Below are 106,250 nucleotides of genomic sequence, written 5' to 3'. Positions count from 1 at the left end.
TCGAACTCCTCGCCGCATGTACACGTGTGATACGTGGTCGTGGGTTGCTGGCGTGTTGCCATAGCAGATACACCTTGTCCGTCAATCATAATAATTGTTTATGTAGTAGTGTTACCAGCCCTCACTAGTGGTGGTATCACGTGTCAGGGTTCCGAACCAGTCGTCCCCACCGGGCTGCGGTCGTCGCTCTGTCCGTCACTCGCGGATCGGAACCGGAGCATGGAAACACCGCTGTCCCCTACCCTCACCCAGATGGAGGTGACCTTCCTCGGCGGGGCCGACGAGATCGGACGCAGCGCCGTCCTCGTAGACGACTCGCTGTTGCTCGACTACGGGATGGCCAGCGAGTCCCCGCCCCAGTACCCTGTCGGCGACGTCAACCCCGACGCGGTGGTCGTGAGCCACGGCCATCTGGACCACGCCGGCGCGGTGCCGGCACTGATGGGCAGTGGCGACCTGCCGCCGGTCCACTGGACGCCCCCCACCAGGGAGCTGGCGACGACGCTGGCCGAGGACACGCTGAAACTCCACGGCTCGACGCCGCGCTGTCCGTTCACCGACACTGACGTGCGCCGGCTCACGCAGGCCTCGGTGACCCACGGCTACGGCGAGCCCTTCGAGGCCGCGGGCTACGAGGTGACGTTTTTCAACGCCGGCCACATCCCCGGGAGCGCCCACGTGCTGGTCGACGACAGCGAGGTGCGACGCACCTCGGGCAATCGGACGCAGTCCGATGATGGCGACACCAGACTCCTCTACACCGGTGACTTCCACACCGGCGACCAGCGCCTCGTCGCCCCCTCGACCGCCCGGCCCGACGCCGACGCGGTCATCTGTGAGTCCACCTATTCGGACGTGACCCACGAGGCCCGCGACACGGTCGAGCAGCGCTTCGCCGAGAGCGTCAAACAGACCGTCTGGGAGGGCGGTACCGTCGTCGTCCCCGCCTTCGCCATCGGTCGCACCCAGGAGGCGATGCTGGTCTGTGCGGCCAACGACATCGACTGCTACGTCGACGGGATGGGCCAGCGCGTGACGAAACAGCTCAAGCGCCACCCCGAGTTTCTGCGGGACGCCGACGCCCTTCGCGGGGCCACGTCGAGTGCCCGGTTCGTAACAGGAGGTGACGGCCAGCGCGAGCGCATCGCCCAGCAAAACACCGTCATCATCACCACCTCGGGGATGCTCAACGGTGGGCCGGCGATGACCTACGTCCCCGCAGTCCGCCACCATCCCACGAACAAGGTCGCGCTGACGGGCTATCAGGTCGAGGGAACGCCCGGTCGACAGCTGCTCGACACCGGGAGCGCCGAGCTCGACGGCCGCGTGATGCCGGTCAGCGCCCAGGTCGAGCTCCACGAGTTCTCGGCCCACGCCGACCGTGACGGCCTGCTTGGCTTTCTGGAGTCCTACCGGGACACCCCCGTTCTCGCGGTCCACGGCGACCGGACCGCCGCCTTCGCCGAGGAGCTACGTGGCGAGGGGTTCGAGGCCTCGGCGCCGACGCTGGGCGAGACGGTGACAGTGTAGCGACTCAGTCCTCGTCTCGCTGCTTCAACCACTCGTCCAGCAGGTCCCGAACCGCCGCGTCGCGGTTGTCGCGGTGGTCCGCGAAGGCCTTCTCGTCGACCGCCTCCAGCAACGCCTCGTCCATCTCGATGTCGACTTCTTCGAGGTCGAGGAACGCTTCGTCCATGGGTTTCGGACCGTGCCCGACGGTTAAATACCCTCGTCAGACGGTCGTCCCCCGTGCGTGTGACGCGACCGTCTGCCGTGGTTCGTTCGCCTCAGTCGGCGGTTTCGGACGCGGTGACGTTCCCGCGGAGGTCCGCCTCGATGGCTTCGAGCGAGCGCCCCTTCGTCTCGGGCACGAGCCAGTAGGTAAACAGCAGTGCGGCCAGGCTACAGGCGCCAAACAGCCAGAACGTCGTGGCCTCGCCGGCGTTCGCGGTCAACACCGGGAACAGGAGCGAGACGACGAGGTTCGCGCCCCAGTTGGCGACGGTCACGGCCCCCATCGCGCTCCCGCGGACCGCGAGTGGGTATATCTCGGAGATGAGCAGCCAGAACACCGGTCCGAGGCCGATGGCGAAGAACGCGACGAACAGCATCAGGCTCGCCGTGGCTATCCAGCCTATGGCGCCGTCGAACCCGGGGAGGTAAAACACCGTCCCGAGAACGGCCACCGTGATGGTCATCCCGCCGATGCCGACCTGCAACAGCCGGCGGCGACCGACGCGGTCGATGAGCGCGATGGCGACGACGGTCATGACGACGTTGATGACACCGATACCCACCGTCGCGAGGATGGAAGTGGTGCTCCCGAACCCGGTCGATTCGAGGATGGTCGGCGCGTAGTAGATGACGGCGTTGATGCCGGTGATTTGCTGGAAGATGGCCAGCCCGAGACCGACGATGAGTGCCGGGCGGAGCCACGGTTCGAGCAGTTCGCGAACGCCCGTGTCGGACTGTTTCTCGACGGTCTCGGCTATCTCGTCGAGTTCGTCCTCGATGTCGCCCTGTCGGGTCCGCCTTAGAACGGCCTCGGCCTCCTCTTTGCGGCCTCGCTCGAACAGCCAGCGGGGGCTCTCGGGCATCTTGAGCATCCCGATGGCGAGGACGACGGCCGGTATCATCCCGGTGCCGAGCATCCAGCGCCACGCGCCGGCGTCCGCGAAGGCGTAGTTGACGAAGTACGACACCAGAATCCCGACCGTGACCATCAGCTGGTTCAGGGAGGTGAGCGCCCCGCGGATACGCGGCGGGGCGATCTCGGAGATGTACAGCGGGCCGACGATAGACGCGAACCCGATTGCCACGCCGTCTATGAGCCGTCCCGCGACCAGCACCGGGACGGAGGGGGCGACGGCCATCGTAAACGAACCGAGGAAGAACACGCCGGCCCCGAGGAGTATGAGCCTGCGCCGTCCCAGCCTGTCGGCCAGTTGTCCACCGACGGCCGCGCCCAGTGCTGCGCCGGCCATCGCGCCGCTGACGACGATACCTTCCACCAGCGGCGACATGGCGAACGTGTCGTTGATGTAGAGGAACGCCCCGGAGATGATTCCCGTGTCGAACCCAAACAGGAGGCCGTTCAGTGCGGCCAGCGCGGACGCGAGGTATATGAACCGCCCTCCGTCACCGCGCAGGACACTCCGAATATCTGCCGTTGACATAGTGACTATATCCGGCGTAGCTGGAGAATTATTATTAATAGTTCTGTTCTATCACGAATATCTACTAGCTCATATCGGCTTGTGTATTGCGTTTATCTAGTTATTATATATGTATTTTTACAGTATTCCGAACGGCCATATTCCATCGACCAACGACTCGTCTCGCTCGGCGGGACCGTCGTCGACCGCTGTGCCGGCGGCGAGCGGCGCCGCGTGCCGGCCCGTCCCGGCCGAAAGCGGTGTCACTCGTCGAAACCCACTCCTCGCTCGCGGTCCACCCCCCGACATGGAGCGGACCCACCTCGATTTCGACCGCTACTTCGAGGTCGTCATGGCGACCGACGAGGCACAGGCCGCGGAGATGACGGTCGAGCCCGGCCACAGTGTCGGCGGGCCGGAGAACTACCACCCCGACAGCGACCAGTGGCTGTTCGTCGTCGGCGGAACCGGCCTCGCCACGGTCGACGGCGAGGACGAGCGCATCGAAGCGGGGGACCTGCTCCGCATCGAGGCCGGCGAGCGCCACGGTATCGAGAACGACGGCGACAAGCCCCTGGAGACGGTGAACTTCTACACGCCGCCGCGCTGATACCGGGCTGTGGCGTCTCCGGGACCCTATGCCACACCCGCCTGTTCGTCCATCGGGTCGCGGATGTCGCCGACGACGGCCTCCAAGGCGTCGGTGACAGTGAGCAGGCCTACCACCTTGCCGTCGTCCAGCACGACTGCGAGCTCCTGGCTCTCGGCCTGGAAGCGGTCGATGGCGTCGCTGACGCTCGTGTCGGCCGGTATCGTCATCGGCGGCGCGGCGACGGTCTCGAGGTCGACGCCGGAAAGCAAATCGCCTTCGCCTGCCGTCTCGCTCGCCGCCCGCACCAGCTCCGGGACGTAGACGGTCCCGAGCAGGTCGTCGCTGTCGGCGGCGGGGATGGCGTCTCCTGTCCGTGACATCTCCGATGTCACGCTCCCTATCAGCGGGTAGCGGGTGTGGGGGGTCTCGGCGACCTTCCGGGCGTTCTCGGCGTCGCCGTCGGCCGGCGAGAGCGCGACGATGTCCTCGGCGTGGACCATCACGTCACGGACCTGCTGGTCGCCGGCATGGAGCGCTGCCAGCACCTCCTCGCGGCGCTCCTCGGTGAGGTCCCCCTCTCTGAGCACCGAGCCGAGCTTGTTCCGGAGGTCCGCGCGGCTCTCGATGACCTCTTCCTCGGTCTCCAGCCACGCGCCGGACATCTCGACGCCGAACAGCCCCAGCGTCCACTTCGCGACGCTGTCGCCGACAGCGATGAGCGGTGAGATAACCTTTGCGAAGTAGTACAGCGGCGTCGCGCCGTACCGACAGACGAACCGGGAGCGCTCGACGCCCAGATACGTCGGCGTCTGCTCGCCGTGGGTGAGGTGGACGAGGTTGATGATGGCGAAGGCGATGGTGGCCCCCAGCCCGATGCCGGCCAGTCGCGACCCCGCGAAGGTCGGCTCGAACAGCGCCGCAAGCGCCGGCTCGGCGACGATACCGACGGCGATGGAGGAGGCGGTGATGCCGACCTGACAGCTCGTCAGATATATCTCCAGGTCGTCCGTCATCGACCAGGCCCGCTCTAAGGCCGGGTGGCCGTCGCCGACAAACTCCGACTCGGTGAACTGCCGTGCCCGGGTCATCGCGAACTCGATGGCGACGAAAAAGCCGTTGGCGAGGATGAGCGCGACCCCGGCCAGCAGCCGCAGCGCTATCTCGACCGGTTGCATAAGCTGGCAGGGAGTTCCGTGTCGTCGCGTGAAAACCTGATGCTTCGGTTACCCGAACTCGTACTCGACCCCGGTCAGCTCCTCGGAGACGGTCCAGAGCCGCTCGGCATCGGCCTCGTCCCGCGAGGCGTCGTTAGACTGCTGGAACTCCGGTGCCCCCCGCATCCGCATGAACCCGCCGGGACCGACGTACTCGCCGCCAACCACCTCGTCGCTGGCGGCGGCGTACAGCATCGGCAGGGCCCCGCGCTCGGCCGACTGCCCGAACAGACCGTTCGCGACCTTCATCAGTCCCATCCGAACGCTAGAGCCCATCTCCCTGGGGCCACGGAACTGCAGTTCCGTGTCGGCGTAGCCGGGGTGACAGGCCACGCTGACGACGCTTGCGCCGTGGTCGTCGAGGCGGCGCTGGAGCTCGTAGGCAAAGAGGAGGTTCGCAAGCTTCGACCGGCCGTAGGCCGACCACTTGCCGTACTCCCGCTCGGACTGCAGGTCCGAGAAGTCCATCTCGCCCGACGTGTGAGCCTGCGAGGACTGCGTGACGACGCGGCTCTCGCCCTCGCTCGCGCGGAGTTCGGGCAGCAGGTGGCCGGTCAGCGCGAAGTGGCCCAGATGGTTCACGCCGAGTTGCATCTCGAAGCCGTCGGCCGTCTCCTGTCGCGGGATGGCCATCACGCCGGCGTTGTTACAGAGCACGTCGATGCCCGCTGTCTCCGCCCGGAGCCCCTCGGCGAACGCTTCGACGCTGTCGAGGTCCGCGAGGTCACAGACCCGCACCTCCAGGTGGCCGTCTCTGACACTCCGGCGGATGTCCGTGGCGGCCGCCTCGCCCCGCTCCTCGCTCCGGCAGGCCATCACCACCGTCGCGCCAGCGTCGGCGAAGGCCTTGGTTCCCTCGTAGCCCAGCCCGCTGTTGGCACCGGTAACGACAACCGTTTTCCCCTCCATCGGCGGCATCTTGTCGGTCGTCCAGCCTGACATACCCGGATTTTGGACCCCACGTACAGAAACCCTCGTAATCACTGTCCCTTTGTCGCCTCGGCGCCTATCGCCGGCCGATGAGCGACGTCTCGGTCACCGTGTACACCCGCGAGAACTGCCACCTCTGTGCGGAGGCTGTCGACACCATCGAACGGGTCGCCGACGAGGAGGGCGTCGCGGTCGAACTGGACCTGGTCGACGTAGACTCCGACGCGGAACTCCGAGAGGAGTACGGCGAGCGGGTCCCCTACGTCCTGCTGGATGGCTCGCCGGCGTTCAAGTACCGGGTCGACGAGGCGCGGCTACGGCGGAAGCTGACGGGGTGAGAGCCGACTACGACCGCTCGCGCTTCCCTCGCTCGACGGCCTCGTAAAGCGCCGCCGCCGCGGCCTCGGGGTCGTCGGCCCGCGTAATCGCCGTAATCACGGCTACCCCGTCGGCGCCCGCTCGGGCCACCTCGCCCGCGTTCTCGGCCGTGATGCCGCCGATGCCCACGAGGGGGATGTCGACCGCCTCGGCTATCGCCGCCACGCGCTCGGGGCCGACGCCGTGGTCGTCCTCGGGGATGTCGGCTTTCGACTGGGTGCGGTAGACGGTGCCAACGCCGAGATAGTCCGCGCCGGCGCCTTCGGCCGCCTCGGCGGCCGCGACCGTCGACACCGAGCGGCCGATAATCGCGTCTTCGCCCAGCAGGTCACGGGCGGCCGGGACCGCCAGGTCGTCCTCGCCCAGGTGGACGCCGTCGGCATCTAACGCCTGTGCCAGGTCGACGCGGTCGTTGACGACGAAGGCGACGCCGCGCTCCCGGCACAGCGACCGTATCTCCCCGCCCATCTCGTAGCGCTCGCGGACGGTCCGGTCTTTCTCGCGCAACTGCACGACGCCGCATCCCCCCTCGACGGCCCCCTCGACGACCTCGCGGGTGGTCCGCCCTGCCGACAGCGATTCGCCGGTCACCAGATAGACGCTCCAGTCGGGCATAGTCGCCCCTGGGACCGCTGCGGCCCTGATTCTTGCGTTCCGGCGCTCCGATGTAACCGGGGTTGTGTTCTTCGCCGTCGGCGTCCCGGTGTCTGAGCCGAAGACATTACCGGACTCCGGCCGCTCTCACTCACTGTGCGAAACTTCCACATCACGACGGTCTGGGGGATTCCGATACGGGTCAACGTCTCGTTGCTGGTCTTTCTGCCGGTGCTGGCGTGGCTCATCGGCAGCGGGACCCAGATAGAGCTCTACGCCGGCATCGTCGGCGCGCTCGCCGGCACCGAACTGGACACGGCGGTGCTGACGGCCGGCTCGACGCCGTGGCTCGTCGGCACGCTCGCCGCCGTCGGCCTGTTCGTCAGCGTCACGCTGCACGAGCTGGGCCACGCCTGGGCGGGGATGCGCTACGACCTCGAAGTCGAGTCCATCACGCTGTGGATCCTGGGCGGGCTAGCGAGTTTCAAGACGTTTCCCCGGGAGTGGCACAAGGAGTTCTGGATCGCCGTCGCGGGACCGATAACGAGTGTGCTCACCGGCGTTGCCTGTTACGCCGCCTTGCTGGCCCTGCCGGCGGGCGCGACGGTCCCGCTTTTCGTCGTCGGCTGGCTCGCCGTGACGAACCTCCTCCTCGCGGGGTTCAACATGCTGCCGGCGTTTCCGATGGACGGCGGGCGCGTGCTGCGGTCGCTGCTGGCCCGGAAGCGGTCCTACGCCTCCGCGACCCGAACCGCCGCCCGCATCGGGACCACCTTCGCCATCCTCTTTGCCGTCTTCGGCGTGCTCAACTTCGCGCCCATGCTGTTGCTGCTTGCGCTGTTCATCTATGCGGCCGCAAGCGGCGAGTCCCGGACCGTCGCGCTGGCGGACCTGCTGGAGGGGCTCACCGCCGGTGACATCGCCCGGTCGACGCGGCTCTCTATCGACGCCGACGCGACCGTCGAGGACCTGGTCGACCGGATGTTCGCCGAGCGGGCGACGGAGTTCACCGTCACGCAGGATGGCGACGTGGTCGGCGTCGTCACCGTCGCGGACTTCCGGGAGCTCTCGAAGGCCCAGCGCGAGGCCGACACCGTCGCCGACCTGATGGTGACGGACCTCCCCCGGCTGGACGCGGCGATGTCGGCTTTCGACGCCCTGGTCGCGCTCGACACCGGCAAGGCGACTGCCGCCCTCGTCGAGAGCCCCGAGGGGACTCACGTCGTCTCCCGGGAGGACTTCTCCTCGGCGATGGAGATGCGCCGGCTGGCGCGGGTCGACGGCCCGTTCTGAGCGGGGCGCCGACACGCCGATAGCTACAAACCCCCGCGTCACGCACGACGGGACAATGCAGTCGGGGCTCGTTGAGGCGATATCGTCGGTCGGTGGGTCGGACCCGCTGGTGCTTGGCTTGCTCGGCGGGGTAGTCATCGCCGCGATGAACCTCTTTGGCGCGTCGCTGGTACTCGTCTGGCGCGACCCCTCGGAGCGCGCGCTCAACGGGGCGCTTGGCTTTGCCGCCGGCGTGATGCTCGCGGCTGCCTTTACGAGCCTCATCATCCCCGGTATCGAGGTGTACTCCGACGGGAACCCCCTTCCGACGCTCGTCGGCGTCGCCCTCGGTGCCCTGTTTCTCGACCAGGCCGACCGCTTTCTCCCCCACGCCCACTACCTGCTGACCGGCGGCAAGCGCGACGACGCGGCCCGCCCCAGCGAGTCGCTGCCGGTCGACGAGGAGCGACTCACCGGGGTCGTCCTCTTCATCCTCGCCATCACGCTGCACAATATGCCCGAGGGACTGGCCGTCGGCGTCGGCTTCGGCGCGGCCGCGAGCGACCCCACGCAACTCGGCGCGGCCGTCTCCCTGATGCTTGCCATCGGCATCCAGAACATACCGGAGGGGCTCGCGGTGTCGGTCGCTGCCATCAACGCGGGGCTTGACCGCCGGCTCTATGCCGTCGTGGCCGGGCTCCGCTCTGGGATCGTCGAGATTCCGCTTGCTATCCTCGGCGCGGTCGCTGTCGCCACCGTCGGGCCCCTGCTCCCCTACGCGATGGGTTTTGCCGCCGGCGCGATGCTCTTTGTCATCTCCGACGAGATAATCCCCGAAACTCACCGCAGCGGCCACGAACGGGTCGCGACGCTTGGGCTGATGGCCGGGACTATCGTCATGCTGTATCTCGATATCGCGCTTGCGGCCTAGCGGTCGTAGGGCCAGTTGGGGTCCCGGTCGAACTCCGCGGCGTCGAGGCAGGTGTCGGCCTCGTCGGGTGTGCAGGCGCCGTACTCGCGGAAGTTCTCCCGCGCCGTCGACAGCGAGACGTGGTTGCTGTCGCCGACGTGGTCGCTGTCGCCGAACTGTGCCGGGTCATCGAGCCAGTAACAGACGGGACAGACCTCGTAGGAGCCGGGCTGTCCCTCCGGCAGCGTCCGATACCCACAACACGGGCAATACCCCAGCTCCCGCGCCGCGGGGTTGCCGGGCGTGTCGGTCGACATGTACCGTGGTAAGGTACGACACATCAAAGAACTATCGGGCGGCCGACGCGACCGGACCGATTACTCGGACTGGGCGGCCTCGACCTTGTCGGCGTGTTTCTCCAGTTCGGCGGCCATCTCGCGGGCCTGCTCGGCCGACAGGGTCACCTTGTCGGCGTGGGGCTCGACGTTGTCGACCTGGGTGTTGTCCATCTCAAGCTGGACCGAGACGTGGTCGGGGTCTTTCTTCGGCGAGGTGACGTTCAGCACCGCCATCGCTTCCTCCTCGAAACCGTGGCCCTCGACTTCCCCGTCGAGCAGGTCGAACGTGGTGTACGCCGTGACCATCATGATCCGGTCTACCATACCCTCGCTTGCGGGTGTATCGACTTAACGGCTGTCCGTCGGACTGACCCCGGCCAGCGCGTCGCCTCAGGCTGTCGGCAACAGGTTGTCGAGGATCTGGACGCCGGCGCGTTCGAACATGTCCCGCATCTCGTCGCTCAGGGCGGTCTCCGTGACCAGGATGTCGATGTCCTCGACGTTTGCAAACTCCCTGAAACTCTGGCGCCCGAGCTTGCTCCCGTCCGCGACGAGGATGACGAGCCGGCCGCCGTCACACAGCAGTGACTTGATGCGGGCCTCGTCCTCGTTCGAGACCGACAGCCCGCCGTCGGACTGGACGGCGTCGGTTTCGAGGAACACCACGTCGAAGTTCGTCTTCCGGAGATACGACTCGGCGCTGGGTCCGACGAGCGCGTCCGAGGTGGGGCGAAGCGAGTCGCCGACAACCTTCACCTCCCCGCAGGTCTCGCGCAGCTCGAAGGCCGTCTCAGGGGAGTTCGTCGCGGCGAGCAGGGAGTGTGCGTCCGGGAGCACCTTCGCGATCTCCTTTGCCGTCGGCCCGGTGTCGAAAAACACCGCGTCACCGTCGCTCAGTTCGTCGACGGCGCGTTCGGCGATCGCTCGCTTCCCGCTGGAGGCCGTGGCCGTCTCCCCGCTCTCTGAACTGTCGCTGTCCTCGCTCGACGCGGGGAGGGCACCGCCGTGGAACCGCTCTATCCGTCCGTCCTCCGCGAGCGACGCCAGGTCGCGACGAATCGTCGCTCCCGAGACGCCGAACGCCTCGGTGAGCTCCTCGACGGTGACTCTGTCACTGTCGTTTACCATCCGGACGATCCGCTCACGTCGCTTATCAGGTAACATATCTACCACGGGCTTCGCTCCCGACGTGCCGACTCCGTCCCGTGTCGAACGGACTCGTCCATGCAGTTGTCTCCATTGTGCCTCCCCTGCCCCCGAAGAATCGCTCCCTCGGTCTGTGCCCGTCCGCTTCGCTCGTCACAGTTCATCGAGGGTGGAGTGTTCGGCGTGGCTCTAGGTGGGAGGTAAAACGACAGTACCAATGATAAAAACTGCGTCTCATTGCTGTGGAACTGTCCAGAACGGCGTCGCTGTGACCGCGTCGATACCGCCCGATAGCGCGCCGCCGGGGACGCCAGCCACGCCGTTGTGGGCGGGAGCCACCGCAGGTGCAGGGGCAAACGGGGCGCGTGTGGCGGCCACGGCGCTGTGGGTCCTGTCGCTCGACATTGTCAGGCTGTGACTTGCTGTTCGGATTTCGCGTCGAAGCTCAGTGACTCACCCGTCTTCGGGTCGAAGTACTGCAACGAGTCCCGGTCAAAGCGGAGGTTCACCTCGTCGCCCCGTTCGACCGTCGTGTCCGGGTCCACGGCCGCCTTGATGTTCTGGCCGGTGTCGAGAGTGAGTTCGAGCACCGTCTTCTCGCCCTGTGGCTCGACGACGTTGACTGTCGCCGGGTGGACGTTCGCCGGGACCCCGTCCTTGTTCAGCGCGATGTTCTCCGGCCGGATGCCGAGGACGACGCGTTCGCCGAGATGGCCGCCGAGATGCTCGATGAACTCGTCGGGAACGTCGTGGGTCTCGCCGCCGATATCCAGCTCGAACTTCCCGGTCGAGGACTCCTCGAGTGTCCCCTCCAGGAAGTTCATGCTGGGCGAGCCGAGGAACCCGGCGACGAACATGTTCCGCGGGTTCATGTACACTTCCGTCGGTGCGCCGACCTGCTGTATCTCCCCGTCGTCCATGACGGCGATCTGGTCGGCCAGCGTCATCGCCTCGACCTGGTCGTGGGTGACATACACCGTCGTCGTCGACAGCTCGTCGTGGAGCTTGTTCAGCTCGGCCCGCATCTTGACGCGGAGCTTCGCGTCGAGGTTGCTGAGCGGCTCGTCCATCAGGAACACCGCCGGGTCGCGGACGATCGCCCGACCCAGCGCGACCCGCTGCTGTTGGCCGCCGGACAGCTCCGACGGTCGTCGGTCGAGCAGTTCCTCTATCTGTAGCAGCTCCGCGGCCTCTTTGACCCGCTCTTCGATGATCTCCTCTTCCATGTTGTGCTGTTCGAGGCCAAAGCGCATGTTCCCGCGGACGGTCTTGTGCGGGTACAGCGCGTAGTTCTGGAACACCATCGCGATGTCCCGCTCGTAGGCGCGTTTGTCGTTGACGACCTCGTCGCCGATCTCGATGTCGCCCGAGGTCGCCTTCTCCAGCCCCGCGATGAGGCGGAGCGTCGTGGTCTTCCCACAGCCCGACGGGCCGACGAGCACGGTGAAGCTCTCGTCGGGGATATCCAGCGAGACGCCGTCGACAGCGGTGACGTCTTCGAATTGCTTTACGAGTTCGGTGAGTTTGACATGTGACATAGTTATTACTCCTTGACAGCTCCTTGGGTCAGTCCGCTCACGATGTACTGCTGGAAGAACAGTCCAAACAGGATGCCGGGCACCGCGGCGATCATCCCGCCGGCGGCCAGGTGCGCCCAGTCAACGAAGTCGTCTGCGACGAACAGCGACACCGCGATGGGAAGCGTCTGGGCCGTTTCGGAGGACGTGAGGACCAGTGCGAAGACGAACTCGTTCCACGAGAAGATAAAGGCGAGGATGGCCGTCGCCGCGATACCCGGCTTTGCCATCGGGAGGATTATCTTGACGAAGGCCTCCCAGCGCGAGCAGCCGTCAATGCGTGCCTGCTCGTCTAAGGACTCGGGAACGCCGTCGAAGTAGTTCTTCATTATCCAGACCGCGAAGGGGAGGTTGAAGAACGTGTACGTGAGTATCAGCGCCAGGCGCGTGTCGTACAGGCTCCCCGTGAGGCCGCCGATGAGCGGCGGGTTCGACATGATCTGGAAGAACGGGACGATGAGGGCGATAGGCGGAATCATCCGCGCCCCGACGATAGACAGCAGGAGCGTCTTGTTGCCCATGAAGTCGTATCGGGAAAAGGAGTAGCCCGTAAGCGTCCCCAGCGTCACGCAGATGACCGTGGTGGTCGTCGCGATGATGACGCTGTTTATCGTGTAGCTGTCGAACGGCCGATTCGTGAAGATATCCACGTAGTTCCCGATTGTCGGGTCCCGCGGGAAGAACGTAATCGGCAGCGACAACACTTCAGCCGAGGGTTTGAGGCTCGTGATGAAGATGTAGTATATCGGGAACCAGATGACGACGAGATACACCGAGAGCAATACGTACGCTCCCAGCCGTTCACGCACGACGGACGGCCACTCGTTGTCTGTCTCCAGTCCCAGCGACTGGCGAAGGCGGTCGAGTCTCGATTTCTTGGTGCTCATGCTTCGTAGGGTGATTCGCCGAATATCTTGTACAGCGTGGCCACGATGGCGAACGTCACGACCAGTAGGACGACGCCCAGCGCCGCGCCCGGCCCGGGCGAGTTAAAGACCTGTGCGGTGCGGTACAGCCAGGAGGCCCACACCTCGGTGGCCTTCCCGGGCCCGCCGCCGGTCATCACCCAGACGAGGTCGAGCGCTCGGATGTCGAAGATGATGCGGATAGTCAGCGCGACCATGATCGACGGTTTCAGGAACGGGTACGTGACGTTCCAGAACCGCGACCAGCGGCTGGCCCCGTCGACCTCGGCGGCGTCGTACAGCTGTTCCGGGACGTTCTGGAGCCCCGCGAGCAGGATGATGACGATGAAGGGTGTAAACACCCAGACGTCGGCGACGATGAGTGCCATCATCGCCAGCGCCCCGTTCGAGAGGAACGGGATGTTCCCGGAGATGACGCCCAACTGCTGTAAGGCGCCGTTTATCGCTCCGAAGTCGGCCTGGAACATCCAGCGCCACATCAGCCCGCTCATCACGTAGGGGAGAATCCACGGGACAATAACCGCCGTCCGAAACCAGCCCCGGCCTTTGAGGTCCTTGTGTAGCAGGAGCGCGATTCCCAGCCCCAGCAGGAAAGAGATAGTGACGCTGAAACCGACGTACACTACCGTGTTCCTCGTAATCGAGATAAACTCCGGACTGAAGACGCCGAACGCGGCGTCGGCCCCCTCGCGTGCGAACAGCAGCCGCTCGAAGTTCCGGAGACCGACGAACTCCATCTCGTTTGTCACCGGATTCCGGAACTGGAAGCTGTTGATGATCAGCTTGACCGTCGGATAGACGATTATCGCCGCAATCCACAGCAGCGTCGGCCCGACGGTCAGCGGGACGAACAGCTTGTCGAGCTTGCGACGAAGAGGTTGTTTTTCTGTTGACATTATGTGGAAAATCTCCGTCCGTCCGGCTCAGATGAGGCCGATGTCCTGGTAGAGCCGCTCGATGTTGCTGAAGGCGTCGTCGAGCGCGGCCTCGGGGTCCTTGTTGCCCAGCAGCGCCGGCGTGATCTGCTCGTTGAGGTAGTCGTCGACCTGTGGCTGGGCCATGTAGGTCTCGCTCTTTGCGTTTTCGAGGTTGAACCGCATGTCTTCGAGCAGCCAGGACGGGTACTCGTTTTGTATCTCGTCGTCCTCGTAGACGTCGGGGACGACACAGGGGTTGCCCTCGACGAGCATGTTGTTCTTGCAGGACTGGCGGGTCGTCATGAACTCGGCGAACTGCTTTGCGGCGTCTTTGCGCTCCGAGTACGCCGAGACGCTGATACCGTTCGTGTCCTGGAAGGTCGCGCGACTCTCGGGGCCCTCCGGCGGTCGGGCACTCCCGAGGCGTCCCTCTTCCCACTCGTCTAGCGCTCGCGAACCGAGCGGCGTCCACGACTCAACGGTGGCGTACTGGCCGGCGACGAAGTTGTCGCCGATGCCGCCCTCGCCGAGGCTGGATATCCCGTCCGGGCTGATACCGCGCTCGCGGAGCTTACTGAAGAACTCCAGTGCCTCGACGCCGCCGTCGCGGAACACCGGCTCGTTGCTGTCGTTGAACAGTCGGCCGCCGGCCTGGTAGAGGAACTGTTTGAAGGTGAACACGGACTTGCCCGACCAGGTGAACGCGAAGCCGGACTTATCGCCCTGTGAGAGCTGTTCGCCCTGATTGAGCACCTCGTCCCACGTGCCCGGCGGGGAGTCAAAGCCCTGGTCGCTCAGGTACTGCTGGTCGTAGAGGTAGGTCCCCCACTTCCCGAACTCGGGGGCCATGTAGGTGCTGCCGTCGAACGTGACCAGCTCGGACAGCGAGTCGGGGAACTTCCCCATGTGCTCGTCGCCCAGTTCGAGCGGTTCGAGCCACTCCGAGCTGACGAAGTCCGCGAGCCACCAGGTCGGGCCGTTGAACGCGTCGACCTGGGAGTCCTGATTGCGCCAGATCGTCGTGAGGCTGGTTTTCAGGTTGTTCCACGGGACTTCGTTGACTTCGACGCTGATACCGGTCTCCTCCTCGAACCGGTTGATGTTGTCCTCCGTACCGGGGTCGAACTCCAGGGACCCGGCGTTGTAGAACACGATCTCGTCGGCCGTGGTCTCCGAACCGTTGCCCATGAGACTGCCACAGCCGGCGAGCCCGACTGTGCTCGCGACACCCGCACCTTTGAGGAACCGTCGTCGACTTCGGCTACGCTTCTTTTGCATACAAACGCTCACAAAAAGCTCACGTATTATAAATCATGGGGTTAGTTGTTCACTGTCGCTCACCCCACTGTTGTTCCACGGCGTTCGAGAATTAGTGGTTATAGGCCGCCTAAAACCTCCTCATTAGCGGGAGCGTGAATATCTGGACTAATTCTTTACTGATGGCCGGTGGCCGTGAGTGAACAATACTGTTCATTTCGTGCATATTCTGCCCTTGGTCTGCACGGGAGTTGTCGAAAATACGCAGCCGTCGTCGGCCCGGCGTCGCCACTGTCGGGCGTGACGGGTGACACAACGAGCCCCGCTGTCGGCCGCGTTACTGGCCGGTTTCAAAGCCCACGCGGTCGGCGTCCGCGGCGGCCCGCTCGATGGCCCCGTCGAGGTCGATCTCGCGGACGACCTCGCCGTCCCGGACCAGCGGTTCCATGAGCGACTCGGCGCCGTCGGGGCCCTCGTGACCGGCCAGCCCGATGTGGTGGCCGCCGTCTTCGGTCCGGTACACCGACTTCGCCCCGGTCAGCTTCCCGCGCTTGGCCGCGGGCTCGCCGTCGACTTCCACGATGTCGAGCGCGAAGTCCAGCGGGTCGGCGTTCGAGACGTAGCTCCCGACGCCGAAGCCGTCGGCCACGTCCCGCAGCTCGCGCAGGTCCGTGGGGCCGAGCCCGCCCGAACAGAAGATGTCGACGTCGCTGTGGCCGTAGGCGTCGAGCGTCCAGCGGACCTCGCGGACGATGTGGCGGAAATCGCCCCGACGCGACCCCGTCGTATCGAGGCGGACGCCGTCGAGGTCGTCGACGGCCTCGGCCGCCCGCAGCGCCTCGTCGACCTCGTCGGAGTAGGTGTCGACCAGCGCGACCCGTGGGGTCGACTCGGGCACCGCCTCGTCGAAGGCTTGCCACGCCCGTTCCTGCTCGCCGCGACCGAAACAGATCATGAGCGCGTGGGGCATCGTCCCGCCGGCCTCCCGGCCGATTACGTCGCCCGCGGCGACGTTCGAGAAGCCGTCCAGCCCGCCCAGCAGGGCCGACCGCTCGACCAGCGCGCCCAGCGACGGGTGGACGTGTCGCGAGCCAAAGGACAGCACCGTCGAGTCGGGGGCCGCCCGGCGGGCTTCGAGGGCGCGCGTCGCCACGCCCGTGGGGTGTGAGAGGAAGCCAAGAAGGGCGGTCTCGAGCCGACAGAACTCCCGGTAGCTTCCCTCGATTCGCATCACCGGGCCGCCGTCGAACAGGGTCCCCTCGGGCAGGGCGTCGGCGTCGAGGGCCCGCCCCTCCAGAAGCGCCGCGGCGTCTCTCAGCCCCGCAAGCAGGTGCCACGTGCCGGTCGGGAACTGGTCGGCGGTCACCTCGGCGACGACATCGGGGTTTCGGCCCGCGTGGTCGAGCGCCTCTGTCGTCCGCTCGAAGTACGCGTCGGTCGCGCGCCCCGACTTGATCGCTTCCGGTGAGATGATGTCGAACGTCTCGGTCATTACGGCGGTGTTAGCGCCGTGGTGAAAAAAACGGGCGGGTAGTGAATCGCCGGCGTCGGCCGTGCGAGCGACACGCACTGTCGGAAAATTTTCCACGATACGGACCTAGATTGACATATGTTGAGTCCGCCCCGCGCGCTCGGACTCATCCTCGGTCTGGCGCTGCTGGTCTCCGGGGGCGCACTGGCCGCGAGCCAGTACCACCGCATCAGCGGCTACGAGTCGACGACCGGCACGGTGGAGCACGCCGAAATCGAGACGATAGCCGTCGACGCGGCGTACGCCCCGAACGTCACGTACACCTACACGGTCGATGGCGAGCGCTATAGCGGCGACAACGTCGCCGCCGGAACGGGCATCGCCACGGGCAATCGCGAGCGACTCGACTCGGTACTGCCACCGACGGCCGGGACGACGACGGTCTACTACGACCCCGAGAACCCCACCGACGCCCACCTGCTCCCGCGCTACAACTTCTTCCCGGGCGGGGTCTTGCTGGTCTGTGGCCTGTTCGTCCTGACGGACACGCTCACGCCGAAGCTGCGGGTCGTCAGCTCGCTTACGTCCCTGTTCCCCATCGACCTGCTCGAACGGGTACCCGGCGTCGAGCCCCGGACCGTCGCGTACGCCCCCGACGACCCGACCGCGATACTGGAGACCCAGCGGACCTGGACCGGCGGGGCACAGGCCCCAGTCCGGGGCGGGGCCGTCCCAGCCGTCTGGTTTCTCTGCTATCTCTGTACCGCCGACGTCACCATCGTCTACTTCCTGTCTTCGGGGTGGCCCTACGACCTCTGGGGGGTCCTGACGCCCATGTTCGTCGTCGCCGGCGTCATGCGGCTGGGCTTTGCGCGCCTGCTGGACGCGTAGCTGTCTCGGTGGCCGCCTCGCTCACCAGGACGACGACTCACCCGCCCGAACGGTGAATCCCGTCCAGGTCGGCAACCGTCGGCCCGTTGACGATTCGGACCGTCCGGCCCTCGCGGACGACGCGGAAGGCATCCGCAAAGGGGCCCTCGGAGACCACGTAGACGTCCCCCCGCGGGTTGCTGGCGCCGTGTTCCTCGGTCAGCGCGCCCCGATAGGCGTCCGCGAACTGCCGGGCGTCGCGCTCGGTGTCCCACCGGCTCTCCCAGACGTAGCCGCCGCCACCCGAGCCGTCGCGATAGGGGACGACCGTGTCCCCAGCCCACCCCTCCGAGGGCCGGCTCACGTAGCTGTAGCGGTCGGCGCTCGTCCGGTCGTTGTGGTACATCGTCGCGAAGATGGAGGCCTCCCCGACCGTGTCGCCGACGGGGTCGCGGTCGAAACGGTCCCACTCGGCGTTCGACCGGTCGGGGACTGTCACCGAGACGGGCGCCTCGTCGGGGTAGCGCTCGGGGTGGATGACTTGCTCGGAGCTGTCGGGGTAGTCGCCGTGGAGCGCGTCGACGGCGTCCCAGCCCCCGCCCTCGTAGACGCTATCGACGAACCTCGGCCCGCTGATGTAGGGGTGGATGATGACGGTGAAGACGCCGGGGTTGTCACGGGCGCCTCCCCCGCCCCCGCCGCTACTGCCGTCGTCAGGCCGCTCGATGCAGCGCCAGCGGTCCCCACAGCGTTGCTCGTAGGTGTTCTGGATGTAGTTGGCCTCGCCCTCGACAACGCCGTTTCGGGACAGCTGCGTGTCCTGGGTCGCGGGCGACCCGCCGAGGCCGAACTGCTGGTCCTGGAGCGCGTGGACGAGTTCGTGTGAGAGTGTCCGCCGGTCGACGACCGGCGTCTCGCTCTCGCTGACGATGACGATGCGGTCCTGTCCCGGGGAGTAGTACCCCAGCACCGACTCGCTCTGTGTGTCGCTGATTGCCTCGTCGCTTCCCTCGCTCTCGCCGACGAGCAACAGCGACTCCCACACCTGGTCGTTCCAGGGGTCCCCGCCGGGTCCGGCGCTCCCGCCCGCCCCCGAGCGGTTGCGGTACTCCGCCCGCGAGATGACCTCCACGGGGACCGTCGACTCGAACTCCCGGTCGCGGATGCGCTCGACGCGGGCCATCGCCCGGGCGGTGACGGCCTCCAGCTCGCTCTCGTTGAGCCCGTCGCTCGTCGTCACGTCGACCGGGTCGTCGTACCAGTAGCCGTTCTCCCAGCCGATCGTGTCCCCGCCGGGGGGTTCCTCGGGGTGGCCGACGAAGGGTACCGAACAGCCCGCGAGCGCGAGGACCACGACGAGACACAGCGCGAGTGCCCTACGCATCGTGCAGTTCGGACAGCTCCGCCTCCGTCGGAGCGTTCACCACGGTGACGGTGTCGCCGTCGACGCGGACGGCGACGGCGTCGGCGAACGGACTCCCCTCGCCGATGAGCCAGTTCCGCTCGGCGGTGCGTTCGCCGCCCCAGTGCTGGATGACTCGCTCCCACGCGGCCGCGAACCGCTCGGCCGACGCGTTGTCGCTCCAGGTTGTCCGCCAGATATAGCCCGTCTCGCCGTCGTTCGTATACACCTGCATCCGGCCGCCGTCCCAGCCGCTCGTTCCCGGCAGGTCGTAGTTGTACGGGTCGGTGTCGACGGTCCGGTAGTCGGCCAGCTGTGACCGGCTGACGACCGAGGAGTCGTTGTAGCCGTCGTCCGTCGTGTAGGCCAGCGACGCGGCGATGGCCGACGGGCCGACGGTGGCGTAGTCGGGCCGGTCGCGGTCGGTCGAGGGACGCACCCGCTCCCAGTCGCCGCTCGGTGGCGCCGGGATGGTCACGTTGCGGGGTTCCCACCCGGGGTAGTCGGCCGGGGTGATGACCTCGCGCGCGCCGTCGGGCACGTCGTCGTAGGCGGCGTCGACAGCCTCCCAGCCGCCCCGTTCTCGCAGGTCGGCGACGAACGATGTCCCGTCGCTGTAGGGGAAATAGAGCATATAGAAGACACCGAGATGCGCGAGGCCGCTCCCGCCGCCCGACTGGTCGACCGTGACACACGACCAGTTCGACCCACAGCGGTCCATGTAGGCGGTCTCGGTCGTGCGGGCGTCGCCCTCGATGAGTGCGTTGCGCCCCTGCAGGGCGTCCCGCGTGCTGGCGTTGCTCGACAGGTTGAACTGCTGGTCCTGGAGCGCGTGGACGAGCTCGTGTGAGAGGGTCTTCTCGCCGATCCGGGGCGCCTCCGAATCGGTGACGATGACGATCTCGTCATGCGTCGGGCTGTAGTACCCCTGGACGCTGTCGCCGAGCGTGCGTTCCTGGCTCTCGATGGAGTCGGTGTCCTCGCCGACGAGGAACAGCGCCTCGAACTTCGCGTTGTCGAAGGTCCGGAGCGCGTCGCCGTGGCTCGCATTGGCGCTCCGGTTCCGGTAGGCCGCCCGCGAGACGGTCCTGACGGGAACGTCCCCCTCGAACTCCAGCCCGCGGACGTACTCGACGCGGGCCATCGATCGGTTGACGACGGCCGATAGCTCGCTCTCGTTGAGCCCGTCGGTGTTGTTCACGTCGAGCGAGTCGTTGTGCCAGTAGCCGTTCTCCCAGCCCAGACGGTCGCGTTCGGGGTCCGGACGGGTGGTTTCGGTCAGGTTCTCGCCGTCGAGCACCACTGTAGTGGTGTTGGTGTACTCGGTTCCGGTCGGCGTCTCGCCGCCAGTCCCCGCGCCAAGCCCCTGACAGCCAGCGAGGAGGAGCACCACCGCACAGCAGACGGCCGCAAGCTCACGTCGCATTGAGAAACCCTGGGGTGGCACGGTCAAAAGTCACACGCCCGAAGGTTCGTAGGGGTCGCGCCCGAACGCACCCGTATGCAACTGGACCCGCGACAGACGGCCCTCGTGGTCGTCGACATGCAGAACGGCTTCTGTCACCCCGACGGGAGCCTCTACGCACCGGACAGCGAGGGCGCCATCGAGCCCGTCGCCGGGCTGGTCGAACGGACCCGCGACGCCGGCGCCAGCGTCGTCTTCACCCGCGACGTCCACCCGCCCGAGCAGTTCGAGGACGCCCACTACTACGACGAGTTCGACCGCTGGGGCGAACACGTCCTCGAAGGTTCGTGGGAGGCCGAACTGGTCGAGGAACTCGCCCCCCGGGAGGATGACCTCGTGGTGGAGAAACACACCTACGACGCCTTCCACGAGACCCAGCTGGCGGGGTGGCTCGACGCCCACGGCATCAAGGACCTCGTCGTCTGTGGTACGCTCGCGAACGTCTGTGTGTTGCATACGGCCTCCAGCGCCGGTCTGCGGGACTACCGTCCTATCCTCGTCGAGGACGCCATCGGATTCATCGAGGACGACCACCGCGAGTACGCCGTAGAGCACGCCGACTGGCTGTTCGGCGAGGTGACCGACCGCCGCGCGGTCGACTTCGAGTGAGGGCTGCTCACGCCCCGCCGCGACTGACGGTCACCTCGACCCGCTCGCCGACCGCGAGGGCCACGTTCTCGCCGATCAGCTTCACGCCGGCGTCGTCGCGCGAACAGTACAGCGCCACGCCGGTGACGGGCTCACCGTTTGCCAGCACCGCGATGTCGTCCCAGACGACGGTGCGCCCCTCGGCCACGCCGACTCGCTGGCCCGCCAGGCGGGCCGTCCCGTTGCCCTCCCCGCCAAGCACGCCGCCGCGCTCGTAGTGGGGCAACCCGCCGTCGAGGACGCCGCCCCCACCCGCTGACAGCCCGACGAACCGCTCGCCCGGCTGGGGATGGGTGGGCGAGTCCAGTCGCGCCCACGTCTCGCCTGCCTCGACGACGGTCCCAGTCCCGTCCCACGCCAGCCCATCGATGTCGACGCCCGCCTCGACAGGGAGCGAGCCGGCCGCTCGGTAGGGGTTCGCGTCGGGCCCGCGGAATCCGAGGTGGATGTGGTTGGGTACCCATGGCGCGAAAAAGCCCGCCCGGACGAGCTCGCCGAGGTCGTCGCCCACGGCGACGCTGTCCCCGGGCTCGACCCCCGGTTTCACGTGGAGCAGGCGCGCGACGAAGTCGCCGGTGTCGACCAGAATCAGGTGGTCCTCCTCGGCGGCGTAGGGCCGTGGCGGTGCCTGCACCGTCTTCGTCTCCAGTATCTCGCCGCCGACCGGCGACGGCGCTCGCTCCCCCTCGGGGTAGAGGTCGATGGCACAGCCCTCGTCGTGGGCGGCGAACGGGGAGTTGTACAGCGAGAACCGGTAGTACTGCCGGAGCACCCCTTCGGGGACGGTGATGGCCATTGCCCCCGGTTGGGAACGGGCCAGTATGTGCCTGTCGTCAGAGGGTTCATAAGCGATAGTGGGACCATGGCGGCGTATGCACTGAGACACTGTCGCGGCGGGTCCCGCGGGAGTGCGACACAGCCCGCCGCGAGACGCCGTGTCGCCTGTTCGCTACCGGCGGGAGTTTAGTTCATCCGCCGGCTACCGACACTATGCGACTGCTCCGGGGGCGGGCCAGCGACCCCGAACGCGACTACCAGCGGACCCGTCGGATGGTTGCCCGGGCCGCCGACGACGCCGAGCCCGCCCTGCGAGTGTGGTGCCCGCACCGCCAGGTCGCCTTCGGTCGACGGGACCGACGAGCCGAGGGCTACGACAGGGCCCGTGGGGCGGCCCGCGACCGGGGCTATGCCGTCCTCGAACGGGAGGTCGGCGGCCGCGCGGTCGCGTACACCGGCTCCACGGTGGCGTTTGCCCTCGCCGAGCCGACGGGCGAGAGCCGCGAGCGCCCCGCCGGCCGCGGGGGCATCGGTCACCGGTACGACCGCGTGAGCGGGGCCGTCCAGCGCGCCCTCGCGACCGTCGGCGTCGAGGCCAGCGCGGGCGAACCGACCGACTCGTTCTGTCCCGGCGCCCACTCCCTGCAGGCCGACGGCAAGCTCGTCGGCATCGCCCAGCGCGTCCGGCAGGCCGTGGCGCTGATCGCCGGTATCGTCGTGGTCCGCGACCACGCCGCTATCGCCGATGTGCTTGCCCCCGTCTACGACGCGCTTGACGTTCCGTTCGACCCGGACACCGTCGGGAGCGTCGCCCGCGCCGGCGGCGATACCGCGGGGGTAATCGACGCCCTCACGACGGCACTCGTCGGCGCCCGAACGGTCACCGCCTGCGACCGTATCCGGGACACTTAGGGGTTCGCCCGGCCCAGGGTGGGTATGCTCATCCGCAACGCCACACTCGCGGACGGCCGACAGCGGGACGTCCGGGTGCGCGGCGAGACCATCGCCGAGGTGGGACGGAGTCTCTCGGTCGATGACGAGCGCACCGTCGACGTCTCGGGCAAGCGGCTGTTCCCGGGGATGATAGACGCACACGTCCACTTCCGACAGCCGGGGTATCCCCACAAGGAGACGTGGGCGAGTGGCTCCCGCGCCGCGGCCGCCGGCGGCGTGACCTGCGTGGTCGACCAGCCAAACACCGACCCGCCGACCGTCGACGGCGCGGCCTTCGACGAGAAGACCGAGTTCGCCGCAGACTCGCTCGTCGACTGGGGTATCAACGGCGGCGTCACGGCCGACTGGGCCCCCGAGAGCCTGTTCGAGCGCCGGCTGTTCGCGCTCGGCGAGGTGTTCCTGGCCGACTCGACGGGGGATATGGGCATCGAGCGCGGGCTGTTCGAAGCGGCCCTGGCGGCGGCCACCGACGCTGGCGTGACGGTGACGGTCCACGCCGAGGACGCCGACTACTTCAACGACGACGCGACGGTCCGGGACGACGCCGACGCCTGGAGCGCCTACCGAACCGCAGAGGCCGAGGAGCGCGCGGTCCGGCGTGCCTGCGAGGCCGCCCAACAGGTCGGCGCCCGCATCCACATCGCCCACACCTCGACGCCGGAGGGCATCGACATCGCCGCGGACGCGGGGATGACGACGGAGGTGACGCCCCACCACCTCCTGCTCTCGCGGCGCGACCTGCAGGAACTGGACACTTACGGGCGGATGAACCCGCCCCTGCGCCGCGAGAAGCGCCGTCGCGGGGTGTACGAACGGGTTGTCGACGGCACCGTCGACATGATTGCGACGGACCACGCACCCCACACCAAGGCGGAGAAGGACGCGAGCATCTGGGACGCCCCCTCCGGTGTGCCGGGCGTCGAGACGGCGCTGCCGCTCCTGCTCGCAGAGGCCGCCGACCCCGACACTGCTCTGGGGTACGAGCGGGTACGCGACCTCACTGCCGCGAACCCGGCGGCCGTCTTCGATATCCCCCAGAAGGGCGCCATCGAGCCCGGCAAGGACGCCGACCTCGTGCTGGTCGACACCACCGAGACGACCGAAATCAGGGCCGAGGAGCGCCACACCGACTGCGGCTGGACGCCCTTCGAGGGGTTCGACGCCGTCTTCCCGGAGTGGACGATGGTCCGGGGGACGACGGTGTTCGAGCGCAGCGGGGCCGGAAGTGCCCCGGAAGCGTCGAGCGAGCGGAGCCCGCGAGACGACCCCGACGGGGACGTGTTCTACGACCACGCGGGCGAGAACGCCCGTGACGCCGACGGCGAGCTTATCCGGTAGGCGCTCAGACGGGCCGACGCGGCCTCCCGGCCGTGCTGGGCACGTATTGGCTAGTGGTCCCGTTCGGTCTCTACCGTCGCTTCGGGTTCTTCGTCTTTCCGTAGCCGATACGCCGGCACTGGCAGGAAGACGCCGAAGAGGAGCCGATAGACGACGACTCCGGCGCCGCCGCCGCTCAGCGCCGCGGCGCCGACGACCGCGGCCGAGGCCGACCGCGTGAGGACGAACCCGACGCCGACGGCGACAGTGACGAGGAAGGCCGCGACCGTGGCGACTTCGGGGTAGACTCCCGGCACGACATCGTGCTCCGCGAGATACACTGAGACGGCGATGAGCGCGCCGATGGTCACACCGACCACGGGGGCCGCCCGGACGGCCTCGCTTCCCCCGGCGAACAGCCCGGTCCCGAGCATGAGGGCCGCCAGGAACAGGTCCGACTGCAGGACCGACAGCTCCTCACTTCTCATCGACACCGAACTCGTGGCCACACTCGGGGCAACACACCTCGTCGTGGCGCAGCGCCGCCGAGTGTTCCCGCACTTCCCGCATCACCGTCGAGATGCGGTCTTCGGCCTCCATCTCGTCCTCGACGGCGAGGTCGACGCCCTCGACCTCCAGCAGGAACTTCGCGACCTCCGTCGACTCGTACATCACGTCGTCCAGTTCCTCGGCGGTGAAGAAATCCGACATCGCGCCATAGAGGAAGGTCGCGCCGGCTTTGCGGACCTTCTCCTCGAAGGACGCACGGGCCTGGTTGACCGCCTGGGGCGTGTACGTGTCGGTCATAAAGGGGACGAGCTCGGGGAGGTTCTCGCCGATTTTGGTCATCTCGACGCCCGTCTCGGTCCGGAAGTCGGCACAGAGGCGGGCGATGGCCCACTCCCGGGCGGTGATGTAGGTCCGCTCGCGCAGGAACTCGTTGGCGCGGTCGTAGGTCCCGCTCTCTATCTTCGTAAAGCGCTCGTACTTCCGCACGTCCTCGGGGACGGCGCTCGACTCCGTCGGCTGGGGGTCCGGGGACTCGCTTTCATCCCCTTCGTCCGGCTCGTGGGACGAGACGACCCGTGTCGGCTCCTCGTCTTCGGGCGGCGGTGTCATGGCCGACTCTGTGTCCCCGCGGCGAAAAAGCGTATCGCCCGCCACCCAGCTATCGTCCCGGTCGCAACGATGTCGACGCTGGTGCTGTGGCGGATTCGGCCCTGCATTGCTTTTCAACGGCGACTGTACGTCCCGAACGGGCTTCAGGACGTGCCACCGGGATTTTTGACAGATGACGGGAATGCCCCTACATGGACATTCTACTCGGTGTTGGGGGGAGTGAGCTGTCGTATCAGGCCTTGGAGGAGACGATAGAGCGCGCACGGACGGCCGGCGACGAGCTGACCGTCGCGATCTTCGACAGCGAGGAGGTGAGCGCCGACATCGCGGAGATACAGCGGCGGGTCGAGGAGATACTCGCCGAGACGGACTTCGCGGTGGATACACGCCGCCTCGAAGGCGAGACACCGGGAAGCGAGCTCGTCTCGCTGGCCGAGACCGAAGGGTTTGACCGCATCGTCCTGGGTGGCGGCGAGCGCTCGACGCTGGGCAAGATACAGCTCGGCGCTATCGTCGAGTTCGTCCTGCTGAACTCCCAGATGCCGGTGACCCTCATCCGATGACCCGAGAGTATCCGGACGAACCGGCCGACGAGTTCCCGCGACCGCCCCGCACCGTCACCGACCGCGAGGGACGTGACGTGGAGATCGTCGCGGCCGACGCGGCCGACCGTGAGAGCATCCTCGAGATGTACGTCGCCTTCGACCCGGCCGACCGGGCACAGGGCATCCCGCCGTCCCGGGAGGAGGCTATCGAGGACTGGCTCGACACCATCCTCAGCGAGGACACGCTGAACGTCGCCGCGGTCCACGAGGACAGCGTCGCGGGCCACGCCACGCTGGTGCCCGACAGCCACGGCGAGTACGAGCTCGCCATATTCGTCCTGCAGTCGTTCCAGGGGGCCGGTATCGGCACCGAGCTCGTCGAGACGCTGCTTGGGCTGGCCCAGTCCGAGGGGTTAGAGAACGTGTGGCTGACCGTCGAGCGGTGGAACGACCCCGCCGTCGCGCTGTACCGGAAGGTCGGTTTCGAGACGACGGAGGCCGAGAGCTTCGAGATAGAGATGAGTATCCGGCTCTAGACCGACAGCACCGGCTGGCTGGCGTATTCGAGCACGTACGTCGCCGCCCGGCCGACGGCGTCGTCGCTGCTTGCGGCCCGCGGGATGACCAGAAAGTCCGCTTCGACGTCTTCCGCCACGTCGAGGACGACGCTGCCGGGGTTTTGCATCAGCCGCTTCTGTGAAAAGGCCGTCGCCGTCGAGGTGTCGAGGGTGACGTCGTGGCCCAGTTCGTGCGAGCGGTCCCGTACCCGCTGTGTGAACTCCCGGTGGTCCTGTGCGACCGATTCGGGGTCGACGGTCCCCTTGTCGATGTCCCGCCGGAGCCGTTCGTCCAGCACGAACAGGAGGTGGAGGTCGGCGTCGTACCGCTCTGCGATGGCGGTCGCGTACTCCGCGGCTTGCTTGGACCGATCGCTCCCGTCGACCGGGACAAGCACGAGGTCGATGTCCATCATCACTGTCTGTGAACGGCCCGGGGAAAAAGCCATCCCATCGCTCGCAGGTGTCACTGTGTCCAATGGACGGGCTTTTTCACCGTCGGCCGACCAACGGTAGGTATGTTCGATACGGTGGTCATCGCGACGGATGGCTCCGGCAGCGCCCAGCGGGCCGTCGAAGCCGCGCTCGACCTCGCCGGGAAGTTCGACGCGACCGTCCACGCGCTGTATGTCGTCGACGAGGGTGAGGTCGAGTCCACCCCCGACGACGTTCAGGACGTACTGGAACGAGCCCTGGCGACGACCGGCGGCCGCGCGCTCTCCTTTGTCCGGGAGGCGGCCACGAACGACGGCGAGACCGACGCCGATGTCGTCACCGCGGTCCGTGATGGCGACCCGGCCGCCGAGATTCAGGCCTACGCGGACGAGGTTGCGGCCGACCTCATCACGACCGGGACCCGCGGTCGCCACGGCGACCACGCCTTCCTGCTTGGCAGCGTCGCCGAGGAGATCGTCCGTAACGCTCCCATGCCCGTGCTTTCGGTCCGCCAGCTGGAGGGTGAGGCCAACCCCGAGCGAGAGGCGGTCTGAGGCCGAGCCACCGGCTCGTCTCTCGCTTCGAGGTCGGGACCGCCGACGGCTCGCTGCGTGCCAGTGCGTCCCCGACCGCTGGACCGCTGAAGACTCACCAGTTCGTCTTCATGCTCCGGATTTCGCCGCGCGAAATCCGGACCGCCGGCTTCATTGCCGCTGACTGGCAGGTGTGGACATGGACGACTGGCTCATCGACGACGACCGCCTCTCTATCGGCCGCAAATCAGTTCTGCCCGGTGAGGGGTTTTTCTATCCGGATTCCTTCGAAGAGGAGAAACGGGAGGCCGAAGCCGCGGAGACGCTCGACGGCGCCGACGTCGTGGTCATCGCCGACCCCGACGCCGACGGGCTGGCATGCACTGCCCTGGTTCGGCAAGCCCGTGGCGAGGGCGCCTTGCTTCCGGCCGGCCCGCACAACCTCCAGGAAGCGCTGGCGTGGGCCGCCGAGTACGCCGAGCCCGCGGCGACCGTCTACGTCTGTGACCTCTGTCCCGACAGCGAGTCCGACCTGGGCGCACTCGACGACCTCACGGAACGGGTAGAGCGCGTCGCGTGGTTCGACCACCACCAGTGGGACGACGACCTCGGCGCAGTCGTCGACCGGCTGGGCGTCGAGCGCACGGTCGGCGACAGCGAGGAGGTCTGTACCGCCGACGTGGCCCTCGAACAGCTCGACTACGACTTCGGCCAGCAGTGGGCCGAACTCGCCGCGGTGACGCGGGACCACGACCTCTGGATTCGCGACGACGAGCGCAGCGACGACCTCGCCGACTTCTCCTACTGGGCCGAGCCCGAGGAGTACATCGAGGCCGTCGCCGAGCACGGCCCCGGCCTCTCGCCCGAAGTTCATGACTTCCTCGCGGAGAAGCGCGTCGAGAAGGAGGCCCTCATCGAGAAGGCCGTCGAACGAGCCGAGTTGCGGGAGGTCGGGGAGTGGACCGTCGGCGTCACCTACGGCCGCTGCTCGCAGAACGAGGTCGCCGAGGCGCTGCGCGAGCGGGGGGCCGACGCCGCCGTCATCGTCAAACCCGCCGGGTCGGCCTCGATCCGGGGCACCGAGAACTTCGAGCGCGCCCACGAGGTCGCGGCTCAGGTCAACGGCGGCGGCCATCCCAAAGCCGCGGGCTGTAAACCCGACATCTACGACGACATGATGGACTACGCCCACCACTGGACGACCAACGGGGCGGTGGCGAAACAGGCCATCGTCGACGCGTTCAGGCGGCTGCCCGACGAGCCGGCTGAATAGAGTTCCCACGCGACGTGTGACCACTCCCGGCCGGGGCGTGGTCCGTGCGGGTTCGGAAGGCCGGACAGCGAGAACGGGACGGCAGTAGCCGTACCGGAACGAATAAACCTCAACTCGGAGACAGATGTGTCCGTGAGCGCGGCTGTCCCCCTGCTGTTGTTCGGACTCGTCTTGCTGGCAATCGGCGCGGTCATCCTCACGTACCCGGGCGCCATGCCGGACTCGGTGGCGGTCTCACCGAACGCTATCAACTCGGACCCGGCGGCAGCGGCGGCAAAGGCCCGGCGGTGGAACCGGATCCGCGGCTTCGTAACCGCCGCTGTGGGTCTGGGGTTTCTGGTCGCCGGACTCGCCTCTCTCACCTGAGCGGTCGGGTACCGCCCCGGCCGACGGCGATGACCTCCTTGGACACACGCTCGACATTGTTGGCGTCTGGCTCGTCGCTGATTTCGTTCGACAGTTCTCCTGCACAACGCTGATAGGCTCGCCGTCCGAGCACCGAACCGATGTCGACGCCCCTCCAGCGGTTCGTTCCCGGCGAGTTGGGCCTCTTCGGCGCGGTCACAAACGCCATCGCCGTGGCCGCGACCATCTACGTGCTCGATGGCTCGCTCAGTTACGCCGTCGCGGCGGCCGCCGGGTTTCTCGTGTTGCACCTCGCGACGGACCTCGCCGACGCCGCCGTGGGGGATTACGCCGGCAACGCGCTCTTTGGCCTCCTGATTCTGGCTGCGACCGGCTACGCGGTGACGTTGACGACACCGCTGTGGATTCCCGCCCTCGGCGCGGCTCTCGGTGGCTGGTTCCTCCTCGACGGCGTTCAGCACCTCCGCCACGGTGTCACCCGCGACGAGGTCGGCGTGCCGTACCGCCACGAGGGGGGCGTCCTCACCGCGCTCCCGAAGGCGCTGCTCGTCCGACTGGCCGAACCGATCCTGTTGTCCCGCCGCTCGCCGTAGCTATCCCTCGGCGACCCACTTATCGGAGTAGCGCTCCCCACACGCACAGACCGCGTAGGCGTGGATGACGTCGCCCTCGGCGTAGAGCCCGCCCACCTCTTCGTTCTGTGCCTCGGCGAAGGCGAAGACGAACTTCGTGGTGTGGTTCTCCTCGGGTTCCTCCTCGGCGACGGGGCAGTTCGCGTCGGTGCAGTCGTCGTGTATCTCACCGTCGGTCTGCATGGCTTCCTGGGCCAGTCCCATCGGGTCGATACCGGTGGCGGACTGGAAGGCGTCCCGGCCGTTGTCGCCCGGCAGTACCAGCACCAACCCGTCATCGACACTGTCGGCGTAGTCGGAAAGCGCGCCGGGGTTCGAGACGGCGTCCTCGTGGAGGAAAAAGAGCACGTCGTCGGGTCGCTCGCCCGCAAGGAACTCGGCGTGGTTGCTCATGCCGGTGAGAGTCGTCCAGCGCCCAAAAGCCCCCCGCTCTGTTGCTCGCGGGTCACTACACCACGGGTCACTCCGTTCCCCGTTCCGTTACGAGGACCCTCCCGTCGTCGGGCGGCCGTGCCGCCCGACTGCCTGCGGGACCTTCGGTCCCACTCCGCTCGCCTCGAGGGTTCTCCCTTCTGTCGAACCCTCGCTAGTGCCCCCACAGTTTTGGGGCGAGCGCCGGAACCCGGCCGTATGCCCGAACTCAGCGACTACGTCACGGATGTCGTCCACGAACCGACCCAGACAGAGGGAGACGGGTTCGACCTCACCGTCGCCGAGGTGTTCGAGGTCGTCGGGCCCGGGCGTATCGACTTCGGCGGCGGCGAACTCGAACCGGCCACCACGGTGGCCCACGACGCCGAGAAGCGCGACCCCGACGACGACTACGAGTGGTGGGAACTCGGGGCGGGGCAGTATCTCCTCGCATTCAACGAGTCCCTGACCGGCGAGGCGACGGTGACCGTTCAGCCCCGGACCGAACTGCTCGAACGCGGGGCGACCCACCCCACGCTGTGCGTGGCGGAACTGCCGCGAGTCCCGCTGTCGGTCGGGGGTGCGGGACTGAAACTCAAAGAGAACGCGCGCGTGAGCACCATCGTCGCCGCCGATAGCTAAAGCGGCGCGGCCGGAATCAGGAGGACAACCGGCAGTACCCATCCGCTAGCGCCGCGGAGAGCGGCGGCGGGAAGGGACTGGGGAGTCCCGCGGACGGTTCGATGCGTTTTTGGCGCGTGATGGACTGAACTGACGTATGGCTGAATTCACGGTCGCCGTCTCCGATCCGGAGAGCGGCCACACGTATCAGATCGAGGTCGACGGACAGGACGCCAACCGCTTTATCGGTCTCGAACTCGGCGACGAGGTCGACGGCGGCGCCGTCGGGCTCGACGGCTACACGCTCGAACTGACCGGCGGCTCGGACACGGCCGGCCGACCGATGCGACCCGACGTGCGCGGCGTCGCGACGAAGTCGATCATGTCCGACGGCGGCATCGGCTTCGAGCCGACCACCGACGGCGAGCGCAAGCGCATCACCATCCGCGGCCGAGAAGTCAGCGACGAGACCCGACAGATCAACGCCAAGATCGTCGGACGCGGCAGCGACGACGTCGACGAGCTGCTCGGCGACGAGGATTGACCCCCGTCCGAACCCGTCTCAGTACCGCACGGAACGCCCATGAGTGAGCGCGTCCCCAGCGACCACGACGCGGTCGACACTCACCGCGTCCCAATCGAGGCCGTCGGTCGCACCGGCCGCCCCCGTGTCGTCCTCCCCGACGACCTCGGGCTGGGCGACGGCGACGTGGTCTCTCTCGTGCTCGATGGCGACAGCCACGAGGCCCGCGTCGAGACCAGTCTCGACGGCGACCCCACAATCACCCACGCCGCCGACAACCGCCGGCTGGCCCGCGAACGCGACGGCGAGAACCGCCTCGCCGAGTGGGTCGCCGACGCGGACGTCTCCGTCGGCGGGTCGGCCCACCTGGACGTCGTCACCGAGGCCCACCAGTACGGCCTGCGAACGCCCGGCCGGCGCGTCGTCTACACGGCGACGGCGGCTCCCGACTCGTCGCTGTCGGACATCGCGAGCGACCTGGACGGCTGACAGCGATGCCCGGGGCACCGGACTGTCCCGTTTTTCGAGATGATACTCGCGCGAAACGCTCAATATCCGGGCCGCTGTAGTGTCGGTACCGAGTGAATGTCGGAATCCGTCATCGCGGACTTCGTCGGCCAGTTCAACTCCGAGGTGGCCAGCCGTAGCGACCCCATCAAGGGGCGGGTGGTCCTCTCCCAGAAGCGGCTGGTACTGGCCGCGAGCGAGGACGACAAGCTGACGATTCCGCTCGACTCGATTTTCGATATCGCCATCGGCCAGGTGCCGCCGGACCTGGGTGATTTCTTCCGGTCGACGGTGACCGTCGCCTTCGAGAAGAACGGCAAGCGCCTCGTCGCCGCCATCGAGGCCGACGACGAGAAGATAGAGAAGTTCGGGACCGTCCTGTTCAAGGCCATCATCAACGGGACCGGGACCACGGTCAGAGAGCGGGCCCGCGTCGGCGGGCGCGTCACCGACGAGGGGTTCAAGCGGGCGAACCTCTTTCTCAAGCCCGGCTCCGTCGAGTTCCGCCGCAACGACGGGAGCTTCGTCGTCGACCTCAAGACGGTCTCGGACTTCGAACGCACCTCACGGGAGATACGCGGCGCCGACCGGCCGGTGCTCGTCGTCCGGCACATGATGGACGGCACCGCCGTCACCACCGAGGCCGCGCTGGCCTCCAGTCGGAAGATGTCCATCCTCGGGCGCTACCTCCGCCGGGAGTACTCCGAGCTCATGGAACAGCTCAAAAACGTCGACCTCACCAAAGGGAAAAAGGAGGTGCTCGTGGCCATCTACTCCACCGGCGACATGGACGGGATGCCACTGGCCTCCATCCTCGGCAAGGACTCCTCGGAGGTGTCAATGCTGTTGCAGGACCTCGAAGAGGACGGCCTCATTCAGGACGGCGCCGACGGCCCGACGCTGACCCCGACCGGCCAGGTCGTCGCGAGCCGGCACCTGGAGGACGTTAATGCCTAACCACTTTTTGCACCGTCACGAGCGCGGCGTTGCCGCGCTCGTTCGGGCAAAAACTTGGGGAAAAATCGCGGCGTGCTCCTTTTGCGCCTTCGGCGCGCCAGTCCGCGCGCCGCGGTAGAACCGGCTCGCTTTGCTCGCCGGATGCTCCCCTCGCTGAGCCTGCCCTTCCCCGTCGGCGCTCGGGTGCGACAGCCGTCGCACCACTCCCGCCCGGCCCACCGCACCGCTACCCCTCCGCCGCGTCCGCGACCAGTTCGGCCGCCAGCCGTGCGGCGTCGGCGCCCGTCTCACCCAGGACGTACGTGATGGGTTCGATGCCGAAGGCGCCGCGGTGATACAGCACGTCGGGAACTGCCGCTCGGGCCTCGAACTGCTCGGTGAGCCGCTGCCCGCGGTTCTCGTAGCCCGCCTCGAACTCCAGGCGGTCGAGACCGCGTGACTCGGCCGCCCCGAGCAGCGCGTCGTCGGTGGCGAGGTTGACGGCGCCGCGGCGCTCGCCGTCGACGGCCATGGCGGAAAGAATCGTCGTCGCGACGTGTTCGGAGGCCCCGAACTCGGGGTTGGCGGGGACCTCGACCCTGCCCCCCATCTCGTAGATGCGGCCCGGGACCGCGGCCACGTCGGCGACGCCCGTCGCGTCGGGGAGCGCGGTGCCGACGTTCGTCCCGACGTTGGGGATGGCCGCGGCGACGCCGTGGCTGGTCGCCAGTATCCGGGCGGCCTCGCGCACGTCGTCTAGCACGGCGCGTTCGGTCCGAAGCTCCGGGTTGGTACCACGGACACAGAGGTCACAGCCCAGCCCCTCTAGACCGGGCATGGCCTCTTCGTGGAGCTCGCAGATGGGGCCGCGGTCCTCGAAGGCCCGGACGAGTTCCAGTATCTCGGCCAGCGCGTCGTAGCCGTCCATCTCCCCGCCGGCCAGCCCCGTCGCGACCGACTCGACGGTCGCCGCGGTCCGTGGGTGGTCCACAATCCGCGGTTCCAGCTCCGGCTCGCCGCTGACGTACGTCGAGACGGCCGCCTGTGTCACGCCGAGGTGGCCGGCCACTTCCTCCTGGGTCAGTCCGCGGTCGGCGAGTTCGCGGGCCAACAGCGCACGCAGCGTCGGCACCACGTCCTCGACGACGATCTCGCTTGGTAGCCGGAGCGACATACCCGGGCCTTTGGGAAGCGCCGGCTTATAATGTCGGCCCGCCGCCGACGCTGTATAAGCGGATTATACCACTAGCTTATATCACGCCGGACCACCCACAGTCGCCCATGAGCTTCACCGACGAACTGGCCGAGGTGGGCGACCCCGTCTGGGACGCGATCGTCGCCCATCCGATGGTCGAGCAGCTCGGCGAGGGGACCCTAGACGAGGCGCCCTTCCGCTACTGGGTCCGCCAGGACTACCTCTATCTGGTCGAGTACGCCCGCGTGTTCGCGCTCGGCGCGGCCAACGCCCCCGACCTCGAACGGATGGGAACCTTCGCCGAACTGCTGGACAGCACTCTCAACACGGAGATGGACCTCCACCGCGCGTACGCCGCCGAATTCGGTATCAGCGGGGCCGACCTCGAAGCCACCGAGCCGTCCCCGACCACGCGGGCGTACACGGATTTCCTGGTCCGGACCGCTGCCACCGGCACGTTCGGCGACCTGGTCGCCGTCCTGCTGCCCTGTATGTGGGGCTTTAACGAGACGGCCCGGCGACTTGATGCCACCGGGCGCCCCGACCACGACGGCTACAGCGAGTGGATAGCGATGTACGCCGGCGAGGACTTCACCGAGCTCACCGAGTGGTGCAAAGGGCTGATGGACGACGTGGCCGCCGACGCCACCGTGGCCGAGCGCGAGCGCTATCGGGATATCTTCCGGATGTCGGCCCGCTACGAGTACCGCTTCTGGGACGCCGCCTGGCGCGAGGAGGGGTGGGGGATATGAGCGGCGACGACCCGGCGACGGCACCGGCCACCTACGCCGACTGGGCGGCCGACCGAACCGACCCCCGCTTTACCGACTGGCTCCGCGCTCGGTCGGGCGGCGACTGGGACGCGGCCACTCGCCACCGGTTCGCCCGCGAACTCCACGCCGACACCCTCGACGACGCCGTTTTCCGCCGCTATCTCCTACAGGACTACGCCTTCGTCGAGACCCTCGTCGGGACCTTCGGCCACGCCGTCGGCGACGCGCCGACGATGGACGCAAAGTCCCGGCTGGTCGACTTCTTGGGGACGGTCACCGACGACGAGGACGACTACTTCCAGCGCTCGTTCGCGACGCTGGATGTCCCTGCACCCGACTACGTCGACCCCGAGGTGACCGAGACGACCGCCGCGTTCCGTGACCTCCTCCTGCGGGCGGCCCGCGAGGGCGGCTACGCCGAGACGCTCGCCGTGCTGGTGCCCGCCGAGTGGGTGTATCTCTCGTGGGCGACCGACGACGACCTCGCCGCCGGGAGCGGCCCCGACCGCTTCTACTTACAGGAGTGGATAGACCTGCACGCAGTCTCCGAGTTCGAGACCTTCGTCGGCTGGCTCCGTACGGAACTTGACCGCGAGGGCGCCGCCGCGAGCGAGCGCCGCCAGGCCCGTCTCGCGGAGCTGTTTGCCCGAACCGTGGCCCTCGAAGCCGCCTTTTTCGACGCGGCGTACGAGTCGGGCGACGGGCGGACCGGCGCCGGGAGCGGGGGTGAGGACTGATGGTCGGGAGCACGCTCGCGCTCGGGCTGACCGTCGTGACCCTCGGGGCCTTCGCCGGTATCGGCATGTGGTACACCCGGGGACAGGACGGTTCGACTGACGACTTCCTCACGGCGAGAAACTCCGTCGGCGACCGCCGGTTGACGGCGACGCTGGTCGCCTCGGTGATGGGCGTCTGGATACTGTTTTCGGCCCCCGAGGCCGGCGCCGGCTTCGGTATCGCCGCCGTCGTCGGCTACGGCATCGGCGAGGCCGTCCCGATGCTGGTCTACTCGAAGGTCGGCCCGCGAGTCCGGGAACTCCTGCCCGCGGGCCACTCGCTGACCGAGTACGCCCACGCCCGCTACGGGCCGGCGATGTACGGCTTCGTCGTCCTCGTGAGCGCCCTCTATATGTTCGTCTTCGTCGCCGCTGAACTCACGGGCATCGCCAACGCGCTCTCGCTCGTGGCGGGAGTCCCGCAGTACCAGACCGCCCTGCTGGTCGGCGGGTTCGTCCTCCTCTATACGGGCTATGGCGGGCTCCGGGCGACCATCGTCACCGACACCGTCCAGGCCGTACTGGTCGTGCCGCTGCTTGCCGTCGTCGTCGGCGGCATCGTCGTCGTGTTGGGTGGGCCGACCGCGGTGTACGACGGCGTCGCCGCGGCGAACCCCGCGCTGTTGGACCCGACGAACGCCGCCGGCTTGCAGTTCGGCCTCGCGCTGTCTTTCGCCATCTTCGGGGCCGAGATGTTGAACCAGACGTGGTGGCAGCGAATCTACGCCGGCAGCGACGGGGAAACGGTCGAACGGGGGTTCCAAAGCGCAACCGTCCTGAACGGGACCGTCGTGATGGTCGCCGCCGCGCTCGGCATCGTCGCCGTCGGTCACGCTCCGGGGGCCGCCGCCGACCCCGGCGTGGCCTTCTTCCTGCTCGTCGAGAGCGCCTTCGGGGAGGGCGTCCTGCTCGCCGTCGTCCTGCTCGCGCTCTTGCTGGTCGTCAGCTCCGTCGACTCGCTGTTCTCGGCGCTCGCGAGTCTCGTCACCGCCGACCTCCCGCGGCTGCTCGCGGACCCCGACGACCGCACGCTGCGGCTGGGCGCGCGCCTCCTTACCCTCGTGGTCGGCGTCGCCGCCATCTACGTCAGTCTCCGTGCGCGCAGCGTGCTCCGGCTGTTCTTCTTTGCGGACCTGCTCGGAGCCGCCGTCGCCGTGCCGCTCGTCGCCGGCCTCTACTCCCGGCGGCTCACCGGTCGGGGCGCCCTCGCAAGCAGCCTCGCCGGGCTCGCGGTCGGGGTAGCGTACTTCCCCGATTTCCGCGGCGTCTGGACCGCGATACCGCTCGTCGGCGAGCTGCTGCCCGCCGCGGACCCGCTGTACCTGTCCGCCTTCGGCGGGGCCGCGGTCGCCTCGACGGTCGGCACGCTCGTCGCTGTGCGGGTCTCCTCGTCGACGTTCGACCTTGAGCGTCTCTCAGAGACGGGACCGACGGCGATGGCCGACGGCGGCGAGGAAGCGAGCGAGTGAGGCGATAGAGCGCCGAGACGACGGCCCTGTCACTGGATGTCCGCCCGGGCGAACCGGAGATACCCGAGCGTCAGCGGTACCACGGCCCAGACGACGAGGACGACAAAGCCGACCCAGTCCTGGAGGTAGAACGCGCTGGACTCCGGATAGAACGTTATTTGTGCGTACTCCGGGATGACCGCGCGGGCGGCGTGCATGAACGCTGTCGACGGGTTGAGCAGCCCGATGAAGTTGAACCAGTCCGGCAGCCCGCCCTCCGGAATGTCCTGCCCGTAGACGAGCAACTGCAAGACCAGCAACAGCACGTCCCAGCCGAGGAGAAAGAGCGAATAGAGCGCGCTCGCACCCGCGAGCGCTTTGAACCGCGAGTCCATGCCGGCGGAAAACCCGGTCGCGAGAGCGGTGTACACCGCGCCGTAAAACAGCGTCAGTGCCGTATAGAGGCCGAATACGGCGATGTCGAACGACTCGTACGTGAGGAGTGCAACGAGCCCCGCCACGGCGTAGCCGACCAGTAGCCCGACGACGAGGACACTGGTCCGTCCGAGGTATTTCCCGAAGACGACGTCCCGTCTCGAGTTCGGAAGCGCAAGCAGGAGGCGCATACTGCCACTCTCGCGCTCGCCGGCGATGGTGTTGTACGTGACTGCGAGGCTGATAAGCGGGACGAAAAACACCGTCGGCTGCCGCATGCTGTTTAACAACGCCAGCGTACTCGTCTCGACGGTGCTGTCCCGGTACAGCGGCGGGACCCACTGAATCACGGCCAGGCCCGCTGCGAAGGCAGTGAACGAGAGAACGAGGCCAAGCAGTGTGTACGACCGAATCGAGTCGCGAAAGTCCTTCTTCGCGACCGCCGTGACGCCCATGTCAGAACGTTGACCAGCGCCGCGGCAAATGTTCTTCGGTTGACTGTATCAGCCCCTTTGCCGGGACAGTGGCGACGGCACAGGTGGCTCCGTTCCGGCACGTCGCGGCTGACACCGGTGGCGCTCGCCCGAGCGCCCGCTCACTGGTCCGCGATAGCGTCGCCGGCGATCGCGCGCCCGCGGGCCTCCAGTTGCACCTCGCGGCGGGTCCGGACGGGCTCTAGGATATCGGCCTCCATCAGCCGGTCGTACACCGCTTCGACCTCCTCTATCTCCATGTCGACGAACTCCGGAATCTTGAACGGCGAGATGCCCGAGTACAGCGCCATCAGCACCTGGGTCTCCTCGTCCGAGAGGTCGACGTCGTCGGCGGCGTTGCGCTGTTCGCCCTGTCGGACGAGGCCGCCGATGAGCGAGATGTGGCGGGGCGACCCGGAGATGTGGGTCTCGACCGAGGTGCCGTCGATGGTGTGTTCGACCTCCAGCAGCGGCCGCTCCTTCCCGCGTATCTCCTTTTCTTTCTGCTCGACGGTGCCCACATCGTCGATGTCGAGTTCGACGAACGTCCCGCTGGAGATGGCGATGTTGACCGTGTCCTCCTGCTCGTCGTCGATCTTGAACCGGGCTTTCTCCCAGGTGGCTTCGGTGACGACGCCGCCTTTGACCGCGGGGTGTTTCACGAGGACGACGATGTGGTCCAGCAGCGTCTTGTACAGCTCCTCCTCGAACTCCTCGCTGGCTTTCGGGGAGACGAGCCACGCGTCCCGGCCGGCCTGGAGCTTGACGTACCCCTCGACCTGCGCCAGGGGCTGGTTCATCTGGCTGGCGGTGACGCTGGTGAGTTTCGACAGCGGGATGGTGCGTTTCCCGTCGTTGGTCGCCAACACGAGGCGCTTGTTCGACAGCAGGATGCGGCCGGGTAGCCACTCGATGTCGTTGCGTTTGCGCCCGTCCATGACCACCTGGACGAACTTCCCCTTGGTGTCGACCAGTGCGTGTTCCCCGCTCATCTACCCGAACAGAGTGTACGTCCCGCCGGGTCTTAATCGCCCCGCCCCGTCGTTCCTTGGCCGCTCCGGCCACACGCGTCTCATATCCGCCCCCCGAGCTTCGAGATGGCCGAGAACGCCTTCTTCCGGACGATGTCGTGTTCGGTGTCGTCGATGAGCCTGTCCAGCGTCTTCCGGGAGCGCTCGCCGCCGACCTTCCCGAGCGTGAAGATGGCCTGGCCTTTTACCTCCGGGTCCACGTCGTCGTCCTCGACGAGTTTCAGCAGCCGGCGCTCGACCATGTTGTCCTCGCCGCCCAGTTCGGCGAGGCTAGTGGCGGCGAACTGCCGGAGCATCTGGTCGTCGTCCTCCAGGGCCTCGACGAGCGTGTCAAGGACACGGCCTCGCCCGTCCTCGCCGGCGACCCGGCCGAGCAACCAGGCGGTGTTGCGCCGCTGGGCGGTCTGGGTGCTCTCGTCTAGGATCTCCACCAGCGGGACGACGATGCTCTGGTCGTCCTCGCTCGATAGCTTCTCGACGACGGTCTCCCGGATGTCGTGGCTCCGGTCGGTCGGGACGTTCGAGAGCAACTCGATGAGCGAGTAGACGGCGGTCCGCCTGACGGCGGGCGACTCATCGGAGAGGGCCTCGACGAGATAGTCGACCGGCTTGTCGTTCTCGAAGTTGCCGAAGGCGCCGACGGCGATGCGTCGGACCCGCTCGTTGTCGTCCTCGTACATCGGTAGCAGGGTCTGCAGGGCCTGTCGGTTCCCGATGTTGCCAAGCGCCTCGGCGGCCTCCCGGCGCACCGCCGCTTTCGGGTCCGAAAGCAGCGACTCCAGTGCCCCGGTCGCCCGCGAGTCCCCGATTTTCCCGGTCGAGCGGGCCGCGCGGGCCCGGACGCGGGGGTCCGAGTCCTCGAATCGCTCGGTGAGTTTCGGGACGCTGTCGGCCTGCTCTAGCCGTCCCAGCCCGTTCGCCGCGGCCATCCGTAACTCCGGGATATCCGCATCCAGTGCCTGCATGAACGCCTTGGCTTTGACCCAGTCGGCGGCGTCCGCGTCGAGGTCGACGCCGGCCATACTCCCGATGAGCTGCTCGATGGCGTTGCCCCCGAGTTCGTCCAGCGAGTCGATGGCTGCGGCGGTCACCGCGTCGCTGTCGCTCTCGGCCGCGCCGACGAGGGCGTTGACAACGTCCTTGCGGTCGTCGTGGTCCGGGAAGTTGCCGAGCAGCTCGGCCGCGCGCAGCTGCACCCGCTCCTTGTCGCTTTCGCGCAACACGCGGATGAGCTCCTGGACGTCGCCGTCGCGTTCGAGTTGGTAGAGGCTCATCGTGGCTCTTGCAACGACTTGCCGAAACACCCCGACCCCGGGGTCGGGGCTATCCGGAACTGGCCTGGGATACTTTCTGTCATACCCGGCGGTAGATGCGGTGTTGCTTGTCGACCGGTTCGAAGTCGTCGCGACACTCCGCGGGCAGCGTCTCGGTCATCCCTATCATGAGATAGCCGCCCTCGCGCAGCGAGCCCCGGATCGTCTCGAAGATCGGGACCTTGAACTCCGCGTCGATGTAGATGAGCAGGTTCCGACAGAAGACCAGATCGAAGTCCCGCTTGGCCCGGCCCCGAATGAGGTCGTGTTGCTCGAAGGAGACCATGTCCTTGACCGCGTCCTTGACGGTGAACGTGTTGTCAGTCTCCTCGACGTACTCCGCGTAGTCGGAAAGCGGCGCGAGCTCTTCGGCGATGTCGGTCGTGTGGGAGGTCTCGTAGGTTCCTTCGCGGGCCACCTCCAGGATGTCGGCGTTGATATCGGTCCCGAGGATGTCGACCCGCCGGGCCTCGATGTCAGGGTCGTCCAGCGCGAGCATCGCCGCCGAGTACGGCTCGCGACCGTCCGCGCTGGGAGCGGACCAGAGCCGAACCCGGCGGTTGTCCGCGGTCAGCTCCTGTAACACCGGCCGCAGCGCCTCCCAGGCCTCGGGGTTCCGGAAGAAGCCGGTGACGTTGATAGACAGGGAGTCAAGCAGGGCCTCCCGCTCCTCGTCTTCCCGCTGGAGCAACTGCTTGTACGCCCGGTAGTTGTCGGTGTCGGTCCGGCGCATCCGCGCCGTAATTCGCCGGTCGAGGTAGGCGTCGTTGTAGAACCCCGACTCGAAGTCCATCTCCGACTCGATGAACCCAAGCAGCTGCTGGAACTGTCTGTTCTCGGTGCTCATAGCGTCACCACGTCGAGGATGTGGACGATGTTGCCGTCGCCCAGCACCGCGGTCCCGGAGAGGCCGGGCGTCCCCGAGAGGATGCCCTCCAGGGGTTTGACCACGACCTCCTCCTGGCTGTTGACCGAGTCACAGTGCAGGGCGACCTGGCGTTCGGACTCCCGGATGCGGACGAGCATCCCGTCGCCGTTGGTCGTCTCGCCGGGCACGTCGAAGGTGTCGTCGAGGTGGATGACCGGGTAGATGTCGTCGTTGTGTTTGATGACCTCGGTGCCGTTTACCTGTTTGACCGACGACGTGGCCGTTATCTCGTCGACGTTCTTGATGGGGACGCCGTACTCCTCGTCGCCCACCTCGACGAACAGCACCTTCACGATAGCCATCGTCACCGGCAGCCGCAGGGCGACGGTCGTCCCCTCGCCGGGCGTGGAGTCGACGTTAACCGACCCGTCCAGTTGCGTGACGGTGTCGTGGACGACGTCCATCCCGACGCCCCGGCCCGAGGTGTCTGTCACCTCGTCGGCCGTCGAGAAGCCCGGATGGAAGATGAGGTCGTAGATGGCCGAGTCGTCCATCGCGTCCAGCTCCTCCGGCGACCGGACCCCCTTCTCGATGGCGTTGTTCTTGATGCCCTCGACGTCTAAGCCCGCGCCGTCGTCTTCGACCTCGATGATGACGTGGTCCCGTTCCCGGGAGGCGCGCAGGGTGATGTGGCCAGTCGGCTCCTTGCCCGCGGCCTCCCGCTCGGCCGGCGACTCGATGCCGTGGTCGACCGAGTTCCGCAGGATGTGCATCAGCGGGTCCGATATCTCCGTCAGTATCGTGCGGTCAAGCTCGATGTCCTCGCCCTCGATTTCGAAGTCGATGTCCTTGTCGAGTTCGCGGGCCAGGTCACGGACCAGCCGCGGGAACTTCCCGACGACCTTCTTCAGCGGGATGAGACGCATGTCCATCACCGTGTTCTGGAGATTCGCCGTTATCTTGTCCAGCTCGTTCAACGTCTCGCCAGCCGAGTCGAGGTCCTCGGTCTCGACGGCGCGGCGCAGCTTGATGCGACTGGTCACGAGCTGTTCGACCAGCCCGTGCAGGTCATCGAGCTGGTCGACGTCGACCCGGACCGACTTGATCTCGTCGACGCTGTGTTCCTCCTCGCCGCCGCTGTCCCCACTGCCCGACCCAGCCGACGTGTCCGCTCCGCTCGACCCAGCCGACGTGTCCGCCTCGTCCGACTCGGCCGACGTGTCTGCCCCGTCCGAAGCCGTGTCGGTGTCGGGCGCTGCCGCGGTCAGACTGTCCGTGACGTCGGTCGCAGTGAACGAGTCGACCTTGCCGATAGCGCCCAGCTCGGCGTCGACGGTCGCGGCGTCGCCCGCGTCGAGATAGAGCTCGAACGTGTCCTCGAACTCGCCGTCCTCGATGTCGGCCCGGCTGGGCTCGAAGACGAGGATGTCGAAGACGTCTTCGACCGCCTCCAGCGCCAGCATCGAGTCCACGCCGAGCATGTCGGAGTCGCCGACGTCGACGGTCACGCGGACGACGCGTCCGTCGGCGTCGCTCGCGTCGATGTCGACGTCGACGTCGCCGACAGCGCTCCCGTCGTTGCCCGCCGGTTCGGCGGCCGCTGCCGACCCGCCTTCGCCGGCCGCGTCGGCGCCCTCCTCCAGGACGGTCCGGAGCTGGGCGACCAGCTCGTCGGAGTCGGTGGTCGACTCGCCCTTGTCCTCGATCTCGTTGACGATGACCTCTATCCGGTCGACGCCCGCGAAGATGAGGTCCATCACGTCCGGCGTCACCTCCATCTCGCCCTGTCGCATGGCGTCTAGCAGGTCCTCCATCGCGTGTGCGAGATTCGCCGCGTCGTCAAAGCCCATCGCGCCGAAGTTCCCCTTCAGCGTGTGCGCGGTGCGGAAGATGGAATCCATCGCCTCCTCGTCGGAGGGGTCCGATTCTAAGTCCAGCAAGGAGTTGTTCAGCTCGGTTATCGCCTCCTCGCTCTCGCGGATGAATGCGTCTAGGTACTGGTCGTCCATTATGAGGTCACCTCAGTCGTTATCGTGTCGAGAATCCCGCTCGCTATCTCGTCGATGGGCAACACGCTGTCCACACAGCCGGTCTCGACCGCTCGCTTTGGCATCCCGTACACCGCGGAGGTAGCTTCGTCCTGCGCGATAGTGCGTGCGCCCGCGTCTTTCATTCGTGCGATACCGTCCGCGCCGTCCCCGCCCATCCCGGTGAGGATGACGCCGACCAGCGGGTCGTCGATGACGTCGGCGGCCGTCCGCATCGTCACGTCGACGGCCGGCCGAACGCTGTTCTCGGGCCGGTCCTTGGTTAGTTTCACCCGGAGACGGCCGTTTCGGTAATTCTTCACCGCCATGTGGCGGTCGCCGGCGGCGACGAGCGCCTCGCCGCCCCCGAGACGGGCGCCGTCGGTCGCCTCCTGTACGTCGTAGTCGCTCCGGTCGTCGATGCGCTCCGAGAAACGACCGGTAAACCCTTCGGGCATGTGCTGGACGATGAGGACTCGGAAGTCCGCCTCTCTGGGGAGTTCCGCCATCACCTGCTCGACCATCTTTGGCCCCCCGGTCGAGGAGCCGATGACGAGCGTCGGGTCCCCGACGTACGACCTACTTTCGCTTCCCGACCCGCTTGGCTGCCCGCCCGCGCGGAGCGGTGACGAGCTTGCGCCCCGGCTACCGATATCGACCTGTGCGACCGAGGTGACGATGTCGACGAGCTGGTCTTTGAGCCGCGACATCTCCATGGACACCTCCCCGCCCGGTTTCGTGAAGAAGTCGACCGCACCCTTATCCAGCGCCTCGAAGGTCACGTCGGCGTTCTCGTCGGTGTGGGCTGACAGCATGAGCACGGGCGTCGGGTGTTCGGCCATTATCCGTTCGGTGGCCTCGATACCGTTCATCTCCGGCATCTCGACGTCCATCGTCACGACGTCGGGCTCGTGCGTACGGACGGCCTCGACGGCCTCCTGGCCGTTTTTCGCCTCCGCGACGACCTCGATACCCCCCTCTTCGAGGATGTCCGAGATGACACTCCGCATGAAGTGAGAGTCGTCGGCCACCACTGCACGCGTCCCACCGGGCATCGTCAGCTCGGTCCCTGTGGGGTGGTTCTAGTGTGTGGGCGGAACATCTGCATAGCTACGCCGAACTCCCCACTGGCCCAAAATAAAGACTCCGCCCACGTAATCAAAGTTGATAGTCCAGTACACAGCCTTTTATACACCTACCCACCACGTTCAGGTATCCGGCAGCCATGTCAGCCCAGTCAACCACAACCGGTCAGGTGCTCGAATTCGAGCTCGGCGAGGAGACGTACTGTGTCAGTATCGGCTACGTGACCGAAATCGTCGACGTCGGGGAGCTGACCCAGGTCCCCAACGCCCCGGCCCACGTCGAAGGCGTGATGGACCTCCGTGGTCGGACGACATCAATCGTGGACCCGAAGACCGTCTTCGGCATCCGCGACGACACCGACGGCCAGCGGATAATCGTCTTCGACCCGGACATCGTCCAGGACCAAGGCGCGGCTGGCTGGCTCGTCGACGAGGTGTACCAGGTCGTCCAAGTGACCCCCGACCAGATAGACCAGTCCCCGGCCAACGACTCGGGCTCGATTCGCGGCGTCGTCAAGCGCGACGACGAGTTCGTCATCTGGGTCGACCCGGCTGTCGTACACAGCTCACCGTAGTGCGCCCGGGCGTGTCGGGCAAGAAGAGTTTTTACCATCAGAGCACGACCAACAGACACTACCACAAATAGAATGATTCAGCTCACCAAAACCGGTATCGACGGTCTCGACGACATCCTCAACGGCGGCATCGTGAAAAATTCCACGACACTGATAAGTGGCAACCCCGGTGCCGGGAAGTCGATCCTCTGTCTCCAGTACATCTACAACGGCGTCGATATGTTCGACGAGAAGGGCATCTACCTCTCCTTCGAGGAAGACGAGGAAGACATCCGGGAGGCCGCCGAGTCGATCGGCTTCGACAAGTGGCCCGAGTACGTCGACAACGGCGATATCAAGGTGTACGACAAACAGGTTCTCCTGCGCGAGAACGACTTCTCCTCCTCGCTTGAGATCCTGCTGGAGGATCTCGAAGACGACGACTACGACCGGCTCGTACTCGACTCGCTTGCGATGTTCCAGCTCTTCTTCGAAAACGAGAAAGAGAAACGCACCTACCTCCTGAAACTCACCGACATCCTCAAGGCGAACGGACTGACGACCCTGATGACAAACGAACAGGGCGCCGTCTTCCCCGACACCGAGATCGGCCTGGAGAACTACCTCACCGACGGGAACATCTATCTCATCCAGACGCCGACTGACTCCGGCGTCAGCCGGTACGTCTGGGTGGCCAAGATGCGCAAGCAAAACATCGAGACCGACATCTACCCGATGGAGATCGACTGGGGCGGCATCAAGGTCCACCAGAACGCCAGCGCGTTCTCGATGATGAGCGAAGAGGAGTCGCCTCTCTAACACCTGGGTCGTTATTACGACGTGAAATACCGGTGAGAGGCGCTCTCGGCCGCGTAATATCTGCCTGTGGGGAAACCGTTTTCTCGCCCGGATCGGGCAGTATCATCGTCGATAGCTTTATTAAAGTCTGAATTTATGTTTTGATAACGATGGCATCAGCGGAGCTTCTTCAGACCTTAGGAAACAAATACAGCGCCGAGATACTTGATGCGACCGACGAGCCGATCTCGGCACAGGACCTGAGCGACGAGCTCGAAATTCCGATTGCGACGTGCTATCGACGGATCGACGAACTCACCGAACACGACCTGCTAGAACTCCACGACAACATCCTCTCGGACGACCGACGACGCATCAAGGTCTACCGGCGCAACGTCGACGAGGTCCGGGTCGATTTCGACGAAGGGCTGTCTGTCCACGTCGAGGAACGCTCCGAAGTCACGAACAAGCTCGACGAGGCCTGGCGAACGCTCTCGGACAGATAGCGCCGCTCACGTCCGAATACCGACCGATTATCAGCAGAGATATTCGCGAGCGTGGATTTAATACGGGGTTTCGCATAGCATTTTCCAGTGCCGATGATAGAACTCCTTTATGCCGTCTCGACGCTCGTGTTCGTCGTCGCCGGGCTAACCATGGTCGGGATGGCAGTGCGGGCGTACGTCCAGACGTCCCGACAGGCGATGCTTTACCTGTCGCTTGGTTTCTCGCTTGCCGTCGCGGGCGCCGCTGCGACGATGATTAGTGCGTTCATCAACGACTTCGAAGGGGTCCGGTCGCTCCTGCTGGTCAACAGCGGCCTGACGACGTTTGGGTTCCTGTTCGTGATGTACAGCCTCGTGACCTACGAGTGAGTGTCAAGGTGTGTACGACCCGGCAGTTGACCGACGCCTTCCTCTGAGGACGTTGCCGCGTGACCGCTATGTTCGCCATCGAAAGTCCAGACGCACCCGTCCGTACAACCGTCGTTCAGTCGGTGTAAAATTCCTCTCAACTGTACTATCGCCGCTTGGCCCGCACCGCTGGTCCGACCCGATACGGGTCAATCGGCCCCTTTGACGGTTCTACCCTCTCCCGACGCTCTCCGAGGAGGATTGGGAACTGATTTTCCCCTCTCTCGGTCGAATATACGTTATAGAGGATCTCAAGTATTCGTTATCAGGATAGATATTCTGGGGAGAGGTATTATTACTGGTGAAATGCAGATTTTGAATAGGGTCAGACAGACCTGAACTATCCATGTTCGACAAATTACGAAACGACGACGACCGCGGGCAGGTCGGTATCGGCACGCTCATCGTGTTCATCGCGATGGTGCTGGTGGCGGCTATCGCGGCGGGCGTCCTGATCAACACGGCCGGGTTCCTGCAGAGCGGTGCCGAGGAAACCGGACAGCAGAGTAGTGACCAAGTTACCAACCGGCTACAGGTCGTGAGTGCGGTCGGTCAGGATATCAACGGTGACACCGTCGACACCGTTCGCATCACGGTGAAACAGGCACCGGGTGCGAACAACATCGACCTGAGCACGACGACGCTCCAGTTTGTCCACTCCAGCGGATCGACCGACCTGACGTTCGGGAGTTACGACGCTAGTGATAGCCCGTCTCCCGGCAACGACGCGGACTTCAACGTAGTTGATGTTCAGGACGAAGACGGTTCGATCGACGCCGATGGCGTCGTTCTCAACGACCCGGCTGACCGCGCACAGATAATCCTCGATGCGAGCAGTATCACTTCCAGCGGCTTCACCGAAGGTGACACGGCGACGATCCAGATCAACACCCAGTCCGGCGGCAACACCGAACTCCGACTCGTGGTCCCGGAGACGCTGTCTGGTGCCTCTGCGGTCAATCTCTAAATCTGCGCGTTTTCTCCGTTTTCCACTCTGCTAGCGACTGCTCCTCACCGGTGTCGACACTGTCGGTTCAACCGTGATCTCATCCGGTCTCAGCGAGCGCGATGCGCCCAGGAAAATAAAAACGGGCTATAGAGAGCCTTTGAAGACCGATATCAGTCGTGATATTTTAGGGAGAGGTATTATTACTGGTGAAATGCAGATTTTGAATAGGGTCAGACAGACCTGAACTATCCATGTTCAAAGAATTCAACAACGACGACGACCGCGGGCAGGTCGGTATCGGCACGCTCATCGTGTTCATCGCGATGGTGCTGGTGGCGGCCATCGCGGCGGGCGTCCTGATCAACACGGCCGGATTCCTGCAGAGCGGTGCCGAGGAAACCGGACAGCAGAGTAGTGACCAAGTTACCAACCGGCTCCAAGTGGTGAGCTCCGTCGGTGAGGACATCAACGGCGATACCGTCGACACCGTTCGCATCACGGTGAAACAGGCACCGGGTGCGAACAACATCGACCTGAGCACGACGACGCTCCAGTTCGTGCACAGTAGCGGCTCATCGGACCTTACCTTCGGTGACTACGCTACCGATTCCAGCTCGCTCGATTACACTACGAACGGCGGCACCGCATCTGACTCCTTCGGTGTTGTTGACGTCCAGGACGAGGACGACTCCATCGACGCCGATGACAACGTCGTGTTGAACGATCCCGCTGACCGCGCTCAGATCCTTCTCGACACCAGCAGTATCGTCAGTTCGAGCGGCGGCTTGGAAGAGGGTGACACGGCGACGATCCAGATCAACACCCAGTCCGGCGGCAACACCGAACTACGCCTCGTGGTCCCGGAGACGCTGTCCGGTTCCTCTGCGGTCAATCTCTAAACCTGCGCGCTGTTTTTCCGTTTTCCACCCCCGACCAGCGACGGTATTATATCGCTGCCTCACACAGTGTAGGGTATGGACGGGGGCCCCGACGACCCGAATCCCGAGGACGGCAAGATACTCTCCCCCGAAGAGCTCGAGCTGGAGGACGACGACCACGTCACCCAGATAGACGAGGGCCGCTACGTCGTCTCGCCGGAGGTGCGCGACGATGGCGGTGACTACGGCGGCAAGCCGTCCATGCCGGAGCCGGAGTCCGAGCCGGAGCAAGCGCCTGATACCCCCGAGTTTTCCGACGCCAACGTCCACGAGTGGCTCGCCGAGCAGATGGCCGACTCGAACGCCCGCTATGGTTTCGACGTGACCGCGAAGTTCGACGGCGAGGTCGACCAACAGCGGCTGACCTCCAACGACATCGTCACTGTCTTCGAGACGCTCATGCTGTGGTACGGCCGCCAGATGGACGGGTCGACCGACGTTCAGGACGTGCTCGGTATCCTGCTCTCGGAATCGAACGTCCCGGTGAAGTACCCGCCCGGCAGCATCAAGACGCTGGCTCGCTCGGCCGGTCTCAGCCCAGACGACTCCATCGCGGACCTCATCGACGCTGTCGAGGACCGCGACGGCGCGAAACTGTAACGGCGGGGGGTTTAAGCCACGGGGCGGTCGTTGGTAACCCGATGGACCGCTGGGTGGCCGCTGTCGGTCTCTTCGTCGTCTTCGTCCTCGTGGGCACCGGCCCGCTGACCGGCGCCGACGTGACCAGCGCCTCGCCGTCGACGTTCGGCGACGGGAACGCGACAGTCACCGAGGTCGGCGTCGACCGCTCCGGGCTCTCGCTGACGCCCGGTCGGTTCGGGACCAACGTCACGTATCTCCGGGTGCCGCCGGCCGCGGCCGCCGTCGACGGCGTTACCGGCCGGCCGCAACTGCTCTATACCGTCTCGGTACCGGGACTTGACATCCGGCTCGTCGAGCGCCGGCTCGTGACCGGCTCGGGTACGTACCGTCTCGCGCCCGGGGACCGGGCGATACCACCGGGGCGGGTCGACGGGACCTACGACGCCGTTCTGTCGGTCCGAATCCAGAGTTTCACGACCGACCGGACAGTCGCTCGAACGACCGTCACCGTGGGAGGGAGACAGTGAGCGACGGCCCCCGTGACCGGCTGGTCGCCGTCGGCCGCTGGTGCTTTGGCGACCGGCGTGGACTGGTGCTGTGGCTCGGGCTCGTCTGCTGGTTCGGGCTGACCTGGCGGGTCGGCTTCTTCATCCAGGACACCTACGCGATGGCCAACACGCTCGTCGCGCTGGCCGAGGGACAGCTCCACGTGACCGAGCTGCGTTACTCGCTGACGTTTGGCTCCCAGCCGGGGCTGTACGAGTACCAGGGGCGGGCCTACGGCCGCAACTACGGGATGCTCGCGCTGGCGGTGCCGCTGGTATGGGCGCTGGAGGCCGGGGCGACGGTCGTGGCGCCGCGGCTGTTGCTCGTCGGCCTCTGGGCCGGCCTCGGCCTGGTTCTCGTGACACAGGTCGCCGAGTTCGACCGACTTGACCGGGACCGGACCCGCGCCGTGGGCTCGGTTCTCGTTGTGGCGCTGTTCGTCGCGGGCGTGCTGACGGCGACCGACCTCCCGACCGACCGGCTCGCCCTCGTGGCGCTCCAGCTCTCGACGATACTGGCGGCGGCGACGGCCGGGCTGGTGCTGTACCGCCTCGTCGCCCGTTTCCACGGCCGCCGGGCGGGACTGGCGGCCGGGGTCGCGCTGGGCGTCGCGACACCGGTCGGCTTCTGGGCCACGCTGCCAAAGCGCCACACGATAGTCGCCACACTGGTGCTGGGGGTCGTCTACGCCTTCGCGGTGAGTCGGAGCCGCGAGGGTGAGGCTGCCTTGCGGGCCCGGACCAGTGCGTACGCCCTGGCGGGGTACATCTCCTGGATACACGCCTTCGAGGCGCTGTTCGTGGTCGCCGCCCTCGCCGCCGTCGACCTGCTGACGGCGCGGGACCGGAGCGTCCGGGCGCTGGCCGTCGTGGGGCTCGTGCTCTTGATCGCGTCGACGCCGATGCTGGCGACGAACTACGCTATCTCCGGGAACCCGGCCCAGCCGCCGCGACTGCTTCCGAGCGTCGGACCCGACGCCGAGTTCGCGCCGGCGGAGGCGGGTGGTGGGCCAGCAGACGGCGGTGAGATGCCGTCCGGAACCCCGACGCCCGACAGCGGTGAGACGCCGGCCGGGACCGCGACGACGCCGGGGGCAAACACCACCGCGGCCGACGGCGGGGGCGGCGCCACCCCCGGGGGAACCCCGGCGACCACGACCGGCGGTGATAGGCCTCCGCCGTCGCTGCTCGACACCCTCCGCGACGGCGCCGACACCGTCCTGTCGTTTGCCGGTGGGTCCGTCGTCGGCGGTCTCGCAGTGCTGACCCAGCCCGCGCGGCTCTGGCATATCTTCGTCCGGAGCGGTACGATTCCGAGTGTCGGCTACGCTCTCAACGACGCCGAGGCCATCGACCTCGCAGTGCTCGAAGCGATGCCCCTGCTGGGTGCGCTGGCGGCGCTCCCGGTGTTAGCTGGGCGCCGACTCCGGGCCATGGCCGACCGGACTCTACTGCCCCTCGACCCGCGTGACTGGCGGCCCGCTCGCCAGACCGACCTGCTCGTGGCCACACTCGCCGCCGTCCTGACGCTCGTCTACCTCCCCCGACTCCCGCTGTTCAGTACGCTGACGGTCCGGTATCTCCACCCAGTCATCGCGCTCGGGGCGTACGGCGTCTGGCGTGTTCCGGCCGTCCGTGCCGGGCTGTCGGACATGCGGTGGGCCGTCGGGTCGTATCTCGCCAGCTTCGCGCTCGCGCTGGTCGCCCTGCTTGGCGGTGTCGGCGGGCTGGGGCTGGCGGTCGGCGAAGCGGTCCAGTACAACGCCCTCTGGAATCTGGCGGCCGCGACGGTGTGTGCAGTCGCCGTCGTCGGCTGGACGCTCTCGGACCGGTTCTCGGACCGAACTGTCGCGGTCGCCGTCGCGCTGCCGGCCGGCTTTGCCAGTGGCTACCTCCTGCTGTCGGGGCTGGTCTATTTCCGGTATGGCCGCTACGCGTTCGACGTGGTCCGCGTGCTGGCTGACCTGTTTCCGGCACTGTGACCCGCGCCAACCGCTCGTAGTCGGTGGTATCACACGCGATAATTTACGGGTCACATTTATCCCAGTCTTGACGGTAGTAGCGGGCATGCCAGACGTACTGATTGCCGACGACTCGGAGTTCATGCGGAACCTCCTGCGGGAGATACTCGAGGAGGACCACACCATTGTCGGTGAGGTCGAGAACGGTGTCGAGGCGGTGGAAGTGTACAAAGAGGAGACCCCGGACCTGGTTATGATGGACATCGTGATGCCCATCCGGGACGGTATCGAGGCGACCAGCGAGATCAAGTCCTCGAACCCGAACGCCAACGTCATCATGTGTACCAGCGTGGGCCAGGAGGAAAAGATGAAAGAGGCCGTCAAGGCCGGCGCCGACGGCTACATCACCAAACCCTTCCAGAAACCCAGCGTGATGGAGGCAATCGAGGACGTCGTCCCCTCATAGATGAACGTCGATATCCAGTCGCTGGGTACGTTCAACCAGCTCGCCCACGAGGGTGCGAAACAGGCGACCCAGTCGCTGGCGCAGATGACTGGCATCGACGCCGCTGTCGACGTGACCAAGATCACGCTACTGGACCGCGAGGACATCGGCGAGGACCTCGCCGGCCGCGACTTCGTCGGGGTGCAGTTCAATTACGAGGGCGTCCTGGAGGGCGATACGGTGCTCGTGTTCGACAGCGAGTCGGCCGACACTATCGCGGATTCGATGATGCCCGGCGCCAGCGACGATCCCGGAATGGCCCAGAGCGCCGTCAAGGAGATCGGCAACATCATGATGAGCGGCTTCATCGACGGCTGGGCCGACTACCTAGACTCGACTATCGACCACTCGCCGCCCGAGTACATCGAGAAGTCGGGTGCGAACGTGTTGCCGGAGGCGCCCGAGGCCGAGGGCCACCGACAGGTATTCGTCTTCAAATCGGAGATCGAGTGGGTCGGGGAGTCGGTGAACTTCTACATCTACATGCTCCCCGAGTACGAACCGCTCGCCGAGGCGATGATGGAGCACGCCGACACCGAGGGCGACGCCATCCCCATCGACAAGCTCCAGACGTTCAACGAGATGACGACGAAGGGGACCCAGCAGGCCGCCGACAACGTCGAGATGATGACGGGGATACCGACCGACGCCGAGGTGACACAGATAAGCTTCGCACCCATCGAAGACGTCCCGAAACAGATCGGGACTGACACCTACGTCGGGACAGTCGTGGAGTTTACCGGCGTCCCCAGTGGCTACCTCATGGTGCTGTTCGACGAAGTCTCGGCGGTCAACGTCGCCGAGGCGATGATGCCCGTCGAGATGGAGGGCGACGAGCTGACCGCCCAACACGAGGCGGCCATCGAGGAGCTCGGAAACATCATGACCAGCGGCTTTGTCGACGGCTGGGCGAACGTGCTACAGACGTCGGTCGACCATACGCCCCCGAAGCTCGTCCACGATATGGGCCGCTCTATCGTGGACCCGCTTGCGGCACAGGTCGGCCAGCACCAGGAACACGCCTTCATCATCGACTCGACGATGCAGACCGACGACATCGAGTTCAGCGCCGAGATCCACGCGCTGCCCAACGAACAGGAACTGCGGGCGGCGCTCGATGATCTGGATGTCGAGCGGGCCGACGAGACCGAGGCCGACATCGAACAGATATTCGAATAATGAAAGTCTATGACGGCAGCCAGACGGAGGCGGGCAAGGACAGCGAGCCCGAGCGGCTGAAAGTCGGCATCGCGGAGTACGAGGTGACGACCGACACCGCGGTGCTGACGACCAGCGGGCTGGGCTCCTGTATCGGCATCGCGCTGTATGACGAACCGACAGGCGCTGCTGGGCTGGTCCACATCATGCTCCCGACTGCTAAGGACGTCGAAGGGGGCAATCGGGCGAAGTTCGCCGACACCGGCGTCACCGAACTGGTCGAGGCGCTGGAAGACGTCGGGGCCTCGACAGAGACTATGCGGGCCAAGATAGCCGGCGGGAGCGACATGCTCGACTTCTCGGAGAACGGCTCCTCGATCGGCTCGCGCAACCTCAAACAGGTCCGGGAGACGCTTGCGGAGTACGACATCCCCATCACGGGCGAGGACGTCGGCGGCGACCACGGCCGGTCGCTCCGGCTGGAGGCCGACTCCGGCGACCTCGTCGTCAAGAGCGCGAACACGGACTCGGTCACGCTCTGATTTCCGCTGTTGAAACTGGTCGCGTGCTGTCACGCGCCGTGTCGCGTCAGACAGACGGCAGTCACGTGTCTGCCGCGAGCGCAACTCTCAACCGCTCTACCGTGATATCTCCAGATGAAACGCCGGTCGATGTCGACTGCCTGACCCAAAACACCTTTATTCGGAACTATCCACCGTTCAAATAACCGTTTTGTTATCAACTATGATAAGCTAGACGGAATATTCAAGGGTATCTGCGGGAATTATTCTAAACGATGAGTAGTCTCGCTCTCGTGCCGACGTTACAGGCACTCGCTCCGGACGTGGCCGCGCTGGTTCCAGCGCTCGTCGTGTTGCTGTCCGGGGGCCTGGTCGGGATGAGCATCAAGAACATGTTCGACTCGATCATGTCGGACGACGAGAGCGACGAGGACAACAGTGGCGGTGACGACATGGGCGGTGGCGGGCTGATGGGCGACGACGGCGGTGGCGACGGTGGCGACGACCTCGGCGGGCTGGGCGGCTTAGACGACGACGGCGACGACATGGGCGGTTTCGGCGACGACGAGTTCGGGGACATGGAGGACGCCACCGGCCCCGACACCGACGAGCTGGAACACCGAATCGACGAGCTCGAAAACGAGGTCGGGAGCCTCTCCTCGACGGTCAACACCGTCCGAACGGAGAACGAGTCCATCTCAGAGTCCGTCGACGAGGTACAGGAAAACGTCCGGAAGCTGCTCGACATCTACGAGATGGTCACCCGAGGCGTGAACCCCTTTGCCGACGATGTCGACGCCGGCATGGGCGGTGGCGGCATGGGCGATGGCTCCTTTGGCCTCTTCGACGACGACGGCGGCGACGACGAGGGCGAGGACATCGACGACGACGTCGCAAGCGCCGATGCCGAGGGGTTCTTCGACGAGGACCTGGTCGAGGACGACGGGATGTCGATGGACGACGAGATGTCCATGGACGAGGGCGACGACATGTTCGATGACGGCTTCGACGACGACCTCGACGACGGCTTCGAGGACGACGGCGGCGAGTTCGACGAGGAGTTCGAGGAGGACGACATGAGTATGGACGACGGGCTCGATACGGACGACGAGAACAGCGACGACGACGGGGAGGGCGGCAAGTCCTTCGCCGAGCTGAAAGACGAGTACGAGTCGGGCGACGCCGAGTGGGCCGACGGCGAGGAGGGCGAGGAGATGCTCGACGACGGCGAGGGAATGCTCGATGACAGCGACGAGATGCTCGACGGCGACGGGTTCGACGAGGACGAGAGCGGTCTCGAAGACGACGACCTCTTCGACGAGGTCATCGAGGACGAAGGCGACGGTATGGACGCCGTCGAATCGGAACCCGAACCCGACCCGGCAGTCGAGCCGGAACCCGAACCCGAGCCGGAACCCGAACCCGAGCCCGAACCGACTGCCGAGCCAGCACCGGACCCGGACCCCGAGCCGGCGACCGACGCCACGGAGGACGCCGCTGCCGACGACGACGGCAAGCCCTACCTGGCGACGATGCCGGAGGGGTTTGCGGCGGACCTGATAATCATCGAGTGGCTGGAGTTCCTGGTGAGCCAGGCCGGCTACCGCGAGGCGTCCCGTGCAATCGACTACTACGAGACCATCGGCTGGATAGACGAAGACGTCGCCGACGACCTCGCGGACTACCTGCGGGGCTTCGACGACGTCGCGGATTCGGGCGACGGCCTCACTATCGACCACCACACCGAGAGCCTGCGTTACATCTCGCAGCTCGACGAGGACAGCGGCGCCGAAGCCGTCGCTCTCTCGAAGCTCGTGGGAGGTGGCTCGGATGGGATTCAGCGTTAGCGGCTCGGCCGCCCTCATCTTCGTCGCCGCCTTCATCGGCTTCGGGATGTTCTACTCCGCGGCGGCAAACAGCACCGAACTGGTCAACGACGCCCGCGAGGACCGCTCCGACCGGCAGCTCGAACGGACCAACACCGACATAGAGATTACCACTGTGAACTACAACGACGTGTCCAACTACCTCAACATAACCGTCGAGAACACCGGCGCCACTGAGCTGTCGGTCAGCGACGTCGACGTCCTCGCCGACAACAGCTACCAGACGGGGTACCGCACGGCCGTCGAGGGAAACGAGGAGACGGACCTCTGGCTCCCACGGGAGACGCTGGCTATCAACACCACGACGGCGCCCCAGCCCAGCCAGGTGAAAATCGTCACCGGGCCGGGCGTCGCCGCGACGGCGGAGGTGGTCTGACGTGGCGAGTGTCTCCGTCTCCCATCTCATCCTCTTTATCGCCTCGATGATGATAGCCGCAAGCGTCGCCGGTGTGTTCACCAGCAGCATCGGGCAGCTGAGCGGCGCCATCTCCGAGCAGGGGTTCGACGTCAGCAGTGACGTCCGGACCGACATCGAGGTGATATCCGACAGCGGGAGCGACGCCATTTACGACAGCGGAACCATCACGCTGTACGTCAAAAACACCGGCACGGAACGGCTGGCCGCCGACCCGGGCGTGCTGGATATCCTCGTCAACGGCCAGTTCGTCACCGACTACTCGGTGACACGGGCCGACGGTGACGGCGCCTGGCAGCCCGGCACCGTCGTCCGGCTGGAGATCCAGCAGTCGCTGGACGCCGGCGACCACCGCGTCCAGATAACTGTCAACGGTGACGAGGAGGTGTTTGAGTTCCGACTATGAGCATCGCAAGTACTGACCTGTTCTCGCTTGGACTGGACGACCACGACCGACTGAACAAGGAACTCGGCGGAGGTATCCCGCCGGGCAGTATCATCCTCGTCGAGGGTGACTACGGGGCCGGCAAGTCGGCCATGAGCCAGCGTTTCACCTATGGGCTCTGTGAGGAGGGCCACGACGTGACCTACCTCTCGACGGAGCTGACGGTCGGGAGCTTCCTCGACCAGATGCACTCGCTGTCCTATGACATGGTCGATCACATCTTAGACGAGAACGTCCTCTTCCTGCATGCCGACATCGGGGACTCGAACACGTTCTCGGGCAACGACGAGGAGCAGGACCGCAAGGAGCTGCTCCGTCGGCTGATGGAGGCCGACGTGATGTGGGACGCCGACGTCGTCGTCATCGACACGTTCGACGCCATCCTCCGCAACGACCCCAAGTTCGAGGCCCTGGTCCGCCAGAACGACGAGCGCCAGGCCGCTCTGGAGATAATATCCTACTTCCGGGACATCATCTCGGAGGGCAAATGCATCATGATAACCGTCGACCCGTCGACGCTGGACGAGGAGGCCATCGGCCCCTTCCGCGCCATCGCCGACGTGTTCATCGAACTGGAGATGATCGAGGTCGGCAACGACACCCGCCGCCAGATAAACGTCCTCCGCTTTGCCGGGATGGGCGAACAGGTCGGTGACACTATCGGGTTCTCGGTTCGGTCGGGGACCGGGATCGTCATCGAATCGCGGAGCGTCGCCTAGGGGGTATCCACGCTATGACAGACCACGGACGCGCGAAACCATCAGACGAACTGCGACAGATAGCGGCCCGTCGGCCCCACCTGCGGGACCATCTGAAGAAGTTCAAACAGATCACCGGGGAGTTCCCGATGCTTATCGACGAGGCCGACAGCGACTACGAGTCCGACCGGCCCAACGTCCTCTACCCGGTCGGGGGCCCCATCTTCTGTCACGTCTACGGCGACATCGGCCAGGACACGAAGTACTACGCCATCGAGCCCGAACTCGACGAGGACGAGAGCGTCGTCTTCGATAAGGTCCGGAACCGACTCCTCCAGAAGAGCGTCAACAAGCCAGCCCCCGAGAGCGAATCGGAGTACGACGACCGCATCGAGGAACTCCTCCAGGAGACCACCCGAATCCGCAACGAGGACAGCGACAGCGGCGTCCTCACCCGACTGCAGAACATCACCGACGTCGGCAGCGTCGAAGTCACCGAGTCCACCTACGAGAACATCCTCTATCGGCTCAACCGCGACATCGTCGGGCTCGGCCCCCTGGAGCCGGTGATGCGCGACCCGGCCAACGAGGACATCCACGTCATCGGCCGGGACGAGTGCCACGTCGACCACGGGGTCTACGGGATGCTCCAGACCACTGTCGAGTGGGAGAGCGAGGAGTCTTTCGACCAGTGGCTGCGCAACATGGGCGAGCGGATGGGCGACCCCGTCTCGGACTCGGACCCCATCGTCGACTCCACGCTGCCCGATGGCTCGCGTCTGAACCTCATCTACTCCGACGACGTGAGCCTCAAGGGCCCCTCCCTCACTATCCGTCAGGGCGACGAGATACCCCTCTCTATCTTCCAGATTACGAAGTGGGCGACCCTCTCGCCCGAGCTGGCGGCGTACCTCTGGCTCTGTCTGGAAAACGAGCAGACGGTGTTCGTCGTCGGGGAGACCGCCTCGGGCAAGACGACGACGCTGAACGCCATCACCTCGTTCATCCCCGACGACGCGAAGATATACACCGCGGAGGACACCGCCGAGGTGCTCCCACCCCACAACACGTGGCAACAGCTCCTGACCCGTGAGGGCGAGGACGAGGGGACGAGTATCGACATGTTCGACCTCGTCGCCGCCGCGCTGCGTTCGCGTCCCGACTACATCATCGTGGGCGAGGTCCGTGGGGAGGAGGGTCGGATGGCCTTCCAGGCGGCCCAGACCGGCCACCCCGTCATGCTTACCTTCCACGCCAGCGACATCGTCTCGATGATCCAGCGGTTCACCGGCGAACCCATCAACGTCCCCGAGACGTTCATGGACGTCGCCGACGTGGCGCTGTTCCAGAACCGCGTCAAACAGGGCGACGACGTGCTTCGCCGGGTCACGAGCGTCCAGGAGATAGAGGGGTACTCCAAGGAGATGGACGGCGTCGTCACCCGGCAGGTGTTCAACTGGGACCCCGTCGAGGACGAGATCGTCTTCCAGGGGATGAACAACTCCTTCGTCCTCGAAGAGCAGATCGCCACGCTGCTTGGGTACGAGGACACCCGCGACATCTACGACGACCTCCGGTTCCGCGCCGACCTGATAGAACGCGCCATCCAGGAGGGTATCACCGGCTACCACGAGGTCAACGACTTCATCTCGGACTTCCAGCGCGACGGCGTCGAAGGGATTCCGTTCAACATCTCCCGGCCCAACTGACCATGGCCCAAAGCGAAGCCGAGAGCGGCATCGAACTGACCATCACCGAGACCGTCCAGGGCCTGGTGGAGTCGTACCGCCAGATGACGATTCCCCTGGAGCGGTACCTCTTTTTCATCCTGATTCCCTCTATCGTCTTTTTCATCCTCTCGGTCGTGGCGGCCGTGCTGCTTGACCTGTCGATGATGATTCGGGCACCCATCCCGCTGCTTGGCTTCCTGGCGATGGCCTCGGCCCTCTTCTATCCCAAGATTTTGCTCTCCCAGCGCAAGCGCGAGCTCAACAACCGCTTTCACCTCATGATCACCCACATGACGGTGCTGGCGACCACGAAAATCGACCGGATGGAGGTGTTCCGCACGCTCGCCCAGGAGGACGAGTACGGCGAACTCGCCATGGAGATGCACCGCATCGTCCAGCTCGTCGACACGTGGAACCAGAGCCTCGACGACGCCTGTCGCCGCCGCGCAAAGCAGGTACCAAGCGAGGCCTTCGCCGACTTCCTCGACCGGCTGGCCTACACGCTCGGGGCCGGCCAGTCCTTAGAGGACTACTTGCTGTCCGAACAGGAGCAGATCATCCAGCACTACACCACGGTCTATCGCTCCTCGCTCGACAGCCTGGAGGTCATGAAAGACCTCTACCTGTCGATGATCCTCTCGATGACGTTCGCCCTGGTGTTTGCCGTCGTCCTGCCGGTGCTTACCGGGACGAACCCGACGATGACCGTAAGCGCCGTCATCGTGATGTACATCTTCGTCCAGTCGGGCTTCTATCTCGCCATCCGGTCGATGGCACCCTACGACCCGGTGTGGTTCCACCCCGAGGAGTATCCCTCGCCCATCGAGGAGCGCCTCGACAAGTCGATGTACGCCGGCGTCGGGCTCTCGGCCGTCCTCCTTTTTGTCACGCTCGGGGGGATGTTCGGCGTCTCGCCGATCGGACTCGAAGAGCTCTTTTTCTTCCTCGACTCGGTCCCGCTGCCGTTCTACGCCGTCGTCCCCATCACCCCGATGCTCATCCCCGGCATCGTCTTCCGTCAGGAAGAACAGCGGGTCAAGAGCCGCGACGAGGCGTTCCCCAGCTTCATCCGCGCGCTGGGTGCGACCGAGGGGGCCAAACAGTCCACGACCGGTCAGGTGCTTCGCACCCTCCGAAAGAAGGACTTCGGCGCCTTGACCCCCAACGTCGATGATCTCTACAAGCGGCTCAACATGCGCATCGAACCCACCGCCGCGTGGCGCTTCTTTACGGCTGACTGTCGCTCCTACCTCATTCAGACGTTCTCCGAGATGTACCTCATCGGCCGCGAGATGGGTGGCTCGCCCAAACAACTGGGCGAGCTCATCGCCGCCAACATGAACCAGGTGTTGCAACTGCGCCAGAAGCGCAAACAGGCGACCACGACGATGGTCGGCCTGCTGTACGGGATTACCGCCGCCTCGACGTTCGCTTTCTTCATCGGCCTGCAGGTCGTCAACATCCTCGCGGAAATGTCTCTGGACCTCAACGCCGGCAGCCGGCTCGACGTCAACTCCCTCATCAACACCAGCGTCTACAACATCCCCCTCATCGAGTTTCTCCTGGTCGTCATCATCATGTTCTCGGCCATGCTGTCGGCGCTGATGATACGGACCATCGACGGCGGCCACAAGGGCAACACCTACCTGCATTTCGTCTTGCTGGCCTGGATCGGCGGGGTCACGGGGACCTTCACGAAGTGGCTGGTGACGCAGTTTCTGCAAATCTAAATTTTTACTTCGGGGGGTGTCCTCGCGCCGAAGGCGCTGCGGGCACCCCCCTCGCAAAAATTTAGTACAAAAAGGCCGGAAGCGCGCCATCTGGCGCGCTTCCGGTGAACCGGCGGCAAAGCCGCCGGATGCTCTGGTCAGCCTGCCCTTCCCCGCCTTCGCTCGGGCGTGGCAGTGCCACGCCACTCGCGCACGGCCGGTCGAAGGACCGGTCACGAGAGAAGCCATCAGACAGCCACAATCACAAGCACAAACGCCAGAATCGGGAGCAATAACTCCCGGAAAAGCCCCATCGGCGCACGCAGCGTCGCTCCAAACTTTTGTCGTCCCCATTGGAGCCAGTTCCTGAACCGAGATTCCTGTTGGGTCAGGGTATTCTTTCGGGGTTGTTCTGGGACATCGACAGAGCCGTCGACCGCAACGTCGGGGCTGGAATCGTATTCGGGCTCAGGAGTCGTTCCGTAGGTCTGTGTTTGCTCCATTTCAACCGCTTCTGGACCCTGGCTGCCCGTATTCGGCAAATCCGTATCACGGACTGGTCTGAACGCTGTCCCCCCGCAGTTTCGACATGCGCTCGGGTTCTGCGTGTGTACCGTCCCACAACGCCCACAGGCCCAGTTCATTCGTCCTCTATTTGCTAAGGCGCTGTAACATAGCTACTGTCTATCGACAGCGCCGACGCTCACGGACTGTGCAAAAGAAAAGCGCGGTGAGACGGCCTACTTAGTCGTCGGCGGGCGCGGCGCCGCCCTCGTCCTCGTGCTGGGCCTTCGTGTGGGAGAGCTTCCCACCGGCGGCCAGAATCTCGCGTTCTCGCTCGGAGGCGTCGAGGTAGCCCGACGCTTCCCAGTCGTCGTTGACGCGGATGGTGAACTCCTCCTGCCCGGAGCGCACCGCGTCGGCGGCGTCGTCGACGATCTCGATGTCGTCGCCCTGCTCGATTTTCTCGTAGGTGTCCTCGTCGATGGTGAGCGGGACGATACCGAAGTTGAAGAGGTTCGCCTTGTGGATGCGGGCGAAGCTCTGTGCGAGGACGGTCTCGATACCGAGATACATCGGACACAGCGCCGCGTGCTCGCGCGAGGAGCCCTGCCCGTAGTTCTCGCCCGCCACGAGGACGCCGCCGTCGGCGTCCAGCGCGCGCTGGGCGAACGTGTCGTCGACTCGCGAGAGCGTGAACTCCGAGAGCTTCGGGACGTTCGACCGGTACATCAGGATGTCCTGCGTGGCCGGGATGATGTGGTCCGTGGTGATGTTGTCCTCCATCTTCAGGAGGGCCTCACCGCCGACCTCGGTCTCGAGGGGGTCTTTCAGTGGCACGTCGCCGATGTTCGGGCCCTTGATGAGCTCGTCGTCGACGGCCTCGTCGGGCGCGATGAGGTCCGATTCGGAGCTGCCGATGTACTGGTCGGGCATCTCCAGGCCGGGGGCCTCGAGGTCGCCCAGTTCCTCGGCGAGGTCGCGCGGGTCGACGATTTCGCCCTTGATGGCCGCCGCGGTGGCGACCTCCGGCGAACAGAGGTAGACGTTGTCGTCCTCGATACCGGAGCGGCCCTCGAAGTTGCGGTTGAAGGTCCGCAGCGACACCGAGTCGGAGGCGGGGACGTGGCCGATGCCGATACAGGCACCACACGTCGCTTCCGAGAAGTTGACGCCGGCGGCCATCATCTCCGCGGTCCAGCCCTCGCGGGCCAGCATCTCGGAGGCCTGCTTGGAGCCGGGGGCGACGATCATCTCGGTCTTCTTGTCGATGTTGCGCCCTTCGAGCATCTTCGCGCCGGGGAGGATGTCCTCGTAGGCGCCGTTGGTACAGGAGCCGATCATCACCTGGTCGACGTCCGTGCCGGCGACCTCGCTGACCGGGACGACGTTGTCCGGCATGGAGGGTTTGGCGATGAGGGGTTCGAGCTCCGAGAGATCGACGACGATCTCGTCGGCGTACTCGGCGTCCTCGTCGGGACCGATGTCGACGTGGACGTCCTCGCGGCCGAGCCGTTCGAGGTAGTCTTTCGTGTTCTCGTCGGTCGGGAAGATTGAGGAGGTCGCGCCGAGCTCGGTCCCCATGTTGGTGATGGTGGTCCGCTCGGGCACCGAGAGGGTCTCGACGCCGGGGCCGGTGTATTCGAGCACCTTGCCGACGCCGCCCTTGACCGAGAGGCGACGGAGCAACTCGAGGATGACGTCCTTGGCGGTGGCCCACTCGGGCAGCTCGCCTTCGAGTCGGACGTTGACGACCTCGGGCATCTCGATGTAGTAGGCGCCGCCACCCATGGCGACGGCCACGTCGAGGCCACCGGAGCCGATGGCGAGTTCGCCCAGGCCACCGGGCGTCGGCGTGTGGGAGTCCGAGCCAAGCATCGTCTTGCCGGGCGCGGCGAAGTTCTCCTTGTGGACGTTGTGACAGATGCCGTTGCCGGGCCGCGAGAAGTGCGCACCGAAGGTACCGGCGGCCGAGCGCAGGAAGCGGTGGTCGTCCGTGTTCTTGAAGTCGAACTGGTAGGTCTGGTGGTCACAGTACTGGGCGGCCAGCTCGGTCTGGACCTCTTCGAGGCCGAGGGCCTCGAACTGCAGCCAGACGAGCGTCCCCGTCGTGTCCTGTGTCAGCACCTGGTCGATTTCGATACCGATCTCCTCTCCGGGGGTCAGTTCCCCTTCGACGAGATGGTCGTCGAGAATCTTTTCCGTGAGCGTCTGTCCCATAACGTCCGTCAATCGACGGCGCGCCGGTATAAATCCCGCGTATCCCTCCCTATTTTTCATCATCCGACAACCCCCGGCGGTGTCGAACGGTAGCGTTTTCGCCGTTGCGGTGCCAGCGACGGTATGTTCGAGAGCGGACGGTTCGTGGCCGACAGGCTCGACGACCTCACTGCGGCACAGATACAGCCAAACGGCGTCGACCTGACGCTTGGCGCGGTGTACGAGCAGGTCGAACCCGGCCGCGTCGGCCGGGACGGCAAGACGGTCGGTGACCGGCGGGAGGTCGAGCCGGAGGACGGCGTCTATACCCTCGATACGGGCGGTTACATCGTCGAGTACGGCGACCGCGTGGTCATCCCCGACGGCCACGTGGGCTTTCTGTACCCCCGGTCGTCCCTGCTGCGCAACTCCTGTATGCTGAACACCGCCGTCTGGGACGCGGGCTACGAGGGCCGCGGCGAGGGGTTGCTTCAGGTCCACCACCCCATCGAACTCGAAGCCGGCGCGCGCATCGCCCAGCTAGTCCTCGCCGAGGCGGCCCACGAAGGCACGTACGAGGGGAGCTATCAGGGCGAAAACCTCCCGTAGGGCCCGCTGCCGTGTCGACACCTCTCACACCATGCTGCGCATTTAAGTGGTATCGGCAAGTAATATAGCTTGGTGGTGGCGACGTCGGGCGACTCGTGCCTCTGACAGCCCCTCTCGGCTCGCCCCACACAGCTGCCGGCTGTACCGAACCGGCGGAATCCGCCGCTCGGCGTTGAACAGACAGCCGCCGGTGTGGCCTGTCTGACCGTCGCTGTTTGCCAGAGTTTTATGTAAGTTGCAGCCGGAATCTGTTACGTGATAGTCACATTTCACATAGAGACAGGGTTCCTTCGAGCGGCCGCGGGTCGGCTACCCGACGGCGCCGTCTCGATACAGCGCCTCCACCGCGTCGACGGTGGCTGTCGGGCATCCGTCTGGGTCGACGTGTCCGACCGCGACACCGTGGACTCGGCGCTGGCCGGCGACGACACCGCCGGTCCGACGTCGCATCTGGGGCCAGAAGCAGAGGGTCACTGGTACGCCATCACGACGGTCGACGAACCGCTGGACGCGATGAGTCGCGGGCTCCTCACAGCCGACGGGATGCTTGTCCGGGCAGACCTGATCGACGACGAGTGGGTCGTCCAGGCCCGGTTCCCCGACCGGAGTTCACTGCTCACGTTCCGGGAAGACCTCGTCGCCGATGGGTTCGACGTGGAAGTCAAACGGATGCGCGAGGACGAGGACGAGGCGTCGACGCAGTTCGGCGTGACTGACCCACAGCGGGAGGTCCTGTTGCTCGCGCTGGAGCGGGGCTACTACACCGTCCCGCGCAACGCCTCGCTGTCGGACCTCGCTGCCCAGCTGGACATCTCCAGCCAGGCCGCCTCCGAGCGGCTCCGGCGGGGCACACAGACACTCGTCGCGAACACGCTCGCCGCGCCCGCGCGCCCGTCCATCGGGTCACGCCAGCACTGACACGTGGGTCGTCGCTGTCGGGAGCGACCCCGGACATCACCAGCCCCTGGCCCGTCTCGCGGGCTGTTTCACGCTCTGAAACAGCTCGTAGCCCGTTATACGGGTACGGTGTGTATATCCGTCTATGCAATCGGACAACGGGACCGTGTACATGATACGGGGTCGCGACGACGAGTGGGTCAGCCCCGAGCCCGCCGAGGCGGTCATCACCGAGGCGCTGTTCGACGCCACCGACCTCACCGACGAGGACATCGACTACATCGGGTCCTACGTCGACGCGGCGAAGCTGCGCGCGGTCGTCGGCGACGGTGACGACGACACCGTCACTTTCGACGTCGAGGGCAACGAGGTCACGGTGACGGCGGGTGGCGACGTGACGGTGGCCTAACCCCTATCCAGCATCCATATATCGCCACACCGTGAGATGGCAGGTATGACACGAGTCGCACTCATCGCTCACGACGACGAGAAGCCGACGATGATAGACCTCGTCGAGGAGTACGAGGACGTACTCGCGACGTTTGATCTGGTCGCGACGGGTACGACCGGACAGCGCATCACGACCGAGACGGGTCTGGAGGTCGAACGCAAGGAGAGCGGCCCCGTCGGCGGGGACACGCAGATCGGCGCGGAGGTCGTCGAGGGCGAGGTCGACGGCGTCGTCTTCCTGCAGGACCCGATGACGGCCCAGCCACACGAGCCCGATATCGGCGCCCTGGTGCGCATCTGTGACGTCCACAACGTGCCCCTGGCGACGTGCCGGCCGGCCGGCGAGTACATCATCGAGGGGCTCGCCCGCGACGCCGAAGCGACCGATCAGTCGGCGTAGTCGGGCCGTTGCTCGTAGTCGATTGGGTCTCTCTCCCCCAGCGCCTGGAAGGATTCGAGCCGGAACGCGCAGGCGTCACAGGTCCCACACGCGGGCTCGTCGCTGCGGTAACAGCTCCACGTGTCCGCGTAGGGGACCCCCAGTTCGAGGCCGCGCTCGGCGATGTCGGTCTTGGACCACTCGACGAACGGCGCCAGCAGTTCGATCTCCGTCTCCGGTTTCGTCCCCACGTCGACCACGGTCTGGAAGGCCTCGAAGAAGGCGGGCCGGCAGTCGGGATACCCCGAGAAGTCCTCGCTGTGGGCGCCGATGAAGACGGCGCCACAGTCGTTGGCCTCGGCGTAGGACACCGCCATCGACAGCAGATTGGCGTTGCGGAAGGGGACGTAGGAACTGGGAATCTCGTCGCTGTCGGTGTCGGCCTCCGCGACGTCCATCCCGTCGTCGGTGAGCGACGACCCCCCTATCTGCTGGAGGTGGCTCGTCTCGACGTGACAGAAGTCGGCCGCGTCGACGTGGTCCGCAAGCGCCGTCGCACACTCGAACTCCCGTTGTTCGGTGTTCTGTCCGTAGCTCGTATGCAGGAGATACAGCTCCTCGTAGCCGCGTGCCTGTGCCTCGTAGGCCGCCGTGGCGCTGTCCATGCCGCCCGAGGCGAGCACGACAGCGCGGGTGTCGGTGGTCATCGTGGTAGCGGTAGCAAAGTTTAGTCAGGTGCCCGGCGCGTCGTTCCAGAGGTCCACGTGCAGCCGCGGGGTGTACCGGTAGCCATACTCCAGGGCCAGGTCCGCGACGACGCGGCGGGTCTCGTCCAGCTGTTCGCGGGTCCGTCCTTCCGGCATCAACAGCACGTCGTCGTCGGGGACGGGTGCGTCGGCGGCATCGCGCACGTCGCCGACCAGCGCCTCGATTTCGGCCATATCCGCCGGCCCGGTGACGACGAACTTGAGTTGCGTCTCGTAGTTCTCGACGAGCGCGGCCAGGGTGTCCACGTCGAGGCGCCGGTCCTCGTGGCGGTCGGCCCACTCGCCGTCGCCCTTCGGGTCCCGCTCGGGCGTCGGCGTACTCGATTCGAGCTTTGGGCTCACGCTCGCCAGGTCGATGGGCGCGTCGACGGGGATGGTGCCGTTGGTCTCGACGGTGGTGTGATAGCCCCGGTCGGCGAGTGCCGAAAGCAGGTCCACGCTCGCGTCGTGGACCAGCGGCTCGCCGCCGGTCAGGACGACGTGGTCGGCGTCGTAGTCGTCCACCGCGGCGACGATGTCGTCGACGCTGTACCAGTCGCCCGTCGGCTCCCAGGAGGTGTGATAGGAGTCACAGAACCAACAGCGCAAGTTGCAGCCACTGGTGCGGACGAAGACGCTCGGCACGCCCGCCAGGCGCCCCTCGCCCTGCAGCGAGCAGAACAGCTCATTGATTGGGAGGTCGCCGTCGGCCGCGTCCGCGCTTCGCTCGACGGCCTCGTCCAGCCCATCGGTGTCGCTGGCGACCGGCATCAGCGGGTGCAGAGCTCGCTCGTCTCCCGCACCGCCACGCGCACCTCGGAGACGGTCTCGGGAAGTCGGTCTGTCAGCCTGTCCTCTAAGATGGCGGCCATCACCTCCGCCGTCGGCGGATGCTCCAGCACGACCAGGGCGTCCCCGTCGCCGCTTTCCTCGAAGGCCTCGACCAGCGGGTCGCCCTGTTCGACCAGGAAGCGGTGGTCCCACTCGTCGATGACGCTCGTCACCTCGCCCTTGTCGACGACCCAGCCCTCGTCCGTGAGCTCGCCCGTCACGCGGACGGTGACCTCGTAGTTGTGGCCGTGCGGGCGCGAGCACTTCCCGTCGTGGTGCATGAGCCGGTGGCCCGCCGAGATGCGGATCGGCCGGTCGCCGCCGACGACGAGCTCCCGCTCGCCCGCCGTGGCGACTGGGTCGGCCGACTCGGATATTCGCTGGGGCATATCCCGTGATTATCGGAGGTCGACATAAGTCGTTCGGCAGGCCAACGGTGTGAGAGACAGGCACAAACGATAGGTCGGTAGAGCCCTCACCGGCACGTATGACCCGAGACGCCGTCGAGCAGGGGTTCGACCGGTACCTCAGCGACCTCGTGGACGAGACCTACGAGGCCTTCGACGTGGCGGCCGTCCTCCGGGGCTCCCAGAGTGGCGGGTCCCGCGCGGCGAGCAAGCTCCTGAAGAACAGCCGGCCGCTGGAACGTCACGTCGTCCGGCCCAAGCTCCGGGAGTACCAGCGGACGCTCCGCCGGCAGTTCGACCCCGTACTCGACTACGCCGCTGACCGGGAGGCCGACTTCGCCGCCTACGCCGACGAGGTGCTCGCCCGGGACCTCTACTGGGACTCGCTCCGCCGGGACGTTCGCGGCCAGCGCCGCGAGGCCATCAGGGAGCGACTGCTCTCGCGCCAGCGCGCCTTCGGCGACGCGCTCGCGCCGCTGGTGGCGGCCGACAGCGACGACTTCTTCGGGGCCGTCGCCGCGGCCTACGACCGCGAGGCGGCGCTGTCGATGGTCGACGAGCACTTCGTGTTCACCACGCCGCTGCGGGACGAGCGCGAGGCCTTCGCGTTCGAGCTGACTATCGACCCCGGCGACGTGCTGGGCGGGCTGGCCCGGGCGCTCCCGACCCTCGACGTCGAGTTCACCGACGAGGCGCTCCGGTCGATGCGCCGGGCCGAACAGCGCGTCATCCCGCAGGCGAAGGCGGACATCGAGCGGGCCTACGAGACGTGACCGCTCGTTGCCAGTGAACCACCACGCCCCAGCCCTTCGCCCGCTGAGCGGACCCGCCGACGCTCACCGGCGGGGGTCGGTCTCCACTATCGCCGCCTCGTACTCCCCGGCAAACGTCATGAGCTCCCCGACTGGCTCCGGATACGCGGCTCGTGTTATCTCCTCGTCCTCGTAGGTGACCAGCCCGGCCTCGGCGAGAAGCGGCAGGTGAGCGTGGACGAGCTCTATCTGGACTTTCGCCCACTCGTCCGGGCTGGCGGTCTGGTCGCCGGCGAGGATATCGGTGAGCTCGTCCAACGTCACGGACGACTCCGGCGGCAACGCCGCCAGCAGCCGACGGCGCGTGCTGTTTGTCAGCGCCTCGAAGAGGTCGTCGGGCGGCGGATAGTCGATGCCGCTCTCCCCGGTGATGAACTCCAGATCGGACGCTTGGTCCTCTTGGCTCCCCATATGGCTGTCATTTCTGGCTTCGCCGACGCCACTAATATATGTTGCTGTGAAATCACTAATCCAGTCTTCGCCCGCTGGTGACAGTCCGCGCCGCGAACGCTCACAGGTATCTATCACCCACGCTTTGCTCACAGACAGCGGGCGGCGAGATTCACACCGAGTGGAGACGGTCGGCCTCCCGCGGTCGGCCGCTGTGACTCCCCGGGTTCGCATCCACGGGCTGTTTGCACGGCTCACTGTCGTTCGCCGGCAAACGGGCGGCGAGGGATTCGAACCGCCTGCACTTCGCTCCCGCCGGTCGCTCGTGCCGTGCTTCGAATCCTCGCTGCCGGTTCGTTCGACGGTTCGCGTCGCTCACCGTCTCACTGTACGGGCGGCGAGGGATTCGAACCCCCGACCATCTGGTCCGGAACCAGGCGTTCTGTCCGCTGAACTAGCCGCCCACAGAGCCTCGGTGGTGAAAACCGCGTCCGCTATGGCGATTCGCTGGTTTCGAGCGTGAACTCCTGTGTGGGGTAGGCCACACAGGTCAGACAGTAGCCGTCCTCCATGTCGTCGTCCATCAGGGAGTCGTTGTTGCTGTGGCGGATGTACTCCTCGGCCGGGCCGTCGGATATCTGGCCGGCACAGGAGATACACTGGCCCTCGCGGCAGGCGTAAGGGAGGTCCCACCCCTCCTCCTCGCCGGCCTCAAGCAGGTTCTCGTTGCTGGCGACCTCGATGGTCTCGCCTTCCTTCGCGAACTCGATTTCGTAGTACTCGACCTCGTCCTCGGCGATGTCGTCCGGGTCGAAGCCGGCGTCTTCCTCCTCTTCCTCGGCCTCGCCGAGTTCGCCCTCGGCCTCGCCGGCCGGGATGGCAGCTGCGCCGCCGCCGCCGATGGAGCGGTTGTACGGCTCCGGGAACTCCGTCTCCGGCACCGTCGCGGCGCGCTGTTCGAGGACCTCCTGCGAGATGTCCTCCGAAGCCTCCCAGCCGGTCCCTTTCGCGTAGTGTAACACTACGACAAGGAGGGTCAGCGTGGCCCCGGAGAGGACGCCTACGAGTGATACCATATCGGTGGCTTTGGAGTACTGATTTAATTAGCTGTTGTTTTTTCGGTCCCAATCCGCCGTCCTCCCGTGCCCGCGCCCGCCGTTTGCAGTCGTGTCGTTGCCAACCCGGATGGCTGTGTCCGCTGGCGCCCGTGCCTGCACTGTGGCCGCTCACAGTCGGGCGACGTGTCACATCGCTCGCAGTCGGACCGCGGTCACTCCCGACGCGGGACCTCGTGCCGGCCGAAGCCGTAGCGCAGCCGACTGGCCAGGCGACGGGAGAACCGGCCGTCGTCGGCTCGCGAGCCAAAGCGCTCCCCGAGCGCCTGGTAGATGAGCGGCACCGGGACCTCCTGTTCCAGCGCTTCCTGGACGGTCCAGGTGCCCGTCGAGCCCCCTTCCACGCGGTCGGCCACGTCGCCGAGGTCGTTGCCCTCCTCGCGGAAGGCCTCCTCGCAGAGTTCCAGCAGCCACGAGCGGATGACCGCGCCGTTGTTCCAGGTGTTTGCCACCGCTTCGAGGTCGAGGTCGTAGCGGCCGTTGGCCAGCAGCTCGAACCCTTCACCGTAGGCCTGCATGAGCGCGTACTCGACGCCGTTGTGGACCATCTTGACGTAGTGACCCGACCCGGCCGGCCCCATGCGGTCGTGTCCGTCCGGTCCCGTGGCGACGGCGTCGAAGACGGGGACGAGTTCGTCGTAGGCCCACTGCTTGCCGCCGACCATCAGCGAGAAGCCAAGCTCCGCGCCGGCGGGGCCGCCGGAGGTGCCACAGTCGAGATACGCCGCCTCGGTCTTTGCCGCCCGCCGAATCGAGTCCTCGAAGTGGGAGTTGCCGCCGTCGACGACGACGTCGTTGCGGTCGACGTGTGGCTCCAGTTCGTCCAGGGCCGCGTCGACGGGGTCGCCCGCGGGCACCATCAGCCAGATGCGCTTATCGCCCGAGAGCGACTCGGCGACGTCCGGGATGGACTCCGCGGGTCGTGCGCCCGCGTCGGCCGCGTCCGCCACGGATTGTTCGTCGATATCGAAGGCGACCACGTCGTGGCCCGCATCCAGCACGCGGTCGACGACGATGCGTCCCATCCGCCCGAGTCCGATGACGCCGAGTTCCATATCGGAGACTCAGTGACCGGGCAGGTAGGGGTTGCGGTTCGACTGCCCGGAACCGCGCCTTCTTTCAATGTACACGCCGATGGGGGGCCCATGAGCGAGCACGGCTCCGGGACACCGCTGATAGATTCGAACCTGTTTATCACCGTTTCGGGCCCGCCCGGCTGTGGCGCGTCGACGCTGTGTACCCGCCTCGCCGAGGCGATGGACTGCCCGTACGTCGCCGGTGGCGACATCTTCAGGGACATCGCCGCGGAGCGGGACATGACTATCACCCAGCTGAGCGCGAAGGCCCAGGAGTCCGACGAGATAGACCGGGCCCTGGACCAGCGGCTCCGGGATATCGCCGAGCAGTGGGGGACGGCGAACAAGCCCTTCATCCTCGAATCGCGCCTGGCCGGCTGGCTGGCCGGCGACCGCGCCGACCTGCGCATCTACCTCGACGCGCCCGAAGACGTACGGATGGACCGCATCGCCGACCGCGAGGAGACCGCCGCCGAGATGGGCGTCCGCGAGGTTAGCGAGGCCGGGCGCTACGAGTCCTACTACGAGATCGACGTCGACGACCTGGAGCTGTACGACCTCCACCTGAACACCGCCCGGTGGAGCCAGACCGGCGTCTTCGAACTCGTCCGGGCGGCTATCGAGCAGTACGACCCCGAGTCCGACGAGGGCGCGTTCGGGACCACCCCGGTCGACATCGAGGTCTGATACTGTCGGCTGTAACATTACGGAAGAATTCGGCACCCCGCGGTGTCGAATATCTCCACGTACTTACAGCCGACAGTATGAGGCCCCGCCCGCCGTCTGAACGGTACGTTTTCGGTCCCGCGAGCCCTGCGATTGGCATGGACCAACGCGTACGCGAGCACGCACGAACGCTCGTCGAGTGGAGCGCCCGTATCGAGGCCGGCGACGACGTCGTCGTCGAGGTCGGCGAGGGTGCCCACGACCTGGGCGTCGCCGTCGCCGAGCAACTGGGCGAGCAAGGCGCGAACCTGCTTTCGACCTACCGCTCGCCGGAACTCCAGCGCGCTTACCTCCGCGCTCACGGCGGCGAGTTCGAGCGCAACCCCGACCACGAACTGGCGCTGTACGACCGGGCCGACAGCGTCCTGATTCTGAAGGGGTCGAACAACACCGCCGGGAGCGCCGACGTGCCCGGTGGCGTTCGTCAGGCCCATTCGAAGGCCCGCCAGGGAATCCGTGAAGCCCGCCTCGACACCGACTGGGTCTCCACGCAGCATCCGACGAGAGCGATGGCCCAGCAGGCCGGGATGGCTTACGAGGCGTATCAGGACTTCGTCTACGACGCGACCCTGCGCGACTGGGAGGCTCTGGCGGCGGAGCAAGCGAAACTGAAAGACATCCTCGACTCGGGCGAGACGGTCCGCATCCGCGCCGAGGGGACGGACCTCACGCTCGATATCGGCGGGCGAACCGCGGTCAACTCCGCCGCCAGCGTCGCCTACGACTCGCACAACCTCCCGTCGGGGGAGGTCTTCACCGCGCCAGCCGACACCGCCGGCGTCGTCACCTTCGACGTGCCGATGACCGTCCAGGGCCGACGAGTTCGGGACGTGAAACTGACCTTCAAGGACGGCGTCGTGGTCGATTTCGAGGCCCAGCAGGGCGCCGACGTCATCGAGGAGATACTGGAGACCGACGGGGGCTCGCGCCGGCTGGGCGAACTCGGCGTCGGGATGAACCGCGGCGTCGACCGCGTCACCGACAACATCCTCTTCGACGAGAAGATGGGCGGGACCGTCCACCTCGCGCTGGGGCGGGCCTACGACGCCTGCCTGCCGGAGGGCGAGGCGGGCAACGAGAGCGCGGTCCACGAGGACCTCATCACGACGATGGGCGAGGGGTCGCTGCTGGAGGTCGACGGCGAGACGGTCCAGGCGGACGGACGGTTCGTCTGGGAGTAAGCCAGCGGCGTGAGCCGTCCATGTGGCGGCCGACGCTGTGGCTCAGGTGGGAACTGGCCCAGTCCGCGAAAGGGGTGGGGTGGGGGGTGGTGGCACCCAAAGTGGGTGCGCTCGGGGATTCGACACTGGTAGCAAAGAAGGTTCCGGCCGACGTACGCCGGTTTTATCGCTTGGCTGACCCGTCGTCACCGCGGCGATAACACCTATGTGCCGGCGACGCATACCACCGTTCGTGACGACGGTGTCGTCGGACGGTATCGAGGCTGACATCCGGATTCGCACGGCCGAGCGGGCGGACCTGCTTGCGGTCCACCGAATCGAGCAGTCGGTGTTCCCCCAGCCCTGGCCGTTCTCGGCCCTGGAGAGCTATCTGGGGGAGGCCGGCTTCCTCGTCGCCGAGACCGACACCGACGACGCCCGCGTCGCCGGCTACGTCATCGCCGACACCGTGCCGAACCACGGCACGCCGCTGGGCCACGTCAAGGACCTCGCGGTCCGGGACGACTGTCGCCGCGGCGGCGTGGCGACGGCGCTTTTGTGCCGGGCGCTCTCCGTTCTGGAGTCGGTCGACGCGGGGTCGGTCAAACTGGAGGTGCGGGCCGAAAACGCGGGCGCCCGACAGCTCTACCGCAACTTCGGCTTCGAACACAGCAAGACGATCCCGAACTACTACAGCAACGGCGAGGACGCCCTGGTGATGGTCCGACAGCTCTCTGAGTCGACCTGATTATACGGCTCCGGTCCCTCGTTGCAGCCACAATGGGATACGCCTGCCCGGTCTGTGGCGACCCACAGGCCGACGCCACCCACCTCGCGAACCACCTCGCCTTTACCGCCCTGACCGGCGGGGACGACCACGAAGTGTGGCTGGACGACCACGTCGAGGAGTGGGGCCAGCTCGGCGAGACCGAACTCGCCGAGCGCGTCGTCGACCACGCCGAGCAACGGGAGTTCCCGCAGGTGTTCGAGGAGAGCGGCACGGGCGACCACGGGCACGACCACACGGCCGACCTCCCACCGGGGGCCGACAGCCACCGCGACCGGTCGATGAGCGACGACGACGCCGAAGTGCTCGCGGAGGCCCGGGAGCTGACAAAGGAGATGCTCGAAGCGGCCGATTCGGACGACACCGACGACGGCGCGTCCTCGGCCGGCGTCGAAGACGAAACCGAATAGTCCCGCGAGCGCCAACGGCCCGCCATGGAGACCGAGGGGCAGTTCTCGCCGACGACAGCCGCCGCGGCGCGTGACCGCTACGAGTCGCTTGGCTCGACCGCACAGGTCGTCGTCAAGGAAGTCGCGAAGGCGATGGGGCTCGACGCCGAGGAGTACCGCGAGCGCGTCACGGGCGAGGTCGTCGAGACGGCCCGGGACGTGCTCTTTGCCGAGTCGCTGTCGGTGACCGTCGGGACCCGTGAGGAGTTCGAGGCCTGGCGGGCCGACACCGACCACGCAGTCGAGGTCATCGGCGCGGACAACGTCGACAACGTCGTCTGGCACGCGCCGGAGTTCGCCGACGAGGCCGTCGCTGCGACCTACCAGTCCGAGCGCGAGGCCGCCGTCGGCACCCTCCGTCGGCAGGCCTTCGGGCGTCTCTACAGCGAGGTCGTCTGATGCGCCGGGTGACCCGGAACTTCCTGCTGGCGATGGGGGTTCTCGCCGTCCTGTTGCTGGCGCTTGGCGCCTTGCCGGGCTATCTCACGAGCGGTGACCCCTACTACATGACCGCGACGCCCGTCGGCGAAGCCGGCAACGCCACCGCCGCGAACGCGACAGCCGGGACCGCGACGCCTGCCAGGACCGCTACCGCAGCGAGCGCGAGGGCTGTCGACGCCGCCAACCTCTCCGAGCGGCGCTACCCCTACACGACCGAGGCGCTGGAAAACGCGACCGCCGACAGCGCGGGCCGGTCGAGCGCCTACTACCGGGGTCCTGTCGGTATCAAGGGCGCCTTTACTCACTCGCCGTTCGACGAGCGCGACGCGCTCGTCCAGCGGTACTCCGGGGCGGCCGACGGCGACACGGTCCGCGTGCGCAGCGACGGAACCGTTTACCGGCTGGCGGTGACACAACAGGCATGAGCCGCGACCCGACCCACGAGTGGCCCGTCCTCGAATCGGAAGCCGAGTACGAGACCGGCTGGTACACCGGCGGCTACGACCGCGTGCGCCAGCCCGACGGCTCCGAGAAGGCGTACTACTGGGCCGACCTGCCCGACGCCGTCGTCGTCGTCGCCCGCACCGGCGACGAGCTGGTCTTCGTCGACCAGTACCGCCCGACCGTCCGCCAGCAGTGTCTCGAACTCCCCGCCGGCATCGTCGAGGACGGCGAGTCCTACACCACCGCCGGCGCCCGGGAGCTGCGCGAGGAGACCGGCTTCGAGCCCGCCGGCGTCTCGCTTCTGGAGTCGTTTGACTGTGCGACCGGCGTCCTGCGCCACCGCCGGGCCATCGTCTTCGCCGAGGGGCTCACGCCGACCGACCAGGAACTGGACGACAACGAGTTCCTCTCGGTGACGACGGTCCCAATCGAGGACGCGCTGGCTGTCGCTCGCCGCGAACCGGCCAACGACGCCACTATCGAGGGCGTCCTGCTCGCACAGGCCGAGGGGCTCATCTGAGTCCCGTCTGCTGTCGGCCGCCGGGCACTGGCCCACTCCGGAGCCGATTTACCGCTCGACGGCCACGAACCGGTATGGACGGCGAAATCGGGAACGAAGAGATGCGTGAGCTACTCGACGCTGACGACGCGCGGATAATCGATATCCGCTCGCCGGCGGCGTTCCGCCGGGGACACATCCCCGGAAGCGAGAACGTTCCGCTTGACTCGCTTGTCGATAGCGTCGAGCAGTTCGACGACACGGAGCGGGTCGTCACTGTCTGTCCGAAGGGCAAATCGAGCGTCCAGGCGGCCCGACTCATCGCCTCGTACGAGGGCTTTACCGGTCGCGTCGAGAGCTTCGAACCGGGACTGTCGGGCTGGGAGGGGTCGTTCGACGACGGCGACAGCGGGGCGGGCGCCGACACGACGCCCGGCGACGAAGGGCCGGACGCACCGTTCTGACTGGCAGTTGCGAGCGCGCCACACACGACTCTATCGGGGGCGGTTTCGACAGCACTCTGTCGGCGGTGAGCCCCGCTTCAGTCGGGCGGTTCTCCATGCGAACTGTGGGGGTCGGTTCGCTCACCGGAGCCCGTCCAGTCGCTCGCCCAGTACCGCTCGAATCGCGCCGCTGTCCCCGCCGATGCGGACGATCTGGTAGCCCGCGTCGACCGCCGCCCGGGCCGACGCCACGTCGTTGCGGATGCGGCCGATGGGGACCCCGGCGTCGAGACAGGCCGCAAGCGTCCGGTCGATAGCCGACTCGACGGTCTCGGCGTTTTTCGCCAGCGGCTCGCCGCCCGAGAGCGATATCGAGAGGTCTGCCGGACCGACGAAGGCGAAGCCGAGCTGGGGCACGTCGAGAATCCCCTCAACGTTGTCGACGGCGGCCTGGTTCTCTATCATCGTCCCGACCAGTATCTCGCTGTCCTCGCCGCCGACGAAGCTGTCGACGTAGCCGGCCCACTCGCCCGAGCGGCCGACGCCGACGCCGCGGTCGCCAACGTCCCCGTCGTAGGCGAAGTAGGCGGCCTCGACCGCCGGCCGGAGGTCCTCGGCGCTCTCGATGCGGGGCAGGAGAACGGTCCGGACGCCCGCGTCGACCACCTTCCGGACCAGCGCCGGCTCCGGCTTGGGGAGCCGGACCAACAGCTCGATGTCTCCCACTTCGGCGGCTCGCGTCAGCTCCTCGATCGCCGTGCTGTCGTAGGGGCTGGGACCGCCGTGTTCGAGGTCAACCCAGACGTAGTCGAGTCCCACGTCGCCGAGAACCTCGATGGCCGTCGGCGAGTACGTCTCGGTGCTAGCACCAAACACCGTTTCCCCGCGCTCTAGGGCGTGCCGGAGCGCGTTCTCGGTTCTCATCCGACCGCCCCTGTTGTGCCGGCGTTCGGGCCGCCGGCTCGTCCGACCGTCACGGTTCGTGGCATGGTACAACACAGCACTGGCTCGGTCTTAAAATGTAGGTGTGGTAACTGGTGGTGTCACCGTGGCCGCGGGACGATGCGAGGCCGTTTCGGCCACTGACGGCGCGGTCGGACGTCGGCACGCGAGGGCGCCCTCGGCCCGTGAGCGACGGACAGCAGTGCTTGCCACTTGCTAGCACAACAAAACAGCTATGGAAACACAGCCTCTCAGTCCTATCATGGAGTCTACAGGAAACGACGCAGTACGAGTCGGACTGAACGGGTTCGGTCGCATCGGACGCACCGTTTTCCGCGCCGCCCTCGACGACGACCACGTCGAGATCGTCGGCATCAACGACGTGATGGACAACGAGGACATCGCCTACCTGGCCAAACACGACACGGTGATGGGGACCCTCGACGGGGTCGAGGTCACCGACGGCGAACTCGCCGTCGAGCGCTCGGATTTTTCGGCGCCCCTCTACGGCGAGACGTCCCCGGCCGACCTCCCCTGGGGCGAGCTGGACGTCGACGTCGCCTTCGAGTGTACGGGCATCTTCCGGAGCCGCGACGACGCCGCCCAGTATCTCGAGGCGGGCGCCGACACAGTGCTCATCTCCGCGCCGCCGAAAGGCGACGAGCCGGTCAAGCAGATCGTCTACGGCGTCAACGAGGACGAGTACGACGGCGAGGATGTCGTCTCGAACGCCTCCTGCACCACGAACTCCGTGACGCCGGTCGCGAAGGTGCTGGACGAGGAGTTCGGCATCGAGTTCGGCCAGCTGACGACCGTCCACGCCTACACCGGCTCACAGAACCTCATCGACGGACCCCACGCCAAGCAGCGCCGCGGCCGCGCGGCCGCGGAGAACATCGTCCCAACGAGCACGGGCGCGGCCAAGGCCGTCACCGAGGTCCTCCCGCAGCTTGAGGGCAAACTCGACGGGATGGCGATGCGGGTCCCGGTTCCGGCCGGCTCGATCACGGAGCTGGTCGTCACCCTCGACGAGGACGTGACCGAGGGCGACATCAACGCCGCGTTTCGACAGGCAGCCGAGGGCGACCTCGCGGGCGTGCTGGGCTACACCGACGAGGAGATCGTCTCCTCGGACATCGTCGGCCTCCCGTTCTCGACGTACGTCGATCTGAACTCGACGAACGTCGTCGGCGGAATGGTCAAGGTACTCACGTGGTACGACAACGAATACGGCTTCTCCAGTCGGATGCTTGATGTCGCCCAGTACATCGCCGAGAACTGACCGCCGACGCGCGCTACTCCCGGCTCCGCCGGCCTATCGCGTCGTCGTAGACGATGCCCCGATCGGCGTCGAGGGTCACGGTGTCGCCCTCGGTCGCGTCGCCGGAGATGTCAGCGGCCGCCACCATCGGGACACCGAGCTCGCGCGCGACCACCGCCGCGTACCCCGTGGTGCCCTCGTGGGCATCGACGATGCCGGCTAGCTTCCCGGTGTCGCCGCTGAACTCCCCGTCGAAGTCGTCGGGAACGTGCAGTATCGCACCGTCGGGGACGGCCGAGAGGTCCCCGTCGCCGACGCGGTGGAACGGGCCGGAGACGAGCCCGGAGACGACCGACTGGCCGACGCCGACGGTCTCCGAGGCGACGTGTATCTTCAGCATGTTCGAGGTGTTTACCCCTTCGAGTTCCGTCATCATCCCCGAGAGTACGACGACCGTATCGCCACTCTCGGCCACGCCGACATCTAGGGCCGACTGGACGGCGTTGTTGATGACTGCCCCGGCGCCCTCGACGGTGAAGGGCGCCGTAGCCGGGTGGATACCCCACGACAGCGTCAGGCGGCGACAGACCTCGCCGCTCGGCGTCGAGGCGACGATAGGAATAGAGGGCCGGAACTTCCCGACCTTCAGCGCCGTGTATCCGGATTCGCTCGCCGCGACGATGGCGTCCGCGCCGACGTCCCGCGCGAGAAAGCGCGCCGACCGGGCCAACGCGTCGGTCCGGGACGCGTCGGCGTCGGGGACGTGCTGTTCGAGCGCCTCGTCGTACTCAGGGGCGTCCTCGACGTCGCTGACGATGTTGACCATCGTCTCGACGACGCGGATCGGGTGGTCGCCCATCGCGGTCTCGCCCGAGAGCATCACTGCGTCGGTGCCGTCGAGTACGGCGTTGGCCACGTCCGAAGACTCCGCGCGGGTCGGCCGGCGGGCGGTCGTCATCGAGTCGAGCATCTCCGTCGCCGTGATGACCGGCACGCCCGCGACGTTGCACTTGCGGATGATGCGTTTCTGGACCATCGGGACGTGTTCCAGGGGCATCTCGACGCCGAGGTCGCCCCGCGCGACCATCACCCCGTAGGCGGCGTCGATGATGTCGTCGATGTTGTCGACGGCCACGTCGCGCTCTATTTTCGCGATGACCGGGATGTCCGCCCCGAGCTCCTCCAGCGTGGCGCTGATTTCCCGCACGAACTCCCCGTCACGGACGAACGAGGCCGCGACGAAGTCGACCCCCTTCTCGGCCGCGATTTCGAGTTCGCGGCGGTCCTTTTCGGTCACCGTGGGGAGGCCGAGTTCGACGCCCGGGACGATGACCCCCTTTCGCCCCCCGAGCGGACCGCCGTTCTCCAAGGTCGCGGTGACGGTCTCGCCCGCGACCGACTCGACGGTCGCCGCGATCCGTGCGTCGTCGAGCAGGATGCGGTCGCCCGGCTCGACGGCCGAGATGTCATGTGAGAGGCCGATTTTCTCGGGTGTCGCCGCCGTCCCCTCGGTGAACTGTACCGTCGAGCCGGCCGTCAGCCGGATTGGCTCTTCCAGGGGTGCCGTCCGGACTTCGGGGCCGGGCAGGTCGAGCATCGCCGCGATCGGGTGGTCGGCGGTCGCGTCGGCCTCGCGTATCCGGTCGATGACGGTCCGCCGGTGGTCGGGGTCGCCGTGGCTCGCGTTCAGCCGCGCGACGGCCATCCCCGCGTCGGCGAGCCCCCGTAGCGTCTCCAGCGAGTCCGAGGCCGGGCCGATGGTACAGACTATCTTCGCCGACCGCATCTCAGGTTCGCCCCCCGATACGCAGCCGCTCGTTCAGCTTCGCCGTCCGCCCGCCGCTCCGATGCGAGCCCACCGACTCGATGCCGTGGTCGACGCCCGGCCCGACTCCCCCTGCCTCGCGAGCCGACGCCTCGCTGGATGCCGCTGTGTGGCCGGTACTGCTGCTCGTCGTCGATACGTCTGTCTCGCCTGTCGTGTTCCCCCGCGAATCCAGTACGCGTCCCAGCGTGGTGTCAGTGGTGCGTGTCATGGGTGTTCCGAACGGGAGAGCGGGGCCAGTGTCGGCGACCCCACACGTGTATAAGTTCCAGTGAATTTCTTCCCCATTGTCATACAACTTCCGGCAACACGCTGAAAGACCTTCCGGTGGTTCCGACGCCGCTCACATGCCGGTGCTCGAAAGACAGGGGCCGACTGCCGCCGCTTCGTCTCGAAGTTTCTTCGCTTCACTCAGGCTCCTCTCCCGCTCAGAGCTCCCGACGGTCGCCGTTCCGTTACGAGGGGTCGCTCACGCTGTTTGTTCGCCCTCGCCTACCACGTCCTCGTCGGTCGGTCCCTGGCCGTCGAACTCGGCGACGAGGTCGTCCAGCCGGGCCGGGTCCTCGACGTAGGGGAGCCGCTCGTCGGCGGTCGTCGACTCGGCGTCGACGTCGAGGTGATCGCAGGCGAGGTCGGCCGCTGCTGCCGCCATCTGTCGGTAGGTAGTTAGCTTCCCGCCGACGATGCTCGCCATGTTCTCGACGCCGTCGTCGGCGTGGTCAAGCAGGAAGAAGCCACGAGAGATACCGCGACCGCCCCGGGCCTGCTCGTCGGGCGCGAACAGCGGCCGGATGCCCCACCAGGTCCGGACCTCGGGCGCGTCTTCGACCGGCGGGAGCATGGCCCCACACTCCGCTCGGGTCCGCTCGACTTCGGTCTGGTCGGTCTCGAAGTCGTCCGGGTCGTCGACGTCGATGCTCGTCGTCCCCAGCACCACCTCGTCGCCGTGGGGGACGACGATGTCGCCGTCGTCCGGGTCCCGACAGCGGTTCAACACCGGGTCGAGCCCGTCGTACTCGACGGAGAGCATCACGCCGCGGTTTGGCTGCATCTCGACATCGAGACCGGCCATCCCGGCCAGTTTCCCAGCCCACGCCCCGGTCGCGTTGACGACGTAGTCGGCCGTGATGGTGGTGTCGACGCTTCCACCGACCTCCACGCCGGTGACCGTCCCGCCGTCGCGGGTGATGCCTTCGACGGGCGCGTGGGTGTGGATTGTCGCGCCGTGGTCGCGCGCGTCGGCCGCGTTGGCCGCACAGAGGCGGGAGGGGTAGATGACCGCGTCGGGCACCGTCATCGCCCGCTCGGTCTCCGCGGCGAGGTTCGGGACGCGCTCGCGGGCTTCGTCGCCGTCTAGCTCCTCGACGGGAATGCCGATGTCCTCACAGGCGGCCCGCTTCGCCTCGAAGTAGTCGGGGTCGTCGCCCGCCAGCTGGACGAACAGGCCGCCCGTGTCCCGGATACACGCGCCCGCGATGTCACGGAGGATTTCGTTCTCTTCGAGACACTCCTCGGCGCCCACGCGGTCCGCTTCCGCGTAGCGGGCGCCGCTGTGGAGCAGCCCGTGGGAGCGCCCGGAGGTCCCGCTGCCGATGCCGTCCCGCTCGACCAGTGTCACGTCGACCCCCCGCAGGGCGAGGTCGCGCGCGATGCCAGCGCCCGTGGCGCCGCCACCGACGACGAGTACGTCTGTCTCGTTTGCCATACCCTGGCATAAGGGCAGTTGACACATCACTCTGTCGACGGCGTCTCCACTGGTAGCTATCCGGTGAGTATCCCACGACGTCCCGAAGCCGTCGCTCATCGGTCACGGAACGGTGGCTCAGTTGAACGTCTCGTCACAAGGGGCTCAGCGGGGGTAACATTTCGTCATCGCCACCATGGTAGTGTAGACGGCTCTCTGTGAAAAACTCGTTTATTGGCGTACGGACTGACCGAATACCCGTCCCAGCCAGCGGGCCAGACGGCGCCAACTGACGACGACACAATCTATTTTATATGTTGTTGCATACAATCGGATAGTGTCCGAGCTAACGAAACAACGAACCACGGTCTGTATCGATGTCGGCACTGGGACCGACGTATTCCGCCTCAGCGCGGCCGACGAGATACTCGACCTTCTCGTCGACGCCCACGAGACAGAGTTTTCGATTTCCGAACTCGTCGACGCGACGGGCGCCGCCCGGTCGACGGTCTGGCGGGCCGTCGACCTGCTCGATAGCCTCGGTGTCGTTCGCGTCCGTGAAACACCACAGCGCAACTACGTCTCCATCGACCCCGAACGTCTGCAGAAGGACGACCCGATACTGGCTATCGAACAGACTGAGTTCCACGACCCGATTCGGGCGTTCGTCGAGCGCGTGCGAAATACCTTCGACGAGAGCGACGACATCGATCTACTCGTCGGTGTCGTCGTCTTCGGCAGCGTCGCCCGTGGTGAAGCCGATAGACGGAGCGATATCGACCTGTTCGTCGTCGTCGACGGCGACCGGACGAGCGCCCGTCGACTCGTGACCGACGTCGTGAGCGACCTCTCCGATGAACGTTTCGACGGCGACCGGTTCGCGTTCGAGCCCTACGTCGAGTCCGTCGACAGCGCGAACCGCGCCGGGTCGAAGCTCCGCGAGATATTTGAGGAGGGCATCACTGTGGTCGGGAGCGAGCGCCTCCAGTCGCTTCGCAAGGCGGTGTTCGCCAATGAGTAGCACGCGTATCGAGCAACTCTTGAACGATGCCCAGGCCGCGTTCGACCGTCGTCCCACTGACATCGAGTCGGGACTAGACGTATCCGATGCGGCGTTGCTCCAACTCCGGAAAGCGTGCCGACTACTTGCCGGCGCACAGTCACTTCAGGAAGAGGGGTATTATACGCTCGTCATCGAAGCGTCATTCGTCGCGATGGAACGGACAGTCGAGTTCCGCCTTCTCGAACGTGGGACGATGGAACCGGCTGACCTACCCGGCACACACCCAGGCGTGTACCGCGAGGCGGCAGCGGTTGGCATCTTCGACAAATCGGTGGCCGACGACCTCGCGGACCTGTGGCGCGACCACCGGGCGAAGACGTACTATCAGGACGGCCTCGCCGCCGTGGAGCGTGCTGAAACAATGTACGCGCTAGCCAAGGAGGTCCACGCCTTTGTCGTCGGCCGGTCCACACAAGGCCACGAGTGTCTGTGTGAATAGTACGGCTGCTGGGTCTGGAAAATCTATTAATAGAAACTGGGGCTCAGCGGGGGTAACTGTTCGTCATCGTCACCAGTAGTCGGTACACCTTCACCGCTGAAAAATTCGTCCATTGCCGCGTCGTAATCGAGAGTAGCACGAGAAGTAACGGCACTCCGGCTCGACCTACAACAGAAACCGGCCACCAAAATGAGTTGAATGGGGCCACTCGATGAATCTGAAAGCAGGTATATCGGTTATATGCCTCAGATTGGACAGCAAGTATCCGAGTAGGCAAACTCGTGCGTTACAGTACGCCGAGCGCGATCCCACCACCGACTAATATCGTCAACAAACCGGCGGCTCGGCCGAGCATAATCGACTCCTCACTCATCTCGATATCGGCCGCACTTTGTTTAGTCCCCATCGCCTTCTGGACGCGCTTGAATTTGTCTACAAGAGGATGATTCACAGCGGCTAACGCACCCATCGCTGCGATTGCAAGCCCAAGCCCGACCCGGAAAAAATCGGCCATAGAAGTGGCTAGCAGGTAGCCACATAAATGGTTGTATTCAGCACAAGGTTCAGATCATCTCATAGATTTGGGATTTCTGAATGCGCAGCTGACCACCGGAAAGAACTACTGTTTCCACACCAGCTCACCAGTCTATTAATAGAAACCGGGGCTCAGGGGAGTAACTGCTCGTCATCGCCACCCGAAACGATGAGTGAGCCTGCCAACGGTACCGACAGCGAACCGAAAGCGATGTGTAGCGTACATCGATACATACGGGCAATGTATAGCGACATTCTGGTTCCGACGGACGGCAGCGAGTCAGTCAATCAGGTGCTGGAACACACGACCGACATCGCCGAGGGACGGGACGTCACCGCCCACGTGCTGTACGTCGTCGACGACCGGGCGTTCCTGGCGATGGACGACGAGATGCACGACGAGGTCCTTGAGAACCTACGAGCGGAGGGGCAAGCGGCCGTCTCGACGGTCGCGGAGGCTCTCGAAGCGGACGGTATCGAGGTTACGACGGCTATCTCGCGGGGGAACCCGGCAGACCTCATCGTCTCGTATGTCGAAGAGGCCGGTATCGACCTCGTCACGATGGGGACACACGCGGGCGAGTACGAGAAGAACATGCTCGGGAGCACCTCCCAGAAGGTCGTCACGAAGTCGCCCGTTCCGGTACTGACTGTCGACGTATCCGAGTCGGGCGACGAGTAGGGCGCTCTACCCGCTCGCGGGTGCTGTGTCGCCCCGTTCGACGGTATCGACGAGCCCGCAGTGACTCCCCTCGCTGCCATCCCCCGGGCGGGAGGCCCGTTCTACAGGACGATCGTGCGCCTCGACGTGTGGGATTTTGGCGCTTCTGACAGAAGCAGCGTTTCTCCGGGCCCAGCACAGGGCCCAACCGTGAGCTACTCGACCGGGTCCCGTCGTTGGCACGGGTACCGGCATCGCTACCGTGGCGTTGTGCGAGCCGCGGCTCGCGCCGACGAACGCAGTCTGGTCGCCCGGGTCGGGGCTACAGTGGACGGCACCCCGGCTGTGGCTCGCCGCTTTCTCCCCAGTTTCGGCCAGTGGCTTGGTCGGGAGTGGGCTCGCCCTCGTCGTGCGCCCGAGCTCGGCGCCTCTCACTGCTCCGCGGACGGCTCCGGCCCGGTCTTAACAATAGAGAGATTCAAATAATAGAACTTATTAAGATAGAGTATATATTTAACAATATGGTCGAATACACCAGACGCCGCCTGCTGGGGGCCACCGCAGGTATCGCCGGACTCGGCGCCATCGCCGGCTGTTCCGGCGGGTCCGGGCAGTCGAACGCCGCCGACGTCCAGGCCTCGTTTTTCGTCTTCAACGACATCGCCGAGCACGTCGCCGGGGACAGCGCAAGCACCGACCTCCTCGTGCCTATCGGACAGCACGGCCACGGCTGGGAGCCCGGGCCGAGTGTCCGCGAGGACATCTACGACACATCGGTGTTCGCTCACGGCATGGAGGGGTTCCAGCCCTGGGTCGACGACATCCTCGACGACCTCGAAGCCGACGGGGCCGAGGTGACGCCGGTCGACGTGAGCGTCGACGTCTCGCTGCTCGAATTCGGGGCCGCACACGACGAACACGAGAGCGGGGCACACGGGACCGCGAGTGAGGGCGATGAACACCACGACGAACACGAGAGCGCGGACGGCGACCACGACCACGAGTCGGTGGATCCGCACTTCTGGCTGGACCCGACCCGCGTCGCGACTGCCGCCGACACCGTTCGGGCGGCGCTGGCGGCGTTCGACGGGGACAACGCCGACAGCTACGCGGACAACGCCGCGGCGTACCAGGACCGCCTGGCCGACCTCGACGGGCGTATCGAGTCTCGGCTCGCCGACGCCTCGAAGGGCACCCTTCTGGTCGCCGGCCACAACGCCTTTGGCTACCTGAGCGAGCGCTACGGTATCAACGTCGAGGCGCTGACCGACGCGTCGCCGGACGACGAGCCCACCCTGAACGACCGGGAGCGGGCTCGGACCGTCGTTCGGGAGCACGGGCTGACCTACATCTGTGCCGACCCGCTGGAGTCCCAGACGATGGCCGAGGAACTCGTCGCCGAGACCGACGCCGACGAGGTGCTTCCGCTGACGGCGATGCCCGGGCTGCGCGAGTCCTGGCAGGAGTCCGACTGGGGGTACATCGACGTGATGGAGCAGGTGAACCTGCCGACGCTGACGAAAGCCCTCGAGGCCAGATGAGCGTCGCCGAACTCTCGAATGTCACCTTCGGCTACGGCGACCAGCCCGTCGTCGAGGACGTCTCGATGACTGTCGACGAGGGGGCCTTCCTCGGGCTCGTCGGTCCCAACGGTTCCGGGAAGACGACGCTGCTGGAGCTGCTTGTCGGTCTCCGCCGGCCCGACAGCGGCTCGGTTCGGCTCCTTGGCCAGCCGGCCCACCGCTTTGCTGACGGCGAGCGGCTCGGCTACGTCGCCCAGGACGCGACGGCGGCGGGCGGCGAGATGCCGGTGACAGTGCGGGAGGCGGTGCGGATGGGCCGGTACCCGCGCCGGCTCTTCCGGCGGTTCCGTGACACAGACCGCGACGCGATAGCGTCGGCGTTAGACCGGGTCGGAATCGCCGACCTCGCCGACCGACGGGTCGGGAAGCTCTCGGGCGGCCAGCGCCAGCGGGTGTTCATCGCCCGCGCGCTGGCGGCCGAGGCGGACCTGCTCGCGCTGGACGAACCGACCGTCGGCGTCGACGCCGACTCCCGGGAGGCCTTTTATAACCTGCTCCACGAACTCAACGACGAGGGGCTCACGGTCGTCCTCATCGAACACGACATCGGCGTCGTGACCACCCACGCGACGGAGATCGCCTGTCTCAACCGGGAGCTGTTCTTCCACGGCGACCCCGAGACCTTCGTCGAGACCGACGCGCTCGCCGACGCCTACGGCACAGACCAGGGCGTCCTCCAGCACGGGCACTGAGGATGGAGGCGCTCACACTGCTGTGGCTTGTCGCCCCGATGGAGTGGTTCCTAGCGGACGTGTGGGGAACGGCGCTGGACGCCGTGGCCGGCGCAACCGGCGTCCGGGTGCTGGGGTTCCCGTTCATGCAGCGGGCCTACCTCGCCGCCGTCTGTATCGCCGTCATCGGCCCGCTGGTCGGGAGCTTTCTGGTCCACCGGGAGATGGCGATGATCGGCGACACGCTGGCTCACTCGGCCTTTGCCGGTGTCGCCGTCGGTCTGTTCGTCAACGCCACGCTGGCGCTGTCGGTGTCGCCACTTCTGACGGCGCTGGTCGTCGCCGTCCTCGCGGCCCTGCTGGTCCAGGCGCTCATCGACTACGCGGGCGCGTACACGGACACGTCGCTTGCCATCGTCCTGACCGGGGCCTTCGCCGTCGGAAGCGTCCTGGTGACCGCGACCGACGGCGGCATCGCCGTGGGTATCAACGCCTACCTCTTTGGCTCGCTGGCGACGGTCTCGCGGGCGAGTACGGGACTCCTCCTAGCGATGAGCGTTCTCGTCACTGCGGTGGTGACCGTCGCCTACCGCCCGCTGGCGTACGTCACGTTCGACGAGGTCGGCGCCCGCGCCGCCGGCCTCGATGTCGGCCGGTACAACCGGCTGCTCGTCGTCCTCACGGCGGTTGTCGTCGTCGGGTCGATGCAGATAATGGGCGTCATTCTGGTCGCCGCGATGCTCGTCGTTCCGGTGGCCGCGGCGACCGCGGTGTCCGGCTTCCGGCGGTCGGTCGTGGCGGCCGTCCTCGTCGGCCAGGCCGCGACGCTGACGGGGACCACGCTGTCGTACAGCTACGATATCGCCGCGGGCGGAACTATTGCGCTGGTCGCTGTCGCGCTGTTTGTCGCCGCCCGCGTGCTGTTTCTCGGTGTCCGCTAGCCGGCTGTTCGACCGGGTCCGGCGGCCCTACCGCTCTCTCCCCTCTTCCTCCGGAGCGTCGTCGCCGAGGGCGTCGGCGACCCAGTCTAGGAGTCGGGACACCTCGTACTGAGTCGAAACGCGGTAGTCGGCCGCGGTCGCGCGGTCGCCCACGAGAACCCCGAGATCCCCCTCGTCGAGGACCCCGAAGGCGTCCTCGTCGGTGGTGTCGTCGCCGACGTACACCGTCTGCCAGGTGTCTGGCACCTCGTCGCGGAGCCGCTCGACGATGGCGCCCTTGTGCCAGTCGACGGTCGGCTTGACCTCGACTATCATCTTTCCGCTGCCCGTCTGTAGCCCCTCGACGGGCCCGACAACGTCTTCCACGACGGCCGTGACGTCCTCGGCCGAGGCGTCTGTCGCCCGGCGGTAGTGGACGGTGAGGGTAACTCCCTTGTCTTCCACGTGGACGCCGTCCATCTCCGATAGCCGTGTCTCTATCTCCACGCGGGCGTCCTGGAGGTCGGCCATCCGCGCCTCGGCCTCCGGGTGGACCTCCCGCTCGCCGTCGACGGTGTACTCCAGACCGTGGTTGCCGACGTAGCGGACGCCCTCGATGCCGACCCGCGGGCGGAGGTCGGCCAGCTGGCGGCCGGAGACGACGGCCACGAGCGTGTCGGGGTGGTCGACCAGCCGCTCGACCGCCCGCCGGTTGGCCGCCGTTATCCCCGGGGTGTCCGGGTCGTCCTCGATGGGCGCGAGCGTCCCGTCGAAGTCCAGTGCGACCACCAGGCCGGGGGCGTCGCCGAGCTGGTCCGCGACGCGGTCGGCGTCCACGACAGGGGCCCCTTCCCGAGCCGTCACGGCTGCCCTCCCGTCGGGAGGTCCGGCGTTCTGACCCCCTCGCCGTCGCGCAGCGCCATCGCCGCCCGCAGGTTCAGCCCCGTCCACGTCGCGAGGTCGTTCTCGGCCACCTGCTCTCGCAGACGCTGCATCCGGGCGCGCCGTTCCGCCCCGCGCATCGTCAGCGCCCGCTCGATGGCGTCGGCGAAGGCACCGGTGTTCTGGGGTTTCACCATCACTGCGGCGTCGAGCAGACGGCCCGCGCCCGCCTGGTCGCTGAGGACGAGCACACCGTCGTCGTCTAGCTGTGCCGCGACGTACTCCTGGGCGACGAGGTTCATCCCGTCCCGAATCGGGCTGACAAGCGCCAGGTCGCTGTGGCGGTACAGGCTCGCCAGCGCCTCCTGTGAGATGTACTCGTCGAACGAGAGCACCGGCGTCCAGTCGTCGGTGCCAAAGCGGTCGTTGACGCGCTCGACGCCCGCCTCGATCTGTTCCTGGACCTGCTGGTAGGAGTCAATCTGGGAACGGGTTTCGCTGCCCTTCTCGACGTAGGTGAGCTTTCCCCGCCACTCCGGGTTGCGCTCCCAGAACTGTTCCAGCGCCCGGAGGCGCTCGGGGATGCCCTTGCTGTAGTCCAGCCGGTCGACACCGAGTGCGACGGTGTCCGCCACCTGATACTTCTCGGTGAACTCGGCCCAGAACTCGTCGGCCGCCTCACTGCCCGCCCGTTCGGCGATCTTGTCCGCTTCGACGCCCATCGGGAACTCCGTGACCTGTGTCGTCCCGCCCTCGTAGCTCACGGTCCCGGTCTCGTGGCCGACGTCCGCGCCGTCCAGGGCTGTCTCGACGCAGTTCAGGAAGTTCTCCCGGTAGCGCGGGACGTGAAAGACGAGCAGGTCGTTGCCGAGCAGCCCCTCGATTATCGCCTCGCCGTGGGGACAGCCCCGGAAGGTGTCCCAGGCCGGCCAGGGGATGTGCCAGAACTGCATCAACACGGTGTCGTCGTCGACCCGCTCGCGGGCGATGGCGGGGGCGAGCGCGAAGTGGTAGTCCTGAAACCAGACGATGTCGCCGGGTTCGGTGTGGTCCTCGACGGCGTCGACGAACCGCTCGTTGACCGACCGGTACTGCTCCCAGTAGCGCCCCCACTCGGTGACGTTGGTCAGGGCGGAGTGACAGATCGGCCAGAGGACCTGGTTGCTGAACCCGTAGTAGTAGTCGTCGACCTCCGCCTCGTCGAGCCAGACGCGACAGAGCGTGTATCCGGGGTCGTCCGGCGGGGCCGGGACGCAGTCGTTCTCGTCGACGACCTCGCGGTCGGCGTCGCCGTCCCCCCACGCGATCCACGTCCCGCCGACCGCCTGCATCACCGGATCTAACCCGGCCGTCAGACCGCCGGCCTGGGCCTCGACGATGATCTCGTCCCTGTCGCGCGTGTGGCTGTACGGCTGGCGGTTCGAGACCACGACGAGCCCGCCGTCACCGATGGCGTCCGCCCAGTCGGTCGACTGGGTCGCCCCCGGGTCGGAGTCCGCGTCCGCACCGGCCTTACTGTTAGTCATCTGACGTAAGTTGTGGGGGCGAGCTGACATATACGAACGGCTTGCAGCTGCCAGTGCCGCGAGGGAAGCTCCGGTCGATTTCTCTATCAGCGCTGTCGCCGCCACAGCACCCGAGCAGAAACCACCGGTTTATCCCGGTGGCACCACGAACTACCGTCAATGACTGTCCGCCACGAGGGCCTGACCATCGACTGGCTGGGCTATGCCACGATACGTATCGCCGGCGACGACCGCGTGGTGTACACCGACCCCGGCCGGTACGGCGTCCTCTCTGGGGAGTGGGAGCCACACGCCGACGGCATCGGCCACCCGCCGTCGACCGACTACCGCGCCGAGGACGCCGACATCGTCTGTGTCACCCACGTCCACCACTACGACCCCGACGGCATCGAGCGGGTCGCAAACGAGGACACCACCATCGTCGCCTTCGAGGGCATCGACGGCCGCGACGTCGAGCGGGATCTGCCCTCTATCGTCGACCTCCCCTACGAGGTCCGCGAGGTCGACGCCAAGTCACAGCTGGAGGTCGACGGCGTCCCTATCTGGACCTCGCCGGCCCACAACGAGCCCGAGGGCAAGCACACTCTGCCCGACGGGACCCCCTACCACCCCGAGGGATTTGGCTGTGGGTTCATGGTCGCGGTCGACGGGACCCGCGTCTACTACCCCGGCGACAGCGACGTGTTACCGGGGCACCGAACCCTGGAAACGTCGGTGTTTTGCCCCCCTATCGGCCCGCGAGCGACGATGGACCGCCACGAGGCCGCCGGGCTCGCAGCCACAATCGAGCCCCGCCTCGTCGTGCCAGTCCACTACAACACCTTCTCGAATCTCGAAGCGAACGCCCGCGAGTTCGCCGCCGACGTGGCCGAAGCCGGGGTCCCCGTCGTGCTCGACGAGCGGTGACTACCGCGCCGGCAGGTCCGCCGGTGCGTGCATGGACTCGACCCCGACCACGAGCGCGCTGTTGACGTCGTCGACGCCCTCGACAACACCGTCGATACGGAGGTCGTTACACGGCGTCGGGCCGACGACGACCGCACCGCCCTCCTCGAACGTCTCGGTGGCCACTCCCTGTTGCTCGACCTCAACTCGGCAGTCCTCCGGGTGGAGGACGCTCGGCAGGGCTATCTCTCCGACTATCGCCCCCTCGATTCGGTCGCCCTCGTAGTACAGCGGGACCGGTGCCGGTTCGCTCACCTCTTGCAGCGAGAGCGCGTCGTAGGCCCCCGCTTTCGGTTTGTACCCGCCCTGTGGTCCAGGGATGCCCTCGACCAACTGGAGGGTCTTGAGGCTCTGCATCTGGTTTCTGATGGTCCCCGCGTTCCGGTTGACGCCGGCCGCGACCGTCTCGCCTTTCACCGGGGTCTCGCTCTCCCGATACCGCGCCACCAACTCCCGGAGAACACGCTGTTGGGTCGGCGTCAGCTCGATTCCCGCGTAACTGTCGGAACTCATAGCTTACTGCTCCGTGCTAACGTGTGTAATTTTATTATAAACGCTTTCCCTAGTACGTGGTTAAACTGTTTGGCATATCCGGCCGGCGGGCTCCAGCGAGCCGAACGCAGACTTCGATATATCTGCACTTATCGCAGGATTTACACTCTTTTACGGTAGTATATGCGTATGGAAATAAAAGATATAAGCGTTTCACGCTTGATGAGTGAAAATCTCGTAACTACCACTCCCGACGTTCCAATCGCGGCCGCCGGGACCACGCTGCTGGAGGAGGCCGTCGGGTCGGTACTGGTCCTCGACGATGAAGACGAACTGGTGGGTATCCTGACCAGTACCGACTTCGTCGACCTTGTCTCGACTGACGGGGCGACCGACGCCACCGTGGCGTCGTACATGACCGACGAGGTCGTCACTGTCGGCGTCGACGACTCGGTTCGCGACGCGGCCGCGAAGATGATATCCGAGGACATCCAGCACCTCCCGGTCGAGGGGGACGAGGGCGTCGTCGGGATGCTCTCGGCGACCGACCTCACCGAACACCTCTCGTACATTGACGCCTGAGACGGGCCGGTCGCCACTCCCGGTCCGACACCGACAGTGCTACCTGCCCGCCACCGCCACTGCCGACGTGCCCCACGCCGACCTCTCTCACCCCGTCGAGTCGGGGATGCCCGTCTTCCCCGGCGACCCGCCCGTCACAGTCGACAGCCACGCGACGATGGCCGACGACGGCTACCGCGTCTCCGCCGTCTCCTGTGGCAGCCACACCGGAACGCACGTCGACGCGCCCAGCCACACCGAACCCGAGGGTCGGTCCCTCGACGCGTTCCCCGTCTCGCGGTTCGTCCGGGACGCCGTCCGCGTGGACCTGCGCGGACACTCGCCCCGAGAAGCAATCCGGCCCGCGGACCTGCCGACGGTTGATGCCGGGGCGGTCGTCCTGTGGACCGGGTGGGACCGCCACTGGGGCGACCCCGAGTATCTGGACCACCCGTATCTCTCACCCGCTGCCGCCCGCCACTGCGTCGACCACGGCTACGACGTGGCCATCGATGCGCTCAACGTCGACCCGACGCCGAGCGAAGGTGCGAGTGACAACCCGCACGTGACCGACGGGGTGGGCGGGAGTGACAACCCGCACGCGACCGCAGACCACCCCGAAGCGAGCGTCCCCGCCCACCACGAACTGCTCGGGAACGGGCGGCTCATCGCGGAGAACCTGACGAACCTCGACAGCGTTCCGGCGCGGTTCGAACTCACCGCGCTCCCGCTCGCACTCGCCGAGGGCGACGGCGGCCCCGTGCGAGCGGTCGCCCGCTGGGAGTGACGCTCCGCTGGCGCTGGACGTGACCCTGCTGCACTCGCAGTCGGGCTCGCCCGTCGCCCCGCTACTGCTCCCACGCCGTCCACTCCCGGTGAGCGGCCGCGACGGCCGCCACTTCGTCCGTCGAGAGCCGCCCCTGCTCGGTCACGACCGACGCGACCGCGTCGGCGGGCGTCACGTCGAAGGTCGGGTTCGCCACAGCCACGTCGGCGTCGCCGTCGTACAGCTCAGCGGAGTCCCGGGGTTCGAGGTCGTAGCCGCCGTCGGCGGCGACCTTGTCGCTGGCCGCGACGACCAGACAGTCGATGCCCGCCTCGGCCGCCGCCAGCGCGGCCCCGCGGGTGCCCGCCTTGTTGACGACGCGCCCGTCGGGCAACACCCGGTCCGCGCCGACGACCAGCGTGTCGGCGCGCCATTCGCCGAGTTCGAACGGCAGCGCCGCGTCCGTGGTCAGCGTCACGGCCGCCACGTCGGCCAGTGACTCGGCGACCCCGACGCCCTCGCCGCCGGGCCGGGACTCGGCCACCAGCACGGCCGCGGGGTCGGCCCGCCGGATTGCCGCCGCGACGGTCCCCGACCGCGACAGCGTCGCCACCCGCTCGCCCATCGCGTCGGCCGCCAGCCGGGCGGCCCCGCTGTCGGTGTCGACAGCCTGGCCGATGGCGCCGCGGGCAGCCCGCTCGATGGCCTCGGGAGTCCGTCCATCGCTCGCGGCCATCATCACGCGATTGACGCGGTTTTCGAGCACCGCCATCGACGAGCGGGCGTCCCGCAGGCGGCGGGCGAGGTCGGCCAGCGCTCCCCAGTCGTCGCCGCCGCGCTCGCTCGTCTCCATCTCGCTGTTCCGTCCCGCCCCCGCAAGTGCCGACTCGTCGCGCAGCGTTTCGAGCGCCCGCAGGGAGAGCCACGCCGACCCGTGCGTGCGGTCGGCCAGCGTCGCCACCCGCGGCCGGACCCGGTCGTAGCTGGTCCACAGGCGTGGGACCGTCTCGCGGCGCAGGATCTCGGGCGCGTGGACCCACTCGAACCCGGCGGTCTCCTCGTTTGGCTCGACAGAACGCGAGTCGCAGTCGAACAGGAACGGGTGGACCAGCCACCGCTGGTCGCCGTCGGCCACGGCGAAGGGGTCGCCCGACCGGACGAGCGAGACGGCGTCGGCCAGCCCGGTCTCCTCGGCGATCTCGGCGCGTGCGGCCGTCTCGGGGTCGCGCTCTCGCCCCACATCGCCAGCCAGGTGACCGGCGACACCGCCCCACTTCCCCCGGTAGCTCCCGACGGACTCGCTGTGCCGGAGGAGCAGTATCTCGCCGTCGTTGCGCAGAAAGCAGGTGGCGACCGGCCGTCCGTCCATACCGCGGCGAGGGCCGGCGGGCAAATCAACCTATGCCACGCCGTCGAGTACGGCGTCGATCTCACCCGGCGTGTTGAAGGCGTGGACCGACGCCCGGACGGCCTCGGGATGTGGCAGCGACCGGACGACGATGCCCCGCTCGGCCAACCGCTCGACGGTGGCCTCGGGGTCCTCGGCCTCGAAGGTGACCAGCCCCGACTCGTATTGTTCGGGGCTCAAAAGTCGGTCGCCGAGCCCCGCTTTCAGCCGGTCGGTCAGGTCGGCGACGCGTGACTCGATGGTGTCGAGGCCGACCGATTCAATCGTCTCGATGGCCTCCGCCAGCGCGACGTAGGGCGCCGGCGAGGTGGTGCCGACCTCGAAGCGGCGGGCCCCCTCGTGGTAGGCGTAGTCGTCTGCTCCCATGTCCTGGACGCTGCGGTAGCCGATGCGTGTCTGTCTCGTCCGGGCGAGCGCCTCGGGGTCGGCATACAGCATCCCGCTGCCCCACACCCCCAGCAGCCACTTGTGGCCCGCCGTCGCCACGAAGTCCGCCCCCCACTCTCCTACGTCGACGGGGTGTTGTCCGACCGACTGGACGGCGTCGACGAGCACCTGCGCCCCGGCGTCGTGGGCGATGTCCACCATCTCCGCGACCGGCAACTGCGTGCCGTGGCTCCAAGTCAGCGAGCTGGTGAGCAGCAGTCGGGCCCCGTCGACGGCGGCTTTCACGTCGTCCAGGTCGACGCGGCCGGCCTCGGTTTCGAGTACCCGGACCTCGATGTCGTGGGTGTCTTCCAGCCGGTCCCAGGGCAGGGTTCCGGCGGGGTGTTCGAGGTCGGTACGGACGACCACGTCGCCGGGCTGCCAGTCGATGGCACCCGCGACGAGGTTTATCCCGTCGGCCGTGCTCCGGGTGAAGGCAACGTCGGCCGGGCGGGCGCCAAGATGGGAGGCGGCGACCTCCCGAGCCGCTTCGAGGGCGTCGAACGCGACGGTGTACGGTCCCTCGTCGGCGGGCGCCTCGAAGGCGTGGTGCTCCAGAAAGTCCGTCGCCGCCCTGACGACGTTGCGCGGGCTCGGGCCGCTCGCGCCCGTGTTGCAGTACGTACAGCGCTCCAGTGCGGGTATCGCCGCGCGCAGTTCCGCGGGGTCCATATCAGGTGGTCGCGCTACGGGGCCTTCAGCGCTGTGTCCATGCGCTCGATTCCGGAACGAATAAACTCGGACTCGCGAAACACTGGGTCGACACGGGCGATGGAGTCCGCCTTCCCCAACCGTCCGGACACACCGGGCTGATGACTCCTGCTACTCGCCCATGACAGAGTCACATCCACTGCTGACGGTCGAAACGGTAATCCTCATCGGCATCGGCGGCTTCGCCGGCTCGAACCTGCGGTACTTCGTCGGCTCGCTGGTCCCCGGCCTCCAGAGCACACTCCTCGTCAACGCCCTCGGGAGCTTCGCGCTCGGATTCTTGCTGTACGAGGCGATGCATCTGGGTGTGCTTTCCGGCGAGACGAAAGTCGCCGCGGCCACCGGCTTCCTCTCGTCGTTTACCACCTACAGCACGTTCGCCGTCGAGACCGCGCTGACCCCGGAGTGGGCTGTGGCGAACGTCGTCGCCAGCTACGCGCTCGGCTTCGGCGGCGTGCTCCTCGCTCGCCAGGCGGTCGCCGTCTTCGAACGGAGGGAGCAGCGATGGTGAGCGTCGAGCCGGCACATCTGGTCGGCACCGGCGGCGCCATCGGCGCGCTCTGTCGGCACTATCTGGGCGCGGCGGTCGATGTCGAGGGGTTCCCGCTGGGCACGCTCACCGTCAACGTCGTCGGGAGCTTCGTCCTCGCGCTGGTCACCTTCGCGAGCCTCGACACCGAACTCCTGCTGTTTGTCGGCACCGGCGCCTGTGGCTCCTTTACGACCTTCTCCTCGTTCTCGTTCGATACCGTCCACCTGTGGGAATCGGGTGACCGGCTCAAAGCCGGGCTCAACGCCGCCGGGAACCTGGCCGGCGCGCTGGCCGCTATCGGGCTGGCGTGGGGTCTCGTCGCCCTCGCGGGGCTGTAGCGTCGCCAGCCCCAGGCCACTGACGCCGCCCCCTCGTCTGCTCTCGCTATCGCCCTTGGACGTTCGCCCGACGATTCAAGTACCAACACGCGACCAGTCCGGCCCATGAGTCATACGCTGTGGCGTGACGAACGGGCGATAGAGGGACTCCCCATCCGGCTGGTCATCGCGCTAGTCGTCGGCGTCGCCTGTCTCGGGGTGATGATGAGCACCATCTCGGGACTGGAAACGCTTCAGGTGACCGAGGTTGACGTCGACCCCGACCCAGAGGTGACCGGGACCGGCGACACCGACGTGACCGTCACCGTCGTCGACCCGAAGGGGTCGCCGGTTGCGGACGCGACGGTCGTCGCGAAAAGCGGGACCGCCACGCTGGACAGCGTCACGACGGCCGCGACGGGCGACGACGGCGAAGCGGAACTGTCGCTGGACCCGTCGCTGGGGCCGAACCAGCAGGAGGGGACGATTACGTTCTCGGTGAAACCGCCGTCAAGCGGGAACTACCGCGACGAGCAGTCGAACACCGAACTGTTGGTGGTGAGAAACGACTAGTCCCAGTCGATCCAGTCCTGTTCCCAGCCGGCCCGCGACTGGGCCGACCGCTCTGCGTGTTCGCGGTCCTCGCGGCGGGTCCGGTTGCGCTCGACCGTGTCGGCCTGTTCGCCCTCGACGAGCATCGGCTGGAAGGCGACAGTGCCCAGGCGCTCGGCCCGGCCGTCGGCGTCGACGACGGCCAGCGTCTGCTCGCTGGTCCCGAGTGGCATCACGAGCCGGCCGTCGGGAGCCAGCTGGTCGACCAGGGCTCGGGGCGGTTCGACGGCCGCTGCCTCCAGCAGAATTCTGTCGTAGGGCGCGTACTCGGGGAGCCCCTCGGCGCCGTCGCGGCGGTCCACGAGGACGGCCTCGTGCCCCGCCTCGGCGAGGTTCGAGCGCGCCTCGTAGACGAGCCGGCGGGTGATGTCGATGGCCTGCACGCGGTCGGCGCCGACCCGCTCGGCCAGCACGGCGGCGGTGTAGCCGACGCCGGCGCCGACGACGAGCACCTCGTCGCCGTCCTCGGGGGAAAGCGCTTCCAGCAGTCGCGCGGCGGTACTGGGAGAGAGGACGCGGGTCCCGAGCCGCTCGAACGGCCGGTCCGAATACGCCTGCTGTTCGCCGACAAAGGCCTCGCGGGGGACCGACCGCATCGCTGCCGAGAGCCACTCGCTCCGGACGACGCCTTTGCTCTCGTGTTGCAGGCTGTCGACCATGTCGCCCCGCAGCACCGCTGGGTCCATAACCGAGCTTCCCACCGGAGCTATAAGAATTGTCCGCTCGGCCGGCCGTCGGCACGCAGTCGGTCGATTACCAGGCCGACCACGCGGTCGAGGACTCGTCGCGGACGTAGAGGCGGTTGATGTCCTTCGCGAACACCATGTCGCCGTCGAAATCGAGCTTCTCGTGTTCGTAGCCTTTGGCGTCGTCGCGGACGTGGATACCCTCGACCGTGAACTCCTCCTCGCCGAACTGCTCGGTCTCGCCGACGGTGAACTCGTAGTCACCGGGGACCTGGAGCTTGAAGCTCTCGGTCTCGTCGTGGCGGCCGTCTTTGGGATGCATCGTGACGTTGACCGCCACGTTCCCGACGGCCCGCGACCAGATGGTCCCGACCTCGTCGACGGGCGCCTCCTCGGCGCGCCCGTCGTCGGTCTCCAGGCTGGTGATGCGGGCGCTGACGACCGCTTCTTCCGTTTCGAGCAGGAACTCCTCGCCGACGGCCAGCTGTTCGCCTTCGGGCACGTCGACCTGTGCCTTGAACGACTCGCCGTCCTGTGAGACGACGACGTCGCGCTGGAGGGTGGTGTCCTCGGGCAGGGTCTCCTTGTGGACGTGGTCGCAGTCCGTACAGCGGACCGTGACGTGGCCGCCGGGCTTCAGTATCTCGTGAACCGTCTCGATGTCCGGCGAACAGGCCGGACAGGGGAGCCCGATTCGCTCCCCGGGTGTCGCGTCGCTCATACCGGCGTTTTCACCGCGCGGGCGTAAATGGTCGTCGCACCGACGCTACCCGTGGTTTGATCTCTCACCCCAGGGCAACGGACTTCAGCCGCCGCCTCGAAACAAGCGGTGATGTCGCTCGACTGGTCCCGTTCCGATTCGCTGGCCGCCGGTATCAGCCTCCTGGCGGCGCTGCTCGGTGTCGCCCTCTGGCCCCAGCTCCCGGGCGAGGTGGCCATCCACTTCTCCGCGTCGGGGACGCCCGACAACTACGTCCCGAAAGCCGTCGGGGTCGTCCTGCTCCCGGCTCTCATGCTGGTCACACAGCTGGTGCTGAAAGGCGCCATGGCTGTGGACCCCCCGTCCCACCCGCAGACGGGCCCGGTTATCACGGTCGCGACGACCGGTTTTCTCGGTCTCGTCCACGCGTTCGTCCTCGCCTGGAACGCCGGCTATCCGGTGCCGCTCGATGGCCTCCTCGTCGTCTCGCTCGTCTTCGCGGCGCTGCTCGTCGGCTACACCGTCTGGCGCGAGGAGTTCGCGACCGGGTGAATACGACGCCGGCGGCACCTCGCCAGCTCCGGAGTCCACGAGTCGATTTGTTCCCCGTTCACGGTCGGGGGCTCACGCCGTTTGGCTCTCTCAGCGCTCGCCTTCCGGGAGGTCTACGACCTCCCCGCGTTCGCGGCTGCGCCGCTCACTCACCACGAGGAAGTTCCACTTCCTCGCTGTCCGCATACACGGTCGGCTCTTTGAGGATGCCGTCCAGGTGGATCGGCGCGTGGGTGTCGCCGCCGATGGCGTGGTCGTCGCCGACGGCGATGTGGACGGTGCCCCCCGCTTTCTCGTCGAGCAGCACGGAGCCGACGAGGTCGGTGACGGCGACGTTGGTCCCGATGCCCAGCTCGGCGAGGTTGTAGGCGTCCCGGCCCACGTCCTCGGCGGCCGTCTCGACCTGCTCGCGGATGTCCGGGTCCGAGATGTCGGTGACGGTGCCGTCCTCCACCTCGAAGGAGAGGAGTTCGCCGTCGAGTTTCCCGTGGGGGCGCATCGTCCCGTCGACGACGAAGGTGCCGTCAGCGGTCTCGGGCGCGATGAACACCTCGCCCGCGGGGAGGTTCGACATCTCGCCCGCGTCGTGGACGATACCGGTGTCCATGAGCCACTCCCGGCTCCCCAGGCCGAAGGTGATATCGGTCCCCTGGGGCGTCGTGACCCGAATCTCCTCGGCGCCGTCGACCTGTGCGAGCACGTCCTCGCAGTGGCCCTCGATGGCCTCGTAGTCGGCGTCGAGCCCCATCAGAAAGACGCCCTCGGTGATGCCCGGGAGCGTCGCGACGCGGGCGCCGGCGGCGTTGGCGTCGCTGCGGGCCTCGGTGTGGGTCAGGCTCTTGGTCGTCGGCGCCAGCACCACGTCGGCGGTCCGCATCGCGCCGGCCACGGGCCGTGGCGGCTCCTCCCCGTGCTGGTTTCCCGGCGGGTAGCGCACGAAGACGGTGTCGTCGGCGATTTCGCTGGCCACTCGATAGAGGGCCTCGCCGATGGCCTTGCGTTTGTCGTCGGTGATAACTGCACACGACTCGCCGGGCCGGAGGTCCATGCACTGCTTGACGGCGGTCTCGGCGGGTCGGCGGAGCGAGGAGTTGTCCATACCCGGGACAGGGGCCCTGACGAATTAACTCTTGGTGGGGTCGTCCCGTCGCCGCCTGTTATTGTGCTTTGATACCATTCGACGAGAACAACTATCCGAGTAAAGATATTTAATTATTAATCAGAAGGAATATGGCCGACCGCCGTCAACGGGTTCGCATGCTCCATGTGGGCATCAACGGCTTTGGCACGATCGGCAAGCGGGTCGCCGATGCGGTGCGTGCCCAGCCGGATATGACGGTCGCTGGCGTCGCCAAACGCTCGCCGAACTTCGAGGCAACCATCGCCGTAGACCGCGGCTACGACCTCTATGCCGCCGGCGACGACGGGGCCGACCCCTTCGACGCGGCGGGGCTCCAGACGGCCGGGACGGTCCGTGACATGGTCGGGGCCAGCGACGTGGTCGTAGACACCACGCCGGGCGGCGTCGGCGAGACCAACGCCGACCTCTATGCCGACCACGACACGCCGGCCATCTTCCAGGGCGGCGAGTCGGCCGACGTGGCCGACGTGAGCTTCAACGCCCGGGCCAACTACGACACGGCCGTGGGTGCCGACACCGCCCGCGTAGTCTCCTGTAACACGACCGGGCTCTCGCGGCTCTTTGCCCCGCTCTCGGAGTCCTACGGCATCGAGAAGGCCCGCGTCACCCTCGTCCGACGCGGTGGCGACCCCGGCCAGACCAGCCGCGGCCCCATCAACGACACGTTGCCCGACCCGGTCGAAATCCCCTCCCACCACGGCCCCGACGTGCAGACGGTGTTTCCCGACCTCGCCATCGACACGATGGGGATGAAAGTGCCGACGACGCAGATGCACACCCACTCGGTCAACGTCACGCTGGAGTCCGAACCGTCGGCGACCGAGGTCCGGGACCTGCTTGCCGACGAATCCCGCCTGTTTCTCATCCCCGAGACGCTGGGCATCGACGGCGCGGGGAAGCTAAAGGAGTACACCCGCGACGCCGGCCGCCCGCGCGGCGACGTCTGGGAGAACTGCATCTGGGCGGAGTCCGTGACGGTCGAGGGTCGGGACCTCTATCTGTTCCAGGCTATCCACCAGGAGTCCGACGTGGTCCCCGAGAACATCGACGCCGTGCGGGCGCTCTCGGGACGGACCGCGAGTGCCGAACAGAGCATCCAGCGCACCGACGAGGCGCTGGGCGTCGGCCAGGGGCTCGTCCAGCACGAATCCGAGCCGGTGCGTGCCGAGGGGACTGCCGACGACTAGGGGCTCTGGGTACAACGCAGCACTGGCCGTCAGCAGTCGCTTCGAGCGCACTCACCGTCGCTAGTCGAACAGCCCGGCCACGTCGTCGTCCTTCTGTCGTTCGCGCTCGACGTGGTTCGAGAGGTGGGCGTAGACGAACGCCCGGTCGTCGGGCTCCTGGACGAACGCGAACAGCTGGCCCACGAACCGGCCCTCCCCCTGCTCGTCTAGCTCTTTCCGGGCGTAGTCGACGGCGTCTGCGACCACGGCGTCGTCGTAGCCGTCGGCCTCGGCCAGCACCTCGGCGGCGACCTCGGTCGCGTCGAAGTCGAGGTCGTCGTAGCCTACGGCGGTGCCCTCGTGGGTCAGTTTCGGCGGCTCCGCCCACTCCACGCTCTCGGGGTCGTCAGCCACCCGCGCGAGGAACGGGCGCACGTCGTCGAGGTTTACGCCGCGGTAGTCGGCTGGTAGATCGACGAGATACTCGCTGGCGCTCTCGGCCAGCCCGCCGGCTCCCGACCAGTTCCCGTCGGTGCCGTGGTGGACGACGGCGGTGAACTGGATGAGGCCATGGAGAAAGCGCTCGTCCTCGCCGGAATCGAGATCGAGCCAGTAGTCCTCCCAGGCGTCGTGGGCGGCGTGGTGCCGGCCGGCGTTGTAGACGGCGATGCCGGCCCGGAGGTGGGCGTCCATACCGCGACGTAGTGACTCGCGCCGAAAATACTCCCCGGCCTACTCCATGTAGCCCAGCTGCTGTAACCGGTCGGCGACCTCCTCGCTGGTCCCCTCGCCGCGGGCGCCGATATCTATCGGGTCCTGCTCGCCCACGTCGGATTCCTCGGCGTGAATCGGTAACACCTCGCCGACCATGTCCGTGGGAATGTCGACCCCGTGGGCGGCCAGGATGGTCGGCGCCATATCGGTGATGGAAATCCGGTCGATTTCGCCCTCGCTGGCGAAGTCGGGCCCGCTCGCGAGGAAGATGCCGTTGCGGGTGTTCTCGGCGGCCCAGCGGTCCGGCGCGGTCTGGATCTGCCCGCCGCCGATACCGTCGTTGACGTGGACGCCGTCGCGCATGTCGACGACCACTTCCGGCCCCTCGTCGACGTACTCGCCGCTGTAGACCTCCTCGCCGCGGTAGACGCCGTCGAACACCTTCCCCTCGCTATCCTCGACCGCGCGCAGGTCCGCGATGAGCTGGTCCCGAACCGACTCAGGTGTGCCGGGCATCAGGTAGATGGGACCCTGGCCGCTGGCGACGGCCTGGGTCTTCGCGAGGTCGATGGCCTCCAACTTGCGGGCTCGCTTGGCCCCGGCGCTCTGGGGGACGAGCTGCTGGATGGACTCGGGGACCGTCTTCGCCAGCAGGTCGACGACACCGGCCTTCTTGGCGACGCCCAACACGTTCTCCCGTGTCAGGCCCAGGGGCCGAAACAGGTCTTCGACGGTTCGCTCGTGGGTCTGGTAGCCGTTCTCGGCGAGCCACTCGTTGATGTAAAACTCCGTCGTGGTGGGGCCGCTGCCGTGGTCGGACATCAAGACGAGATTGAGGTCGTCCATCGCCGCCAGCTCGCCCAGTTGCTCGTCGACCATCTCCCAGGCGCGCTTGGTCGGCTCGTCGTCCCAGAAGAAGTGCTGGAGGACGTTCAGGTAAAAGAGCGTCACGTGGACAAAGTCCAGGTCTTTTTCCTCCAGCAGGTGCAGCCCCACCTCGAAGCGGCGCTCTATCACGTCCAGGATAGCGTCGACCTCCGCGCCGCGTTCGTCGTTGCCCGAAAGCAGCGGGTCCGGATGCACGCGATAGTCGAACAGCTCCTCCAGTTCGTCCTCCAGTCCCTCGGGCGCGGCGTAGCCGCTGTCGATGGCACGGTACTCACCTTGGACGGCGTCGGGGCCGCCGGCCACGACGGGCCCGCCGATGTCCCGCGGGGGATACATCGTCGGCATGTTGACGACACCGGGTGTCTGGCCGTCGTCGGCCAGATAGTCCCACAGCTCCGCCGTCTTGAAGTCGCCGCCCTTGGCCACGTCGATGCGCTCCTCGGCGAGGTCGATGTGCTCGAACCAGAACACCCCCAGCCCGCCGGGGTCCTTCCCGGCGGAGTAACACTTCCAGTTGGGGAAGGTCACGGGCGGGAGACAGCTCTCGGTCTCGGCCCACGTGTGCTCGGCCCGTAGGTCGGCCAGGTTCGGCAGGTCACCGGCCTCGATCCACGGGTCGAGCAGCCGCCAGCTCGCGCCGTCGAGCCCGACGACGAACGTCCGCGTCATATCCAAACTCCCCGCGAGCGCGCCAATAGGTCTTTCCGTCTGTGACGACGGCATGACACAACGCATATATACGGCTGCTGAATACCGGGCAAATAGTGCGTACCGTCGCCGTCATTCCCGCGTACAACGAATCCGAGACCATCGGGCCGGTCATCGACGAGACCGGGGAGTACGTCGACCGGGTCGTCGTCGTCGACGACGGCTCTGCCGACGACACCGCCGCCATCGCCCGCGACCACGGCGCCGCCGTCGTCGAGCACGTCTTCAACACGGGCGTCGGCGGCGCGGTCAGGACCGGCTACCAGTACGCGATCAAACACGGCTACGACTGGGTCGTCCAGGTCGACGCGGACGGCCAGCACGACCCGGCGAAGATTCCGGAGCTGCTTGACGTGGCGAGTGAGGGCCACGACATGGTCATCGCCAGCCGCTATCTCAACGAGAGCTACCAGGACTACTCGGCGACGCGCAACGTCGGCATCCAGTTTTTCACCCGGCTGGTCAACCACCTCGGGGACATCGAGATAACCGACGTGACAAGCGGCTTCCGCGTCTACCGGGTGTCGATGCTCGCCGACATCCTCCACCGCGGGGACAAACACTGGGCCATCGAACAGACCTTAGAGGCCGCCAAGGGCGGCTACGCCATCACGGAGGTCTCCACGAAGATGCCCACACGGGAGGAAGGCGAGTCCCAGTTCACCCTCGACACCTTCGCGCTGTACCCGATTCGGATGACCGACACTATCCTCCGCGTGCTGCTCTTTCGCTAACTATGGTCGAGTACACTCTCGTCAATCTCATCGCGCTGGTCGTCGGTATCGCCTTCCTCGTCAACGGCTATATGCTGGTCAAACAGGGCCGGGAAGCCATCGCGCTCTTTGTCGTCTCCCTGGCTATCGGCGGGGGACTCATCGTCGTCGCGGTGTTTCCCGACATCTTCCAGGTCGTTGCGACCGTACTCGGCCTGGAACTGAAGGCCCGCGCTATCCTGGTCATCTCTAATCTGACCCTCTTCGTCGTCGCGACCTACCTGTTCAACCGCATCGGGAAGCTCTATGACCGCCTCTCGCGGCTCAACGAGGAGGTCAGCCTGCTACGCAGCGAGGTCGAGGAACTCCGCGATGAGTGATATCGCCGGCCGTACCGTCGGGAGTGTCTCCGACGCCGTCGAAGACCGAACCGACACGTCCGGGGGGCGGTGTGGTCCGGCCGTCCTCTCCATCGACGTCGAGCTGTTCGACCAGACGCCCGCCTACCGGTCGGCGTCGGGTACGACCGACCAGCGGGGCATCGGCCTGAACGGGCTGGAGTGGTTCCGCGAGACGCTGGGCGAGCGTGGCGCGTCGACGACCTGTTTTGTCGTCTCCTCGCTGGTCGAGCGCTGTCCCGACCACGTCGAGCGCCTGGCCGACGCCGGCTTCGAAATCGCCTCCCACACCCACTCTCACGAACTGCTCTCGGGGCTCTCCGCCGACGAGCGCCGCGAGGAACTGGCGACTTCCCGGGAGCGCCTCGAATCGCTCACGGGGCAATCCGTCACCGGATTCCGCGCCCCCGCCTTCGACATCACCGACGACCACTTCGATCTGCTGGCCGAGACGGGGTATGGATACGACTCCAGTATCGTCGCCAGCCGGGCAATACCGGGCTGGTACGGCGGCGAGTACGACCTCGACCGTCCCGCACCGGCGACGGCCGTCGACCCCGAGGCCCCCGACGGTCTGGCAGAACTGCCCGCCAGCGTGATGCCCGGGTTGCGGCTCCCGCTGACCGGGACGTGGCTGCGCTTTTTCGGGCCCCGCTACACCGCGCTGGGGATGCGCTTGCTCGCCCGCCGCGGTATCGTCCCCGTCCTCTACGTCCACCCGTGGGAACTCGTGGGACTACCGCGGGTCGAGGGCGTTCCTTCGCGGGTCTACTACCACACCGGCGAGTGGATGCGCGACGCCGTCGAGTACATCCTGGATCAGCCCTTCGACTTCGTCACCGCCCGGTCCGTGCTCGACGACGCCGTCCCGGACTGGGCCCCAGCGACTCGCGGAGCGGGCCGACGGGAGGACTGACGTGACGACGAGCCGGCGTGATATCGCTATCTCGCTCCTGCAGTACGGCATCGGCCTCGCCGCGCTCGCCTTCCTCCTCTCGCAGGTCGACCTCGCCACCGTCAGCACACGGCTCCGGGCGACCGAGCCCGCCGTCCTCGTCGCCCTTGTGTTGGTCACCGTCGGCGGCGTCGTCTCGCGGTTCGACACGTGGCGGGCCGTCGTCGCCCCCTTCGCCCGTATCGGGCTGCTCACCGCCGGCCGCGTCGACCTCGCCGTCAACTTCGTCAACCAGCTCCTGCCTTCGCGGCTCTCGGGCCGGCTGGCCGCGCCCTTCATCCTGAAGGCCGAGGCCGGCATCGACTACGGCGACGCGACCGCCGCCGCGGGCGCTCACACGGGCATCTACGCCGTCTTCTACGGCCTCGTCTCGGCCGTCGGGCTGGTCGCTATCGTCGGCCGCGTCTCTACCGGCCTCTTGCTCTTGCTCGCCCTGTCGACGGCGCTGTATCTCGCCGCCGGCCTCGCCGTCCTGCTTGCCGGGATGAACCTCACCGCGCTGGACCGGCTGGTCGGGGTCCTGGCCTCGCTGGCCGGGCGCGTGCCCCGCGTCGGGAGCGCGCTCGCAGGCCGCATCCGCGCTATCCCCGACATCACCGAGGCGTCCGCCGATGCCTTTGGCCGCATCTCGACGGACCCGACGATCTGGCTGCGCTACGGGGTCGGGTGGGCCGGTGCGCTCGTCGTCGCTCCCGGAATTCGGGTGTGGCTGCTGTTCCTTTCGTTCGGTGCCGCGGTCGACCCCCTCCTGCTCCCGCTGTACCTGGTGACGGCCTACAGCATCACGCTGCTCCCGCTGACGCCCGGTGGCATCGGCGTGACCGAGGCGACCGCCACCGCCGTCTTCGTCGGCCTGGGCGTCCCCGAGGCGGTCGTCATCCCCGTCATCTTCCTCGACCGGTTCCTCGGCGTCTACCTGCCCGCGCTGGCCGGCTGGTACCCCGCGCTCGATATGGACCTCTCGGTGTTGTAGCGGTGTTCGTCTCGATACTCACGGGCTCGACTGCGTATTCACGACACAGCTGCCCTCACTGCGAGTGTCATAGAACAGTTCTCGTGGCAGTGTGACGTTCCGTGAGTCGGTCAGTACGGTCGTGTTTAGTTTGGAGCATTGTGCCAGCGAGCGAAACTCTGGAGCCAATTTTCAGCTGTCTTCGGTTCGACGTGACTGAAACAGTTTGAAAACGAAGAAGTTCGTCGTTTTACT

General features: G+C 66.7%; 122 protein-coding genes, 1 tRNA gene, 1 pseudogene and 1 riboswitch. Of the genes and pseudogenes, 72 read left to right on the top strand and 52 right to left on the bottom strand.

Annotated elements, in window-relative coordinates; genetic code table 11:
- Nucleotides 1-252 precede the first annotated feature (252 nt).
- Nucleotides 253-1,530 (top strand): MBL fold metallo-hydrolase, encoded by a 1,278-nt coding sequence (locus VJ162_RS15605; RefSeq protein ID WP_324665663.1) that lies wholly within the window; start codon nucleotides 253-255, stop codon nucleotides 1,528-1,530.
- Nucleotides 1,531-1,534: 4 nt separating this feature from the next.
- Here VJ162_RS15605 and VJ162_RS15600 read toward each other — a convergent pair whose 3' ends face one another.
- Together VJ162_RS15600 and VJ162_RS15595 are read right to left on the bottom strand one after the other, a co-directional pair.
- Nucleotides 1,535-1,696 (bottom strand): ribbon-helix-helix protein, CopG family, encoded by a 162-nt coding sequence (locus tag VJ162_RS15600; RefSeq protein ID WP_324665603.1) that lies wholly within the window; start codon nucleotides 1,694-1,696, stop codon nucleotides 1,535-1,537.
- A 91-nt stretch (nucleotides 1,697-1,787) separates the two neighbouring features.
- Entirely contained in the window at nucleotides 1,788-3,176 is a 1,389-nt protein-coding gene (locus VJ162_RS15595) for a sugar porter family MFS transporter (RefSeq protein WP_324665601.1), read from the bottom strand.
- Between the two features lie 286 nt (nucleotides 3,177-3,462).
- Between VJ162_RS15595 and VJ162_RS15590 the strand changes: the two genes are divergently transcribed.
- Nucleotides 3,463-3,765 (top strand): cupin domain-containing protein, encoded by a 303-nt coding sequence (locus tag VJ162_RS15590; protein ID WP_324665599.1) that lies wholly within the window; start codon nucleotides 3,463-3,465, stop codon nucleotides 3,763-3,765.
- A gap of 26 nt (nucleotides 3,766-3,791) precedes the next feature.
- Here the strand turns inward: VJ162_RS15590 and VJ162_RS15585 are convergent, their stop codons facing one another.
- Both VJ162_RS15585 and VJ162_RS15580 read right to left on the bottom strand, forming a co-directional pair.
- The gene (locus VJ162_RS15585; RefSeq protein WP_324665597.1) at nucleotides 3,792-4,922 is read right to left on the bottom strand and encodes a hemolysin family protein; all 1,131 of its coding nucleotides are present in this window, start codon (nucleotides 4,920-4,922) and stop codon (nucleotides 3,792-3,794) included.
- 48 nt (nucleotides 4,923-4,970) lie between these two features.
- Nucleotides 4,971-5,903 carry an oxidoreductase gene (locus VJ162_RS15580; RefSeq protein ID WP_324665596.1) on the bottom strand — a complete coding sequence of 311 codons (933 nt, stop codon included), beginning with the start codon at nucleotides 5,901-5,903 and terminating at the stop codon, nucleotides 4,971-4,973.
- 77 nt (nucleotides 5,904-5,980) lie between these two features.
- Between VJ162_RS15580 and VJ162_RS15575 the strand changes: the two genes are divergently transcribed.
- Nucleotides 5,981-6,229: a glutaredoxin family protein gene (locus VJ162_RS15575; RefSeq protein WP_324665595.1), complete on the top strand. Its 249-nt coding sequence runs from the start codon at nucleotides 5,981-5,983 to the stop codon at nucleotides 6,227-6,229.
- A gap of 7 nt (nucleotides 6,230-6,236) precedes the next feature.
- On the opposite strand, the gene thiE is transcribed toward VJ162_RS15575, so the two are convergent.
- Nucleotides 6,237-6,884 (bottom strand): thiamine phosphate synthase, encoded by a 648-nt coding sequence (gene thiE, locus VJ162_RS15570; protein WP_324665593.1) that lies wholly within the window; start codon nucleotides 6,882-6,884, stop codon nucleotides 6,237-6,239.
- Between the two features lie 135 nt (nucleotides 6,885-7,019).
- Here thiE and VJ162_RS15565 point away from each other — a divergent pair, with 135 nt between their 5' ends.
- On the top strand, nucleotides 7,020-8,156 hold the full coding sequence (locus VJ162_RS15565) for a site-2 protease family protein (RefSeq protein WP_324665591.1): 1,137 nt from the start codon (nucleotides 7,020-7,022) through the stop codon (nucleotides 8,154-8,156).
- 55 nt (nucleotides 8,157-8,211) lie between these two features.
- On the top strand, nucleotides 8,212-9,066 hold the full coding sequence (locus tag VJ162_RS15560; protein ID WP_324665589.1) for a ZIP family metal transporter: 855 nt from the start codon (nucleotides 8,212-8,214) through the stop codon (nucleotides 9,064-9,066).
- Here the strand turns inward: VJ162_RS15560 and VJ162_RS15555 are convergent.
- From VJ162_RS15555 to VJ162_RS15515, 9 genes are all read right to left on the bottom strand, one after another.
- Nucleotides 9,063-9,362, bottom strand: a complete 300-nt coding sequence (locus VJ162_RS15555; protein ID WP_324665588.1) for a CPCC family cysteine-rich protein — start codon at nucleotides 9,360-9,362, stop codon at nucleotides 9,063-9,065. The two genes, VJ162_RS15560 and VJ162_RS15555, sit on opposite strands and share 4 nt — an antisense overlap.
- Before the next feature lie 60 nt (nucleotides 9,363-9,422).
- Nucleotides 9,423-9,707, bottom strand: coding sequence for a DUF6360 family protein (locus VJ162_RS15550; protein WP_324665586.1), 285 nt, complete (start codon nucleotides 9,705-9,707; stop codon nucleotides 9,423-9,425).
- A gap of 66 nt (nucleotides 9,708-9,773) precedes the next feature.
- On the bottom strand, nucleotides 9,774-10,547 hold the full coding sequence (gene glpR, locus VJ162_RS15545) for an HTH-type transcriptional regulator GlpR (protein WP_324665584.1): 774 nt from the start codon (nucleotides 10,545-10,547) through the stop codon (nucleotides 9,774-9,776).
- A gap of 216 nt (nucleotides 10,548-10,763) precedes the next feature.
- Nucleotides 10,764-10,934: a hypothetical protein gene (locus VJ162_RS15540; RefSeq protein WP_324665583.1), complete on the bottom strand. Its 171-nt coding sequence runs from the start codon at nucleotides 10,932-10,934 to the stop codon at nucleotides 10,764-10,766.
- 2 nt (nucleotides 10,935-10,936) lie between these two features.
- Entirely contained in the window at nucleotides 10,937-12,067 is a 1,131-nt protein-coding gene (locus VJ162_RS15535; RefSeq protein ID WP_324665581.1) for an ABC transporter ATP-binding protein, read from the bottom strand.
- A 5-nt stretch (nucleotides 12,068-12,072) separates the two neighbouring features.
- Entirely contained in the window at nucleotides 12,073-12,993 is a 921-nt protein-coding gene (locus VJ162_RS15530) for a carbohydrate ABC transporter permease (protein ID WP_324665580.1), read from the bottom strand.
- Entirely contained in the window at nucleotides 12,990-13,928 is a 939-nt protein-coding gene (locus VJ162_RS15525; protein WP_324665578.1) for a carbohydrate ABC transporter permease, read from the bottom strand. Before VJ162_RS15525 ends, VJ162_RS15530 begins: the two co-directional genes overlap by 4 nt.
- Nucleotides 13,929-13,955: 27 nt before the next feature.
- A complete protein-coding gene (locus tag VJ162_RS15520; RefSeq protein ID WP_324665576.1) occupies nucleotides 13,956-15,227 on the bottom strand; it encodes a sugar ABC transporter substrate-binding protein in 1,272 nt (423 codons plus the stop codon).
- A gap of 316 nt (nucleotides 15,228-15,543) precedes the next feature.
- Nucleotides 15,544-16,698 carry a nicotinate phosphoribosyltransferase gene (locus VJ162_RS15515; RefSeq protein ID WP_324665574.1) on the bottom strand — a complete coding sequence of 385 codons (1,155 nt, stop codon included), beginning with the start codon at nucleotides 16,696-16,698 and terminating at the stop codon, nucleotides 15,544-15,546.
- A 117-nt stretch (nucleotides 16,699-16,815) separates the two neighbouring features.
- On the opposite strand from VJ162_RS15515, the gene VJ162_RS15510 reads away from it, so the two are divergent.
- Nucleotides 16,816-17,568 (top strand): DUF3592 domain-containing protein, encoded by a 753-nt coding sequence (locus VJ162_RS15510; RefSeq protein WP_324665572.1) that lies wholly within the window; start codon nucleotides 16,816-16,818, stop codon nucleotides 17,566-17,568.
- A 37-nt stretch (nucleotides 17,569-17,605) separates the two neighbouring features.
- On the opposite strand, the gene VJ162_RS15505 is transcribed toward VJ162_RS15510, so the two are convergent.
- Both VJ162_RS15505 and VJ162_RS15500 read right to left on the bottom strand, forming a co-directional pair.
- Nucleotides 17,606-18,931, bottom strand: a complete 1,326-nt coding sequence (locus VJ162_RS15505; RefSeq protein ID WP_324665571.1) for an Hvo_1808 family surface protein — start codon at nucleotides 18,929-18,931, stop codon at nucleotides 17,606-17,608.
- Nucleotides 18,924-20,375 carry an Hvo_1808 family surface protein gene (locus VJ162_RS15500; protein ID WP_324665570.1) on the bottom strand — a complete coding sequence of 484 codons (1,452 nt, stop codon included), beginning with the start codon at nucleotides 20,373-20,375 and terminating at the stop codon, nucleotides 18,924-18,926. The genes VJ162_RS15505 and VJ162_RS15500 overlap by 8 nt, the downstream gene beginning before the upstream one ends.
- 75 nt (nucleotides 20,376-20,450) lie before the next feature.
- On the opposite strand from VJ162_RS15500, the gene VJ162_RS15495 reads away from it, so the two are divergent.
- Entirely contained in the window at nucleotides 20,451-21,023 is a 573-nt protein-coding gene (locus tag VJ162_RS15495; RefSeq protein ID WP_324665569.1) for a cysteine hydrolase family protein, read from the top strand.
- Nucleotides 21,024-21,030: 7 nt separating this feature from the next.
- Here the strand turns inward: VJ162_RS15495 and VJ162_RS15490 are convergent, their stop codons facing one another.
- Nucleotides 21,031-21,858, bottom strand: a complete 828-nt coding sequence (locus VJ162_RS15490; protein ID WP_324665568.1) for a hypothetical protein — start codon at nucleotides 21,856-21,858, stop codon at nucleotides 21,031-21,033.
- Nucleotides 21,859-22,052: 194 nt separating this feature from the next.
- On the opposite strand from VJ162_RS15490, the gene VJ162_RS15485 reads away from it, so the two are divergent.
- Entirely contained in the window at nucleotides 22,053-22,751 is a 699-nt protein-coding gene (locus VJ162_RS15485; protein WP_324665567.1) for a lipoyl protein ligase domain-containing protein, read from the top strand.
- A gap of 24 nt (nucleotides 22,752-22,775) precedes the next feature.
- Nucleotides 22,776-24,131, top strand: a complete 1,356-nt coding sequence (locus VJ162_RS15480) for a dihydroorotase (RefSeq protein ID WP_324665566.1) — start codon at nucleotides 22,776-22,778, stop codon at nucleotides 24,129-24,131.
- Between the two features lie 50 nt (nucleotides 24,132-24,181).
- Here VJ162_RS15480 and VJ162_RS15475 read toward each other — a convergent pair whose 3' ends face one another.
- Both VJ162_RS15475 and VJ162_RS15470 read right to left on the bottom strand, forming a co-directional pair.
- Nucleotides 24,182-24,598, bottom strand: a complete 417-nt coding sequence (locus tag VJ162_RS15475; RefSeq protein ID WP_324665564.1) for a hypothetical protein — start codon at nucleotides 24,596-24,598, stop codon at nucleotides 24,182-24,184.
- Complete coding sequence (locus tag VJ162_RS15470; protein ID WP_324665562.1) at nucleotides 24,588-25,229, bottom strand: DUF5806 family protein; 642 nt, start codon at nucleotides 25,227-25,229, stop codon at nucleotides 24,588-24,590. The genes VJ162_RS15475 and VJ162_RS15470 overlap by 11 nt, the downstream gene beginning before the upstream one ends.
- Before the next feature lie 191 nt (nucleotides 25,230-25,420).
- Between VJ162_RS15470 and VJ162_RS15465 the strand changes: the two genes are divergently transcribed.
- Entirely contained in the window at nucleotides 25,421-25,792 is a 372-nt protein-coding gene (locus VJ162_RS15465; protein ID WP_324665560.1) for a universal stress protein, read from the top strand.
- Nucleotides 25,789-26,310 carry a GNAT family N-acetyltransferase gene (locus tag VJ162_RS15460; protein ID WP_324665559.1) on the top strand — a complete coding sequence of 174 codons (522 nt, stop codon included), beginning with the start codon at nucleotides 25,789-25,791 and terminating at the stop codon, nucleotides 26,308-26,310. Before VJ162_RS15465 ends, VJ162_RS15460 begins: the two co-directional genes overlap by 4 nt.
- On the opposite strand, the gene VJ162_RS15455 is transcribed toward VJ162_RS15460, so the two are convergent.
- Nucleotides 26,307-26,744 carry a universal stress protein gene (locus VJ162_RS15455; protein WP_324665661.1) on the bottom strand — a complete coding sequence of 146 codons (438 nt, stop codon included), beginning with the start codon at nucleotides 26,742-26,744 and terminating at the stop codon, nucleotides 26,307-26,309. The genes VJ162_RS15460 and VJ162_RS15455 overlap by 4 nt on opposite strands.
- Nucleotides 26,745-26,849: 105 nt before the next feature.
- On the opposite strand from VJ162_RS15455, the gene VJ162_RS15450 reads away from it, so the two are divergent.
- The 4 genes from VJ162_RS15450 to VJ162_RS15435 all read left to right on the top strand — a co-directional run bounded on the left by VJ162_RS15450 (nucleotide 26,850) and on the right by VJ162_RS15435 (nucleotide 29,531).
- Nucleotides 26,850-27,320: a universal stress protein gene (locus VJ162_RS15450; RefSeq protein WP_324665557.1), complete on the top strand. Its 471-nt coding sequence runs from the start codon at nucleotides 26,850-26,852 to the stop codon at nucleotides 27,318-27,320.
- A 178-nt stretch (nucleotides 27,321-27,498) separates the two neighbouring features.
- Nucleotides 27,499-28,572: a DHH family phosphoesterase gene (locus tag VJ162_RS15445; RefSeq protein WP_324665556.1), complete on the top strand. Its 1,074-nt coding sequence runs from the start codon at nucleotides 27,499-27,501 to the stop codon at nucleotides 28,570-28,572.
- Between the two features lie 132 nt (nucleotides 28,573-28,704).
- Nucleotides 28,705-28,938: a hypothetical protein gene (locus tag VJ162_RS15440; protein ID WP_324665554.1), complete on the top strand. Its 234-nt coding sequence runs from the start codon at nucleotides 28,705-28,707 to the stop codon at nucleotides 28,936-28,938.
- A 140-nt stretch (nucleotides 28,939-29,078) separates the two neighbouring features.
- The gene (locus tag VJ162_RS15435; RefSeq protein WP_324665552.1) at nucleotides 29,079-29,531 is read left to right on the top strand and encodes a hypothetical protein; all 453 of its coding nucleotides are present in this window, start codon (nucleotides 29,079-29,081) and stop codon (nucleotides 29,529-29,531) included.
- On the opposite strand, the gene VJ162_RS15430 is transcribed toward VJ162_RS15435, so the two are convergent.
- The gene (locus tag VJ162_RS15430; protein WP_324665550.1) at nucleotides 29,532-29,963 is read right to left on the bottom strand and encodes a DUF5807 family protein; all 432 of its coding nucleotides are present in this window, start codon (nucleotides 29,961-29,963) and stop codon (nucleotides 29,532-29,534) included.
- A gap of 237 nt (nucleotides 29,964-30,200) precedes the next feature.
- On the opposite strand from VJ162_RS15430, the gene VJ162_RS15425 reads away from it, so the two are divergent.
- From VJ162_RS15425 to VJ162_RS15410, 4 genes are all read left to right on the top strand, one after another.
- Nucleotides 30,201-30,623 carry a dCTP deaminase/dUTPase family protein gene (locus VJ162_RS15425; RefSeq protein ID WP_324665548.1) on the top strand — a complete coding sequence of 141 codons (423 nt, stop codon included), beginning with the start codon at nucleotides 30,201-30,203 and terminating at the stop codon, nucleotides 30,621-30,623.
- Between the two features lie 136 nt (nucleotides 30,624-30,759).
- Entirely contained in the window at nucleotides 30,760-31,146 is a 387-nt protein-coding gene (locus VJ162_RS15420) for a 30S ribosomal protein S6e (protein WP_324665547.1), read from the top strand.
- Nucleotides 31,147-31,185: 39 nt separating this feature from the next.
- Complete coding sequence (locus tag VJ162_RS15415; RefSeq protein ID WP_324665546.1) at nucleotides 31,186-31,614, top strand: DUF7112 family protein; 429 nt, start codon at nucleotides 31,186-31,188, stop codon at nucleotides 31,612-31,614.
- A 96-nt stretch (nucleotides 31,615-31,710) separates the two neighbouring features.
- The gene (locus tag VJ162_RS15410; RefSeq protein WP_324665544.1) at nucleotides 31,711-32,589 is read left to right on the top strand and encodes a CheF family chemotaxis protein; all 879 of its coding nucleotides are present in this window, start codon (nucleotides 31,711-31,713) and stop codon (nucleotides 32,587-32,589) included.
- A 226-nt stretch (nucleotides 32,590-32,815) separates the two neighbouring features.
- Here the strand turns inward: VJ162_RS15410 and VJ162_RS15405 are convergent, their stop codons facing one another.
- Nucleotides 32,816-33,742, bottom strand: coding sequence for a thiamine-phosphate synthase family protein (locus tag VJ162_RS15405; RefSeq protein WP_324665542.1), 927 nt, complete (start codon nucleotides 33,740-33,742; stop codon nucleotides 32,816-32,818).
- A gap of 107 nt (nucleotides 33,743-33,849) precedes the next feature.
- On the opposite strand from VJ162_RS15405, the gene tenA reads away from it, so the two are divergent.
- The 3 genes from tenA to VJ162_RS15390 are packed head-to-tail and all read left to right on the top strand — an operon-like array spanning nucleotide 33,850 to nucleotide 36,781.
- Nucleotides 33,850-34,515, top strand: a complete 666-nt coding sequence (tenA, locus tag VJ162_RS15400) for a thiaminase II (RefSeq protein ID WP_324665540.1) — start codon at nucleotides 33,850-33,852, stop codon at nucleotides 34,513-34,515.
- Nucleotides 34,512-35,273 carry a TenA family protein gene (locus VJ162_RS15395; RefSeq protein ID WP_324665538.1) on the top strand — a complete coding sequence of 254 codons (762 nt, stop codon included), beginning with the start codon at nucleotides 34,512-34,514 and terminating at the stop codon, nucleotides 35,271-35,273. Before tenA ends, VJ162_RS15395 begins: the two co-directional genes overlap by 4 nt.
- Nucleotides 35,273-36,781, top strand: a complete 1,509-nt coding sequence (locus VJ162_RS15390) for a sodium:solute symporter family transporter (protein ID WP_324665536.1) — start codon at nucleotides 35,273-35,275, stop codon at nucleotides 36,779-36,781. The genes VJ162_RS15395 and VJ162_RS15390 overlap by 1 nt, the downstream gene beginning before the upstream one ends.
- A gap of 29 nt (nucleotides 36,782-36,810) precedes the next feature.
- On the opposite strand, the gene VJ162_RS15385 is transcribed toward VJ162_RS15390, so the two are convergent.
- From VJ162_RS15385 to VJ162_RS15360, 6 genes are all read right to left on the bottom strand, one after another.
- The gene (locus VJ162_RS15385) at nucleotides 36,811-37,650 is read right to left on the bottom strand and encodes an ABC transporter permease subunit (RefSeq protein WP_324665535.1); all 840 of its coding nucleotides are present in this window, start codon (nucleotides 37,648-37,650) and stop codon (nucleotides 36,811-36,813) included.
- A gap of 140 nt (nucleotides 37,651-37,790) precedes the next feature.
- The gene (locus VJ162_RS15380) at nucleotides 37,791-38,660 is read right to left on the bottom strand and encodes a CheF family chemotaxis protein (protein ID WP_324665533.1); all 870 of its coding nucleotides are present in this window, start codon (nucleotides 38,658-38,660) and stop codon (nucleotides 37,791-37,793) included.
- A gap of 80 nt (nucleotides 38,661-38,740) precedes the next feature.
- Nucleotides 38,741-39,973, bottom strand: coding sequence for a HEAT repeat domain-containing protein (locus VJ162_RS15375; protein WP_324665532.1), 1,233 nt, complete (start codon nucleotides 39,971-39,973; stop codon nucleotides 38,741-38,743).
- 79 nt (nucleotides 39,974-40,052) lie between these two features.
- Nucleotides 40,053-40,859 carry a CheR family methyltransferase gene (locus VJ162_RS15370; RefSeq protein ID WP_324665531.1) on the bottom strand — a complete coding sequence of 269 codons (807 nt, stop codon included), beginning with the start codon at nucleotides 40,857-40,859 and terminating at the stop codon, nucleotides 40,053-40,055.
- Nucleotides 40,856-42,889 carry a chemotaxis protein CheA gene (cheA, locus tag VJ162_RS15365; protein WP_324665529.1) on the bottom strand — a complete coding sequence of 678 codons (2,034 nt, stop codon included), beginning with the start codon at nucleotides 42,887-42,889 and terminating at the stop codon, nucleotides 40,856-40,858. Before cheA ends, VJ162_RS15370 begins: the two co-directional genes overlap by 4 nt.
- Nucleotides 42,889-43,962 (bottom strand): protein-glutamate methylesterase/protein-glutamine glutaminase, encoded by a 1,074-nt coding sequence (locus VJ162_RS15360; RefSeq protein WP_324665527.1) that lies wholly within the window; start codon nucleotides 43,960-43,962, stop codon nucleotides 42,889-42,891. Before VJ162_RS15360 ends, cheA begins: the two co-directional genes overlap by 1 nt.
- 170 nt (nucleotides 43,963-44,132) lie before the next feature.
- On the opposite strand from VJ162_RS15360, the gene VJ162_RS15355 reads away from it, so the two are divergent.
- From VJ162_RS15355 to flaJ, 18 genes are all read left to right on the top strand, one after another.
- Nucleotides 44,133-44,567: a chemotaxis protein CheW gene (locus VJ162_RS15355; RefSeq protein WP_324665525.1), complete on the top strand. Its 435-nt coding sequence runs from the start codon at nucleotides 44,133-44,135 to the stop codon at nucleotides 44,565-44,567.
- A 72-nt stretch (nucleotides 44,568-44,639) separates the two neighbouring features.
- Nucleotides 44,640-45,365, top strand: coding sequence for an RAD55 family ATPase (locus VJ162_RS15350; protein ID WP_324665523.1), 726 nt, complete (start codon nucleotides 44,640-44,642; stop codon nucleotides 45,363-45,365).
- 149 nt (nucleotides 45,366-45,514) lie between these two features.
- Nucleotides 45,515-45,850: a helix-turn-helix domain-containing protein gene (locus VJ162_RS15345; RefSeq protein ID WP_324665522.1), complete on the top strand. Its 336-nt coding sequence runs from the start codon at nucleotides 45,515-45,517 to the stop codon at nucleotides 45,848-45,850.
- A gap of 93 nt (nucleotides 45,851-45,943) precedes the next feature.
- Complete coding sequence (locus tag VJ162_RS15340; RefSeq protein WP_324665520.1) at nucleotides 45,944-46,219, top strand: DUF7521 family protein; 276 nt, start codon at nucleotides 45,944-45,946, stop codon at nucleotides 46,217-46,219.
- 385 nt (nucleotides 46,220-46,604) lie between these two features.
- Nucleotides 46,605-47,225, top strand: coding sequence for an archaellin/type IV pilin N-terminal domain-containing protein (locus tag VJ162_RS15335; protein ID WP_324665518.1), 621 nt, complete (start codon nucleotides 46,605-46,607; stop codon nucleotides 47,223-47,225).
- A gap of 233 nt (nucleotides 47,226-47,458) precedes the next feature.
- Complete coding sequence (locus VJ162_RS15330; RefSeq protein WP_324665516.1) at nucleotides 47,459-48,106, top strand: archaellin/type IV pilin N-terminal domain-containing protein; 648 nt, start codon at nucleotides 47,459-47,461, stop codon at nucleotides 48,104-48,106.
- Between the two features lie 75 nt (nucleotides 48,107-48,181).
- Nucleotides 48,182-48,745 carry a DUF7500 family protein gene (locus VJ162_RS15325; RefSeq protein ID WP_324665514.1) on the top strand — a complete coding sequence of 188 codons (564 nt, stop codon included), beginning with the start codon at nucleotides 48,182-48,184 and terminating at the stop codon, nucleotides 48,743-48,745.
- A gap of 41 nt (nucleotides 48,746-48,786) precedes the next feature.
- Nucleotides 48,787-49,254, top strand: a complete 468-nt coding sequence (locus VJ162_RS15320; RefSeq protein WP_324665512.1) for a hypothetical protein — start codon at nucleotides 48,787-48,789, stop codon at nucleotides 49,252-49,254.
- Complete coding sequence (locus tag VJ162_RS15315; protein ID WP_324665510.1) at nucleotides 49,251-51,254, top strand: hypothetical protein; 2,004 nt, start codon at nucleotides 49,251-49,253, stop codon at nucleotides 51,252-51,254. Before VJ162_RS15320 ends, VJ162_RS15315 begins: the two co-directional genes overlap by 4 nt.
- Nucleotides 51,255-51,339: 85 nt before the next feature.
- Nucleotides 51,340-51,699: a chemotaxis protein CheY gene (gene cheY, locus VJ162_RS15310; protein WP_262179684.1), complete on the top strand. Its 360-nt coding sequence runs from the start codon at nucleotides 51,340-51,342 to the stop codon at nucleotides 51,697-51,699.
- The gene (locus VJ162_RS15305) at nucleotides 51,700-52,917 is read left to right on the top strand and encodes a chemotaxis protein CheC (protein ID WP_324665506.1); all 1,218 of its coding nucleotides are present in this window, start codon (nucleotides 51,700-51,702) and stop codon (nucleotides 52,915-52,917) included. It begins immediately after the preceding gene.
- On the top strand, nucleotides 52,917-53,438 hold the full coding sequence (locus VJ162_RS15300; protein ID WP_324665504.1) for a chemotaxis protein CheD: 522 nt from the start codon (nucleotides 52,917-52,919) through the stop codon (nucleotides 53,436-53,438). The genes VJ162_RS15305 and VJ162_RS15300 overlap by 1 nt, the downstream gene beginning before the upstream one ends.
- 254 nt (nucleotides 53,439-53,692) lie before the next feature.
- Complete coding sequence (locus VJ162_RS15295; RefSeq protein ID WP_324665502.1) at nucleotides 53,693-55,264, top strand: FlaD/FlaE family flagellar protein; 1,572 nt, start codon at nucleotides 53,693-53,695, stop codon at nucleotides 55,262-55,264.
- Complete coding sequence (locus VJ162_RS15290; RefSeq protein ID WP_324665500.1) at nucleotides 55,248-55,679, top strand: flagellin; 432 nt, start codon at nucleotides 55,248-55,250, stop codon at nucleotides 55,677-55,679. The genes VJ162_RS15295 and VJ162_RS15290 overlap by 17 nt, the downstream gene beginning before the upstream one ends.
- 1 nt (nucleotide 55,680) lies before the next feature.
- Nucleotides 55,681-56,124: a flagellar protein G gene (locus tag VJ162_RS15285; protein WP_324665498.1), complete on the top strand. Its 444-nt coding sequence runs from the start codon at nucleotides 55,681-55,683 to the stop codon at nucleotides 56,122-56,124.
- Nucleotides 56,121-56,882 (top strand): ATPase domain-containing protein, encoded by a 762-nt coding sequence (locus VJ162_RS15280; protein ID WP_324665497.1) that lies wholly within the window; start codon nucleotides 56,121-56,123, stop codon nucleotides 56,880-56,882. Before VJ162_RS15285 ends, VJ162_RS15280 begins: the two co-directional genes overlap by 4 nt.
- Nucleotides 56,883-56,896: 14 nt before the next feature.
- On the top strand, nucleotides 56,897-58,570 hold the full coding sequence (locus VJ162_RS15275) for a type II/IV secretion system ATPase subunit (RefSeq protein ID WP_324665495.1): 1,674 nt from the start codon (nucleotides 56,897-56,899) through the stop codon (nucleotides 58,568-58,570).
- A gap of 2 nt (nucleotides 58,571-58,572) precedes the next feature.
- Nucleotides 58,573-60,321: an archaellar assembly protein FlaJ gene (flaJ, locus tag VJ162_RS15270; RefSeq protein WP_324665493.1), complete on the top strand. Its 1,749-nt coding sequence runs from the start codon at nucleotides 58,573-58,575 to the stop codon at nucleotides 60,319-60,321.
- 723 nt (nucleotides 60,322-61,044) lie between these two features.
- Here the strand turns inward: flaJ and VJ162_RS15265 are convergent.
- Nucleotides 61,045-63,021 (bottom strand): aconitate hydratase, encoded by a 1,977-nt coding sequence (locus tag VJ162_RS15265; RefSeq protein ID WP_324665491.1) that lies wholly within the window; start codon nucleotides 63,019-63,021, stop codon nucleotides 61,045-61,047.
- Nucleotides 63,022-63,144: 123 nt separating this feature from the next.
- Here VJ162_RS15265 and VJ162_RS15260 point away from each other — a divergent pair, with 123 nt between their 5' ends.
- The 4 genes from VJ162_RS15260 to VJ162_RS15245 all read left to right on the top strand — a co-directional run bounded on the left by VJ162_RS15260 (nucleotide 63,145) and on the right by VJ162_RS15245 (nucleotide 65,356).
- Nucleotides 63,145-63,609 (top strand): deoxyuridine 5'-triphosphate nucleotidohydrolase, encoded by a 465-nt coding sequence (locus VJ162_RS15260; RefSeq protein WP_324665490.1) that lies wholly within the window; start codon nucleotides 63,145-63,147, stop codon nucleotides 63,607-63,609.
- 255 nt (nucleotides 63,610-63,864) lie between these two features.
- A complete protein-coding gene (locus VJ162_RS15255) occupies nucleotides 63,865-64,527 on the top strand; it encodes a helix-turn-helix domain-containing protein (protein WP_324665488.1) in 663 nt (220 codons plus the stop codon).
- 124 nt (nucleotides 64,528-64,651) lie between these two features.
- A complete protein-coding gene (locus VJ162_RS15250) occupies nucleotides 64,652-64,915 on the top strand; it encodes a HalOD1 output domain-containing protein (RefSeq protein WP_324665487.1) in 264 nt (87 codons plus the stop codon).
- Between the two features lie 45 nt (nucleotides 64,916-64,960).
- The gene (locus VJ162_RS15245) at nucleotides 64,961-65,356 is read left to right on the top strand and encodes a methylglyoxal synthase (protein WP_324665485.1); all 396 of its coding nucleotides are present in this window, start codon (nucleotides 64,961-64,963) and stop codon (nucleotides 65,354-65,356) included.
- Here the strand turns inward: VJ162_RS15245 and queC are convergent.
- From queC to VJ162_RS15230, 3 genes are read right to left on the bottom strand one after another with little or no spacing between them, the layout of a single operon-like run.
- Nucleotides 65,344-66,042 (bottom strand): 7-cyano-7-deazaguanine synthase QueC, encoded by a 699-nt coding sequence (gene queC, locus VJ162_RS15240; RefSeq protein WP_324665484.1) that lies wholly within the window; start codon nucleotides 66,040-66,042, stop codon nucleotides 65,344-65,346. The genes VJ162_RS15245 and queC overlap by 13 nt on opposite strands.
- A 24-nt stretch (nucleotides 66,043-66,066) precedes the next feature.
- Nucleotides 66,067-66,852 carry a 7-carboxy-7-deazaguanine synthase QueE gene (locus VJ162_RS15235; RefSeq protein ID WP_324665483.1) on the bottom strand — a complete coding sequence of 262 codons (786 nt, stop codon included), beginning with the start codon at nucleotides 66,850-66,852 and terminating at the stop codon, nucleotides 66,067-66,069.
- The gene (locus tag VJ162_RS15230) at nucleotides 66,852-67,301 is read right to left on the bottom strand and encodes a 6-pyruvoyl trahydropterin synthase family protein (protein WP_324665481.1); all 450 of its coding nucleotides are present in this window, start codon (nucleotides 67,299-67,301) and stop codon (nucleotides 66,852-66,854) included. The genes VJ162_RS15235 and VJ162_RS15230 overlap by 1 nt, the downstream gene beginning before the upstream one ends.
- A 98-nt stretch (nucleotides 67,302-67,399) precedes the next feature.
- Between VJ162_RS15230 and VJ162_RS15225 the strand changes: the two genes are divergently transcribed.
- A complete protein-coding gene (locus tag VJ162_RS15225) occupies nucleotides 67,400-68,092 on the top strand; it encodes a hypothetical protein (protein ID WP_324665479.1) in 693 nt (230 codons plus the stop codon).
- A 63-nt stretch (nucleotides 68,093-68,155) separates the two neighbouring features.
- Here VJ162_RS15225 and VJ162_RS15220 read toward each other — a convergent pair whose 3' ends face one another.
- From VJ162_RS15220 to gnd, 4 genes are all read right to left on the bottom strand, one after another.
- Nucleotides 68,156-68,542, bottom strand: coding sequence for a winged helix-turn-helix domain-containing protein (locus tag VJ162_RS15220; RefSeq protein WP_324665477.1), 387 nt, complete (start codon nucleotides 68,540-68,542; stop codon nucleotides 68,156-68,158).
- A gap of 370 nt (nucleotides 68,543-68,912) precedes the next feature.
- Nucleotides 68,913-68,985: transfer RNA gene (locus VJ162_RS15215), tRNA-Arg, on the bottom strand.
- Nucleotides 68,986-69,015: 30 nt separating this feature from the next.
- Nucleotides 69,016-69,597: a 2Fe-2S iron-sulfur cluster-binding protein gene (locus VJ162_RS15210; RefSeq protein WP_324665476.1), complete on the bottom strand. Its 582-nt coding sequence runs from the start codon at nucleotides 69,595-69,597 to the stop codon at nucleotides 69,016-69,018.
- 194 nt (nucleotides 69,598-69,791) lie between these two features.
- Nucleotides 69,792-70,691 carry a phosphogluconate dehydrogenase (NAD(+)-dependent, decarboxylating) gene (gene gnd, locus VJ162_RS15205; protein ID WP_324665475.1) on the bottom strand — a complete coding sequence of 300 codons (900 nt, stop codon included), beginning with the start codon at nucleotides 70,689-70,691 and terminating at the stop codon, nucleotides 69,792-69,794.
- Between the two features lie 90 nt (nucleotides 70,692-70,781).
- Between gnd and cmk the strand changes: the two genes are divergently transcribed.
- From cmk to VJ162_RS15165, 8 genes are all read left to right on the top strand, one after another.
- The gene (gene cmk / locus VJ162_RS15200; protein WP_407066867.1) at nucleotides 70,782-71,399 is read left to right on the top strand and encodes a (d)CMP kinase; all 618 of its coding nucleotides are present in this window, start codon (nucleotides 70,782-70,784) and stop codon (nucleotides 71,397-71,399) included.
- A gap of 137 nt (nucleotides 71,400-71,536) precedes the next feature.
- Nucleotides 71,537-72,619, top strand: a complete 1,083-nt coding sequence (locus VJ162_RS15195) for an aminopeptidase (protein ID WP_324665474.1) — start codon at nucleotides 71,537-71,539, stop codon at nucleotides 72,617-72,619.
- 232 nt (nucleotides 72,620-72,851) lie between these two features.
- Nucleotides 72,852-73,346, top strand: coding sequence for a GNAT family N-acetyltransferase (locus VJ162_RS15190; protein WP_324665472.1), 495 nt, complete (start codon nucleotides 72,852-72,854; stop codon nucleotides 73,344-73,346).
- Nucleotides 73,347-73,378: 32 nt separating this feature from the next.
- A complete protein-coding gene (locus VJ162_RS15185) occupies nucleotides 73,379-73,795 on the top strand; it encodes a DUF5810 domain-containing protein (RefSeq protein ID WP_324665471.1) in 417 nt (138 codons plus the stop codon).
- Between the two features lie 24 nt (nucleotides 73,796-73,819).
- The gene (locus VJ162_RS15180; protein ID WP_324665470.1) at nucleotides 73,820-74,233 is read left to right on the top strand and encodes a DUF5809 family protein; all 414 of its coding nucleotides are present in this window, start codon (nucleotides 73,820-73,822) and stop codon (nucleotides 74,231-74,233) included.
- Nucleotides 74,233-74,700 carry a hypothetical protein gene (locus tag VJ162_RS15175; protein ID WP_324665468.1) on the top strand — a complete coding sequence of 156 codons (468 nt, stop codon included), beginning with the start codon at nucleotides 74,233-74,235 and terminating at the stop codon, nucleotides 74,698-74,700. The genes VJ162_RS15180 and VJ162_RS15175 overlap by 1 nt, the downstream gene beginning before the upstream one ends.
- Complete coding sequence (locus VJ162_RS15170) at nucleotides 74,697-75,239, top strand: NUDIX hydrolase (RefSeq protein ID WP_324665466.1); 543 nt, start codon at nucleotides 74,697-74,699, stop codon at nucleotides 75,237-75,239. The genes VJ162_RS15175 and VJ162_RS15170 overlap by 4 nt, the downstream gene beginning before the upstream one ends.
- Before the next feature lie 74 nt (nucleotides 75,240-75,313).
- A complete protein-coding gene (locus tag VJ162_RS15165) occupies nucleotides 75,314-75,682 on the top strand; it encodes a rhodanese-like domain-containing protein (protein ID WP_324665464.1) in 369 nt (122 codons plus the stop codon).
- A 120-nt stretch (nucleotides 75,683-75,802) separates the two neighbouring features.
- On the opposite strand, the gene VJ162_RS15160 is transcribed toward VJ162_RS15165, so the two are convergent.
- Complete coding sequence (locus VJ162_RS15160) at nucleotides 75,803-76,585, bottom strand: HpcH/HpaI aldolase family protein (protein ID WP_324665462.1); 783 nt, start codon at nucleotides 76,583-76,585, stop codon at nucleotides 75,803-75,805.
- Between the two features lie 280 nt (nucleotides 76,586-76,865).
- Here VJ162_RS15160 and gap point away from each other — a divergent pair, with 280 nt between their 5' ends.
- Nucleotides 76,866-77,885, top strand: a complete 1,020-nt coding sequence (gene gap, locus VJ162_RS15155; RefSeq protein WP_324665460.1) for a type I glyceraldehyde-3-phosphate dehydrogenase — start codon at nucleotides 76,866-76,868, stop codon at nucleotides 77,883-77,885.
- Nucleotides 77,886-77,898: 13 nt separating this feature from the next.
- On the opposite strand, the gene pyk is transcribed toward gap, so the two are convergent.
- The 3 genes from pyk to VJ162_RS15140 form a co-directional block, all read right to left on the bottom strand.
- Nucleotides 77,899-79,650 (bottom strand): pyruvate kinase, encoded by a 1,752-nt coding sequence (gene pyk, locus VJ162_RS15150; RefSeq protein WP_324665458.1) that lies wholly within the window; start codon nucleotides 79,648-79,650, stop codon nucleotides 77,899-77,901.
- Between the two features lies 1 nt (nucleotide 79,651).
- Nucleotides 79,652-79,900 carry a hypothetical protein gene (locus tag VJ162_RS15145; protein WP_324665456.1) on the bottom strand — a complete coding sequence of 83 codons (249 nt, stop codon included), beginning with the start codon at nucleotides 79,898-79,900 and terminating at the stop codon, nucleotides 79,652-79,654.
- A 258-nt stretch (nucleotides 79,901-80,158) separates the two neighbouring features.
- On the bottom strand, nucleotides 80,159-81,394 hold the full coding sequence (locus tag VJ162_RS15140) for an FAD-dependent oxidoreductase (RefSeq protein ID WP_324665454.1): 1,236 nt from the start codon (nucleotides 81,392-81,394) through the stop codon (nucleotides 80,159-80,161).
- Nucleotides 81,395-81,710: 316 nt separating this feature from the next.
- On the opposite strand from VJ162_RS15140, the gene VJ162_RS15135 reads away from it, so the two are divergent.
- Nucleotides 81,711-82,394: a nucleotidyltransferase domain-containing protein gene (locus VJ162_RS15135; protein ID WP_324665452.1), complete on the top strand. Its 684-nt coding sequence runs from the start codon at nucleotides 81,711-81,713 to the stop codon at nucleotides 82,392-82,394.
- Nucleotides 82,387-82,875, top strand: coding sequence for a hypothetical protein (locus VJ162_RS15130; RefSeq protein ID WP_324665450.1), 489 nt, complete (start codon nucleotides 82,387-82,389; stop codon nucleotides 82,873-82,875). Before VJ162_RS15135 ends, VJ162_RS15130 begins: the two co-directional genes overlap by 8 nt.
- A gap of 286 nt (nucleotides 82,876-83,161) precedes the next feature.
- On the opposite strand, the gene VJ162_RS15125 is transcribed toward VJ162_RS15130, so the two are convergent.
- On the bottom strand, nucleotides 83,162-83,389 hold the full coding sequence (locus tag VJ162_RS15125; RefSeq protein WP_324665449.1) for a hypothetical protein: 228 nt from the start codon (nucleotides 83,387-83,389) through the stop codon (nucleotides 83,162-83,164).
- A 261-nt stretch (nucleotides 83,390-83,650) separates the two neighbouring features.
- On the opposite strand from VJ162_RS15125, the gene VJ162_RS15120 reads away from it, so the two are divergent.
- The 4 genes from VJ162_RS15120 (at nucleotide 83,651) to VJ162_RS15105 (ending at nucleotide 87,265) form a co-directional block, all read left to right on the top strand.
- The gene (locus VJ162_RS15120; protein ID WP_324665448.1) at nucleotides 83,651-84,091 is read left to right on the top strand and encodes a universal stress protein; all 441 of its coding nucleotides are present in this window, start codon (nucleotides 83,651-83,653) and stop codon (nucleotides 84,089-84,091) included.
- 500 nt (nucleotides 84,092-84,591) lie between these two features.
- Entirely contained in the window at nucleotides 84,592-85,611 is a 1,020-nt protein-coding gene (locus VJ162_RS15115) for a metal ABC transporter substrate-binding protein (RefSeq protein ID WP_324665446.1), read from the top strand.
- Nucleotides 85,608-86,345, top strand: coding sequence for a metal ABC transporter ATP-binding protein (locus VJ162_RS15110; RefSeq protein WP_324665444.1), 738 nt, complete (start codon nucleotides 85,608-85,610; stop codon nucleotides 86,343-86,345). Before VJ162_RS15115 ends, VJ162_RS15110 begins: the two co-directional genes overlap by 4 nt.
- A 2-nt stretch (nucleotides 86,346-86,347) precedes the next feature.
- Nucleotides 86,348-87,265, top strand: coding sequence for a metal ABC transporter permease (locus tag VJ162_RS15105; protein ID WP_324665443.1), 918 nt, complete (start codon nucleotides 86,348-86,350; stop codon nucleotides 87,263-87,265).
- A gap of 27 nt (nucleotides 87,266-87,292) precedes the next feature.
- Here VJ162_RS15105 and otsB read toward each other — a convergent pair whose 3' ends face one another.
- Both otsB and VJ162_RS15095 read right to left on the bottom strand, forming a co-directional pair.
- Nucleotides 87,293-88,108 carry a trehalose-phosphatase gene (otsB, locus tag VJ162_RS15100; protein ID WP_324665441.1) on the bottom strand — a complete coding sequence of 272 codons (816 nt, stop codon included), beginning with the start codon at nucleotides 88,106-88,108 and terminating at the stop codon, nucleotides 87,293-87,295.
- On the bottom strand, nucleotides 88,105-89,652 hold the full coding sequence (locus tag VJ162_RS15095; RefSeq protein ID WP_324665440.1) for an alpha,alpha-trehalose-phosphate synthase (UDP-forming): 1,548 nt from the start codon (nucleotides 89,650-89,652) through the stop codon (nucleotides 88,105-88,107). The genes otsB and VJ162_RS15095 overlap by 4 nt, the downstream gene beginning before the upstream one ends.
- 159 nt (nucleotides 89,653-89,811) lie before the next feature.
- Here VJ162_RS15095 and VJ162_RS15090 point away from each other — a divergent pair, with 159 nt between their 5' ends.
- The gene (locus VJ162_RS15090) at nucleotides 89,812-90,558 is read left to right on the top strand and encodes an MBL fold metallo-hydrolase (RefSeq protein ID WP_324665438.1); all 747 of its coding nucleotides are present in this window, start codon (nucleotides 89,812-89,814) and stop codon (nucleotides 90,556-90,558) included.
- Here the strand turns inward: VJ162_RS15090 and VJ162_RS15085 are convergent, their stop codons facing one another.
- Nucleotides 90,559-91,110, bottom strand: coding sequence for a TrmB family transcriptional regulator (locus tag VJ162_RS15085; protein ID WP_324665437.1), 552 nt, complete (start codon nucleotides 91,108-91,110; stop codon nucleotides 90,559-90,561).
- A 201-nt stretch (nucleotides 91,111-91,311) separates the two neighbouring features.
- On the opposite strand from VJ162_RS15085, the gene VJ162_RS15080 reads away from it, so the two are divergent.
- Together VJ162_RS15080 and VJ162_RS15075 are read left to right on the top strand one after the other, a co-directional pair.
- Entirely contained in the window at nucleotides 91,312-91,671 is a 360-nt protein-coding gene (locus VJ162_RS15080) for a CBS domain-containing protein (protein ID WP_324665436.1), read from the top strand.
- Between the two features lie 67 nt (nucleotides 91,672-91,738).
- Entirely contained in the window at nucleotides 91,739-92,437 is a 699-nt protein-coding gene (locus VJ162_RS15075; RefSeq protein WP_324665435.1) for a cyclase family protein, read from the top strand.
- Between the two features lie 61 nt (nucleotides 92,438-92,498).
- On the opposite strand, the gene VJ162_RS15070 is transcribed toward VJ162_RS15075, so the two are convergent.
- Entirely contained in the window at nucleotides 92,499-93,785 is a 1,287-nt protein-coding gene (locus VJ162_RS15070) for an NUDIX domain-containing protein (RefSeq protein WP_324665433.1), read from the bottom strand.
- Between the two features lie 30 nt (nucleotides 93,786-93,815).
- Nucleotides 93,816-94,922 (bottom strand): aminotransferase class V-fold PLP-dependent enzyme, encoded by a 1,107-nt coding sequence (locus VJ162_RS15065; protein WP_324665432.1) that lies wholly within the window; start codon nucleotides 94,920-94,922, stop codon nucleotides 93,816-93,818.
- 86 nt (nucleotides 94,923-95,008) lie between these two features.
- Nucleotides 95,009-95,079, top strand: a riboswitch (Fluoride riboswitch).
- Nucleotides 95,080-95,082: 3 nt separating this feature from the next.
- On the opposite strand from VJ162_RS15065, the gene VJ162_RS15060 reads away from it, so the two are divergent.
- The 3 genes from VJ162_RS15060 (at nucleotide 95,083) to VJ162_RS15050 (ending at nucleotide 96,383) form a co-directional block, all read left to right on the top strand.
- On the top strand, nucleotides 95,083-95,472 hold the full coding sequence (locus tag VJ162_RS15060) for a CrcB family protein (protein WP_324665431.1): 390 nt from the start codon (nucleotides 95,083-95,085) through the stop codon (nucleotides 95,470-95,472).
- Nucleotides 95,466-95,831, top strand: a complete 366-nt coding sequence (crcB, locus tag VJ162_RS15055) for a fluoride efflux transporter CrcB (protein WP_324665429.1) — start codon at nucleotides 95,466-95,468, stop codon at nucleotides 95,829-95,831. The genes VJ162_RS15060 and crcB overlap by 7 nt, the downstream gene beginning before the upstream one ends.
- Before the next feature lie 105 nt (nucleotides 95,832-95,936).
- The gene (locus VJ162_RS15050) at nucleotides 95,937-96,383 is read left to right on the top strand and encodes a DUF7382 domain-containing protein (protein WP_324665427.1); all 447 of its coding nucleotides are present in this window, start codon (nucleotides 95,937-95,939) and stop codon (nucleotides 96,381-96,383) included.
- Here VJ162_RS15050 and VJ162_RS15045 read toward each other — a convergent pair.
- Nucleotides 96,380-97,108 (bottom strand): protein-L-isoaspartate O-methyltransferase family protein, encoded by a 729-nt coding sequence (locus VJ162_RS15045; protein WP_324665425.1) that lies wholly within the window; start codon nucleotides 97,106-97,108, stop codon nucleotides 96,380-96,382. The two genes, VJ162_RS15050 and VJ162_RS15045, sit on opposite strands and share 4 nt — an antisense overlap.
- A gap of 67 nt (nucleotides 97,109-97,175) precedes the next feature.
- A complete protein-coding gene (locus VJ162_RS15040) occupies nucleotides 97,176-97,829 on the bottom strand; it encodes an HVO_0476 family zinc finger protein (RefSeq protein ID WP_324665423.1) in 654 nt (217 codons plus the stop codon).
- Between the two features lie 111 nt (nucleotides 97,830-97,940).
- Between VJ162_RS15040 and VJ162_RS15035 the strand changes: the two genes are divergently transcribed.
- Nucleotides 97,941-98,360 carry a DUF1648 domain-containing protein gene (locus VJ162_RS15035; RefSeq protein WP_324665421.1) on the top strand — a complete coding sequence of 140 codons (420 nt, stop codon included), beginning with the start codon at nucleotides 97,941-97,943 and terminating at the stop codon, nucleotides 98,358-98,360.
- A 145-nt stretch (nucleotides 98,361-98,505) separates the two neighbouring features.
- On the opposite strand, the gene VJ162_RS15030 is transcribed toward VJ162_RS15035, so the two are convergent.
- Nucleotides 98,506-99,459, bottom strand: a complete 954-nt coding sequence (locus tag VJ162_RS15030; RefSeq protein WP_324665419.1) for an aminopeptidase — start codon at nucleotides 99,457-99,459, stop codon at nucleotides 98,506-98,508.
- Nucleotides 99,460-99,617: 158 nt separating this feature from the next.
- On the opposite strand from VJ162_RS15030, the gene VJ162_RS15025 reads away from it, so the two are divergent.
- Nucleotides 99,618-100,688: a type II glyceraldehyde-3-phosphate dehydrogenase gene (locus VJ162_RS15025; RefSeq protein ID WP_324665417.1), complete on the top strand. Its 1,071-nt coding sequence runs from the start codon at nucleotides 99,618-99,620 to the stop codon at nucleotides 100,686-100,688.
- A gap of 60 nt (nucleotides 100,689-100,748) precedes the next feature.
- Here VJ162_RS15025 and VJ162_RS15020 read toward each other — a convergent pair whose 3' ends face one another.
- Entirely contained in the window at nucleotides 100,749-101,360 is a 612-nt protein-coding gene (locus tag VJ162_RS15020) for a DUF309 domain-containing protein (protein WP_324665416.1), read from the bottom strand.
- A gap of 39 nt (nucleotides 101,361-101,399) precedes the next feature.
- Nucleotides 101,400-102,938 (bottom strand): alkaline phosphatase family protein, encoded by a 1,539-nt coding sequence (locus VJ162_RS15015; RefSeq protein ID WP_324665414.1) that lies wholly within the window; start codon nucleotides 102,936-102,938, stop codon nucleotides 101,400-101,402.
- A 95-nt stretch (nucleotides 102,939-103,033) separates the two neighbouring features.
- Here VJ162_RS15015 and VJ162_RS15010 point away from each other — a divergent pair, with 95 nt between their 5' ends.
- The 4 genes from VJ162_RS15010 to VJ162_RS14995 are packed head-to-tail and all read left to right on the top strand — an operon-like array spanning nucleotide 103,034 to nucleotide 106,016.
- Nucleotides 103,034-103,711, top strand: a complete 678-nt coding sequence (locus tag VJ162_RS15010) for a glycosyltransferase family 2 protein (RefSeq protein WP_324665412.1) — start codon at nucleotides 103,034-103,036, stop codon at nucleotides 103,709-103,711.
- Nucleotides 103,712-103,713: 2 nt separating this feature from the next.
- Nucleotides 103,714-104,070 (top strand): DUF2304 domain-containing protein, encoded by a 357-nt coding sequence (locus tag VJ162_RS15005; RefSeq protein ID WP_324665410.1) that lies wholly within the window; start codon nucleotides 103,714-103,716, stop codon nucleotides 104,068-104,070.
- Nucleotides 104,063-105,004, top strand: coding sequence for a polysaccharide deacetylase family protein (locus tag VJ162_RS15000; protein WP_324665408.1), 942 nt, complete (start codon nucleotides 104,063-104,065; stop codon nucleotides 105,002-105,004). The genes VJ162_RS15005 and VJ162_RS15000 overlap by 8 nt, the downstream gene beginning before the upstream one ends.
- A 1-nt stretch (nucleotide 105,005) precedes the next feature.
- Complete coding sequence (locus VJ162_RS14995; RefSeq protein ID WP_324665407.1) at nucleotides 105,006-106,016, top strand: lysylphosphatidylglycerol synthase transmembrane domain-containing protein; 1,011 nt, start codon at nucleotides 105,006-105,008, stop codon at nucleotides 106,014-106,016.
- A 125-nt stretch (nucleotides 106,017-106,141) separates the two neighbouring features.
- On the opposite strand, the pseudogene VJ162_RS14990 reads toward VJ162_RS14995, so the two are convergent.
- A pseudogene (locus tag VJ162_RS14990) lies at nucleotides 106,142-106,250 on the bottom strand (IS6 family transposase); the annotation flags it as partial.

Origin of the sequence: Haloarcula sediminis, assembly GCF_035656455.1 — an archaeon.
GTDB classification, from domain to species: Archaea; Halobacteriota; Halobacteria; order Halobacteriales; family Haloarculaceae; genus Haloarcula; species Haloarcula sediminis.
The sequence above is the reverse complement of the archived record's forward strand: the minus strand, read 5'-3'. Positions and strand labels throughout refer to the sequence as shown.

Bases quoted from the DNA above. Each gene is read 5' to 3' on its own strand.
- VJ162_RS15320 (WP_324665512.1), top strand. From the start codon at position 48,787: ATGGACCGCTGGGTGGCCGCTGTCGGTCTCTTCGTCGTCTTCGTCCTC.
- VJ162_RS15195 (WP_324665474.1), top strand. From the start codon at position 71,537: ATGGACCAACGCGTACGCGAGCACGCACGAACGCTCGTCGAGTGGAGC.
- VJ162_RS15380 (WP_324665533.1), bottom strand. From the start codon at position 38,660: ATGAGCGGGGAACACGCACTGGTCGACACCAAGGGGAAGTTCGTCCAG.
- VJ162_RS15260 (WP_324665490.1), top strand. From the start codon at position 63,145: ATGTTCGAGAGCGGACGGTTCGTGGCCGACAGGCTCGACGACCTCACT.
- VJ162_RS15460 (WP_324665559.1), top strand. From the start codon at position 25,789: ATGACCCGAGAGTATCCGGACGAACCGGCCGACGAGTTCCCGCGACCG.
- VJ162_RS15530 (WP_324665580.1), bottom strand. From the start codon at position 12,993: ATGAGCACCAAGAAATCGAGACTCGACCGCCTTCGCCAGTCGCTGGGA.
- VJ162_RS15525 (WP_324665578.1), bottom strand. From the start codon at position 13,928: ATGTCAACAGAAAAACAACCTCTTCGTCGCAAGCTCGACAAGCTGTTC.
- VJ162_RS15015 (WP_324665414.1), bottom strand. From the start codon at position 102,938: ATGACGCGGACGTTCGTCGTCGGGCTCGACGGCGCGAGCTGGCGGCTG.
- flaJ (WP_324665493.1), top strand. From the start codon at position 58,573: ATGGCCCAAAGCGAAGCCGAGAGCGGCATCGAACTGACCATCACCGAG.
- VJ162_RS15430 (WP_324665550.1), bottom strand. From the start codon at position 29,963: ATGAGCAACCACGCCGAGTTCCTTGCGGGCGAGCGACCCGACGACGTG.
- VJ162_RS15555 (WP_324665588.1), bottom strand. From the start codon at position 9,362: ATGTCGACCGACACGCCCGGCAACCCCGCGGCGCGGGAGCTGGGGTAT.
- VJ162_RS15445 (WP_324665556.1), top strand. From the start codon at position 27,499: ATGGACGACTGGCTCATCGACGACGACCGCCTCTCTATCGGCCGCAAA.
- thiE (WP_324665593.1), bottom strand. From the start codon at position 6,884: ATGCCCGACTGGAGCGTCTATCTGGTGACCGGCGAATCGCTGTCGGCA.
- VJ162_RS15110 (WP_324665444.1), top strand. From the start codon at position 85,608: ATGAGCGTCGCCGAACTCTCGAATGTCACCTTCGGCTACGGCGACCAG.
- VJ162_RS15590 (WP_324665599.1), top strand. From the start codon at position 3,463: ATGGAGCGGACCCACCTCGATTTCGACCGCTACTTCGAGGTCGTCATG.
- queC (WP_324665484.1), bottom strand. From the start codon at position 66,042: ATGACCACCGACACCCGCGCTGTCGTGCTCGCCTCGGGCGGCATGGAC.
- VJ162_RS15185 (WP_324665471.1), top strand. From the start codon at position 73,379: ATGGGATACGCCTGCCCGGTCTGTGGCGACCCACAGGCCGACGCCACC.
- VJ162_RS15130 (WP_324665450.1), top strand. From the start codon at position 82,387: ATGAGTAGCACGCGTATCGAGCAACTCTTGAACGATGCCCAGGCCGCG.
- VJ162_RS15605 (WP_324665663.1), top strand. From the start codon at position 253: ATGGAGGTGACCTTCCTCGGCGGGGCCGACGAGATCGGACGCAGCGCC.
- VJ162_RS15580 (WP_324665596.1), bottom strand. From the start codon at position 5,903: ATGTCAGGCTGGACGACCGACAAGATGCCGCCGATGGAGGGGAAAACG.
- VJ162_RS15575 (WP_324665595.1), top strand. From the start codon at position 5,981: ATGAGCGACGTCTCGGTCACCGTGTACACCCGCGAGAACTGCCACCTC.
- VJ162_RS15095 (WP_324665440.1), bottom strand. From the start codon at position 89,652: ATGACTAACAGTAAGGCCGGTGCGGACGCGGACTCCGACCCGGGGGCG.
- VJ162_RS15420 (WP_324665547.1), top strand. From the start codon at position 30,760: ATGGCTGAATTCACGGTCGCCGTCTCCGATCCGGAGAGCGGCCACACG.
- VJ162_RS15125 (WP_324665449.1), bottom strand. From the start codon at position 83,389: ATGGCCGATTTTTTCCGGGTCGGGCTTGGGCTTGCAATCGCAGCGATG.
- glpR (WP_324665584.1), bottom strand. From the start codon at position 10,547: ATGTTACCTGATAAGCGACGTGAGCGGATCGTCCGGATGGTAAACGAC.
- VJ162_RS15105 (WP_324665443.1), top strand. From the start codon at position 86,348: ATGGAGGCGCTCACACTGCTGTGGCTTGTCGCCCCGATGGAGTGGTTC.
- VJ162_RS15145 (WP_324665456.1), bottom strand. From the start codon at position 79,900: ATGACACGCACCACTGACACCACGCTGGGACGCGTACTGGATTCGCGG.
- VJ162_RS15050 (WP_324665427.1), top strand. From the start codon at position 95,937: ATGAGTCATACGCTGTGGCGTGACGAACGGGCGATAGAGGGACTCCCC.
- VJ162_RS15410 (WP_324665544.1), top strand. From the start codon at position 31,711: ATGTCGGAATCCGTCATCGCGGACTTCGTCGGCCAGTTCAACTCCGAG.
- VJ162_RS15490 (WP_324665568.1), bottom strand. From the start codon at position 21,858: ATGGCCATCACCGTCCCCGAAGGGGTGCTCCGGCAGTACTACCGGTTC.
- VJ162_RS15295 (WP_324665502.1), top strand. From the start codon at position 53,693: ATGAGTAGTCTCGCTCTCGTGCCGACGTTACAGGCACTCGCTCCGGAC.
- VJ162_RS15250 (WP_324665487.1), top strand. From the start codon at position 64,652: ATGCAATCGGACAACGGGACCGTGTACATGATACGGGGTCGCGACGAC.
- VJ162_RS15465 (WP_324665560.1), top strand. From the start codon at position 25,421: ATGGACATTCTACTCGGTGTTGGGGGGAGTGAGCTGTCGTATCAGGCC.
- VJ162_RS15415 (WP_324665546.1), top strand. From the start codon at position 31,186: ATGAGTGAGCGCGTCCCCAGCGACCACGACGCGGTCGACACTCACCGC.
- VJ162_RS15325 (WP_324665514.1), top strand. From the start codon at position 48,182: ATGGACGGGGGCCCCGACGACCCGAATCCCGAGGACGGCAAGATACTC.
- cheA (WP_324665529.1), bottom strand. From the start codon at position 42,889: ATGGACGACCAGTACCTAGACGCATTCATCCGCGAGAGCGAGGAGGCG.
- VJ162_RS15120 (WP_324665448.1), top strand. From the start codon at position 83,651: ATGTATAGCGACATTCTGGTTCCGACGGACGGCAGCGAGTCAGTCAAT.
- VJ162_RS15600 (WP_324665603.1), bottom strand. From the start codon at position 1,696: ATGGACGAAGCGTTCCTCGACCTCGAAGAAGTCGACATCGAGATGGAC.
- VJ162_RS15090 (WP_324665438.1), top strand. From the start codon at position 89,812: ATGACTGTCCGCCACGAGGGCCTGACCATCGACTGGCTGGGCTATGCC.
- VJ162_RS15455 (WP_324665661.1), bottom strand. From the start codon at position 26,744: ATGGACATCGACCTCGTGCTTGTCCCGGTCGACGGGAGCGATCGGTCC.
- VJ162_RS15355 (WP_324665525.1), top strand. From the start codon at position 44,133: ATGTCAGCCCAGTCAACCACAACCGGTCAGGTGCTCGAATTCGAGCTC.
- VJ162_RS15345 (WP_324665522.1), top strand. From the start codon at position 45,515: ATGGCATCAGCGGAGCTTCTTCAGACCTTAGGAAACAAATACAGCGCC.
- VJ162_RS15370 (WP_324665531.1), bottom strand. From the start codon at position 40,859: ATGAGCACCGAGAACAGACAGTTCCAGCAGCTGCTTGGGTTCATCGAG.
- VJ162_RS15375 (WP_324665532.1), bottom strand. From the start codon at position 39,973: ATGAGCCTCTACCAACTCGAACGCGACGGCGACGTCCAGGAGCTCATC.
- cheY (WP_262179684.1), top strand. From the start codon at position 51,340: ATGCCAGACGTACTGATTGCCGACGACTCGGAGTTCATGCGGAACCTC.
- tenA (WP_324665540.1), top strand. From the start codon at position 33,850: ATGAGCTTCACCGACGAACTGGCCGAGGTGGGCGACCCCGTCTGGGAC.
- VJ162_RS15485 (WP_324665567.1), top strand. From the start codon at position 22,053: ATGCGACTGCTCCGGGGGCGGGCCAGCGACCCCGAACGCGACTACCAG.
- VJ162_RS15065 (WP_324665432.1), bottom strand. From the start codon at position 94,922: ATGGACCCCGCGGAACTGCGCGCGGCGATACCCGCACTGGAGCGCTGT.
- VJ162_RS15290 (WP_324665500.1), top strand. From the start codon at position 55,248: ATGGGATTCAGCGTTAGCGGCTCGGCCGCCCTCATCTTCGTCGCCGCC.
- VJ162_RS15595 (WP_324665601.1), bottom strand. From the start codon at position 3,176: ATGTCAACGGCAGATATTCGGAGTGTCCTGCGCGGTGACGGAGGGCGG.
- VJ162_RS15300 (WP_324665504.1), top strand. From the start codon at position 52,917: ATGAAAGTCTATGACGGCAGCCAGACGGAGGCGGGCAAGGACAGCGAG.
- VJ162_RS15025 (WP_324665417.1), top strand. From the start codon at position 99,618: ATGCTCCATGTGGGCATCAACGGCTTTGGCACGATCGGCAAGCGGGTC.
- VJ162_RS15005 (WP_324665410.1), top strand. From the start codon at position 103,714: ATGGTCGAGTACACTCTCGTCAATCTCATCGCGCTGGTCGTCGGTATC.
- VJ162_RS15020 (WP_324665416.1), bottom strand. From the start codon at position 101,360: ATGGACGCCCACCTCCGGGCCGGCATCGCCGTCTACAACGCCGGCCGG.
- VJ162_RS15280 (WP_324665497.1), top strand. From the start codon at position 56,121: ATGAGCATCGCAAGTACTGACCTGTTCTCGCTTGGACTGGACGACCAC.
- VJ162_RS15175 (WP_324665468.1), top strand. From the start codon at position 74,233: ATGCGCCGGGTGACCCGGAACTTCCTGCTGGCGATGGGGGTTCTCGCC.
- VJ162_RS15230 (WP_324665481.1), bottom strand. From the start codon at position 67,301: ATGCCCCAGCGAATATCCGAGTCGGCCGACCCAGTCGCCACGGCGGGC.
- VJ162_RS15515 (WP_324665574.1), bottom strand. From the start codon at position 16,698: ATGACCGAGACGTTCGACATCATCTCACCGGAAGCGATCAAGTCGGGG.
- VJ162_RS15305 (WP_324665506.1), top strand. From the start codon at position 51,700: ATGAACGTCGATATCCAGTCGCTGGGTACGTTCAACCAGCTCGCCCAC.
- VJ162_RS15000 (WP_324665408.1), top strand. From the start codon at position 104,063: ATGAGTGATATCGCCGGCCGTACCGTCGGGAGTGTCTCCGACGCCGTC.
- VJ162_RS15505 (WP_324665571.1), bottom strand. From the start codon at position 18,931: ATGCGTAGGGCACTCGCGCTGTGTCTCGTCGTGGTCCTCGCGCTCGCG.
- VJ162_RS15220 (WP_324665477.1), bottom strand. From the start codon at position 68,542: ATGGGGAGCCAAGAGGACCAAGCGTCCGATCTGGAGTTCATCACCGGG.
- VJ162_RS15340 (WP_324665520.1), top strand. From the start codon at position 45,944: ATGATAGAACTCCTTTATGCCGTCTCGACGCTCGTGTTCGTCGTCGCC.
- VJ162_RS15480 (WP_324665566.1), top strand. From the start codon at position 22,776: ATGCTCATCCGCAACGCCACACTCGCGGACGGCCGACAGCGGGACGTC.
- crcB (WP_324665429.1), top strand. From the start codon at position 95,466: ATGGTGAGCGTCGAGCCGGCACATCTGGTCGGCACCGGCGGCGCCATC.
- VJ162_RS15070 (WP_324665433.1), bottom strand. From the start codon at position 93,785: ATGGACGGACGGCCGGTCGCCACCTGCTTTCTGCGCAACGACGGCGAG.
- VJ162_RS15060 (WP_324665431.1), top strand. From the start codon at position 95,083: ATGACAGAGTCACATCCACTGCTGACGGTCGAAACGGTAATCCTCATC.
- VJ162_RS15360 (WP_324665527.1), bottom strand. From the start codon at position 43,962: ATGCCCGGTGGGACGCGTGCAGTGGTGGCCGACGACTCTCACTTCATG.
- VJ162_RS15535 (WP_324665581.1), bottom strand. From the start codon at position 12,067: ATGTCACATGTCAAACTCACCGAACTCGTAAAGCAATTCGAAGACGTC.
- VJ162_RS15385 (WP_324665535.1), bottom strand. From the start codon at position 37,650: ATGGGCGTCACGGCGGTCGCGAAGAAGGACTTTCGCGACTCGATTCGG.
- VJ162_RS15585 (WP_324665597.1), bottom strand. From the start codon at position 4,922: ATGCAACCGGTCGAGATAGCGCTGCGGCTGCTGGCCGGGGTCGCGCTC.
- VJ162_RS15085 (WP_324665437.1), bottom strand. From the start codon at position 91,110: ATGAGTTCCGACAGTTACGCGGGAATCGAGCTGACGCCGACCCAACAG.
- VJ162_RS15425 (WP_324665548.1), top strand. From the start codon at position 30,201: ATGCCCGAACTCAGCGACTACGTCACGGATGTCGTCCACGAACCGACC.
- gap (WP_324665460.1), top strand. From the start codon at position 76,866: ATGGAGTCTACAGGAAACGACGCAGTACGAGTCGGACTGAACGGGTTC.
- VJ162_RS15165 (WP_324665464.1), top strand. From the start codon at position 75,314: ATGGACGGCGAAATCGGGAACGAAGAGATGCGTGAGCTACTCGACGCT.
- VJ162_RS15170 (WP_324665466.1), top strand. From the start codon at position 74,697: ATGAGCCGCGACCCGACCCACGAGTGGCCCGTCCTCGAATCGGAAGCC.
- VJ162_RS15350 (WP_324665523.1), top strand. From the start codon at position 44,640: ATGATTCAGCTCACCAAAACCGGTATCGACGGTCTCGACGACATCCTC.
- VJ162_RS15450 (WP_324665557.1), top strand. From the start codon at position 26,850: ATGTTCGATACGGTGGTCATCGCGACGGATGGCTCCGGCAGCGCCCAG.
- VJ162_RS15390 (WP_324665536.1), top strand. From the start codon at position 35,273: ATGGTCGGGAGCACGCTCGCGCTCGGGCTGACCGTCGTGACCCTCGGG.
- pyk (WP_324665458.1), bottom strand. From the start codon at position 79,650: ATGCGGTCGGCGAAGATAGTCTGTACCATCGGCCCGGCCTCGGACTCG.
- cmk (WP_407066867.1), top strand. From the start codon at position 70,782: ATGAGCGAGCACGGCTCCGGGACACCGCTGATAGATTCGAACCTGTTT.
- VJ162_RS15210 (WP_324665476.1), bottom strand. From the start codon at position 69,597: ATGGTATCACTCGTAGGCGTCCTCTCCGGGGCCACGCTGACCCTCCTT.
- VJ162_RS15470 (WP_324665562.1), bottom strand. From the start codon at position 25,229: ATGACACCGCCGCCCGAAGACGAGGAGCCGACACGGGTCGTCTCGTCC.
- VJ162_RS15265 (WP_324665491.1), bottom strand. From the start codon at position 63,021: ATGGGACAGACGCTCACGGAAAAGATTCTCGACGACCATCTCGTCGAA.
- VJ162_RS15235 (WP_324665483.1), bottom strand. From the start codon at position 66,852: ATGCCGGTCGCCAGCGACACCGATGGGCTGGACGAGGCCGTCGAGCGA.
- VJ162_RS15180 (WP_324665470.1), top strand. From the start codon at position 73,820: ATGGAGACCGAGGGGCAGTTCTCGCCGACGACAGCCGCCGCGGCGCGT.
- VJ162_RS15520 (WP_324665576.1), bottom strand. From the start codon at position 15,227: ATGCAAAAGAAGCGTAGCCGAAGTCGACGACGGTTCCTCAAAGGTGCG.
- VJ162_RS15395 (WP_324665538.1), top strand. From the start codon at position 34,512: ATGAGCGGCGACGACCCGGCGACGGCACCGGCCACCTACGCCGACTGG.
- gnd (WP_324665475.1), bottom strand. From the start codon at position 70,691: ATGGAACTCGGCGTCATCGGACTCGGGCGGATGGGACGCATCGTCGTC.
- VJ162_RS15550 (WP_324665586.1), bottom strand. From the start codon at position 9,707: ATGGTAGACCGGATCATGATGGTCACGGCGTACACCACGTTCGACCTG.
- VJ162_RS15225 (WP_324665479.1), top strand. From the start codon at position 67,400: ATGACCCGAGACGCCGTCGAGCAGGGGTTCGACCGGTACCTCAGCGAC.
- VJ162_RS15035 (WP_324665421.1), top strand. From the start codon at position 97,941: ATGTCGCTCGACTGGTCCCGTTCCGATTCGCTGGCCGCCGGTATCAGC.
- VJ162_RS15510 (WP_324665572.1), top strand. From the start codon at position 16,816: ATGTTGAGTCCGCCCCGCGCGCTCGGACTCATCCTCGGTCTGGCGCTG.
- VJ162_RS15435 (WP_324665552.1), top strand. From the start codon at position 29,079: ATGTCGACGCCCCTCCAGCGGTTCGTTCCCGGCGAGTTGGGCCTCTTC.
- VJ162_RS15335 (WP_324665518.1), top strand. From the start codon at position 46,605: ATGTTCGACAAATTACGAAACGACGACGACCGCGGGCAGGTCGGTATC.
- VJ162_RS15115 (WP_324665446.1), top strand. From the start codon at position 84,592: ATGGTCGAATACACCAGACGCCGCCTGCTGGGGGCCACCGCAGGTATC.
- VJ162_RS15475 (WP_324665564.1), bottom strand. From the start codon at position 24,598: ATGAGAAGTGAGGAGCTGTCGGTCCTGCAGTCGGACCTGTTCCTGGCG.
- VJ162_RS15245 (WP_324665485.1), top strand. From the start codon at position 64,961: ATGACACGAGTCGCACTCATCGCTCACGACGACGAGAAGCCGACGATG.
- VJ162_RS15275 (WP_324665495.1), top strand. From the start codon at position 56,897: ATGACAGACCACGGACGCGCGAAACCATCAGACGAACTGCGACAGATA.
- VJ162_RS15045 (WP_324665425.1), bottom strand. From the start codon at position 97,108: ATGGACCCAGCGGTGCTGCGGGGCGACATGGTCGACAGCCTGCAACAC.
- VJ162_RS15495 (WP_324665569.1), top strand. From the start codon at position 20,451: ATGCAACTGGACCCGCGACAGACGGCCCTCGTGGTCGTCGACATGCAG.
- VJ162_RS15030 (WP_324665419.1), bottom strand. From the start codon at position 99,459: ATGGACAACTCCTCGCTCCGCCGACCCGCCGAGACCGCCGTCAAGCAG.
- VJ162_RS15080 (WP_324665436.1), top strand. From the start codon at position 91,312: ATGAGTGAAAATCTCGTAACTACCACTCCCGACGTTCCAATCGCGGCC.
- VJ162_RS15540 (WP_324665583.1), bottom strand. From the start codon at position 10,934: ATGTCGAGCGACAGGACCCACAGCGCCGTGGCCGCCACACGCGCCCCG.
- VJ162_RS15040 (WP_324665423.1), bottom strand. From the start codon at position 97,829: ATGAGCGACGCGACACCCGGGGAGCGAATCGGGCTCCCCTGTCCGGCC.
- VJ162_RS15405 (WP_324665542.1), bottom strand. From the start codon at position 33,742: ATGTCGCTCCGGCTACCAAGCGAGATCGTCGTCGAGGACGTGGTGCCG.
- VJ162_RS15500 (WP_324665570.1), bottom strand. From the start codon at position 20,375: ATGCGACGTGAGCTTGCGGCCGTCTGCTGTGCGGTGGTGCTCCTCCTC.
- VJ162_RS15330 (WP_324665516.1), top strand. From the start codon at position 47,459: ATGTTCAAAGAATTCAACAACGACGACGACCGCGGGCAGGTCGGTATC.
- VJ162_RS15160 (WP_324665462.1), bottom strand. From the start codon at position 76,585: ATGAGAACCGAGAACGCGCTCCGGCACGCCCTAGAGCGCGGGGAAACG.
- VJ162_RS15560 (WP_324665589.1), top strand. From the start codon at position 8,212: ATGCAGTCGGGGCTCGTTGAGGCGATATCGTCGGTCGGTGGGTCGGAC.
- VJ162_RS15140 (WP_324665454.1), bottom strand. From the start codon at position 81,394: ATGGCAAACGAGACAGACGTACTCGTCGTCGGTGGCGGCGCCACGGGC.